The organism is Erwinia phyllosphaerae (assembly GCF_019132875.1).
GTDB lineage: Bacteria > Pseudomonadota > Gammaproteobacteria > Enterobacterales > Enterobacteriaceae > Erwinia > Erwinia phyllosphaerae.
On the sequence record NZ_JAHSPF010000007.1, the window covers coordinates 112,362 to 227,704 of the forward strand.

Genomic DNA, 115,343 nt, shown 5'->3' on the forward strand with positions numbered 1-115,343 from the left:
GGTGTAATAGGCGCTGGGGCCGCCCGCGCGCAGGATGGGATTGGCTTTGGCGGTCTGATAAATGCCGTCGAGCAGTAAAGCCTGGTCGATATGAACGGCAATCACTTCGCCCAGCACCAGCCATTGTTCCAGCTTACCGCCATCGGCGTCCTGCAACTGAATAAGCTGCGTTAGCTTACATTCAAAATTGACCGGACTTTCCGCTACCATACTGGCCGCAACCTGCGTACCCGGAATAGCCGTGACGCCAGAAAGCGCAAACTCATCTTTATCACGTGCGACTGAAGCGGAGCTTTCGTTCATCGCTACCGCCAGTTCGCGGGTAGCCAGATTCCAGACAAACTCACCGGTTTCGGCAATGTTTGCCACGCTGTCTTTCCAGCCCTGACTGGAGAAACCGATAATCGGCGGCTTATAGTTAAAGCAGTTAAAAAAGCTGTAGGGCGCCAGATTGCGATCGCCGCTGGCGCTTTGCGAGCTTATCCAGCCAATCGGGCGCGGGCCAATAATGGCGTTGAGCGGATCGTGAGGCAGGCCGTGACCAAGGCGAGGCTGGTAAGAATGGCGGGAACGCGGCATTAACAACTCCTGAAGAATGGGGTAATCCTTAATATTAGCCGTTAGAAAGCAGGAAATCAGGCGGGAATTGTTTACGATCTTTACCGCAGCAGGTATCTTACGCGCCTGCAGATAAGAGAGCCGTTCATGAAAAAGAGTGTCGAAAAAACCCAGCTTCATCCCCGTAACCGCCACCGTGGCCGCTATGATTTTCCCGCGCTGATTGCCAGCCATCCGCCGCTGGCAGCGTTTGTTGCGACCAACCAGTACGGTGATGAATCGGTAGATTTTGCCGATCCGGCGGCGGTAAAAATGCTTAATCAGGCTTTGCTGAAGCATTTTTACCAGATCGAACAGTGGACCATTCCGGACGGCTTTCTCTGCCCGCCAGTGCCGGGACGCGCTGATTATATTCACCACCTGGCCGATCTGCTGGCGGAAGATAACCGTTCAGTGGTGCCGCGTAATATCAACGTGCTGGATATCGGCTGCGGCGCGAACTGCATCTATCCGTTGATTGGCTATCGCGAGTATGAATGGCGTTTTACCGGCAGCGAAGTTAATGAAGAAGCAATGCGTGCGGCAAACGCGATTATTAGCGCTACGCCCGGGCTTAATCGCGGAGTGCGTTTGCGTCGCCAGAAGAGTGCGCAGGCTATTTTTAGCGGTATTATTCATAAAAACGAGCTGTACCATGCCGTTCTTTGTAACCCACCTTTTCACGCTTCCGCCAGCGATGCGCAGCAGGGCAGCCAGCGTAAAGTCCGCAATCTGGGACTCGGTAAAGATGCGCCACTAAATTTTGGCGGCCAGCAGGATGAACTCTGGTGCGAAGGCGGCGAAAAAGCGTTTATTGGCCGCATGATTACCGAAAGCGTCAGCTTTGCAAAACAGTGTATCTGGTTCACCTCACTGGTTTCGCGCCGGGAAAATTTACCTGAGCTTTGGCGCGCGCTGGAGCAGGCCGGAGCCGTTAGCGTTCGCACTATCGATATGGCGCAGGGTCAGAAACAGAGCCGGTTTATTGCCTGGACCTTTATGGAGCAACCGGCTCGCGAGCGCCAGATGACGCGCGTTTAGCCCGACGACAGCGGCATCCTGCCGCTGTTACGTAAAAAGCTCAGGATTTACTCTGGCGCCGGCAGCGCTGGAAAACTGGCTGCCGCAGCCAGATCGCTACCCGTTTGCATTACCTGAACCGTTGGATGCGGTGCTCTGATCCCGGCCGCATCGAAGTGTTTCTTAACCATATTGTCGAGTGCAAACCGCACCGTCCACTGCTTTAGCGGCTGCGTAGTGAAGGAAACTCGCACCGTAAATGCCTGATTGGTAAGGCCTACCAGACCTGCAAAGGAGGGCTCGCCGATTACCATGCCGCGAATCGTCTCATCCTGCATCAGTTCACTTACCGCCGCCTGTAGCGTAGCGTTAACTTTATCGCTGTCTTCGCGGCGATCGACATCATAATTGGCGACAAAAGAGCCGATACCGCGCACAAAGTTGGCAAAAGTCGTAATCGAAGACCACGGGATAATGTGATAAGCGCCGGTATCCTGACGTACCCCGACCGAACGTATCGACATACGTTCTACCGTACCGGTAATCGCGCCTATAGTCACCAGATCGCCAGTATTCATGCCGTTTTCGAACTGAATAAAAATACCGGTAATAATGTCTTTTACCAGCGTTTGCGAGCCGAACGAAACCGCCAGCCCCAGCGCGCCCGCGCCTGCCAGCAATGGCGCAATATTAACGCCAATCTCCGACAGCAGGATCATAATGGTAATAGTACTGATAACTACGGCCAGCGCGTTGCGAAACAGGGTCAACAGCGTGCGTGTTCTGGCGCTTGGCATCGGGCGACCATGAGAATCCGAGGCGAGACGGCTTTCTATCAGGCTGGCAAGCAGCGTCCAGCCAACTGCCGAAAAGAACAAAATCATCACGATACGGATAATCACATCAACCATTTTGACGCCCGCGCCAACCGTCAGCCAGTGCCACAGGTCGAACAGGTTCCAGGCGTTTAATAACAGCAGGCAAACGGCGAAGACGGTCAGGATCCGCGCCAGTTTCAGCATCACGGAAATCCAGCCGTTAACCCTTTTTTGCAGTTCAGGATAGTTACGGCGCAGCTCCGGCGAAAGGATAATCGTTTTTGATATCCAGCGGCTAAGCACGCCGGAAATCAACGCACCAAGGCCGATTATCGCCAGCGAGCGCACGGTGGCGGACATCATAAACTTCAGGCTGTCGCCGGGATTAAAGATAGAAAGCAGGAACAGCGCAATAAAGTAGGCGCTGGCAAGCCAGTACCAGACCATGGCAAAAGCGCGGATAAACAGCGAAAAGAAGCTCATTGAGCGGTCGGCTAGCCGATTCAGTTCCAGCTGTATGGAGCGACGGTTATGGAAAATCAGGTAGAGCGCCCAGGCCGTGATAAAGCACATCAGGATAAGGTTCACCAGCGCGGCAACCTGCACGTTAACCTGATTGGAAACAATAGGCACTATGACCAGCAGCCCATAACCGATAACGCCGCTCAGCCAGCTGAGGCGAGTCTCCCAGTAGCTGGCGCGTGCATCAGAGAGATGGAAAAAGCGCAGCTGCGGATAGCGCGGACAGAATATTAACCGCAGGATCGCCTTGAAAAATTCAATCAGCGCAAAAGCGTTAAGAAATAAACCCTGCTGGTAAGCAATGGTACGGCTGCCTGCGTTCAGCGAATCGCTCAGCATTTGCCCCACAAACAAGGCAATGCCCAGCAGCAGTAGATCGACAACAAACGCGCCCAGGATCATCGCGGGCAAATGTAGCCAGCTGGTGCGATCGCCGTTTTTTCTTCTTCCCCATTCGCCCATGCGGCGAAAAAGCGGCGTAACGGCCCAGCGGAGCAGCCAGTAAAATGCGAACAGCGCAACGGCCAGCATCACAAAGTGGCTCAGCGCGTTATAAAACGTTTTGGGATTAAAAGCCTTGTGCGGTGCATCAGTGATATTGCGATGGAGCTTTTGTACTTTTCCCAGCATTTCGCCGCCAAAATGACGACTGACGTTGGTAACGCTTTCCAGGACGGTTTTATCATCATCGGCCGTTGGCGGCGTGAGCACCGGATCTTTTGTGGTAGACGTACTTGTAGAAGCGCTGCGTAACTGATTAATCAGCTCGGCCCGGGACTGGTCATTCTGCAAAATATTCGCCAGCGCGGCATAGGCAGCTTTTTTATCTTCTAAGCTCGGTTCGCCGCCTTGGGGAGCCGAAGCGGATTTTGTCTGGGAAGCAGCCACGGCGGCGGCAGGTAAGCTAACGGCCTGGGCCTGGCAGCCAAAAATAGCAATGACTAACGGTAACCATCTGAACGCCAGGCGCCAGAAGGGAAGGGTTCCTGACATCGTATTCTCCTGTGACGACGCAAAGAAGCGTCGACCAGCAAGTATAGCCTGCCGGGAAAAAGCGCAAGCCGAAGAGGCGCTTTTTAAGAGAGGGACGAGAAAGCGGGGCGGCAAACTCCCGCCCCGAAGACTATCAGGAAACGTGCTGTAGGAATTCCTGCAGGCGCGCGCCCGGCGGATTATCGATCAGTTCTGCCGGGTCACCATCTTCTGCGATGCGACCCTTATCGATAAAGATCAGACGTGAAGCAACCTTCTTCGCAAAGCCCACTTCGTGCGTCACGATGACCATCGTCATGCCTTCTTCGGCCAGATCCTGCATGACCTTCAGAACTTCATGGCGCAGCTCTGGATCGAGCGCGGAAGTTGGTTCATCAAACAGCATCATTTTAGGCTTGACCGCCAGCGCGCGGGCAATGGCCACGCGCTGCTGTTGGCCGCCGGAAAGCTCGGACGGGAAATGGTGCGCGCGCTCGGCCAGGCCAACTTTGCCCAACAGCTCTTTTGCCAGACGTTGCGCGTCAGCTTTTTTAGCGCCGCGCACGCGGATTGGACCAAAGGCGACGTTATCCAGCGCGCTCATCTGCGGAAACAGATGGAACTGCTGGAATACCATACCTGCTTCCTGGCGAATTAAACGGTCATCAACTTTCGGGTCGTTAACCTTCAGGCCATCTACAATCAGCTCGCCGGTAGTGATCTCTTCCAGCTTGTTGATGCAGCGCAGCAGCGTGGATTTGCCGGAGCCTGACGGCCCGATAATCACAACAACTTCGCCTTGTTTAATCGATAAATCGATATTGTGCAGAACCTGCGTTTCGCCAAAGTGTTTGGAGACGTTTTTAAATTCAATCACAGGATCTTCATCCTTTTCTCAATGCGACGCAGAACAAAGCTCAGCACCAGCGTAATAAACAGGTAGATAACGGCTACGGCGCTCCAGATTTCCAGCGCGCGGAAGTTGCCGGCAATAATTTCCTGGCCCTGGCGGGTCAGTTCCGCCACGCCAATCACGATAAACAGCGAGGTATCTTTAATACTGACGATCCACTGGTTACCCAGCGGCGGCAGCATACGACGCAGCGCCAGCGGCATAATGACGTAACGCAGCGTTTCACGGCTGGATAAGCCCAGCGCGAGACCTGCTTCACGAAAGCCTTTGTTGATTGACAGGACGGCACCACGGGTGATTTCTGCGATATAAGCGCCGGAGTTGATCATGATGGTGATCACTGCCGCACTGAAGGGGTCGATGCGCAGATCGCTAAACGCCATCGGCAGAGCAAAATAGATAAACATGACCTGGACGACAATAGGCGTACCACGGATCAGTTCAATAAATACCAGCGCAACATTGCGTGACAGCCAGCCGCCGTAGGCGCGGGCAAAACCCGCTACAAGGCCGATAATCAGGCCGCCAATCAGGCCGAGGACGGAAATCCACAGCGTCAGTCGGGCGCCCTCAAGCAGGGCCGGAATAGATGGCCAGATGGCGCTCCAGTCAAACTGCATTCTTAATTCTCCGGTTTAAAACCATATTCATTGGTGTAAAACCGCAGGCGCACGGCGCGCCTGCGAAAGGTAAAGCGCTGTTATTTAGGCTCAGAACCGAACCATTTTTTATAAATAGTGTTGTAGGTGCCGTTTTCACGCAGGGTTTTCAACGCGCCGTTGACCTTATCACGCAGTTCGTCGCTGCCTTTCGGGAAGGCGATACCGTAATCCTGTGCTTCGATTGAGTCGCCTACCGCTTTAAACTGGCCTTTGCCTGCGGTATGGATGAAATAAAGAATATTTGGCGTATCGTGCAGCACGGCATCCGCACGGCTGGTGCCCAGCTCCATGTAGGCGTTATCGATGTTAGGGAACTGGCGCAGGTCTTTGCTCTTGATATGCTGTTTTGCGTAATCTACGGAACCGGTGCCGCTTTTTACTGCAACCACTTTGCCATCCAGATCTTTGATGCTTTTGATCTGGTCGTTATTGGCTTTAACCATCACCAGCAGGCCGCTTTTGTAGTAGCTGTCAGAGAAGTCGATAGCCTTTTTACGTGCGTCGGTAATGGTAATACCCGCCAGCGCTACATCAACGTTGTGCGTTTGCAGGCCGGGAATAATGCCGCTGAAATCCATTGGCTTCAGGGTGTAATCCAGATTCAGCTGTTTAGCGATAGCAGCCCACAGCTCCACGTCAAAGCCAACATATTCGTTACCCTGTTTAAACTCGAAAGGCACAAAGGCGGTGTCGGTAGCAACAACCAGTTTTTTTTCTGCGGCAGTAGAAGAGACGGCGAACGCCAGCGTCAGCGCAGCCAGGGAAAACTTAACAAGTGACTTCATCTTTTTATCCTTATTGCAGTCGGACAAGCACTTTGTCCGATTGATGCCGGGCTATATGAAAAAAGCGTGCCAAGTTTTCAAAATATATGAAAAACAGCACGTTGAGTCAATGAAACCGCTGTGGATACGTATTAAGCGATGCAATGCACCATAATGGAGCACCATAATAGTGCGTCGTGTTCATTATGGTGCAGATCAGTTTTAGCCTGGCAGGGAGTAAAAAACAAAAGAAAAAGAGAGGGAGGCAGAATTTTATCGCAGCTGGCTGTCTTTACTGCCGCGACGGTTATAAAGAGTGGAAGCCTGCTTTTCGTCACGCTGCTGCTGACACTGTACGCAATACTGCACGCCAGGCAGAGCGAGGCGTCTGGCTTCCGGAATAGGTTCACCACAGTTTTCACAATATTCCGCACTGACGCCGTTATGCATCGAGCGTCTTGCACGATTAACGGCATCTTCTACCGTTGAGTCAATCTGTTCCTGTACGGCATCATCACGTGCCCAACCACTGGCCATCGTTATCTCCCATATAGAAAGAGCAGATGAAAGGCCTCATCTGCTCTGAAATCTACTCTACGAAAAGGGGGCTGAATTAACAGCCCGCTGAGTCTTATTCGATATTAGACTCGATGAACCACAGGAATTTATCCAGGTCACGCGAAGCCGCAGTGAAAATATCAGCGGTGTCTTCGTCTTCTACTTCCGTAATGGCTTTACGGGTATCGTTAGCAACAACGGCATAGCGTTCAGCCAGCGCCTTCAGGTGATCCTGAACGGTGTGGATGTTCAGCGGATAGCTTTTCAGCGGCGTCCTGTCGTTAACTACCTGAGTCGTACCCAGCGCGACACCGCCCAGCTGAACTACGCGCTCGGCGATAGTATCCTGGTGATCGGTAATCGTGGTACGGAAACCATCCAGCATTTCGTGCACGCCGATGAAGTTTGCGCCGCGCATGTTCCAGTGCGCCTGCTTGGTAATCAGGGACAAATCAATGAATTCCGTTACCAGGCGATTCAGCACTTCAATCGTGGCTTTTTTCTCTTCGTCAGCCACATTGTTACGCGTGTAATGCAGATCGGATGAAGTCGTTTTTACCAGTTTAGCGGTACTCATCATTAATATCCTCTTAATGGTCAGTTGTCCTGAATGTACCGAATAAGTGTAGCAGGACTTTTGCCCTTTGCCACAAAGGTGCTGCCTATCGAAAAAATAGCGGGCGTCTTGCAGCTTAAGCTGCTGGTATTTCTGCGTTTTCGCTGGGTAGATGCGATTAATAAATATTCTCATTTAAACAGGATTTAATAACGCGCTGATAATTAAAGTATTTTTATTTTGTTTAAAAAGGGAAACTTACCAGCAACGTTAACGTAGTCGACAGTAATGATATAAAAGTGGCTCGGAATAGTCTGAGTGATATTAAATTATTAGCCATTAAAGCCGGGAACCTGAATTAATTCACCGGCATGAGATAATTCGGCAATTTATTCGCCAGGTTCGCTTACGGGTTCAATTTCCGGCCTGGCAGATTGCAACGTCAACGTTGTTCCGACGGAGGCCAGCACGATAGCCAACAGCCCGGCCCACTGCGGCAGCGTCAGGTTTTCGCCCAGAAACAGCATACCGGAAAGCGCGCCCATCGCTGGTTCAAGGCTCATTAGCGTACCAAATGTTTTTGCCGGTAAGCGGGTCAGCGCCACCATTTCCAGCGAATAAGGGAAGGCGCTGGACAGCACGGCAACGGCCAGCGCGACGGGTAAAATTGCCAGGCTCCAGATACCGCTATCGGCAAAGGTAAAACCTAACGGAACAAAAACCAGCGAGGCGATTAGTGACCCCATCGCAACGGTCGCCGGGCCGTGTTCAGCGCCGGCGCGGCGACCACTCAGAATATATACAGCCCAGCAGGCACCGGCCAGCAACGCCAGCAGCGCGCCCTTGATATCCACGCCGGAAATTGAATCGCCCAGCGGCAGCAGCCACCACAAACCGGCCAGCGCCAGCGCCACCCAGACAAAATCCAGCAGCTTTCTTGCTCCGGCTAACGCCAGCGTGAGCGGCCCGACAAACTCCAGCGCGACGGCAATACCCAAAGGTACGGTACGTATCGACAGATAAAAGGAGTAGTTCATTGCTCCCAGCGCCAGCCCGTAACAAAGCAGCGGCAAAATTTGCTGGCGGCTGAAACGCAAACGCCAGGGCTTAAAAACGAGACAAAGGATTAACGTGCCCAAACCCAAACGTAAGGCCGTAATGCCTGGCGCGCCAACAACAGGGAAAAGCGTTTTGGCTAAGGCGGCACCGCCCTGAATAGAAATCATGGCGATTAACAGCAGCGAAACAGAAAACCAGACTGAGGAAGTGCGGGAAGAAGACATCCTTGAAACCAACCTTATTTGTCTGTCAGAAGAGGAAAAAGTTCCGTCGAGTGTACCAACAGACGCCGATAAAAAGTGGCGAAAACAGCATAAACAGGTGAGGAAATTCGGAAAAACAGGCCTGCTGACGTAAAGAAGTGTCAAAATTAATTAAGATTTATCTCAATGAACAAATTTTTACATTGCGGGTCAGGCGAGGCGGTGTTGGCTTAAAGTTGAATAAAAACAGATAAATACAATCAATCATTAACGTCCTGTTACACCAAACATTGTCTTGGACAACAAAAACGGGGCAGAGTTTCTGTCTGAGGTTTGTTATATTTTCAGCGTTGTCAGGAGATAAGTACTTTCACATTTGAGGTGGTTATGAAAAAAATTGCATGTCTTTCAGCACTGGCTTGTGTACTGGCAGTTTCTGCTGGTTCAGCGATGGCACAGAGCACTGTTTCCGGTGGTTACGCACAAAGCGATATGCAGGGCGTGGCTAACAAAGCTAACGGTTTCAACCTGAAATACCGCTACGAAAACGGCACCGATGCCCTGGGTTGGATCGGTTCTTTCACCTACACCGAGAAAGATCGTACCGACGCTGGCGTGTATAACAAAGGCCAGTACTACGGCATCACCGGTGGTCCTGCTTACCGTCTGAACGACTGGGCAAGCATCTACGGCGTAGTAGGTATCGGCTACGGTAAATTCCAGCAGAACGGCGCAGACCGCGTGAAGTCTGACTCAAGCGACGTTGGCTTCTCTTACGGTGCTGGCCTGCAGTTCAACCCGGGCATCGAAAACGTTGCTCTGGATGTTGGCTACGAGCAGAGCCGTATCCGCAGCGTAGACGTTGGCACCTGGATTGCTGGCGTAGGCTACAGCTTCTAAGCCTGCTAAAAACCGGTTTCGACCGGTCGATAAAAAATCCGCCCACGTGGCGGATTTTTTTATGGCCGATCAACGGCGGCGTTTTTTCTCTGTTGTGAGCATTTCCAGCAGCATCAGACGCAGCGTAAAAGGCGAGCGACAGAACAGCTGCAGTAAAAGTGGCTTTTTCATATTGTCCTCCTTCGTACGCTTTATCACCAGATATAGCACAGGCTATACTTCGTAGCCAGTGCTATTGCGCGAAAATTTGTGCTTCTTTGAGCTTCGTTTACAATGTGGCACCAACAGGCTGCCGCGAGCCGTTACGCGTCAGTTGATAATAAAAAGAGGAAGCTGAATGAGTCGTCGCGCTAAAACCACAGTGCCTGCGCCACTGAAAGAAATTGAAGAGCACGTCGAAGGCTTTCGTCAGGTTCGTGAGGCCCACCGCCGTGAGCTGATCGATGACTATGTTGAGCTGATTTCCGATCTTATTCGTGAATTTGGCGAGGCTCGCCAGGTTGATATGGCGGCGCGCCTTGGCGTATCCCAGCCCACCGTGGCCAAAATGTTAAAAAGGCTGGCGACGGTCGGGCTGGTCGAACAGGTACCCTATCGCGGCGTCTTTTTGACCGCCGAAGGTGAGGCGCTGGCCGAAGAGAGCCGCAAGCGACATCATATTGTCGAGACCTTTTTGCTGGCGCTGGGGATAAGCCCCGATACCGCCCGGCGTGATGCCGAAGGTCTGGAGCATCACGTCAGTGATGAAACGCTGGCTATTTTTCAGCAATTTTACGAAAGCCGTCAGTAACAACTTTTTGGTGAACCATGGTCACGCTGCTCAGGCCTTTTTTGCACGATCGCTTTTTGCATCTGCTGGTACTTGCCGGGCTGCTGTTGGCCTGCTTCGCGCCATTTTCCCTGCGGCAGCTGCCTGCCGCCGTAGACTGGTCAACCATTTTGACGCTGGGTGGGTTATTAATGCTCACCAAAGGTATTGAAGCCAGCGGCTATTTTGACGTGCTGGGACATCGGCTGGTGCAGCGTTTCCGCTCGGAACGCTCGCTGGCGCTGTTTCTGACCGCGGCGGCGGCGGCGCTCTCAACCTTTCTGACCAACGACGTCGCGCTTTTTATCCTGGTGCCGCTGACGTTGACCTTACGGCGCTACTCCTCGTTGCCGGTCACCCGCCTTATTATCTTTGAAGCGCTGGCCGTTAACGCCGGTTCGCTACTAACGCCCGTCGGAAATCCGCAAAACATTCTGCTGTGGCAACACGGCAAGCTGGGTTTCGGCGGCTTTATTATGCAGATGCTGCCGCTGGCCGTCGTGTTGCTGGCCAGTTTACTGCTGCTGACCGCATTTAGCTTTTCCAGACGGCGGATAGAGCGCACCGACCAGGCACCTGAAACGCAATGGCAGAAGCTGCTACTGCTGGCAAGCGTAGCGCTCTATTTAGTCTTTATTACCGCCCTGGAATCAGGCTACGCGGGGTGGGGCGTACTGCTGATTTTTGCCGTGTTTTTACTGATAGCGCGCCGTACGCTGCTGGCTATCGACTGGAGCCTGCTGGCCGTTTTTATCGCCATGTTCGTCGATGTGTTCTTATTAACGCGTCTGCCCGCGATACATCATCTGCTTGAGCAAATTAGCCACTTTTCTGCCGGTGAAAAATATCTGCTGGCCATTGGTTTATCACAGGTCATCAGTAACGTTCCGGCAACCATTCTTCTGCTGGGGAATTTACCGGCCAGCACGCTGCTTGCCTGGGCTGTAAATATCGGCGGTTTTGGCCTGCTACCCGGCTCGCTGGCTAACCTGATCGCCTTACGTATGGCTAAGGATCGTACCGTCTGGTTACGCTTTCATTTTTATTCTTTGCCGATGCTGGCATGGGCGGCCGCACTGGGCTGGTGCCTGCTTTTAGTCATTAATGCGGTACAGGCCTGAGTCTTGTCTGACTTCGTAAAGAAACACTGGCATTTGTCAATTTAAGCCCTATGTTTATAACAGCGTTAATCTTGCGGGCTCGGTTTGAGCCCGCCGTAACCTGATGAGAACTATGGCTAATCAATCAAATTCTTCCTCGGACGTAGATCCGCGTCATCAGCATGACCCTGCGGCAAACGGTGGTCAGGATAATAACCAACAGCAGGACAAAAAGCAGAACGAAGACGAGCAGCCGGAGCGTAAACGCCCGGGTAAAAAACCCCTGATCATTCTTGCCATCGTTGTGGTGGTCATGGTTATTGTCGGCTTCTACTTCTGGTTTACCGGTCGCAATATTGAGACGACGGACGATGCCTTCACTGAATCGGACGCCGTTACCATTGCGCCTAAAGCTTCCGGCTACGTCACTAAACTGCTGGTTACCGATAACCAGCGGGTGAAAAAGGGCGATCTGCTGGTCGTTATCGATCCGCAGGATAATCAGGCGCAGCGCGACCAGGCGCAGGCACAGCTTGGTCTGGCTATCGCTCAGCTGCATCAGGCTCAGGCGCAGCTGGCGCTTTCTCGCGTGCAGTATCCGGCGCAGAAAGATCAGGCGCTGGCGCAGCAGGCTAAGGCGCAAGCCAACTATCTTAATGCGCAGGAAGATTACAAACGCCAGCGCGGCGTCGATCCTCGCGCCACTTCGCAACGTAACATCGATGCTGCCAGCGCTCAGTTAAGAAGCGCGAAGGCCGAACTGCAAAGCGCCCAGGCTCAGGTTGAGGTGGCTTCGCAAATTCAGCTACAAATTCGCCAGCAGGAAACTAACGTTGAAGCGCGCCAGCAGCAGGTTGAGCAGGCGAAGGCGCAGTTAAATACGGCGAACCTGAATCTTTCCTATACCGAGGTGCGTGCGCCTTACGACGGTTTTGTCACCAAACGTAATGTACAGGTCGGTACGCTGGTGCAGGCTGGCACTTCGCTTTTCTCGCTGGTCTCGCCAAATGTCTGGATCACCGCCAACTTTAAAGAGTCCCAGTTAGAACGCATGAACCCTGGCGACAAGGTGAAAATTTCCGTAGACGCCTGGCCGGATATGAAGCTGGAAGGTCATGTGGACAGCATTCAGATGGGTTCCGGCTCGCGCTTCTCTACCTTCCCGTCGGAAAATGCCACCGGCAACTACGTGAAGATTGTGCAGCGCGTCCCGGTAAAAATTGTGATTGATAAAGGTCTAAACCCTGATAAACCGCTGCCTTTGGGCCTGTCGGTAGAACCTGAGGTAACCGTGGAATGAGTCAGGGCCAGAGCTGGAAGCCGGCCAGCAATCCCTGGCTTGTCGCCATGACCGTAACGCTGGCGGTGTTCATGGAGATCCTGGACACCACCATCGTTAACGTGGCGCTGCCGCACGTCGCCGGTTCGCTGTCGTCCAGCTACGATGAATCAACCTGGGTGCTGACTTCCTATCTGGTGGCGAACGGTATCGTGCTGCCTATCTCGGCTTTTCTGAGTCGCGTTTTCGGTCGTAAACAGTTCTTTTTGATCTGTATTGTGATGTTTACCGTCTGTTCGTTCCTGTGCGGCATTGCCACCGAGCTTTGGCAGATCATTCTGTTCAGGGTGCTGCAAGGGTTTTTTGGCGGCGGGCTACAGCCAGTACAGCAGTCGGTGCTGTTGGATTACTTCAAACCGGAAGATCGCGGCAAGGCTTTTGGCCTGTCATCCATTGCTATTATCGTGGCGCCGGTGCTTGGCCCAACCCTGGGCGGCTGGATTACCGATAACTACAGCTGGCGCTGGGTATTCTTTATCAACATCCCGGTTGGGATCCTTAGCGTGCTGGCTATCTATCAGCTGCTGGAAGATCCGCCGTGGGAACGCAAAATGGCGAAGGGCAAGCTCTCTATCGACTATATCGGCATTAGCCTGATTACGCTGGGACTTGGCTGTTTGCAGGTGTTTCTGGACCGGGGCGAAGACGACGACTGGTTTAGCTCGCCGTTTATTATTACCTTTGCCATTATGAGCGCAATCGGGCTGGTCGGCGCGGCTTACTGGCTGCTGTATGCCAAAAAGCCGGTAGTGGATCTGCACGTGCTGAAAGACCGTAACTTTGCCGTCGCCAGTCTGCTGATGTCCGGCATGGCAGCGATACTGTATGGCAGCTCGGTGGTGATTCCGCAGCTGGCGCAGCAGGATCTGGGCTATACCGCAACCTGGTCCGGGCTGGTGCTTTCGCCCGGAGCGGTGCTGATTGTCCTGACGATTCCGCTGGTGCTGAAACTGATGCCGATCGTGCAGACCCGCTGGATTATCGCTTTCGGCTTTACCTGCCTGTTCGTCTCTTTTATCTACTCGGCAAAGCTGGCGCCGAATATCGACTTTACCACGCTGGTGATGATGCGTAGCGCGCAAACTATCGGGCTTGGCTTCCTGTTTGTACCGCTGACAACCGTGGCTTTTGTCACTATTCCGCAAAAACTGAATGCGGACGCCTCGGCGCTGTTTACCATGTGTCGTAACGTAGCGGGCTCAATCGGCATTTCGCTTTCCACCGCGATGATCACTGAACGTGAGCAGGCTCGTAGCGCAAGCATGGTGCATAACATGACGCCGCTGAACGAGCCGTTCAACCTGACGGTAGAACGCTGGGCGCAGGGAGTCAGGGACTTTACTTCCGCCGTTGGCGATCCGGTCACCGTGGCGACCGGACAGCTCTATAAAGAGATGATTGCCCAGGCGCGCATTCTGGCCTATATCGACGTATTTATGGGCCTGAGTATTCTCGCCCTGGTTCTTATTCCATTTTGTTTACTGCTTGCGCCGATTAAGAGCGAGGGCAGTGCAGGAGCACACTGACATGAACGTTTCTCCTTTGTTTACGCGTTCGCGACTCGGCGTGCTGCTGGTTGCGACTATTACGCTATCGGCCTGTACCGTCGGGCCTGACTACCAGCCGCCCAAAGCCGCCACGCCGTCATCGTTTAACTCGCTGGCGTCGGATCGCGCCTCAAAGCCGCAGGCTACCGTGACCAATCCGGGCTGGTGGAAATCTTTTAACGATCCGCAGTTAAACAGCCTGATTGACCGCGCTATCGCCGGAAACCTGAGTCTGCAGCAGGCCGTGCTGCGTATCGCCGGCTCGCGTCAGCAGCTTAATCAGGCGCGCGGTGCCTGGTTTCCTTCAGTGAATGGTAAAGCGTCGGCGCAGCGCCAGCAGCTTGGCCTGAAGGGGGAACTGGAATCAAATGGCGTTTACCAACAGCTTGACGCGGCGAATACCGATGCCGACGTGAGTTCGGCACTGAATGAGCTGACAGAACCGGTTGGCCTGTATCAGGGTAGCTTTGACGCGTCCTGGGAACTGGACCTCTGGGGCAGGGTACGACGTCAGGTTGAGGCCGCAGGCGCGCAGCAGCAGGAGTCGCTGGAGAGCCGCAACGATGCGCTGGTTTCTCTTGAAGCGGAAGTGGCGCGAACCTATTTGCAGCTGCGCGGCGCGCAGTTGATTAGCCAGACCCTGCAAACGCAGCTTGAAGTCGCGCAGCAGACGCTGGAGCTGACGCAAAGCCAGCAGCGTAACGGGCTTGCGCCGCAGATGGACGTGGAAAACGCTCGTGCGCAGCTACACTCCCTGCAGGCGCAACTGCCGCAGTATGAAGCGCAAATTCATCAGGCGATGAACGGGCTGGCGGTGCTGATCGGTAAGCCGCCAGGCATGCTGGATGCAGAGCTTGCCGCACCTAAAGCGCTGCCGGCCTTGCCAAAAGAGGTGGCCGTCGGGCTGCCCTCTACGCTGGCGCGGCGTCGTCCGGACGTGCGTCAGGCGGAAGCCCGTCTGCATGAAGCGACGGCCAATATCGGCGTCTCCGTTGCACAGCTGTTTCCTGACTTCTCGCTGACCGGCCAGTTTGGCCTGCGCAATACCGACGCCAGCTATCTGGACAACTGGAGCAGCCATTTTTACACCTATGGCGCGTCGGTTTCCCTGCCCATCTTCCAGGGCGGTCGCCTGGTTTCCGGCGTGAAGCTGGCAAGGGCAGAGCAGGCCAATGCCGCGCTGGGCTATCGGCAAACCGTGCTGACGGCGCTCCAGGATGTAGAAAATGCGCTGGTTAGCTATCGTACCGACCAGCAGCAGGTCGAAGGCCTTGATCAAACGGTCGACGCGCTGCAAAACGCCTTTAATTTGGCGAATGATAGCTATGGTAAGGGCCTTTCTTCGTTTATCGACGCCCTGACCGCGCAGCGTCAGCTGTCCCAGGCGAAGCAGCAGGCTGCTTCAGCCAGGGTTCAGTCCAGCCTGGATCTGGTCGCGCTTTACAAGGCGCTTGGCGGCGGCTGGGAGCTTTACCAGAATGTGAAGCTACCTGACTATTCCGTGTTTGGCCCTGCGGAAACAGGCGATGTGCCCGCAAGGTAAGCGTTAACGGGCGGGCGATAACTTCTTGCTTATCGCCCATCCTTTTTATTACTCAATTTTTCGCTTTCGATATTTACCCGTCTTTTCCAGGCTACTCTGTCCGCACCTCTTCATGATGCCTGGCCAGCTTTATTGCCGCTGCGGCTGAAACTTTCTCATTCTTTCAGGCAGCTTTATTACTGCTGCGGCTGAAATTTTCTCGTTCTTTCAGGCAGAGTTATTGCCGCTGTGGCTGAAACTGGCTCGCTCTTTCAGGCAGCTTTATTGCCGCTGCGGCCGAAACTTGCTCGCTCTTTCAGGCAGCGTTGTTGGCTGCCGTCAACTTTCTGGCCGGTTAAAGCAGCTCCTTCTTTTCGAAATAATAGTGAATACTTTCCATTGTTGTGGAATATAAATTTTAAAAGGCAGGGTAGGTCATTTCAAATTTTCCTGGAGCCAGGTCAGTGAAAGCGGAAATATAAGGTCTATTTATGATACTTGCGTCACAAATCTGACCAGGTGATGAGAGCTGTGCCGCAAAATTTAATTTTCATTGTTTTTTTAAATGAAAGAAAAAGACTAAGTTAAAGGCCTGGGAAAGACACCAGGCTGCCCGCTCCTGCCAGCCTGACCTGTGAATAACGATAAGAGGTCGATAATCATGCCGAAAGAACAATATCTCACGCCCAGTCGGGCATCTGGACCCAACAGCACGTCGCGAACGGAGCCTTTTGTTAAGGTTATTGCCCTTATTGCTACGCTGGGTGGATTACTGTTTGGCTACGATACGGGCGTGATCTCCGGCGCGCTTCTGTTTATGGGCACGGAGCTGCACTTGACGCCTTTTACTACCGGGCTCGTCACCAGTTCGCTGCTGTTCGGTGCCGCGTTTGGCGCACTGATTTCCGGGCATTATGCTGCGGCAGCCGGGCGGAAGAAAATCATTATTGTTCTCGCAGTTATCTTTGCGATCGGTGCGCTGGGAACTTCGCTGGCACCTGACGTGCACTGGATGATTTTCTTCCGCCTGGTGTTAGGCGTAGCGGTAGGCGGCGCTTCAGCGACCGTCCCGGTCTACATTGCTGAAATTGCGCCCGCTAACAAGCGCGGCCAGCTGGTTACCTTGCAAGAGCTGATGATCGTCTCCGGGCAAATGCTGGCCTATATGTCCAACGCTGGCTTTAATGCGGCCTGGGGCGGTGAAAATACCTGGCGCTGGATGCTGGCGATTGCGACCGTGCCCGCCGTCGCGCTGTGGTTTGGTATGATGTTTATGCCTGATACGCCACGCTGGTATGCGATGAAAGGTCGCCTGGCGGAAGCGCGCAAGGTACTGGAGCGTACGCGAGCAAAAAGTGATGTTGAATGGGAACTGACGGAAATTGAAGAAACGCTCAGCGAAGAGGAAAACAGAAATAAACCCAGCCTGAAAGAGTTACGCAAGCCCTGGCTGTTCAAACTGTTTTTAATCGGTATTGGCGTGGCGGTTATTCAGCAGCTTTCCGGTGTGAACACCATCATGTATTACGCGCCTACCATGTTGAAAGCGGCAGGGATGAGTACCGATGCGGCGCTGTTTGCCACTATCGCCAACGGCGCTATTTCTGTCTTGATGACCTTTGTCGGCATCTGGCTGCTTGGCCGTCTGGGCCGCCGTACTATGACAATGATCGGCCAGTTTGGCTGTACTGCCTGCCTGCTGTTTATCGGTTGCATCAGCTACTTTATGCCGGAAACAATTAATGGCCAGGTTGATGTGATGCGCAGCTATCTGGTGCTGCTGGGTATGCTGATGTTTCTCAGTTTCCAGCAGGGTGCGCTGTCGCCGGTAACCTGGCTGCTGCTTTCCGAAATCTTCCCGACCCGCCTGCGCGGCATCTTTATGGGCGGCGCGGTATTCGCCATGTGGATTGCTAATTTCCTTATCTCGCTGGTTTTCCCTGTCTTGCTGGCGAAGGTAGGGCTGGCTGGCGCCTTCTTTATCTTCGCCTTTATCGGCCTGTTTGGCGCGGCGTTCGTCATTAAATGCGTGCCGGAAACGCGTAACCGCAGCCTGGAGCAGATTGAGCACTATCTGCATGACTGGCTAAGCAGCGACGGTGAGGCTCGGCCTCTGCCTGCGCCAAAACGCAAAGCGGAAAGCCATTAGCGAAAACGCAAGGCTTGAGGGGGTGGCGGTGTATTCGCCGCCCCTTTTTTTTGGCATAATACGCGCTGATATTATCCCATCGCAAATGAAAGGCTATCCTGTGCTAGTTTCCAGCAACGTCACCATGCAGTTTGGCAGTAAGCCGCTGTTCGAAAACATCTCTGTCAAATTTGGCGGCGGCAACCGCTATGGCCTGATCGGTGCCAACGGTAGCGGCAAGTCCACCTTTATGAAAATCCTCGGCGGCGACCTTGTGCCATCGGCGGGTAACGTTTCCCTCGATCCGAATGAACGTATCGGTAAGCTTCGCCAGGATCAGTTCGCTTTCGAACAATATTCCGTGCTGGATACGGTCATTATGGGCCACGGTGAACTGTGGGCCGTTAAAGAAGAACGCGACCGTATTTACGCTTTGCCAGAAATGAGCGAAGAAGATGGCTATAAGGTTGCCGACCTGGAAGAAAAGTATGGCGAAATGGATGGTTATACCGCCGAGTCTCGCGCCGGTGAACTGCTATTAGGCGTGGGTATTCCGCTTGAGCAGCACTATGGCCCGATGAGCGAAGTGGCGCCCGGCTGGAAGCTGCGTGTGCTGCTGGCGCAGGCGCTGTTTTCCAATCCGGAAATTCTGCTGCTTGACGAACCAACCAACAACCTGGACATCGATACTATTCGCTGGCTGGAGCAGGTGCTGAACGAACGTAACAGTACCATGATTATTATTTCGCACGACCGTCACTTCCTGAACATGGTCTGTACGCACATGGCCGATCTGGACTACGGCGAGCTGCGTGTTTATCCGGGCAACTACGATGAATACATGACGGCGGCCACCCAGGCACGTGAACGTCTGCTGGCGGATAACGCCAAGAAAAAGGCGCAGATTAACGAACTGCAATCCTTTGTTAGCCGCTTCAGCGCCAACGCCTCAAAATCTCGTCAGGCAACCTCGCGTGCTAAACAGATTGATAAGATCAAGCTGGATGAGGTGAAAGCCTCCAGCCGCCAGAACCCGTTTATTCGTTTCGAGCAGGATAAAAAGCTGTTCCGTAACGCGCTGGAGTTACAGTCACTGACGAAAGGTTTCGACCAGGGGCCGCTGTTTAAAAACCTCGATCTGCTGCTGGAAGTGGGTGAAAAGCTGGCGATTATCGGCCCTAACGGTATTGGTAAATCGACCCTGCTGAAAACGCTGGTGGGCGAGCTGCAACCGGATAACGGCACGGTCAAGTGGTCGGAAAATGCGCGCGTTGGTTATTATGCTCAGGACCATGCCCATGATTTTGCTAACGATCTGACCGTTTTCGACTGGATGAGCCAGTGGATGCAGGAAGGCGATGACGAGCAGGCTGTACGCAGTATTCTTGGTCGTCTGCTGTTTAGCCAGGACGACATCAAAAAGCCAGCGAAGGTGCTGTCCGGTGGTGAAAAAGGCCGCATGCTGTTTGGTAAGCTGATGATGGAAAAACCGAACGTGCTGATTATGGATGAGCCAACCAACCACCTGGATATGGAATCCATCGAGGCGCTGAATATGGCGCTGGAGATGTATGAAGGCACGCTGATCTTCGTTTCTCACGACCGTGAGTTTGTTAGCTCGCTGGCAACGCGCGTGATTGAGATGACGCCAGGCAAAGTGAAAGACTTTACCGGTAACTACGAAGATTACCTGCGCAGCCAGGGTATTTTCTAAACCTTATAAAAGGGCCGCCGGTAAAGCGCGTGATGTTTGTTGGCAGCCTGAGGCGGGGCATCTGCTCCGCCTTATTGAGCCACCTGGCTCAGGTCAATGTTGCGTTCAGATTTTCAGGATGGCGGTTTTTACAAACCACAAGAGAATGGCCGTGAGGGCCGGCACCATTAGCGTCCATAAAATTCTGTTGTTGAGGTCGTCAAACCTTTTATCTATCCTTTCGAATTTTTCATCAATTCTTTGAAACTTTTCATCAATTCTTTCGAATTTAGCATTAGTGCGCACTTCGCTGGCCACTATTTCCTGCACCAGTTCGGCTTTAAGCTCCGCAACGTCGGCCTTAGTAGCAAAATTCTCCGAACGAGAAGTTAATACCGCCAGATCGAGCTTGATCTGCTGCGTATCTTTTTCAAGCCGCTCAACGCGCTGTTCCAGATTATCCATGTCGCCTCCATATTCCTTTTCTTCAGGCCAAAAATCGTCCATATCCTCCAGGTACAGATAACTCTCCATGTTGCTCTTCCTTGTGTGCTTACGTTACTCCTGTAGTGGTTGCCAGTCGATAGCATGCAAAAGGTTGCGCCAGTTAATGCTTTGCTGGCCGGGAAAGAGTAGGGGATTAACAGTGATGAAAAAATGAGGGAGGACAAAAAACAGACGATTTCTGGTAATTATTACACTATCTCTACCCGATTTCTTCCGCCCGTTTTTGCCTGATACAGGGCTTTATCGGCCTGGCTTATCAGCGTCTGACGATCTTCCTTCTGGCTACGCTGAATAACGTGAACCCCCACGCTAATCGTAACTACTCTGGCCTCATTTTCACTGTTGCGATGAGGGATTTGCAAGGCGGCGACGGCTTCTCTGACAGCATGGGCCAGACGCAGCGCGGTTTCCGCTTCGCAATCACAAAGGATTACGGCAAACTCTTCACCGCCATAGCGTGCAATCAGATCGTCGGCGTGATGATCAACGCTTTGTAACGCGTTGCCAACATACTTTAAGCATTCGTCACCGGCAAGATGACCATAGGTATCGTTAAAGCGCTTAAAAGAGTCGACGTCAATCATTAACAGCGCCAGCGGCGCGCGCAGGTTATTGGCTCGCTCAAGGCTACGGTCGAGATAGAGATCGAACTGTCGGCGGTTTGCCAGGCCGGTAAGGCTGTCCACCAGCGCCAGCGTTTGCAGCGTGCGGTTCATTATCGCCAGGCGATCGCGCGCCATCGCCAGCTCTTCCTGATCGCGGATGGTATGGCCGATATTGCGCATCAGCAGCCAACCCAGCGCGGCGATGACCGCCAGCAGCAAGGCGCACAGCGTCAGATAAGCCACCAGCTCCGTTAACCAGGCCTGCACCAGCTGTTGTTTATCGTAGCCCACCGCTACCACCAGCGGATAACGTTTCAGGCTGGCATAGCCAAAAACGCGCTCAAGTCCATCTACCGCCGCCTTATAGGTTGCCGTGCCGCTGGTAGAGGTTTTCAGCAGATGCTTGAACAGTGGACTATCAGAAATATTGCGGTTAACCAGCTCGTTGGCAAAAGGCCGAACGTAGAGAATATTGCCCGTATGGGTCATTAGCGCCAGCAGGCCACGCTCGCCCAGATTATAGTAGCCAAACGTCTGGCGAAAATAGTCAAGGCGCAGCGTTGCCAGCAGCACCCCTCTGAATGAGCCATCGCGATTATTCAGCCGCATCGATAAAGGAATAATCAAATCGCCGGTGCTGCGGCTGCGGATAACTTCATCAATATGCAAATCAAGATCGCTGTGCTGCTGATGATATTTGAAGTAGGCGCGGTCGGCATTATTGCGGCGCTGGTCAAACATCCCCTCGGAAGTTAACACCCAGTTGCCCTGGCTGTCGTAAACAAACAGGCCGTGCAGCTGCGGCAGCGAAGCCTTGCGTTCCATAAGCAGCGTGCGCAGGTAGGCCTGGCGTTCAGGATCCAGCCCGACCAGCGTGATCCGATCGCGGAGATCCTGCAGGGTCAGCTCGACCGGCAGAATCGTATCCTCGGACTGTCGTGAAAGCGATTGTGACAGATTATGCGCATCGTTCTGGGTTTCATTAACGATGCGCTGCCAGATGCTGTAAACCACCCAGCCGTTTACCAGCACAACGGCACTTCCAATCACCAGCAGGAAGATTATCAGCAGGCGGCGCAGGCCATGCATACTGACATCCGGGCGCGGGTGATGCTCTTCGCTCATGGCATTCTCCCTGGCGCGAAATTCGCAGTGATATAACTATAGTGGTCGCAGAGAGAATGTGTTGTTTTTACGCCAGAAAAGGGCAGAAATGGGAGCTGGCGACGCAAAAATAAGACGTCCGTCTGGCCTTATTTTCCGCAAACTTCACAGTGTGGATCTTTCGCCAGCTTTAAAGTACGAAACTGCAGGGTCATCGCATCATACATTAGCAGTTTACCCGCTACGCCGTCGCCGAAGCGGGTCAGCAGCCGGATCGTTTCCATCGCCTGGAGAGAACCTATAACGCCAACCAGCGGGGCCATCACTCCGGCCTCCACGCAGCTGAGCGCGGCATCGCCGAACAAGCGGCTCAGACAACGATAGCAAGGCTCCGTTTCCTGCCAGGTAAAAACGCTAAGCTGGCCTTCCATGCGGATTGCCGCGCCGGAAACCAGCGGCGTTTTGCTGGCGAAGCAGAGGCGATTCAGCTGTTCGCGGGTGGCTACATTATCCGTACAGTCCAGCACCACATCGTGACGAGCAACCAGCTCGCACAGCTCCGTATCCTCAAGCTGCCGATCGACGGTTTTTATGCTGATATGCGGATTAATGTCGCTCAGCTGTTGGCGGGCAGAGTCCACTTTGGCCAAACCGATTTGCGCATCGTGATGCAGGATCTGCCGCTGTAAATTGGAGACGGAAACCCGATCGAAATCCAGCAGCGTCAGATGGCCAACGCCAGCCGAGGCCAGATAAGGGCTGGCGCTACAGCCCAGTCCGCCCAGCCCGACAATCAGCGCGCGGGACGCTTTCAGCTTTTCCTGACCGTCAAAATCAAAGCCGCGCAGCACGATTTGACGGTTATAGCGCAGCATTTCTGCATCGCTGAGTTCCGGATTCATTAGCCCTCCAGCAGGCTGTTAAACGGCTCGACTTCTACCCATTCTCCGGCCTGGACATTGCCGCGCTCACGCTCCAGCACGATAAAACAGTTCGCCTGGCTGAATGAGCTAAACACATGCGAACCTTGCGCACCGGTAGTGTGGACCTCGGCTTCACCTTGTGCATTACGTACCAGCCGACCACGCTGGAAGTCGAGTCTTCCCGGTGTTTTTTTCAGGTTGTCGGCGCTCTTTACGCGTAGACGCGGCGGCAGAGCAGGAGTCGCCAGGCCGCTAAGCTTTGCCAGCAGCGGCTGCACCAGCTGATAAAACGTCAGCACGGCAGAAACGGGATTGCCCGGCAAACCGCAGAACCAGCTGTTTTGCAGACGGCCAAAGGCAAACGGCTTGCCGGGCTTGATGGCCAGCTTCCAGAAGCCAACCTTGCCAAGCTCTTCCAGCATGGCTTTGGTATAGTCCGCTTCACCGACCGAAACACCGCCGCTGCTGATAACCACATCGGCTTTGCTGTCCGCTGTAATAAAGGCTGTGCGCAGGGCCGCCTGGTTATCGCGGATGATGCCAAGATCGATCGTTTCGCAGCCCAGTTTTTCCAGCATCAGACGTACAGCAAAGCGATTGGTATCGTAAATCTGGCCTGCCGCCAGCGGCTCGCCAACGGGCTGCAGCTCATCGCCGGTTGAAAACACCGCCACGCGCAGCTTACGTTTTACGGTGATTTGCGCGACGCCCAGCGAAGCAAGTAAAGGAAGCTCGGCCGCGCCAAGACGAATACCCGCTGCCAGCACGCTGCTGCCCTGAGCGATATCTTCGCCGGGCAGGCGAATATTTTGTCCGGCGTTAGCCTTCGCCAGAAAACGTACTTTCTCGTCGGCCTGCTCGGTTTCTTCCTGCATTACCACGGCATCGGTGCCTTGCGGCACCGGCGCGCCAGTCATAATGCGGACGCAGCTGCCGGCGGGCCATTCGCCGTCAAAAGGGGCACCGGCAAACGCTTTTCCGGCGACGGCCAGCGGCTGCTCCAGCGCTAAATCGGCAAGACGTACGGCATAGCCATCCATCGCAGAATTAGCAAAGGGGGGAACATTAATGGGGGAAATCACGGCAGAAGCGGTAATTCTGCCTGTAGCCGCCGTTAACGGCAGGGTTTCTGTTTCGGTGACGGGCGTAACGCGTGCCAGCATGGTAGACAGCGCATCGTCAAGGGAGATCAGTCCCGCGGTAAAAGCTTCCATAACGTCCTCGGTGTGCCTGTGCTACAGACAGGCATAAAAATTCAGATGGCAATTATTATGGCGTGAATTGTCAGCGGGGTCACGTTATGCCATCGTCAGGTTATAAATCATAAGCTTTCGTTATTATGATTCGCTTAACATTCTGCTTTACATCACTTTACCGCCTGCCTATAGTCAAAAACGGTCACATTTATATAAAACTATTCTAACTTCGTGTTTTTCTTGCCGATTTGGCACGCAGGGTAAACCAATGAGCAGAGCAGCAATTGCGATCCACGGCGGCGCAGGCGCCATCGCCCGAGCCAGTATGAGTGTAGAAAAAGAGCGGCAGTATATCGAAGCGCTTTCCTCGATTGTGGCCAGCGGGCAGGCCATTCTGGCGCAGGGCGGCAGCGCGCTGGACGCCGTAACGGAGGCTGTGCGCCTGCTGGAAGAGTGTCCGTTGTTTAACGCAGGCAAAGGCGCAGTCTTTACCCATCAGGGAACGCACGAGCTTGATGCCTGCATTATGGATGGGCGCTCGCTCGATGCCGGCGCGGTAGCCGGTGTGAAACAGGTGCGCAACCCGATACTGGTGGCACGGGCCGTGCTGGAAAAAAGCCCCCATCTGTTTTTTATCGGCGAAGGCGCAGAAGCTTTTGCGCTCGAGCAAGGTTTTACACCCGTTGCGCCCGATTTTTTCTCTACGCCAGAAAGGTGGGAACAGCTACAGCGTGCGCTTGCTGCGCAACAGGTAATGCTGGATCACGATGGTGCGTCGCCTTCCCCGGACGATCCGCTCGATCCGGATCGTAAATTTGGCACCGTAGGCGCGGTGGCGCTGGATCGCCAGGGTAATCTGGCTGCGGCGACCTCAACCGGCGGCATGACCAACAAGCAGGCCGGACGGGTAGGCGACTCACCCATTGTTGGCGCAGGCTGCTATGCCAATAACGCTAACGTGGCCGTTTCCTGTACCGGAAGCGGCGAAATATTTATGCGCACGCTGGCGGCCTATGATATTGCGGCGTTAATGGAATACGGCGGCCTGTCGCTTAAAGAAGCCAGCGAGCGAGTGGTGATGGAAAAAATCAAAGTGTTGGGCGGCAGCGGCGGCGTCATCGCTATCGATCGCGAAGGCAATATTGCGCTGCCGTTCAACAGCGAAGGCATGTACCGGGGTTTTGGCTACGTGGGCGACGCGCCAAACGTGGGTATCTATCGCGAAGAATAAGGGAGTCAGGATGGCCAGTGGAAGCGAACTGCCCGCCGGGCAAGTATTGTCGGTCAGAGAGTTGAGCGTCAGCTTTACGCAAGAAGGCGAAATCGTTCATGCAGTTAAAAACCTGTCGCTTGACGTCCGGCGAGGCGAAACGCTGGCTATTGTTGGCGAGTCCGGTTCAGGAAAATCCGTCACCTCGCTGGCGCTGATGCGGCTAATTGAGCAGGGCGGCGGGCGCATCGACAGCGGCGAAATTCTGCTGCGGCGGCGCAACGGCGAAGTGATTGACGTTACCCGCGCGTCGCAGTCGCGACTGCGAACGGTGCGCGGTGCCGATATGGCAATGATTTTCCAGGAACCGATGACTTCCCTGAATCCGGTCTTCCCGGTCGGCGACCAGATTGCGGAATCCATCGTGCTGCATCAGGGTAAGAGCCATCGTGACGCGCTGAAAGAAGCGGAGCGAATGCTGGATCTGGTCCGCATTCCTGAAGCGAAAAACGTGCTGGGACGCTTTCCGCATCAGCTTTCCGGCGGCATGCGTCAGCGAGTGATGATTGCGATGGCGCTCTCCTGCCGGCCCGCGCTGCTGATTGCCGACGAGCCAACCACGGCGCTGGACGTGACGATTCAGGCACAAATTTTACAGCTGATCCGCGTACTGCAAAAAGAGATGCAGATGGGGGTGATTTTTATCACTCACGATATGGGCGTGGTGGCGGAAATGGCCGATCGCGTGCAGGTCATGTATCGCGGCGACGTTATTGAAACCGGCCCGGTCGACGCCATTTTTCAGGCACCCCAGCAGGAATATACTAAAGCGCTACTGGCCGCCGTGCCTAAACTGGGCGCAATGCACGGCAAGCCGTTCCCCGCTCGCTTTCCGCTTGTCAGCCCGGAAGAGGGCGAAGCACCCGACAGCATTCAGGATACGGTGGTAGCCAACAGCGAACCAGTTTTACAAGTGCGTGATTTGGTCACGCGCTTTGACATACGCAGCGGCATCCTGAACCGCGTTACGCGCCGAGTTCATGCCGTCGAGAAAGTCAGTTTCGATCTTTATGCCGGAGAAACGCTGGCGCTGGTGGGCGAGTCGGGCTGCGGCAAATCCACCACGGGCCGCTCCTTACTGCGTCTGGTGGCGAGCCAGGGCGGCACTATCACCTTTAACGGGCAGCGTATCGATAATTTAACCGGCGCAGCCTTATCGCATCTACGTCGTGATATTCAGTTTATTTTTCAGGACCCTTACGCTTCCCTCGATCCCCGCTTGACGGTTGGTTTTTCCATTATGGAACCCCTGCTGGTGCACGGCGTGGCAAAAGGTAAACAGGCCGAAGAGCGCGTGGCGTGGCTGCTTGAGCGAGTAGGGTTATTGCCGGAACACGCCCGCCGCTATCCGCATGAGTTTTCCGGCGGCCAGCGGCAGCGTATCTGTATCGCCCGCGCGCTGGCGCTGAACCCAAAGGTGGTTATCGCTGATGAGTCCGTCTCCGCGCTCGATGTTTCCGTACAGGCACAAATCGTCAATCTGATGATGGATTTGCAGCGCGAGTTTGGCATTGCTTTCCTGTTTATTTCGCATGATATGGCAGTGGTTGAGCGCATCAGCCATCGCGTTGCGGTGATGTATTTAGGACAAATTGTTGAAATGGGTTCGCGCCAGGCCGTCTTTGAAAATCCGCAGCATCCTTACACGCGCAAGCTGATGTCCGCCGTGCCGGTCGCCGATCCTGGCCATCGCCGCCGCGAGCGAGCGCTGCTGGTAGATGAAATACCCAGTCCAGTCAGGGCCGTGGGCGACGAACCGGAAGTGGCAAAGCTTGTGGAGGTCAGCGCCGGACATTTTGTGGCGCGTCATGCCGTGGTCTGATTTTGCTGCATAACTTAATCTCAGGAGAAAAATAATGATCGATAGCAAACGCAAGCTGCTGTTAGCGGCCGGCATCCTTAGCGGCCTGGCGGCGGTTCCTGCCTGGGCCGCAAAAGATGCGGTGATCGCCGTTGGCTCAAACTTCACCACGCTTGACCCCTACGACGCCAACGATACGCTGTCGCAGGCGGTGGCAAAATCCTTCTATCAGGGGCTGTTTGGCTTTGATAAAGAGATGAAGCTGACTAACGTGCTGGCCGAAAGCTATGACGCCAGTAAAGATGGCCTGACCTACACCATCAAACTGCGTAGCGGCGTTAAGTTCCAGGACGGCACCGACTTTAATGCTGAAGCGGTAAAAGTGAATCTCGACCGCGCCAGCAATCCGGATAACCATCTGAAACGCTATAACCTGTTTAAGTCCGTTGCGACCACGGAAGTGGTTGATCCGCTGACCGTTAAAATCACGCTGAAACAGCCGTTTTCCGCCTTTATCAATACGCTGGCCAGCCCGGCTGCAGCGATGATTTCGCCGACCGCGCTGAAAAAATATGGTAAAGAGATCGGTTTTCATCCTGTCGGCACCGGCCCTTACGAGCTGGAAACCTGGAACCAGACCGATTTCGTGAAGGTGAAAAAATTTGCGGGCTACTGGAAAAAGGGCTATCCGAAGCTGGACAGCATTACCTGGCGTCCGGTGGTTGATAACAATACCCGTGCGGCGATGCTGCAAACCGGCGAGGCGAACTTTGCTTTCCCAATCCCTTATGAGCAGGCCAAACTGCTGGAGAAAAACAGCAAGCTGGATCTGGTCACCTCGCCTTCGATCATGCAGCGCTATATCAGCTTTAACGTGACGCAAAAACCGTTTGATAACCCGAAAGTACGTGAGGCGATCAACTACGCTATCAACCGTCAGGCGCTGGTAAAAGTTGCTTTTGCCGGTTATGCCACGCCAGCGACCGGCATCGTGCCGCCTTCCATTCAATATTCGCAAAGCTATCCGGCACCGGAATACAACCCGGCCAAAGCGCGCGAACTGCTGAAAGAAGCTGGCTATCCAAACGGCTTCACCACAACACTATGGTCTTCTCATAACCACAGCACCGCGCAAAAAGTGTTGCAGTTCACCCAGCAGCAGCTGGCGCAGGTGGGCATTAAAGCCACCGTTACCGCCATGGATGCCGGACAGCGTGCCGCGCAGGTGGAGGACAAGGGTCAGAAAGAGAGCGGCGTAAGAATGTTTTATACCGGCTGGAGCGCGTCAACCGGCGAAGCCAACTGGGCGCTGACGCCGCTGTTTGCTACGCAGTCATGGCCGCCAACAATCTTTAATACCGCTTTTTACAGCAACCCTCAGGTTGATAACGATCTGGCCGAGGCGCTGAAAACCACGGACGACCAGAAAAAAGCGTCGCTGTACAAAGATGCGCAGGACCGGATCTGGAACGATCGTCCATGGGCACCGCTGGTGGTGGAGAAGCTGGTTTCAGCCAACACGAAAAATCTGACGGGATTTTATGTCATGCCGGACACCTCGTTCAGCTTTGACGATGCCGATCTGAAGTAACTGCCCGGGCGGCGTCTTAACCGGGACGCCGCTGTAAAAGCGCAGGGAAAAGTATGCTTAACTATTTTATCAAACGTTTGCTGGGGCTGATCCCAACGCTGCTAATTGTTGCGGTGCTGGTTTTTCTGTTTGTGCATATGCTGCCGGGCGATCCGGCCAGGCTGGTGGCCGGGCCGGAAGCGGACGCAACCGTCGTGGCGCTGGTACGTCAGCAGCTGGGTCTGGATCAGCCGCTAATTCAGCAGTTCTGGCACTTTATCAGTCACGCTGTGCAGGGTGATTTCGGTCAGTCGATGGTTTCACGGCGACCGGTTTCTACCGAAATTGCCCAGCGCTTTTTGCCCACGCTTTGGTTAACGTTAGCCAGCATGCTGTGGTCGGTGCTGCTGGGAATGACCATCGGTATTGTTTCTGCCGTCTGGCGTAACCGCTGGCCTGACAGGATCGGCATGACGCTGGCCGTTTCCGGCATCTCTTTTCCCGCCTTCGCGTTGGGGATGCTGTTGATGCAGGTTTTCTCGGTTCAACTGGGCTGGCTGCCGACCATCGGCGCAGACGGCTGGCGCAACTATATTTTGCCTTCGATCACGCTTGGCGCGGCCGTTGCAGCGGTCATGGCGCGCTTTACCCGTGCCTCTTTCGTCGAGGTCATGCAGGAAGATTACATGCGAACCGCGCGAGCAAAAGGCGTGCGTGAAACGCTGGTGGTCGTAAAACACGGTCTGCGCAATGCCATGATCCCGGTTGTGACCATGATGGGGCTACAGTTCGGTTTTCTGCTGGGCGGCTCCATCGTGGTGGAAGTGGTTTTCAACTGGCCTGGCCTGGGCCGTCTGCTGGTGGATTCAGTAGAGATGCGTGATTATCCGGTGGTACAGGCGGAAGTTCTGCTGTTTTCACTGGAGTTTATTCTTATCAACCTGGTGGTCGATATGCTTTACGCGGCGATTAACCCGGCCATTCGCTACAAATAAGGACAGGCGATGAAAAACTGGCGACGTAGCGCGGCGCTTTCCGCGATGCCTGCATTAAATCAACATCGCGTGCGGACACCGTGGCGGGAGTTCTGGCGGCGGTTTCGCCGTCAGCCGGTGGCGCTGACGGCAGGACTTTTCGTGGTGCTGCTGATTATGGTGGCCTTTTTTGCGCCATGGCTGGCACCTTTTGATGCAGAAAACTATTTTGATTACGATCGCCTGACCGAAGGGCCTTCGGCGATGCACTGGTTCGGCGTCGATTCGCTGGGCCGCGACATTTTTAGCCGCGTACTAGTGGGAACGCGTTTGTCGCTGATCTCTGGCTTCTTTTCGGTAGCGATTGGCGCGGCTATCGGCACGCTGTTAGGGTTGCTGGCGGGCTATTATGAAGGCTGGTGGGATCGCATTATTATGCGCATCAGCGACGTCCTGTTCGCCTTTCCCGGCATTTTGCTGGCTATTGCCGTTGTCGCTATTATGGGTAGCGGGATGGCTAACGTGGTTATCGCCGTCGCGATCTTCAGCATTCCCGCGTTTGCCCGCCTGGTACGAGGCAACACGCTGGTACTTAAGCAAATGACCTATATTGAGTCCGCCCGCAGCATTGGCGCGAGCGATACCACCATCATACTGCGCCATATTTTGCCGGGTACGCTTTCATCTATCGTGGTCTACTTTACCATGCGTATCGGCACGTCAATTATTACCGCGGCCAGCCTCTCATTTTTAGGGCTTGGCGCACAGCCGCCGACGCCGGAGTGGGGCGCAATGCTGAATGAAGCCAGAGCCGATATGGTGATGGCGCCGCACGTGGCTCTCTTTCCGAGCCTGGCAATATTTTTGACGGTACTGGCCTTTAACCTGCTGGGCGACGGCCTGCGGGACGCATTGGATCCCAGGCTGAAAAACTAAGGCAGCTGTGCGCGCTCTGATTTCCTGTGCCAGACTTATTCTTTTCTCCAGAGGTCAGGCCGTGAAGGAATTTGATTATCAGCAGGATTTTAAAACTATCGATTTTCGCCAGCATCCGGAGCTATACCAGGTAGGGCGCGGCGAACAGGGCGTGCTGATGGTGGAACCTTACAAAGGTGAAATCTTGCCGCACTGGCGTTTCAAAACGCCCGCCATTGCCGAGGCTTCCGCAAAAAAAATTATGGCGCTGTTTGAAGAGTACCGCGCGAAGGATGATTTCGTCGGCATGGATATGGCAAGGAAATTCATCCAGATGGGCTATACCCGCGCAAGGCGTTACGCTAATCATAAGGGCGGACGCAAGTATGACGAAGAGCGACAGGTGCTGCCTTATCACGTTAATGAAGAGAAAGCGGCATCGGCCGCGATTTTTAAAACGTACTGGGACAAGCTGCGCGCAGATGAAGACTATTTGCAGCGGAAGAAGGCGCATCAGGCTAAATATGGGTGACGGGACACCTCGTACAGCCCGTTCTACCGGGTTACAGAAAGGGGGCTGGCCGGACTAAAAAAGATCTTTGCCCGGCTGTAAAAGCCTGATGCCGCGCAAAGGCGGCATCAAAATTCTGGTGTGACTTTATACGCCAGAACGGCCTATTTCTTTGGTGCTTCACCCGCGATCATCTGCTCTTTTTGCGCACCTGAACCTGGCTTAGCCGGGCCAAGAATAGGCTCTTGACCTAAAATATCCGGCTTTTCTTTTGCCGTAAATTGTCCGACGCCATCATAGGCCGGACCTTCACTCCAGCGGCCTTTCGGCAGCGGTTTATCCAGCGAAGTATTCAGACAGTAGTAAGAATGTTCCTGCGCTTCCTCAGACTGCGGAAAGCTGTTCGGAATCGGCATAGAAGCGCTGATACCGCCCATGTCTTCGATGACCGCCAGCCACTGCTGCTGGTGCATGGTATCGCGAGCAATCAGGAAGGAAAGGAAATCCTTCATGCCTTTATCTTCGGTCAGATTATATAAACGAGTAGCCAGAACGCGGCCGGTCGCTTCTGCGGTGACGTTAGCCAGCATATCCGCTGCAACGTTGCCTGAAGCATAGATATGGCTCATATCAAACGCCATACCGTTGGCGTTGACTGGCATAGCCGCCAGGCCAGAAGAGAGAATATGGCGTGGGTTCATTCCGCCGAGAATGGCGTTAACCACCGGGTCTTTTGCCGATTCTTCCTGGTAAGAAAGCGGTGCGCCTTCAAGGTTAAGCGCGACGGCATGGCCCAGCATTTCGATATGTGCCAGTTCTTCCGTAGCGGTAGAGATCAGCAAATCTTTGATACGTGGATCGCCACGTGTTCCCATAGCCTGAAAAAAGTACTGCATAGCAACGCGAATTTCACCTTCTACGCCGCCGATAGCCTGCTGTAACAGCATGGCAAATTCTGGATCGGGCTTGTCGACTTTTACCGGATATTGCAACTTCGATGAATGGTGGAACATAGTCTCCTCCAGATACGCTATTGAAATAAATTACCCCATAAAGCCTGGATGACTTTGCGGAAAATGAAAGGAGAAAGCGAAAAATTTTATTTAATGAGTAAGTTTCAGGTGGGGTAAGGCTTATTTTATCCTTGAGTGTTATGCTAATGTCCAGATAGATTTAATGGTTATAGCTGGGCGATTTTTGTAGTTGAATTCATGCCTAAACCATAAATTGTTATTTTAAATCAAACAGATAAAATTAATTCCGCTGTTGTTGTGAGGTCTTTTCTTTATATTGTCTTGCCAGGTATTTTCTAAGGTAAGATATTTCTTATATCGATGTTTTTACATTGCTGCTAGCGGCATGAGCGACCATTTAATAATGAGGTTTTGATCTTATATAAAATCGTTTTAATTATCGCCCTCCCATATTACTAACAGGTTTTTTATTATTCAAAAAGGATCTGCAAGCTTAAGTTACGGGCAGGAAGGTAGGGAGCTTTGGAATATAACGTTCACAATACAGCGAGCCTCTTTTTATCGCAGGCTCGCTATAGGGGCCAGGAGAAGGTGGTCAATCAGGCCGCTGCGCCTTTGGTTTGCGTAGCCAGATGGTTTGCCCATAAATTCGTCACCCACTTCACGCCTTTAGTCGTAAAGCGAGCCTGGGAAAAGGCGTGCTGGTTCTCGCCCACGCTGGTATGAACCGTAAAGTAGCCTGCCTGCACGTGATGCTGTTGCGGCATCAGCGCGCCGTTAGCGCGATACATAATATTGCGCTCAAACAGGAACTGGCGGAAATCGGGTTCTTTTACCTTTAGCATCTTGCAGAGCTGACGAAAACCGAGCGAATCTTCCACCTGTACAAAACGGTCAAAGAATTCCGCCTTTGGGGCGAACAGTGCCAGCTGTTGTTCGGCAGCCTGACGCTGTTCAAACTGTTCTGCCCAGGCGCGTGCGGCCGCTGCCGGGTTAGTGAAGTCCGGCAGACGGGTGGTTTTCTCGCGCTCCTGCCAGATATCCAGCGCCTGAGCAATGAACGCAGGTGCAAGGCGAGCCACCGCCAGCAGCGAGTCGCGCTTGTTCAGGCAGTATTCCTGACGCATCTCACCTTCGCGTTCGTATAGGTTCACCGTCAATGGCTGCGACAGACGCTGCGTCGTTTCCAGCGTCTTGATCATACGTTTCACTTCGCCGTGCGCAAGGCCGACCAGTCTGGCAATTTCACGGCTGCTCATCGAGACCGGATTATTTAGCGTATTGAGGTTTTCTGTCGAAATCATCATAGGTTTCACCCTAAGCTTTCCAGGAGACACCCGAGCGGGCAGTAGAAATATTATACAATACGCTGTTTAAATATCCAGTACTTTTTTTGGCCGATCCAGTAAGCTGATTCCATTACGCATTTTGCGTTTTTGTAAAGATGACGCCCTCGCAGCGCGGCTCCGCTAGATTTAATGCAGCTCATCCTTCAGGAGAAAAACATGTGCCGACTGCTGCAAACGTGTTTGCTGGCAATAACGCTTTTTACGCTCGGTAACGCCCAGGCTGAAGAGGTTACCGTTACTGAACTGCAAACAAATCTGAACCATCCCTGGGCCATTGCTTTTTTGCCGGATAGCCAGGGAATATTAATTACCGAGCGCTCCGGCCAGCTTCGCCTCTGGCAACAAGGGAAGGGGCTTTCTGCGCCCCTTAGCGGCACACCGCAGGTTTGGGCGCACGGGCAGGGGGGCCTGCTGGATATCGCGCTGGCTCCGGACTTCGTGCAGAGTCGCCGCGTCTGGCTCAGCTACACCGAAGCGGATAGTCGTGGTCATGCAGGCGCAGTGGTGGGGTACGGAGTATTAAACAGAGAGAACACGCAGCTACAAAATTTTAAGGTTGTGTTGCGGCAGGAACCGAAGCTTTCCAGCGGGGCTAACCTTGGTTCGAGGCTGGCTTTTGACGATAAAGGTTATCTGTATGCCAGCTTTGGCGATAATTTTCAGGCCGACAGCGCGCAAAATTTGCAACAGCTGGCCGGTAAAATCGTGCGCCTCAAAAGCGACGGCAGCGTGCCGGAGGATAATCCCTTTGTCGCTCGGCAGCATGCTCGCGCTGAAATCTGGAGCTACGGCATGCGCAATCCGCAGGGGCTGGCGTTGAATCCCTGGACCCGGCAACTCTGGGAAAGCGAGCATGGCCCACGCGGGGGTGATGAGATTAATATTCCGCGTAAAGGCCAGAACTATGGCTGGCCGCTGGCTACCTGGGGCATCGATTATAGCGGCGAAAAGGTACCCGGCTCCAAAGGCGGAAAGGTGCCCGGTACCGTACAGCCCGTGTTTTACTGGAAAGTTTCGCCAGCCATTAGCGGCATGGCTTTCTATGACAGCTCGCGTTTTCCCCGGTGGAAAGGTTCGCTGTTTATCGGCGCGCTCAAGGAAAAGAGCCTGATCCGGCTACAGGCAGAGGGTGAACGGCCCGAAGAGAAAGCGCGACTATTGGCAAACCGTGGTGAGCGCATCAGGGATGTCAGAGTTGGGCCAGACGGCTATCTGTATGTGTTGACGGATGAAACAAACGGCAAATTGCTCAGGATAGGGGCGTTAAAGTAAGACCTGCGGGCCGCGTTAACGACCCGCAAAAATTATTTTACCCAGCGACAAACTTCCCAGCCGCGCTGCTGCGCCAGCTGATGTAGTGATTCTGCCGGATTAATAACGCAGGCGTGATCGGCCTGTTCCAGCATTGATAAATCACTAATAGAATCACTGTAGGCCCAGGTACGATGGCATCTGGCCTTAACAGTTAGCCAGCCATCCGTAGCGGGGCCTTCCTGCTGCCAGGTCATGCTGCCGTAGTGCCGGCCGCTATAACGATCGTCAATAATTTCTACACCGGTGGCACATGCGCCGTGAGCGCCGAGGTGTTGCGCAATAGGCACAACCAGATGTTCACCACTTCCGGAGACAATCATCACCGTATCGCCGCGCTGCTGGTGCCAGGCTATTTTTTCACGCGCGGAAGGATAGACCCTGGGCAGAATGTCGCGTTGAATAAAACGCCTTACCCAACCGGAAACGGTGAGCGTGCCCATTCCTGCCAGCGGCGCAAGAAGCGTATTCATATAGTCATTTATCGACAGGGCACCCTGGTCGTACTGCGTCGTTAACGCCTGCTCTTGCTCAATCATCGAGGCGGGAGCAAATCCCTGCGAAACCAACCAGCGTAGCCACAGGCTGGTGCTGTTATCACAGATAAGCGTTTCATCAAGATCGAACAGAGCTAAGTCCATCACGGCAACCCCCCTAAGCAATTTTATTCAGATTAGCGGAGTTTTGTGACCAGCTTAGCACGACGGATAAAAATCAGAATTAGACCTGGTGACCGCCCTTGAAGATTCTCTAATAAAGTAGAAAAAACTTTACGGGAAGTCGGTTCTCTTTGCCCGCCAGAAAAGTTAGCGTAGTGGACGATCCGTCAGCCGCCGAGATAAATTTTTTATCTTTCATAAGGATATCCTGTTCCCGCCATGAATAATTCGCGCTTTTCTGCCGTTATCGGCACCGTCATGCTTCCCGTCCTCTGCCTGGTATCACTCCCCTACAGCCAGGCAGCAGAGCCGCCCGCGCCGCCGCAGATTGAGGCCAAAGCCTGGATACTGATGGATTATCACAGCGGAAAAGTGCTGACCGAATTTAATGCCGACAGCCGTCACGATCCGGCCAGCCTGACGAAAATCATGGCCAGCTATGTCATCGGTCAGGCGATAAAAGCGGGAAAAATTCATGATGACGATTTGGTCACCGTCGGCAAAGATGCCTGGGCTACGGGCAATCCGCTGCTGAAAGGATCATCGCTAATGTTCCTGAAACCCGGCGACCGTATTCCCGTATCCGAACTGAACAAAGGTATTGTTATCCAGTCAGGTAACGATGCCAGCATTGCCCTGGCCGATTATGTTGCTGGCAGTCAGGACTCTTTTGTCGGGTTAATGAACGGCTACGTCAGGGCGCTGGGCCTGAACAACACCCATTTTAAAACCGTGCACGGACTGGATTCCGACGGTCAGTACAGTACCGCACGCGATATGGCGCTGCTTGGCCAGGCATTAATTCGCGATGTACCCGCAGAATATGCGCTGCACAAGGAGAAAGAGTTCACCTTCAACCGCATCAAACAGCATAACCGCAACCGTCTGTTATGGAGCACCAATCTGAACGTAGACGGCATCAAAACCGGCCACACGGCCGGTGCGGGCAACAACCTCGTTGCTTCGGCAACGGAGGGGGATCAGCGTTTAATCTCGGTAGTACTGGGCGCGGCAACGGACGCCATTCGCTTTCGGGAAAGTGAAAAGCTGCTGACCTGGGGCTTCCGCTTTTATGAAACCGTGACGCCCATTAAGGCCGATAAGCCTTTTGCTACCCAGCGCGTCTGGTATGGCGATCGTAAAGAGGTCAATCTGGGCGTCGCGAAAGACGCAGCCTTAACGTTGCCTAAAGGCGAACTAAAAAATCTCAAGGCAAGTTTTGTATTAAATGAGCCGCAGCTTACCGCGCCGCTGGCCAAAAATCAGGCTGTGGGTACGATCGATTTTCAGCTCAACGGCAAGACTATTGAGCAGCGGCCGCTGGTGGTAATGGATGAAGTAAAAGAGGGCGGTTTTTTCAGTCGAATCGGAGATTTTATATTGATGAAGCTGAACGGCTGGTTCAGTAAGTGGTTTTCCTGAGGGCCTGAGGCAGATGGCTGAAAGAGATGAAAACGTTCAGGGCCAGCGCAGGCTAACCCTGAACAGAACGATTTATACCAGGTCGTAAGCGATAGCGGAAATAGCGATCAGGCCCAGCAGCACAACAAATACGTTACTGATTTTACCGCTGTACTGACGCATAGCCGGCACTTTATTGATGGCATACATCGGCATCAAAAACAGCAGCACGGCAATAACCGGCCCGCCCAGCGTTTCAATCAGCCCCAGGATGCTTGGATTCTTTGTGGCCACAAACCAGGTGGTGAAAAACATAAATACCGCTGTTATCCGGTTAAGTTTATGCTCCGCCGGGGCCTTGTTCTTACCCATAAATTTCACTATCAGGCCGTTAAATCCTTCCCGTGCGCCAAGATAGTGGCCCAGGAAAGATTTGGTAATGGCAACCATAGCAATCACCGGAGCCAGCCAGGCCATCAGCGGCGTGTCAAAATGGTTAGCAAGATAGGAGAGAATAGAGATGTTTTGCTCTTTCGCTTCCGCCAGGTTTTCCGGCGACAGGCTCAGCACGCAGCTGAACACAAAAAACATCACCGTAATCACCATCATTAAATGGCTGCGGGCCAGAATGCGTGAACATTTCTCTTCGGCACCCTCACCATATTCCTGACGTTTTGCAACTGCAAACGCGGAGATAATCGGCGAGTGGTTGAACGAGAAGACCATAACGGGGATCGCCAGCCACAGCGTCATCCACAAGCCTTTGCCGCTGCTAACGCTAACGTGATGGAACAGAGCGCTGTTCCAGTGCGGAATCAAAAAAAGCGCCAGCGCCATCAATACGATGACAAAGGGATAAACCAGCACGCTCATGGTTTTAACGATAAGCTCTTTGCCAAAACGGACGATGGTCATTAAGCCAAGGATCAGAATCAGCGACAGCAGCGCTCTTGGCGGCGCGTTCAGGTGCAGCTGATGGGTGACAAAGCTTTCAACCGTATTGGTAATGGCCACGCTGTAGACCAGCAGAATAGGGTAGATGGCAAAAAAGTAGAGCAGCGTAAGCAGACTACCGGCGCCCGTACCGAAATGCTCTTCTACTACGCCGGTAATATCTTTATCGCCGCGGCCGGAAAGGACAAAGCGACACAGGCCGCGATGGGCGAAGAACGTCATTGGAAAAGCCAGCAGCGCCATGATAACCAGCGGGATAAGCCCGCCAATCCCGGCGTTGATGGGCAGAAACAGTACGCCAGCGCCGATTGCCGTGCCGTACAGGCCCAGCATCCACATGGTGTCGCTTTTACGCCAGTCTGAGAGCGTACTGGTCGCTACCCCGGCTGTTTTAGTTGATTCCATTGACGATCTCCCGGTTAAAAATAGTGAATTAAAAAACGCAAAAGCAAACATCTGCTTTTCTGTCGGACGTTGTTTAATTAACTACTCTGGCTGAGGCGAGCGACACTCTACCATTTGGAACGCAAGAAGGAAGGGGAAAATGCTGCGGTTGATAATCATCTCACAATATTCAGATGTGATTTTTTAGAGTGTTAAGCTGAAGCTGGTTTTAATGGCAGAGAGATGTTCTATAAGAGACCGCTTATGGCAGTTCAAAGAACCATATTTTGGTGTTTATCGTTTGGTTAAATAATGTTCAGGAAGAGAGGTGTTAAATTTAAAATGATTTTAAATCAATAGGTTGCGTATATCGGCGTATTGGTTTTGTTCAGTTGCGCAACGGAAGAATAAAAAGTCTTTATTATTCTGTACCGTTGCGCAATAAGGTAATGTTGGTTTAAACGCCAGCGACAAAGCGCTTATTGTCCTCAATATCAGGAATATTATTCACGTATCCAACCCTTACGAATAGGAAAGGCGAACAGAAAGCGATAGATTGAGGAAATATTCTGCAATAAGCGTCGTCCACAAAATTGCCACGCAATCTGTGCGCACAAGCAAGAGAGCATACCCAGCAGTAAGCCGCCTAACATATCCATCGGCCAGTGCACGCCAAGGAAAACGCGCGACCAGGCAATCAGCAGTCCGGCGACCAGTAGCAACACGCCCGACCAGACGCGATGCCAGCAAAGAAAGGCGATAGCAAAGGTAAAAATAATGGTGCCGTGATTACTGGGGTAGGATTCGGTTGCGTCATGCGCCATGAACTGATGGCCAATACCTACTACAAAAGGCCGCGGATGTGGCCAGGCCCGCCCAATCAGCCAGGAGGTAATCAGCGCCACTGCAAGCGCCATGGCTGTTTTTAAGACCAGTTTACGTTGTGAATGGAGCTGGTTTTTCTGTCCCCATAACCACAATGCGACAATCAGCACGGGCACGACGGCAATTAAATCACGAGCGACTAAGGTTGCCAGCGAAATCAGCCAGGACGGTGTATCAGGGGTAGCGTTAATCCAGAGAAACAGCGTCCGGTTCAGCTCTTCCAGCATGTTTTTTCCTCGTCATGTTCAGCAGATACGCGGCGTATCTGAAAATGAAAACCGCTAAGCCAGTCCGGCATCAGCAAATAAAGAACGTCATAGTGGCTGGCGGGGGCAGGTAGCCTGCCTGTTTTATAAACGCCCCATAGATATCAGCCGGATAGAGTAGAAGCGGTCAGGCGAAAGATAAATAGTCTCGTTCTTAATCAGGCAGGTGGTTGTGGCTTTGTTAAGAATTGATGACAGAGGATTTTAACCGTGCAGAAAGAAAAAAACCCGTCAATCACAGGATTAACGGGCTCCACAATCTGGGGATTTCAAAGAAAAGCAGTGGCATTAATTAAGACTTCAGCCCGATATAAAAGTTCGCCTGAAATCACAAATTATTTTACCCACCTAAAACAGGCCAGATCAGCACGATAAATGTACCGGCTAAGGTCAGCAAAACGTTAGCGATGGCATAGGTTCCGGCATAACCCAGCGCGGGAATATTACTGCGGGCCGTGTCGCTGATAATTTCCATGGCCGGTGCGCAGGTTCGGGCGCCCATGATGGCGCCGAAAAGCAGCGCACGGTTCATTTTTAATACCCAGGCGCCAAAAATAAAGCTGATGATCACCGGCAGCAGGCTCACCACCAGCCCGGCTGCCAACATCAGCAGACCGGTATCGCCCATATTATGCGACAGGCCGCTGCCCGCGCTTAAACCGACGCCTGCCATAAACACCATCAGGCCAAACTCTTTAACCATGGTTAAAGCGCCCTGTGGAATATAGCCAAAGGTTGGATGGTTGGCGCGTAAAAAGCCCAGCATAATGCCGGAAAATAATAGCCCGGCGGCATTACCGATACTGACGCTAAAGCGACTGAACTGGAAAGTGATCATGCCGACCATCAGGCCGATAATAAAGAAGGCGCAAAACGCCAGCAGATCGCTAACCTGGCTATGAATGGAGATAAAACCGATGCGATCGGCGACGGATTTAACGCGTCGGGCGTCGCCGCTGATCTGTAAAACATCACCTTTATTCAGAATGATGTTGTCATCAATTGGCATCTCAATCTGGCTACGGATAACCCGATTCAGAAAACAGCCGTGGTCCGTTAGCTTCAGCTGGCTGAGGCGCTTATTTACCGCATTGTTGTTTTTCACCACGATCTCTTCGGTGATAATGCGCATATCCAGCAGATCGCGATCGAAAACTTCTTTTCCGTTACGGAAGCTGGGATCGAGACGAGAGTGAGCGTCCGGGTAGCCGACGAGGGCAATTTCATCGCCCTGTTGTAAAACCGCGTCGCCATCCGGGTTTGCCAGAATCCCGTTGCGGCGAATGCGTTCTATATAGCAGCCGGTCTGGCGATAGATACCCAGCTCGCGGAGATTTTTGCCGTCGATCCAGGCGACCAGCTCAGGCCCGACGCGGTAAGCACGAATAACCGGCAGGTAGACTTTGCGCTGCTCCGCATCCAGCCCGCGCTCGCGGGCAATTTGCTGAGCGCTGGTAGGCAGATCCTGATGCTGTAACTTAGGCAAATAGCGCGCGCCGAAAATCAGGCTGACCAGACCAATCAGGTAAGTTAACGCGTAGCCGAGGCTAAGGTTATTTTGGGCCTGTCTTAACGTTGCGGCATCCGACAAGCTGTGCCGTAACGTATCGCCTGCGCCAACCAGAACCGGCGTAGAGGTCATTGAGCCAGCCAGCATGCCCGCCGTCAGGCCGATATCCCAGCCAAGGAGCTTGCCTAAACCCAGCGCGATAAGCATGGCGCTCAGCACCATCACCAGCGCCAGCATCAGATAATTTTTACCGTCGCGAAAGAATATGGAGAAGAAATTAGGCCCGGCTTCCACGCCGACGCAAAAAATAAATAACATAAAGCCAAGATTAAGCGCGTTGGGATTAATATTGAAATGCTGTTGGCCAAGCAGTAATGAAACTACCAAAACACCAATGGAATTACCCAGTTGAACAGAACCCAGGCGTAATTTGCCCAGGCATAGCCCCAGCGCTAATACGACAAATAATAACAGAATGTCATTTCCACTTAACAAATCTGCGACGTTTATATTCACGGTTTAACTTCTTGTTTACGAGTAACGTGTTGAATTAAAGGATTTTTTGCGCTAAATTTATGGCACTGCCAGCAGAGCAGCGGCAACATTCAGGATTATCCGCGAATTACAGCCAGGACCAGATAAAACGGTCGTCATTTTAATCGCTTCACGCTTTTTCAGCCAGTAAAAGCCGTCGCAAATACGGCTTTTTGTTAATCGATAACGGGGAAGATCGGTCGGAGTTCATCAGGCCAGGTGATCACATCAATTACCGAGAGAAGATCCTATTATGTTTAAGGGTATGTCCTGGACAAGCGTAGCGCTTAGTTTTGTTCTCTACAGCATTGTATTTTTAGCCGTACGTTATGGCATGGTGATTAACGGCTCGCCATGGGCAAAAGCGCAGCCAGGCCTGCTGATGTTCACGCTACCGGGTGCTATCGCCGCGCTGACGACGAAAGATCATCCGCTTACGGTGGCGTTGTTCGGCGCTATACCAGGCGCGCTGTTTTGTTTCGGCATTTTGCATTACTTTTCGCTGCACCACTGCTGCTTTTTACAGGAGCTGGCGTTTGATACCAGCGCTGTATTCTGGTGTGGTTCAGGTGCGCTGGGCGTCATGCTTTGTCGAACGCTGTTCTGGCACGAGCATACCTGATGCTGTTCCGGCACAAGCTTATTTAATGCCGTTGTGGCATACGCATAGCTGATGCCGTTGTGGCGTACGTATAGCTGATGCCTTTGTGGCGTACACATAGCTGATGGCGTTGTGGCGTACACATAGCTGATACCGTTGTGGCGTACGCATAGCTGATGGCGTTGTGGCGTACACATAGCTAATGCCGTTGTAGCATACACATAGCTGATGCCGTTGTGGCGTACGTATAGCTGCTGCCGTTGTAGCATATGCATAGCTGATGCTGTTCCGGCATTAGCCTGCTTAAGACGGGCAATGCGATAAGAGCTGGCATGTGGTCAGAGCATAAAAAAAGAGGGCCAACAGGCCCTCTTTTTTATGCAACAAACAGTGTGTTGCAAACAGACTTACTGGAACAGGCCCAGGTTTTCTTTTGCATAGGCTTCAAAATCGGTGCAGCCGCCAATGTGGGTCTGGTCGAGGAAAATCTGCGGCACGGTTTCAACAGGCTTGCCTACGGTTTTTTCCAGATCCGCTTTGGTGATGCCTTCAGCGTGAATATCCACATAGCGGAAGTTAAAATCTTCACGCTCTTCGGTCAGCTTTTCAGCCAGTTCTTTAGCGCGGACACAATAAGGACAGCCAGGACGTCCAAAAATTACAGCAAACATAGGTTTCTCCTCAAAGGCCGGATTTTATGTGATGTACATCACAATTTATCATGTAATGGCGTCTATGATGCCCACTTCTTTTGTTGAAAGAAAGAAGGATTTGCCTGTCAGTTCGATTCGTTTCATCTATATATAACAAAACGGATACGCTTAAGCGTCATCGTCCTTTAACAAAGGAAGCGGTATGCGCAACTTTACATTGAGCCGGATGCCCAGAGCGGTAGTGCTGATGGAAGCGCTGGGAGGAATAATGCTGTTGCTCTCTTACTTCGTGCTTCATCAGATGCTACCCTTGCCCGCATCTTTTTCTGGCCCTGGCGCCGCCACGATAGTATTACTCGTCGGCGTCCTGCTGATGCTGCCAGCCGCCGTAGTGATAATGTGGCGTACGGCAAAAGCGATGGTGCCAGAGTTGTTTCATTCGGGCCATAAACCCTTACCAGGAGAGAAGCATGACGCCGACCATTGAGCTACTTTGCTCGCACCGATCTATTCGAACCTTTACTGACCAGCCCGTCGGCGATGCCGAGCGCGAAGCAATTATCGCCGCTGCGCAGTCGGCTTCCAGCTCCAGCTTTTTACAATGTTCTTCTATTATTCGCGTCACCGACAAAGCAACACGTGCGAAGCTGGCCGAGCTGAGCGGTGGGCAGAAGTATGTGAGCCAGGCCGCCGAGTTTTGGGTGTTTTGCGCGGATTTCAATCGCCATCTGCAAATTTGCCCTGAGGCGCAGCTGAGCCTGGCAGAACAGCTGCTGCTGGGCTGCGTTGATACCTCACTGATGGCGCAAAACGCGATGATTGCCGCAGAATCGCTCGGACTGGGTGGCGTCTATATTGGCGGTATACGTAACGGTATTGAGGAAGTCACCGAACTGCTTGGCCTGCCTAAATTTGTTCTGCCGCTGTTTGGGATGTGCCTGGGCTGGCCGGCGCAAACGCCTCAGCTTAAGCCGCGGATGCCCGCTGCGATGCTGGTGCATGAAAACCGTTACCAGCCGATTGCACCGGATGTACTGGCTGCCTATGACAAACAGCATGAGGAATATTATCTGACCCGTAACAGCAACGCGCGGCAGGAGAGCTGGAGTGAACATATCCAGAAAACCATCATCAAAGAAAGCCGTCCATTTATGCTGGACTATCTGCACAAGCAGGGCTGGGCCACGCGTTAAGCATCCTTTCGGAGATATCGGGTGAAAATAGCGATACTTTCCCGGGACAGCTCGCTTTACTCCTGCAAGCGGCTGTTGGCTGCGGCGCGTGCGCGCGGCCACTGCGTTGAGGTTATCGATCCGCTTTCTTGCTATATGAATATCAATCCGGGCTCGTCGGCTATTCATTATCGCGGCAGGCAGCTGGAGCACTATGATGCGGTAATCCCGCGTATTGGACCGGCCATTACTTTTTACGGGACGGCAGTACTACGCCAGTTTGAAGTGTGCGGCAGCTACCCGCTGAACGAATCTGTCGCCATCACTCGCGCCCGCGATAAGCTGCGCTCGCTGCAGCTGCTGGCTCGTGAAGGCATAGCGATGCCCATTACCGGATTCGCTCATTCACCCGACGATACCAGCGATTTAATTAAAATGGTGGGCGGCGCGCCGCTGGTGGTAAAGCTGGTCGAAGGTACGCAGGGCATCGGCGTGGTGCTGGCGGAGACGCGACAGGCGGCAGAAAGCGTGATTGATGCGTTTCGCGGCCTGAACGCCCACATTCTGGTGCAGGAGTTTATTAAAGAAGCGCAGGGCAGAGATATCCGCTGCCTGGTGATTGGCGGTAAAGTCGTCGGCGCCATTGAGCGGCACGCCAGGGAAGGCGATTTCCGCTCAAACCTGCATCGTGGCGGCAAGGCGTATAAGGTACAAATTACCGACAGCGAACGGGAAATCGCCATTCGCGCGGCGGCAACGTTGGGATTAGACGTCGCGGGCGTAGATATTTTACGTGCAGAGCGCGGGCCGCTGGTTATGGAGGTTAATGCTTCGCCGGGTCTGGAAGGTATTGAAAAGGCCACGGGTTGCGACATCGCCAGGCTGATGATCGTCTGGCTGGAGCAGCAGGCGCGTCCAGGTTTCTGTCTGAAAACCGGTGGTTGAGGCGATATTTATCTCACAGCCGTGGTGTTTAAAAGCATTTTTACGTAAGCTAGGGCGCAATTTTAAGGCAGTAAGAGACCAACTACATGGATTCACTCGTCGTTCCCGATATCGATCTTCTGCGACGTTGGCTGGATCAGCAAAGCATCACCTGGTTTGAGTGTGACTCCTGCCAGGCGCTTCACCTGCCGCATATGCAAAATTTCGACGGGGTGTTCGATGCCAAACTGGATCTGGTAGACAATGTCATTTTGTTTTCAGCGCTGGCAGAAGTAAAGCCAACGGCGCTGATCCCGCTGGTGGGCGATCTTTCCCAGATCAACGCCAGCTCGCTGACCGTGAAAGCTTTTGTCGATATTCAGGATGATAATTTGCCCAAGCTGATTGTTTGCCAGTCGTTCTGCGTGACGGCCGGGCTTACCTACGGCCAGTTTGTGCATTTTATGAAGCAAAGCGAAGAACAGATCTCTATGGTGGTCATGGAGGCCTTCGCCAACCATTTGCTGATTGCTGGCGAAGAAGAAGACCGCAGCGAAACAATCTCATCCCACTCGATGCTGCATTAAACCGCGCGGCGTTTCAGGGCCTGTAGCTGGCCCTGCCTTCTCTGTTTTTCCTTTTGCCGCTATTTTCATCATTTTTTCCCGCTATTCCTCCCGCTTTTATGCTGCTATAAGGCCATAAAACCCGAATTTTATCTGGCATTTCGGGCGCTTTGTTGCTCGCATGAAGAGTAAACGTGACTAAAAATCGATAAATGGGGTTTTTTGCATCCCGCTATGGCCTGGCCCTGCTTACAGGACTATCCTTGCGAAACTGTATTTATCATGCAGCGTCGCATAGGTTTTTTCTATTTAACAGTACGATGCCTAATCCGTTATTTTAAGGAAGCGCGTCGTCAGCCTGGCCGTATTCGGTGTGATTATCTTTTTTGAGGATAGAAAATATGTTCAACCAGCGTAAAAAATGGTTGTCAGCTATGGTAGCTGGCGTGGTGATGGCGGTTTCTGCCGGATCGTTTGCGGCTGACAAAACGCTGCACGTCTACAACTGGTCTGATTATATCGCACCGAATACCGTTCCCGATTTTGAAAAGCAGACCGGTATCAAAGTCATTTATGACGTTTTTGACTCCAATGAAGTGCTGGAAGGCAAGCTGATGGCGGGCAGCACCGGCTACGATATCGTGGTGCCATCTTCCAGCTTCCTGGCTCGCCAGCTGCAGTCCGGCGTGTTTCAACCGCTGGATAAAAGCAAGCTGCCAAACTATAAAAACCTCGATCCCGATCTGCTGAAAAAAGTCGATCAGCACGATCCCGGCAACAAATATGCGATTCCTTACCTGTGGGCGACCACCGGCATCGGCTATAACGTTGATAAAGTGAAAGCGGCGCTGGGCAAAGATGCGCCCGTTAACAGCTGGGATCTGGTACTGAAGCCAGAAAACCTGGAAAAACTGAAAAGCTGCGGCGTCTCTTTCCTGGACGCGCCTGAAGAAATCTTTGCTACCGTGCTTAACTATTTGGGCAAAGATCCTAACAGCAGCGACGCAAAAGATTACTCCGGCGCGGCGACCGATCTGCTGCTCAAACTGCGTCCGAGCATTCGTTATTTCCACTCTTCGCAATACATTAACGATCTGGCCAACGGCAATACCTGCGTGGCTATCGGCTGGGCTGGCGATGTATTACAGGCTAAGAACCGCGCGATTGCGGCGAAAAACGGCGTGAACATCGCCTACAGCATTCCAAAAGAGGGCGCGCTGGCGTTCTTCGACATGCTGGCTATTCCAAAAGACGCGAAAAATCTTGATGAGGCCTATCAGTTCCTCAACTACCTGCTGGAGCCGCAGGTGATGGCCAATATCTCGAATAAAGTGTTCTACGCCAGCGGCAACAAAGCCTCGGTACCTTTAGTGAATGAGGATATTCGTAACAATCCGGGCATTTACCCAACGCCGGAAACGATGGCTAAATTATTTGTGCTGAAAGTACAGGATCCCAAACTCGATCGTGTGCGTACGCGAGCATGGACTAAAGTTAAAAGTGGTAAGTAACTGAAGCCTGGACTGATTACAACAGAGGCGACCCGCCTCTGTTTTCTTATATGGCATGCCCGCTTTTACAGCGTTGGAGTGTAATGGAAGTGAACGACGCGATCTCTCGCCCGCAAAAAAAAGTCAGCAAGGCCGTAACGCCGCTGCTGGAAATCCGCAATCTGACCAAGTCTTTCGAAGGACAACACGCTGTTGATGACGTCAATCTGACCATTTATAAAGGTGAGATTTTCGCGCTGCTGGGCGCTTCCGGCTGTGGTAAATCGACGCTGCTGCGTATGTTGGCTGGCTTTGAGGCTCCCACTTCCGGGCAAATTATGCTGGATGGCCAGGATCTTTCCCACGTGCCGCCGTACCAGCGCCCCATCAATATGATGTTTCAGTCCTACGCGCTGTTTCCGCACATGACCGTAGAGCAGAATATCGCTTTTGGTTTAAAGCAGGATCGACTGCCAAAAAATGAGATTGCCGATCGCGTAGCGGAGATGCTGACGCTGGTGCATATGCAGGAATATGCAAAGCGCAAACCTCATCAGCTTTCCGGCGGTCAACGTCAGCGCGTGGCGCTGGCCCGCAGCCTGGCTAAACGGCCCAAGCTGCTGCTGCTTGATGAACCAATGGGCGCGCTGGACAAAAAGCTGCGCGATCGCATGCAGCTTGAAGTCGTGGATATTCTGGAGCGCGTCGGCGCAACCTGCGTAATGGTTACGCACGACCAGGAAGAAGCGATGACGATGGCTGGCCGCATCGCCATTATGAACCGTGGGAAATTTGTGCAGATTGGCGAGCCGGAAGAGATTTACGAGCACCCAACCACGCGCTACAGCGCCGAATTTATCGGCTCCGTTAATCTTTTTGAGGGTATGCTGCGTGAACGCCAGCCCGACGGCCTGGTTATCGACAGTCCGGGCCTGATCCATCCGTTGAAGGTGGATTCTGATGCTTCGGTTGTGGATGGCGTGCCGGTACACGTTGCGCTGCGTCCGGAAAAGGTGATGCTGAGCGAAAATGTTCCTGCCGATGGCTGTAACTTTGCCGTCGGTGAGGTGGTGCATATTGCCTATCTGGGCGATCTCTCTATTTATCACGTGCGTCTGCACAGCGGCCAGATGATTAGCGCGCAGCTGCAAAATGCTTATCGCTTTCGTAAAGGCACGCCAACCTGGGGAGACGAAGTACGTCTTTGCTGGGATGCGGACAGCTGCGTCGTTCTGACCCAGTAGCGGGAGGTTTTATGGTGCAACACTCTGTCAATAAACCTGCCGCCAGGCGTCCGGGCTGGCTGAACAGGCTGCGGTCAAGCCGTAAGGTCGTTATCGCGCTGCCTTATCTGTGGTTTATCCTGCTATTTTTGCTGCCGTTTCTGATCGTATTGAAAATCAGCTTTGCCGACATTGCCCGTGCGATCCCGCCCTATACGGATCTGGTTAGCTGGGCAGATGGTCAGCTGACAACGGTAATTAATTTTGGCAACTATCTGACGCTAACGGACGATCCGCTCTATATCGATGCTTATCTGCATTCGCTTCAGGTTGCGGCTATTTCGACCATAGCCTGTCTGGTGATTGGCTATCCGCTGGCCTGGGCCGTGGCGCACAGTTCGCCTTCTACGCGCAATATTCTGCTGCTGCTGGTGATCCTGCCTTCATGGACATCCTTTTTAGTGCGCGTTTATGCGTGGATGGGGATTTTAAATGACAACGGGATTTTGAATCGCTTTTTAATGTGGAGTCATATTACCGATCATCCCGTTGCGATCCTCTATACCAACCTGGCGGTCTATATCGGCATTATTTACTGCTATTTGCCCTTTATGGTGCTGCCAATCTATACCGCGCTGACGCGGATTGATTATTCGCTGGTGGAGGCTTCTCTGGACCTGGGCGCGCGTCCGCTGAAAACTTTTTTCAGCGTGATTGTGCCGCTGACCAAAGGGGGCATTATCGCAGGCTCAATGCTGGTATTTATTCCGGCTGTTGGCGAGTACGTGATCCCGGAACTGCTGGGCGGCCCGGACAGCATTATGATTGGCCGCGTGCTGTGGCAGGAGTTTTTTAACAACCGCGACTGGCCGGTCGCTTCGGCGCTGGCGGTGATTATTTTGTTGATTCTGATCCTGCCGATTATCTGGTTCCATAAGCATCAGAACAAAGAGCTGGGGAATAAAGCATGAGCGCCTTACCAACCGTGCGTTCGCCATGGCGCATCGCAATTTTGCTGGTCTGCTTCTTTTTCCTCTATGCGCCGATGGTGCTGCTGGTGGTTTATTCATTCAACTCTTCGCAGCTGGCGGCGTGGGAGAGTTTCTCGCTGCACTGGTACAACGTCCTGTTTCATGACGATGCGATGATTAGTGCAGTAACGTTGAGCCTGAGCATCGCCGCGCTGGCGGCAACGGCCGCGGTCATTCTGGGGACGGTTGCGGCAGTCGTGATCGTGCGTTTCGGCCGTTTTAAAGGCTCTACCGGTTTTGCTTTTATGCTGACCGCACCGCTGGTTATGCCGGACGTCATTACCGGCCTGTCGCTGCTGCTGCTGTTTGTGGCGATGGGGAACACCTTCGGCTGGCCGGGCGACCGCGGCATGTTAACTATCTGGCTGGCGCACGTGACTTTCTGTACGGCTTACGTGGCGGTGGTGATTAACTCCAGGCTGCGCGAGCTGGACAGGTCTATTGAAGAAGCCGCGATGGACCTCGGCGCTACGCCGCTGAAGGTATTTTTTGTGATAACCGTTCCTATGATTGCGCCCGCTATCGTTACCGGCTGGCTGCTGGCCTTTACGCTGTCGCTGGATGACCTGGTGATCGCCAGCTTTGTTACCGGACCTGGCGCAACGACGTTACCGATGCAGATTTTTGCTACCGTGCGTCGCGGCGTGAATCCGGAAATCAACGCGCTGGCTTCGCTGATTTTGTTTGTGGTAGGGCTGGTTGGCTTTATCGCCTGGCGCTTTATGGCGCATGAAGAAAAGCAGCGCATCCGCGATACGCAGCGGGCGCGCGGTGGGCATTAAGTTTATTTAAAAGCTAAGGCGCGAAGAAGTCCGGCAGAAATGCTGTAACTCTCAAAGCAACGTCACTGCCTGACTGCAAGCCGATTGGATAAACGGCCCGTCTGGCGCATGAATGCGCCAGACGGGCCAGCAGGGATGATTTGTCCGTGTTCCGCCGGCTCTTGCTGGCTTTGAGCGGCAGCGACGTTCCGGCGCAGTTTTAGCAGGCTTCAGCTAGTTTCAGTATCCTGCGGACGCAAATCGTTATCCCAATACTTTTATCACGCAGGCTTTAAAAATCTTTACGGCGCCAGGTAGCGCATTCAGTTCAAAACGCATATCGGGATGATGCAGGCCTGGCGTCAGGCCCGTGCCTAACCCCCAGAAACCCGCTTTTATTTGCGGACGCTGTACCGGATAGTGAAAAAAATCCTCGCTGCCGGGCGTGGAGCGAACCGGCATCAATGCGGCTTCGCCGAGCACCTCCTTAATAGAGTCAGCTACCAGCGCGCTCATCTCCTCGTCAATTTCGGCAGCGGGCATAGCTTTCATTACCTCAATTTGCGCCGTAGCGCCAAAGGCCGCTGCACTCTGGATAATCGCCCGTTCAACACGGCTTTGCAGCAGCGTCATATCCTCGTTTTCCGCCGCGCGCAAATCAAAAACCACGCGGGCTTCATCAGGAATAGAGTTAGTTACGCCCGCATCGCACAGAAAGCGCGTCGCTTTAGCACTCCAGGTTTTTCCCGGAGGTAAATGCACGGCATTAACGGCCTGCACGGCGCTGGCGGCGGCATCCAGCGCGTTCACACCTAAATGTGGCCTTGCCGCGTGGGCGGTTTGCCCGCGTATTGTCGCTTCAAGCGTTACGCAGGCCGAATAATACATCGCGGGAATCGCTGTCCCGACCGCGCACTCTTCGGCCGGACGGAGATGAAAGCCGACTATCATATCAACGTCATCAATAGCGCCGCCGGCGATCATCGCCAGCGCGCCGGTGCCCAACTCTTCCGCAGGCTGGAAAATCAGCTTCAGGCGGCCTTTTTTAATCGCCTTTTCCGCTATCAGTTCCTGAGCAGCGGTCAGCACAACGGACGAGTGTGCATCGTGACCGCAGGTGTGGCGCGCGCAGGGTTCGCCGTTAATCACGTGGCCCAGCGCATCCATATCGGCACGCAGCGCCAGCGTCGGGCCAGCTACGCCGCTTTCCAGCGTAGCAACAATGCCGGTAGTACCGTTGAAATTATCCGTAACCTGAAAACCAGCGGTCTTTAATTGCTGACTTAAATAAGCGGAGGTTTTAAATTCCTGGAAGCCCAGCTCCGGAATTTCATGCAGGTAAGCGTAGTGTTCAAAAACTTTTAACAAGGCAGGTTCTCCCTTTTACTGTCAGGCGATAGCGCGCATCACCAACATGGCGATAACGGCATTAAAAATGCTGGTTAGCATCAGCAGCGGCCAGTATTTTTTAGGTACGTCGGCCACGCCCAGCAGGCGGCCCATATACTGCAGCTGCGATCCCATCAGGAAGATAGCCGGCGCCAGAATAGTCACGTCGGCCCCGGTCAGCACGCCTTTCGCCAGCAGGCTGACGGCGACCCCGGTTCCGGCAGAGGAGGAAAGCCATGCGGTTAATAAGACGGTTACGGCTTCGCCAGGCAGGCCAAACAGCCCCATCACCGGCGCAAAGAGCTTGCCAATAAAGGTCATTATGCCCAGCAGATTAAGCATTTCGGCAATCACATAGGCCATGATGACGTTCGGCATCAGATTATGTATGGCAATGTGGAAGCCTTTGCGCGCGCCCACGACAAAAACGTCAAAAGGATTACGGGAAACGATGACCGGAGGATTATTTTTCATGTTGAAACTCCTGCTTATAGAAGGTCGTTAATACCATGCGTACCACGGCGGCCCCAACGAATTTAAGGACGAACATTAACAGCAACGGCACCAGCACGGGGACGGAAAGAGAAACAAACAGCGCTGAGCCGATGGCAAAATAGTTATTAATTAAGCCTGCGCCGGAGTATTGCCAGGCGGCCATAATCACAACGTCCTTTTTACTGATTTGCTGCTCATCGTGTAGCTCTTTGGTCAGCGCCGCGCCGGCATCGGTGCTTTGCAAATCGGTAATCAGGGCCAGACCGCAGCGTCCCGGAATGCCTAATAGCGGTTTAAGCAGCGGCGTCAGCAGCTTGTGCGCAGCGCGAATTGCACCGTAATGGGTAAATATTTCCAGCAGGCCCAGCGCCAGCATCACGGTGGGAACTAATGAAAGGGCGAACAGAAAACCCGCTTTAGCGCCCGTGCCGCCTTCACCAACAAAGGTTGCGCGTGCGGTATCTTTGATGGTGCCGAACTTGCCGCCCAGCGTGGTGAAGTCGAAAGCGCCCAGCCATTTTGCATCCTGCACGTTTAAAAACAGCCCGGAAAAAAACAGAATGGCGACGATGAGTGCCAGATAAGCCCCCAGACCTGGCGACCAGCGCTGGCGGTTTGCCGATTCAGTATCCATAAATAAACTCCCTGCGTAGTAACTGTCGCTATCAAGCGCGTTCGGTGGAAATAGCCCGCAAACTGGTCTAAACATAATTTGCGGCCGTTTCAGCTTATAGCTAAGCAGTTATCGTGCCAGGGCAATCAATATGGATAAAAATGGGCCGACGGAGAGCGTTATCAGCTGCTCTGGTCGCGAGCAAAAACCGCAACGGCTGAACAGGCAAAAAAGAGCAGGTCAATGCCAGAGCGGCATGGCTGCACCAAAACAGGGCTTTGGTGGAGAACAAAATGTCAGAAGTGCTGAAACATGAAAAGGTAATGACGGATCCTTATGCCATTCCCGTTCCTGTGCTGGTGGCCGCTACTGCTATCATAATGACACGCTGTCTGGGCATCGCACTGGAAGTGCATGAGATGGGCCTGGCGGAACTGGTTAATTTTGTTCAGCTCACGGCACAGTCCTGGCGCGATACGCTGATTTTTATCGCGGGCCAGCTGCTCTTTTTTATTCAATTACGCTGCGCTTTCGCCCTGCTGCATGGCCGCCACTGGGGACGTACTGGCTACGCCTTGTCACAGCTGGTGGTCGTCAGCTATATGCTGTTGGTTCATGCAGGCTGGCTTGATTCAGCCCTCTTTACCAATGTTAAAGAAGGGCAGCTGCTTATCATGCAAAAACTGCCTGACCTGCTGGTGCTGATGCTACTGTTTGTGCCAGCATGCAGCCGGGATTTTTTCCGGCAGCGCTAAACGGACAGTGATACAATTCCCGCCCGTTTTCGCTTTAGAGATCCCCCATGCATTGCGCCCTTTATGATGCCGACCGCTGTCGATCCTGTCAGTGGCTGGACCTTCCCTATACCAGACAGCTTGAACAGAAACAGGAACGGCTGCACCAGTTGCTGGCAGAGCAGACCGTGGAAAGCTGGCTGCCGCCCGCTGTTTCTGCGCAGCAAGGGTTTCGTAACAAGGCGAAAATGGTGGTAAGCGGCAGCGTAGAACGGCCAGTGCTGGGGATCATGCATGCCGACGGCACGCCCGTCGATCTTTGCGCCTGTCCACTTTATCCTGACAGCTTTAGCGCTGTTTTTGCGGAGCTGAAGCCGTTTATCGCTCGCGCAGGCCTGACGCCTTATAACGTGGCGCGCAAACGCGGCGAGCTAAAGTTTATCCTGCTGATGCAAAGCAGCCTCACGGGGGAACTGATGCTGCGTTTTGTGCTGCGTTCAAAAGAGAAGCTGGCGCAGCTCAAGCGGGCCATCCCGGAATTGCAGCAGCGGCTGCCGCAGTTAAGCGTCATCTCGGCCAATATCCAGCCGGTACATATGGCGATTCTGGAAGGTGAAGAGGAAATCGCGCTAAGCGAAAGCCAGGCGCTGGCCGAACAGCTAAACAATGTGCCGCTCTGGATCCGGCCACAAAGTTTTTTCCAGACCAACCCGGCGGTGGCCGCCTCGCTTTACGCCACGGCAAGGGCCTGGGTAAGCGACCTTAACATCAAAAGCATGTGGGATCTTTTCTGCGGCGTAGGCGGTTTTGGCCTGCACTGTACGACGCCAGAGATGACGTTAACCGGTATCGAAATCAATGCCGAAGCGATAGCCTGCGCAAAACGCTCGGCCGAGCAGATGGGGTTGAACAAGGTCAGCTTTGCAGCACTGGATTCTACCGCTTTTGCTACGGGCGAAGGCAGCGTGCCCGATCTGGTGCTGGTCAATCCGCCACGTCGCGGCATTGGCGCAGCGCTTTGTGATTACCTGAGCAGCATGGCACCGCCGTTTATTCTTTACTCCAGCTGTAACGCGCAGACGATGGCCAGCGATATTGCCCGGATGAGCGACTATGCCATTGTCAAAGTGCAGCTTTTCGATATGTTCCCGCATACCGCGCACAGTGAAGTATTAACGCTGTTACGGCGACTTTGACTCGGGGGGGAGCGGGCTGGCGCTGCCAAACCAGCGTAGTCTGAGCGCCTGCAGCGTACCGTCTGCCGTCATGCTCTGTAACGCTGTATTGAGCTGAACCAACAGTGCATTATTGCCTTTATGCACCGCAATGCCCAGGCCGGAACCGAAATAGCGGGCGTCCGTTACCGGTTCGCCAACGACGGCCAGGTCAGGATTGGCCTTTATCATCGCCTGCATAGAGGGCGTTTCGCCGAAAATACCGTCCAGCCGGGCGTTGCGGATATCCAGTAGCGCATTCTGGTAATTGTCATAGCTCACGGTAACAATCTCCGGCCACGAAGACTGCAGCCAGGCCTGGAGCGTTGTGGCATCGGCCACGCCAACGCGCTTACCTTTAAGCTGAGAAAAAGAGGCGTATTGGTTTTTGATAGCGATGACGGTGGCAGAGCTCTCCAGATAGGATTGGGTGAAATCTGCCTGCGCCCGCCGCTCTTCCGTAATATCCAGTCCGGAAATCACCGCATCAAAGCGATTAAACTTAAGCGAAGGCAGCAGGCGGTCAAAGTCGCTGTTAGCAAAAGTACACTGCCGCTGCACTTTTTCGCAAAGCGCCTTTGCCAGATCGATATCAAAGCCAACCAGCTGATGCCCTTCGTTGAAATAAACAAAGGGGGGATAAGTTGCCGAGACGGCGAAACGAAGCGGGTCGCTGGCTTGCGTACCGGCACTAAATCCGATGAGAAGAAAGGCCCAAACCTTAAGCATGGCTCCAGTCCTTGCGCGAGTATTATCGGGTTAGTATGCGCGTTGTACAGACGACGCTATCCAGTAATTAAAAGCCAGATGATAGTTGTTTTTCCGCAAATGCCGGTGGTTGCCCACCGGCGCGTTAGTTTCTGTGCTCGAAAGCCAGCGCGCGACGCTCTATTAACCGCATCATCAGCGTCAGCAGTCCATTAACGCAAAGATAAATAAGGCCTGCTGCGGCAAAAACCGTTACGTCATAGGTACGACCATACAGCAGTTGCCCATGGCCCATGACTTCCATTAGCGTAATGGTGTAAGCCAGCGAGGTACTTTTAAACACCAGCACCACTTCGTTGGAATAGGAGGAGAGGGCGCGTTTAAAAGCGTAGGGCAGCAGAATGCGCAGCGTATCCTTACGGTTCATACCCAGCGCCGCACAGGATTGCCACTGCCCGGATGGGATAGCTTTCACCGCGCCGTAAAAAAGCTGGGTAGTGTAAGCCGCACTGTTAAGCGACAGCGCCAGCAAGGCGCAAAGCCACGGCTGCGACAGCAAATGCCACAGCCACGGAATCGCCTGGATAGACGGAAACTGCCCTGGCCCGTAGTAAATCAGGAAAATCTGTACCAGCAGCGGCGTGCCGGTAAACAGCGTGATGTAAGCACGGACAACCTGATGCAGCAGCGGTATCTTCAGGGAAAGAATAACGGTAAAGAGCAGCGACAGCAGCAGGGCCAGCAGCAGCGAAGCAACCGTCAGCGTCAGGCTGGTATGCAGTCCTTTGAGCAGTTCGGGTAGATAGCTCAGCATCAGTGACTCCCCTGTTCAAAGCGGGTGGTGCGGGCTTCAATGCGCTTTAAAACCTGCTGGCTAAGCAGCGTAATAACCAGGTAGATCGCAGCGGCAATCATATACCAGGTAAAAGGTTCCTGAGTGCGCGAAGCGATACTTTTCGTTTGCAGCATAATGTCGTTAACGCTAATCAGCGACACCAGCGCGGTATCTTTCAGCAGTACCAGCCACTGGTTGCCTAAGCCCGGCAGCGCGTGACGCCACATCTGCGGCAAAATCAAACGAAAGAAAATAGCGGAGGTTTTCATACCCAGCGCCTGGCCGGATTCCCACTGGCCCTGCGGCACCGCTTTTAGGGCACCGCGCAGCGTTTGCGAGGCGTAAGAAGAGTAGAGAATGGCTAAGGCGATGACGCCGCAGAGAAAAGGGCTAACGTCGAAATTTTCGATGGCCATTTGCACCGGCAGCGTAGTGAATCCCAGATGCAGCGTAAAGCCATCCGAAAGCGTTAACAGCAGCTGCGAAGCGCCAAAATAGACAAACAGCACCACCAGAATTTCCGGCAGGCCGCGAAACAGCGTGACCAGGCCCGTACCAATCCACGCTATGGGACGCCAGCTGGCCGACTCCCAGACGGCGAAAATCATCGCCAGAATCAGTCCTGCAATCAGCGCAGAAACGGCAAGGCCGACGGTCATCCCGGCGGCGCTTGCAAGAGGATAAAGTTCGCTCATTCCGTTATTGCTGGAACCATTTGGTGTAGATAGTTTTGTACGTACCGTTGGCTTTTACTTTATCCAGCGCGGCGTTGAATTTGCTCTGCAGGTCGGTGTTTCCCTGACGCACGGCGATGCCCAGACCGGTACCGAAATAGGCTTTATCCGTGACTTTTTCACCGACCGGTGCCAGTGCGGCATTTTGCTTCAGCCACTCGTTAACGACGGCAGTATCGCCAAACACGGCATCAATACGGCCGTTTTTCAGATCCAACACGGCATTCTGGTAGCTGTCGTAAGGCACCGTGGTGACGCCGGTCATTTTGTCCGTCAGATATTTTTGATGGGTAGTGCCGTTCTGTACGCCGACACGTTTGCCTTTCAGTGCGCTCACGTCTGCGATTTTACCCTTTTGCGCGATGAACAGCGCGGAGTTGTCGTAGTAAGCTTTAGAGAACAGAACCTGCTTTTCACGCTCAGGCGTGATGTCCATACCCGCCATCACCGCGTCAAAACGACGGAATTTCAGGCTTGGGATCAGGCTGTCGAACGCCTGATTAGTGAAGGTGCAGGTTGCGTCAATCTCTTTGCACAGGGCATTAGCCAGATCGACATCAAAGCCCTGGATTTTATTTTCTGAATCCACGAATTCAAAAGGAGGGTAAGACGCTTCGGTAGCAAAACGGATGGTCTGCGCAGCGCTCGCGCTCAGGCTTACACCGGCTAACAGCGCGGCAAGTACGATTTTTTTCATCATTATGTCCTGCATCAGTGCGAAAGATAGTTGGCAAACGCTTCGGTTTGCGGCTGTGTAAAGCGGCTGGCGTCACCCTGTTCCACAATATAACCATTTTCCATATAGACGACGCGGCTGGCCGTCTTGCGCGCCACCTCCACCTCGTGGGTGACGATCACCTGCGTAATATTGGTTTCTGAAAGTTCCTGAATGATCGCAACGATCTGCGCGGTGATTTCTGGATCCAGCGCCGCTGTGGGTTCATCAAACAGCAGCACCGCAGGTTCCATCATCAGCGCGCGAGCAATGGCCACCCGCTGCTGTTGACCACCAGAAAGATGCAGTGGAAAGCGATCGGCAAATTTGGTCAGGCGCAGACGGTCCAACAGTTTTTCTGCACGCGCCAGCGCCCGATCTTTGCTCAGGCCCAGCACGCGGCAGGGCGCTTCGATCAGGTTTTGCATCACCGTCAGGTGTGGCCAGAGATTATACTGTTGGAAAACCATCCCAACGTTCTGGCGCAGCTCACGAATAGCGACATCGCCAGGGGCTTTGCTGAAGTCAAAATGGTGGCCGGCAATAGCCAGCGTACCGGAGCGCGGCATCTCCAGCAGATTCAACACGCGCAGCAGCGAACTCTTGCCCGCGCCGCTTGGCCCCAGCAATACCAGCGTTTCGCCTTCCGGGCATGACAGTTGTATATCAAAAAGCGCCTGATGGGCACCATAAAAGCAGTTTACAGCGTTAAGTTGAATACTCATGCGCAAAAAGTGAATAGCCATTAGTGCTGCGAATCTTAACGTCGACGGCATAGTTATGCAATCAACGCCGTGGAAAATTCGCTTATGCAGCGAAGTTATCCTGAAGGCTAGCACAAAATGACGTTAATCGAATGAAAATGCAGCGTTATTGTGATGATAGACGGTGAGCTACGTTAAAATTTTGTTTAGAAAAACAGGGTGGTTAAAATTGCAGCATGTTAAGAGTTCCGTCTCGCAGCATAATCAGTGCGAGACGGTGCTTTCCGGATAAGCGATTATTTCAGCAGTCGCTGGCTGAGTGAACCGCCTTCAATATGCGGAGCCGGGCTGGTATAACGCACGTCGTCAACCGCCCAGCAGGTGCCTTCGCGCACCATTAATACTTCATCCTGCCATTCCTGCGGCTTGTCGCCATCACGGCTTAGCTTAACGCGCAACGGAATATTTCGCGCATCGCGGTTAGGAATGGTTGAGGCATCCGCCACGCTGGCAGAGCCAGGGCCAGCTGCCAGGCTGGAGAAAATATCGCCCTGTAGCGCAGCTTCTTTCTGCGGATTGTTACTGGCTTTCAACAGCGTCTGATAAAGCTTATCGCTCAGGTAAGGGCGATATTTTGCCAGCAGTGCAGCATCCGGCAGGCCCTGAGTCGGTTGACTGGTGCGTAAATCATAAAACTGTTGCGCAACGGTATCCGGGCCACCGTCGACACAGGGAGAGGTACGGCTGCCGTTATCCTTATAGACCGGTTCTACCGTGGTACAGGCACTGAGCAGCAGTGCCAGCGGAGCCAGAGCGGCGAGTAATTTCATCTTGATTTCCTTATGGTTTCTGGATGGCGTTTTTTAGCATAAAGTATAGCTGGTTCGCCTGGCGATAAGAGCTAAAACCCACAATCTGCACACAAGGAGTCAATGATGCAATTTTCTACTACCCCGACGCTGGAAGGGCAACCCATTACGCAATACTGCGGCGTGGTGACTGGCGAAGCGATTCTGGGCGCTAATATTTTCCGTGATTTCTTTGCCGGTATCCGCGATATCGTCGGCGGTCGCTCGGGCGCCTATGAGAAAGAGTTGCGCAAGGCACGGCAGATAGCTTTTGCCGAGCTGGAAGAACAGGCCAAAGCACTGGGTGCGGACGCCGTGGTTGGCATTGATATTGATTACGAAACGGTCGGCAAAGATAGCAGCATGCTGATGGTCAGCGTCAGCGGCACTGCTGTAAAAACAGGTCGCTGATGCGTTTGCTGATGGCCGTGGCGGCGGCGTTAATGCTGAGCGCCTGTACGTCCGGGCTGGAGAAGCAGGATGGCTACGTGGTTGACACTCGCCATACGGCTTACGGCGCCCGGCCGCGTATCAAAACGCTGGTTATTCACTATACGGCAGAGGATTTTCCCCGGTCGCTGGCCACGCTGACCGATCGTGAAGTCAGCGTGCACTATCTGATAGCGGCTAAACCACAGCGGCACGGAAATCAGCCCACGGTGCTGCGGCTGGTGCCGGAAACCGAGCTGGCGTGGCATGCAGGTAACAGTTTCTGGCGTGGCGCGACAAGGCTGAATGATACCTCAATCGGCATTGAACTGGAGAATCCGGGCTACCGCCGTACCACGAACGGGCGGGTCTGGTATCCTTTTTCCGGCGAGCAGATAGCGGCGTTAAGGCCCTTAATACGAGATATCGTTTTTCGTTACAACATACAACCACAGAATGTGGTTGGGCACAGCGATATCGCGCCACAGCGTAAGCAGGATCCCGGCCCGCTGTTTCCCTGGCACTGGCTCTACGAGCAGGGATTGGGCGCGTGGCCGGATGCTGAACGCGTACAATATTACCTGGCGGGCAGGGCGCCGGAGCAGCTAACCGATCGGGCTTCCCTGCTGGCGTTGCTTTCGCGTTACGGCTACGAAGTCACGCCAGCGATGTCTGACCAACAGCAACAGAAGGTCATTGCGGCTTTCCAGATGCATTTTCGACCGGCAAACTTTCAGGGTATTGCCGATGCACAAAGCGAGGCAATAGCCAGAGCGCTGCTGGAAAAATATGGCGAAAATTAGCTATTGGCTAAAAACGCTTTCCATTCGGCCACCACTTTTTCCAGCGCCTGGCGATCCACATCCAGATGGGTAACTATGCGGGTAACCGCGCCGGTAGGCAGAATAATGCCTTTTTCATGCATCCACGCTTTAAGCGGCGCGATCTGCTCTTGCGGCAGGCGCACAAAAACCATATTGGTGTTCTGGCTGGAAACCTGTACGCCAGCTTCTTTTAGCTGTGCCGCCAGCCAGGCCGCGTTGTCGTGATCTTCCTGCAGGCGTGCGACGTTATGTTCCAGCGCGTAAAGGCCAGCCGCCGCCAGTATGCCCGACTGACGCATGGCGCCGCCGGTCATTTTGCGCCAGCGTTTTGCTCGCTCTATATACTCTTTGCTGCCGCACAGTAGTGAGCCAACAGGCGTGCCAAGGCCTTTTGACAGGCAGATAGTCAGCGTGTCGCAATATTGTGCCAGGTCCTGTAGCGTCACGTTTAGCGCTACCACGGCGTTGAAAATGCGCGCGCCATCGACGTGTAGCGCCAGCTTATGTTGACGGGTAAATTCCCACGCTTCCTGCAAATAGCTTAGCGGCAGGACTTTGCCATTATGGGTATTTTCAAGGCTTAACAGTTTAGTTATCGCAAAGTGAAAGTCGTCAGGCTTAATAAATTGTTCGACTACGTCCAGCGGCAACGTGCCGTCTTTGGCGGCCAGGACCGGCTGGGGTTGAATACTGCCAAGCACGGCGGCCCCGCCAGCTTCGTACTTATAATTGTGGGCCAGCTGACCCACAATATATTCTTCGCCACGCTGACAGTGGCAAAGCAGCGCAACAAGATTAGCCTGGGTTCCCGTCGGCAGGAAAAGCGCCGCCTCTTTTCCGCTGAGGGCGGCCGCTTTGGCTTCCAGCGCGTTAACGGTTGGATCATCACCATAAACATCGTCGCCGGTTTCAGCCGCCATCATGGCTGACAGCATAGCTGCCGAGGGGCGGGTTACCGTATCACTGCGTAAGTCGATCACTGTTGCGCTCCTTGATGTAAGAACGGACGCCGAAGCGTCCGTAACATTAGCTCTGCCAATGTTTTACCGCAGCCAGTTAGTTTTTGCCAGCTCTACCACTTCATCACCGCGACCGCTGATAATAGCGCGCAGCATATAGAGGCTAAAGCCTTTGGCCTGCTCCATTTTGATCTGTGGCGGCATTACCAGCTCTTCACTGGCGGTGATAACGTCCAGCAGCACAGGGCCGTCGTGCGCCAGCATCTCCTGAATAGCGCTATCCAGCTCGGATGCACGCTCCACGCGAATCCCTTTTACGCCACAGGCTTTAGCAATATCGGCAAAAGCAGGGTTATGCAGCTCGGTGCCGTCTGTCAGATAGCCGCCGGACTGCATTTCCATCGCCACGAATCCCAGCGAGCTGTTGTTAAATACCACCAGCTTCACCGGTAATTTAAGCTGGGCAACGGTAAGGAAATCGCCCATCAACATTGAAAAACCGCCGTCGCCGCACATGGCAATAACCTGGCGCTGCTTATCAATTGACTGCGCGCCCAGCGCCTGAGGCATGGCGTTTGCCATCGAACCGTGGTTGAAAGAACCCAGCAGGCGACGCTTGCCGTTCATTTTCAGGTAGCGCGCGGCCCACACGGTCGGCGTACCGACGTCGCAGGTGAAAATAGCATCTTCGCTGGCGAAATGGCTGAGCTGCTGCGCCAGATACTGCGGATGAATCGCCTGCTTGTCATTTGGCGTTGCCAGGTCATCAAGGCTTTTTCTGGCATCTTGATAGTGCCGTAATGCTTTATCAAGAAAGCGACGATCTTCTTTTACTTCAAGCCGTGGAAGCAGTGCGCAAAGGGCGGCTCTGACATCGCCAACCAGCGCCATATCAACGTGGCAGTGCGAACCAATGCTGCCCGGGTCGATATCGATCTGAATGATTTTTGCATCCGTGGGATAAAAGGCCCGATACGGGAAGCGCGTACCCAGCAGGACTACCGTATCGGCATTCATCATGGCATGGTAGCCCGATGAGAAGCCGATCAGGCCGGTCATCCCTACATCGTAAGGGTTGTCATACTCAATATGTTCTTTGCCGCGCAATGCATGGACGATAGGGGCTTTGAGCGTCTCCGCCAGCTGCACCACTTCCTCATGCGCACCCGCACAGCCATAGCCGCACATCAGGGTGATGTTTTTAGCTTCATTCAGTACCTGCGCCAGCTTGTCCAGCTCGCTTGCCGGTGGCTGAACAATGGGAAACTGCGGCGGATACCACTCCGCGCTGGCACCTTCTGGCGCAGGGTGTAGCGCAATATCGCCAGGAATAACCACCACCGACACGCCCCGGTTAATAATGGCTTTCCGCATGGCGATAGCCAGCACCTGCGGAAGCTGTTCAGGATTAGAGACCAGCTCGCAATAATGGCTGCACTCTTTGAACAACTCCTGCGGATGCGTTTCCTGAAAATATCCGCTACCGATTTCGCTGGAAGGAATATGCGCGGCGATAGCGAGTACCGGCACGTTGTTGCGATGGCAGTCATACAGGCCATTAATCAGATGCAGGTTGCCTGGCCCACAGGAGCCGGCACAGACGGCCAGTTCGCCGCTAATCTGCGCCTCGGCTCCGGCCGCGAAGGCCGCCACTTCCTCATGGCGGGTTGGCATCCATTCAATGGTGCCCATGCGATTCAGGCTATCGCTCAGGCCGTTAAGTGAATCCCCGGTTACGCCCCAAATGCGCTTCACGCCGGCGTTTTCAAGCGTTTTTGCCAACAGTGCGGCTAACGTTTGCTTCATCTCTGACTCCTTTTCTATGTTTGGTGAGTCATCTTCCCGATGGCAGAATGATCTTCAGCAAAAAGCATAGTCCAGGCTGAGTGAAGGGAAAGGTAAGAAACAACCGGCTTTTCCTGGTATAAGTAAATCATCCGACAGAAGAAGTATCCGCAGGCAGCAATGCTGCCAGATCTTCTTCCACCGTAGATATCGTTCGCAGACCAAATTCTTTTTTTAATACCGCCTGCAAATTTGCCGTCAGAAAAGCGGGTGCCGTGGGACCGGTGTAAATATTCTTCACGCCCAGCGACAGCAGCGTCAGTAAGACGACAATGGCTTTCTGCTCGAACCATGAAAGCACCAGCGACAACGGCAGTTCGTTAATATCGCAATGCAGTTTTTCCGCCAGCCTGAGCGCCAGTGCTACCGCCGCATAGCTGTCATTGCATTGTCCTGTATCCAGCAGGCGCGGCAGGCCGCCAAGCGTGCCAAAATCGAGCTTGTTAAAGCGATATTTTCCACAGCCCAAAGTAAGCAGCAGACAGTTATCGGGAATCGCCGTAGCCAGCCCGGTAAAGTAGTTACGCAGATTACGCGTGCCATCGCAGCCACCCACCACGAAAATATGTTTAAGCTGGCGCGCTGCTATCAGATCGAGCACGCTATCGGCAGCATCCAGCAATGTCTGTCGGCCAAAGCCGACGGTAATATGATGAGGCGGTTCGTCCTGACAAAAGCCAGGCATCGCTTGCGCCTGGGTAATCACCGCAGAAAAATCTTCGCCGTGCAAATGGGGCACGCCAGGCCATCCGACGATGCTGCGCGTCCAGATGCGCTGCTGATAATCGCCTCTGAAGGGATCGATAAGACAGTTGGAGGTCATGATGATCGGGCCTGGAAAAGCCGCAAACTCTTTTTGCTGATGCTGCCAGCCGCTGCCGTAATTGCCGGCCAGATGAGGATATTTTTTCAACTGCGGATAACCATGCGCAGGCAGCATTTCGCCATGGGTGAAGATGTTGATGTTGCTACCAGCCGTCTGCTCCAGCAGCAGCTGCAAATCTTTTAAATCATGTCCCGAAATTAAAATAGCTTTACCGGCGACCGGCTGTGTATTGACTAAAACGGGTTGCGGATCGCCATAAACGGTTGTCTGCGCTTTATCCAGCATAGCCATAATGGCGAAATTCATTTTGCCAATGCGCATGGCCGTGGCCAGCAGGTCGCTACTGTCGCTCGGCATGCTGCCCAGCCAGGCCATGATTTGATGAAATTGCTGATAGATCTCGTCGTCAAAATAGCCGTGTACGTGGGCGTGCTCCAGATAAGCTGCCGCGCCTTTCAGGCCGTACAGGCAGAGTAACCGTAAGCCAAGGATGTCTTCGTGCTCCTCTTGCCGATTCAGGCGAAAACGCAGCGCTTGCTGCCGCAGCTGATGGGGCTCGTTACCTTCCGGCACAATTTCCGCCATCGGGTGAAGTTTCATGTGATAAGGCTGCTGGCAGTGCGCTTTTAAGGTTTTGCGATAATTCACGGCCTGTTGCGCCAGCGCGACGATACGGCGATGGTCAAAATTTACGTTGGTTAACGTAGCAAAGAGTGCTTTTGGCACGAAGCTGTCGATCTCATGTAGCACAATCCCTTGCCGACGAGCTTCTAACGCCCATGCGGAAAGTCCCTGCAAAAGGGCGACCAACAAATCTTGCAGGTCGGAAGTCTGCGCCATTTTTCCGCAGGCGCCCTGTGTGCCGGTACAGCCGTTTCCTGCTGCACGGCGCTGGGTCTGTTCACACTGCATGCAAAACATACTGTTGCTCCTGAAAGGTGCATTTAAAATGCAACATTAGTGCACAATGCGTGTGTATGTTTTACAAAATGGCTCCGGGTTGATTTAGCGCAAACTATTCGGGCTAAACGGCGGACACGAAAGGTTTTTTAAGAAAAAAGGCGGGAAATCGGAAAGGGGATATGAGGAATTAATTTACAGGAAAACGGCCTTGAAAAATGACAGGACGGCTCCATTTTACTAGTGTTGGTAAATGTTGCCCATAAAAATGCCAGCGACGCTGGCTGGCATTTTATCGCAAGGTTGGTCAGAATGACTGAGGCAGATCAGGCGCTGACTGCTACTGCCGCATTGACAGGAACGATAAGGCTGGCGTGATTGCCTTTCGGCCCCTGATGCACATCAAACTGCACCTGCTGCCCGGCTTTCAGCGTTCTGTAGCCATCCATCTGGATAGTGGAGTAATGCGCGAAGATATCTTCGCCGCCACCGACCGGACAGATAAAGCCGAAGCCTTTGGCATTGTTGAACCATTTAACAGTACCCGTCTCCATGCTTTGATCCCTCGCAAGACGTTCAAATGGGTGAGGTAATGAGGCACAAGCCTCCTGGCTGGTTAAAACGCATCCAGCTTACGCCTGTACTGTAGAGAAATGCGGCCAGGCGTCAAGCGATTGCACGGTTAAGGCGAGCACGAAATCATCAAAATTTGAGGCAGTTAACGCTATTGCTATTTTTGTGATGAAGGTCGCGTAGTAACAAGATGCCGTAAAAATTCATCGGCACCGGACAGCATTCTGAGCGTGCTAAACTTACCCTTAGAGATGTTAGTCTGGCGCAAGCGAGTAACGTTTTCATATTGGGTACGTATGGGAAACACTAACGATTGGCTTAATTTTGAACATCTTGCAGATGACAAACTTCGGGAAGGTCTCAAGCCGCCTTCTATGTATAAAGTTATTCTGAATAATGACGATTATACACCTATGGAATTTGTTATTGACGTACTGCAAAAGTTCTTTTCTTATGATGTTGAACGTGCAACGCAACTGATGCTTACGGTTCACTATCAGGGAAAGGCGATCTGCGGTGTTTACACCGCCGAAGTGGCAGAAACCAAGGTCGCGCACATTAACAAGTACGCGAGGGAGAATGAACATCCGTTGTTGTGTACGCTGGAAAAAGCCTGAATAAGGCGATCTATTGGGGGAGGTGCCTATGCTCAATCAAGAACTGGAACTCAGTTTAAATATGGCTTTCGCCAGAGCGCGCGAGCACCGACATGAGTTTATGACCGTCGAGCATCTGCTGTTGGCGTTACTGAGTAACCCATCAGCACGAGAAGCTCTGGAAGCGTGTACGGTTGATATCGTGGCGCTGCGGCAGGAACTCGAAGCCTTCATTGAACAAACAACGCCGGTATTGCCGGTTAGCGAAGAAGAACGCGACACGCAGCCTACGCTCAGCTTCCAGCGCGTATTGCAGCGTGCAGTTTTCCACGTACAGTCCTCCGGCCGTAGCGAAGTAGCTGGCGCAAACGTGCTGGTCGCTATCTTCAGCGAGCAGGAGTCGCAGGCGGCTTATCTGCTGCGTAAACACGAGGTCAGCCGTCTTGACGTCGTAAACTTCATTTCTCACGGCACGCGTAAAGACGAAGCCGGCCCTGCGCCTGGCGCAGAAAATCCGGTCAACGAAGAGCAAGCAGGCGGGGAGGAACGTATGGAAAACTTCACCACCAATCTTAATCAGCTTGCTCGCGTAGGCGGTATCGATCCGCTGATCGGGCGGGATAAAGAGCTGGAGCGTACCGTCCAGGTTCTCTGCCGTCGCCGGAAAAACAATCCGCTGCTGGTGGGTGAATCGGGCGTGGGTAAAACGGCCATTGCTGAAGGGCTCGCCTGGCGTATTGTGCAGGGCGACGTGCCGGAAGTGATGAAAGATGCCACCATCTACTCTCTGGATATTGGTTCGCTGCTGGCCGGCACCAAGTATCGCGGCGACTTTGAAAAACGTTTCAAAGCGCTGCTCAAACAGCTTGAGCAGGATAACAGCAGCATTCTGTTTATCGATGAGATCCATACCATCATCGGCGCTGGCGCGGCTTCAGGCGGCCAGGTGGATGCTGCCAACCTGATTAAACCGCTGCTGTCCAGCGGCAAGATCCGCGTAATGGGTTCCACGACCTATCAGGAATTCAGCAATATCTTTGAAAAAGATCGCGCGCTGGCACGTCGTTTCCAGAAAATAGATATCACTGAACCTTCAGTTGATGAAACGGTACAGATCCTGAACGGGCTGAAACCGAAGTACGAAGCGCATCACGATGTTCGCTATACCGCAAAAGCGGTGCGTGCAGCGGTAGAGCTGGCGGTGAAATATATCAACGACCGCCATTTACCGGACAAAGCTATCGACGTTATTGACGAAGCAGGCGCGCGTGCACGACTGCTGCCGGTCAGCAAACGCAAGAAAACGGTCAACGTGGCGGATATTGAATCCGTGGTGGCCCGCATCGCGCGTATTCCTGAGAAGAGCGTTTCGGCAACGGATCGCGATACGCTGAAAACGCTGGGCGATCGTCTGAAAATGCTGGTATTCGGTCAGGATAACGCGATTGAAGCTTTAACCGAGGCGATTAAAATGAGCCGCGCCGGTTTAGGCCAGGATCGCAAGCCTGTCGGTTCTTTCCTGTTTGCTGGCCCGACGGGCGTAGGTAAAACAGAAGTTACCGTCCAGCTGGCGAAAGCGCTGGGCATTGAGCTGCTGCGTTTCGATATGTCGGAATATATGGAACGCCATACCGTCAGCCGCCTGATTGGTGCGCCTCCGGGTTATGTCGGCTTCGATCAGGGTGGCTTACTGACGGATGCGGTCATTAAACATCCGCATGCGGTAGTGCTGCTTGATGAGATTGAAAAAGCGCACCCGGACGTCTTTAACCTGCTGCTGCAGGTGATGGACAACGGTATGCTGACCGACAACAATGGCCGTAAAGCAGATTTCCGTAACGTAGTGCTGGTCATGACGACTAACGCCGGCGTTCGCGAAACCGAGCGTAAGTCAATTGGCCTGATCCAACAGGACAACAGTACTGACGCAATGGAAGAGATCAAAAAAATCTTTACGCCAGAGTTCCGCAACCGTCTCGACAATATTATCTGGTTCAAACATCTGGATGCCGTTGTTATCCATCAGGTGGTGGACAAGTTCATCGTCGAACTGCAGGCACAGCTGGATGCGAAAGGCGTGTCGCTGGAAGTCAGCGATGAAGCGCGCAACTGGCTGGCAGATAAAGGTTACGATAAAGCGATGGGCGCGCGTCCAATGGCGCGTACGGTACAGGAAAACCTGAAGAAACCGCTGGCAAACGAACTGCTGTTTGGTTCACTGGTGGATGGCGGATCGGTTTCGGTGGCGCTCGATAAAGAGAAGAACCAGCTGACCTACCATTTCCTCAGCGCCGAAAAGCGCAAAACGGAAGGGACTGTACACTAAAGTTGAAAAGCAAAAGGCCGGAAAATTTCCGGCCTTTTTTTTACCAGTACGCTACGCAAAACGTTTGCCAGTCTGGCGAATATGAATTTAGCGAATACGGAAGGTAATGCGACCTTTATTCAGGTCATAAGGAGTCAGCTCAACGGTAACTTTGTCCTGCATCGAGATGCGGATATAGTTTTTGCGTATTTTACCGGAAATGTGAGCGGTAACGATATGGTCATTCTCTAATTTAACACGGTACATGGTGTTAGGTAACACTTCGATTACCTCACCCTGCATTTCAATATTGTCTTCTTTGGCCATCATATCCTCTGGATGTTATAACCTTTGCCATTAATCGGCAAATAATGCCGAATTTCGGACTTTATGTAAAGAACTGCTGGCGGTTCCACCAGCGTCAGCCTCTCCGCCGCGTGAAACACGCAGAAGAGGCACACGATTAATCAGTAGTTGGCACAACACCAGGGAATAAGCGGTCTGCAAAATGGCTTTTTTATTCGCGGTTGCGCGTATTGAAAAGTAAGAGACAAAGTACGTAATATTCCTGGCTGCTCCACTCCCACTTCGCCAGTAACGAAGGCGATGGATAAACAACATACCAAACGCCTATATTATAACACCGTTATGGCCTTCTGGCTGCAAAACATCACGGCGAACGCTTAAAAAAGCGTTCGCTGCTGCCAGCAATCGGTGGAAAGAGGCTGATTAGCCAGCGAATCAACCAGCTTTAAATAGTCGTTGCGGCTGATTTCTTCAGCACCTAATGAGGCAGTATGCGGATTAAGCACCTGGCAGTCAATAAGCTTGCCGCCCTGCTGCTGGAAGTAGCGGCTGAAAACCAGCAGCGCCGTTTTTGAGGCATTTTCGCGACGGCTAAACATGGATTCACCGCAAAATATCTGTCCAAGCGCCAGGCCATACATGCCGCCCACCAGCTCATTATGGTGCCACACCTCAACAGACTGCGCATCACCCGCATCAAACAGCTTTTGCCAGGCATGTTTGACCGCAGGTGTTATCCAGGTCCCTTCGTCACGATCGTCAGCGCAGCCTTCCACCACTTCGCTAAAGCTTTGATTCAGGGTAACGCGGTAGGGCGATCGCTGATGAAAACGCTTCATGCTACGGCTCAGGTGAAATTTTTCCGGCCAGAGGACGGCGCGCGGATCGGGTGACCACCACAAAATAGGATCGCCAGGAGAAAACCAGGGAAAAATACCGCGATGATAGGCGCTCAGTAAACGCGGCACGCTGAGGTCGCCGCCCATCGCCAGCAGGCCGTTAGGTTCCCGCAGGGCCTTTTCCGGCGGTGGGAAATGAAGTGACTCTCTGGAGAGCTGAATCAAACGCATAGTAACTGTCTCTGTAACACGAGAGGCTATGACTATAGCGCAATCTGCTGGCAGAGAGAGCAGTAGCGGCTGCGTTTTGAGATTAATTCGACGTGGTTTCCCTGCTCAATGATCTGTCCGTCTTCCATAACGCAAATTTTGTCAAAATGCGCCAGATCCTGCAGGCGATGGGTCACCATAATCAGCGTTTTTCCCTGGGCGGCCTGGCGGATTAACGCTAAGATTTGCCGCTCGGTTTGGCTATCAAGCCCTTCAGTCGGTTCATCCAGCAGGAGCAGCGGGCCGTTATGCAGCAGCGCACGCGCCAGACCAAGTCGCCGTAACTCTCCGCCTGACAGCTGACGCCCGCCTTCGCCCAGCCAGGCGTTAAGCCCTTGCTTATGAGCCAGCAGCGTTTGCAGGCCTACCCGATCGAGCACGCTGGCAAGCTGCCGATCGCTACTGTCCGCCGCCGCTATCAGCAAGTTATCGCGCAGCGTGCCGTTGAACAGATGAACCCTTTGCGTTACTACGCTCGTCGCTTTACGTAACGAAGCTTCATCCCACTCTTTTAAAGCACGCCCATTCATTAAAATCATCCCTTCAGATGGATCCCATGCGCGGGTCAACAGCTGAAGTAACGTTGATTTTCCACAGCCGGTGCATCCTGACAGCGCAACATGTTCCCCTTGTGCTACTTCGAGTGAGATATTTTGCAGGGCCGCTTTGCCCGCCGTATAGGCGAAACTGACATTGCGCAGGCTTAAACAAATGCCGGCTGTATTTGTTTTCGTGGATGGAAACACGACGGTTGGCTGCTGCAAAATAAGGCTGCTGACGCGCCGGGCCGAGGCCATAACTTCTCCAAGATGCAGAAAGGCGCTGCCGACCGGTGCCAGCGCTTCAAAAGCCGCCAGCGTGCAGAATAAAAACAGAGCAATAACTGCGCCGGCCTGGCTATCTGCGCTTAGCCACAGCATCAGCACAGTGGTTATACCTGTTACGGTCATCAGTACAGCCTGCGATAAGCCGTTAAGACTGGCACGAGATCGCTGCACGCGAAGCCATTGTTGTTCCGTTTCATCCAGCACGGCGTAAAAACGCGGCTCCGCACCGTAGATTTTAAGTTCTGCCTGGCCACGCAACCAGGTCGTTAGCCGATCGCGGTAAAGCGAGCGCCAGTGCACCAGCGCTTCGCCTCCTGACTTACCCAGATAATAGAAAAGGGGAGGCAGCAGCAGCAGGCTCAGCAGCATGATTGCGCCGAGAGTCAGCGCAAGCGACCAGTTCAGCCAGCCCAGCCCTAGCGTAACCGCCAGAATAGCCGCAAGCGCGCCCAGCAGAGGAGAAATGAGCCGTAAATAGAGGTGATCGAGCGTATCTATATCGGCGACCAAACGCTGCAACAAATCGCCCTGACGAAGATGCGAAAGACCGCCCGGGGAAAGCGGGATCAGTTTATCGAAAGTGAAAACACGCAGGTGTTCAAGAATGCGAAACGTGCCGTCATGGCTGACCAGACGCTCGCCATATCGGGCAGCTGTACGGAGGATTGCCGCGCCGCGAACCCCGGCGGCAGGCAACATATAATTAAAGCCATAGAGACCTGCCGCACCTGCCAGCGAGCAGGCGGCCAGAAACCAGCCGGACAGCGTCAGTAAGGCAATACTGGCTAACAGCGCGACTATCGCCAGAAAAATCCCCAGCGCCAGGCGGCCGGTATGGAGGCGGTACAGGGCTAAAAAAGGGCGTAATAGCTTCATCTGTTTTCTCCAGCAGGCTGGAAAAATGTTTCTATTAACATGCCGCTTTGCAAAAGCAGCTGGTCTTTATCTTTTTGTGGGAAAATTTTGCCACTGTGCATTAGCCAGATCCTGTCCCAGTGCGTCAGCTGATCCAGCCGGTGCGTAATAAGCAGAGTGGTTTGACGACGGGAGGCGGCTTTAAGAGCCTGATTAACGTAACGTTCGCTTTCGCTGTCGAGACTGGCTCCCGGCTCGTCAAGCAGCAGCAAACGGCAGGATTTGTACAGCGCTCTGGCAACGGCAACGCGCTGTGCCTGGCCCACGGATAAGTTGGCTGCCTGTTCCTGCACAACCGTCTCTATTCCTTCGGGCAGGTCGGCAAGAAAACGTTCGATTCCTGCAAGCTTGCAAACCTGCGCCAGTTTTAACGGGTCGTTACTGCCGTCCAGCGCGATATTTTCACGCAGTGTTGCAGCGGGAAGATGGGGATTTTGCCCGACCCACGCAAGCTGCTGCTGCCAGAAGGGGGGTGAGATTTCGCGTAATTCAATGTCATTGATTTTTAACGATCCCTGATAGGGCAAATAGCCTGATAGCACATTAAATAGTGACGTTTTACCCGCGCCGCTTTGCCCAACAATTATGATGCGCTGTCCGGGTTCGATAACAAAATTCAATGGACCCGCCAGAACCGTCTCGTCAGGCGCGACAACCCGTAGATCCGTAGCAGTAATCGTTATGCCCCGGCTCAAATCGGGCGTCAATGCGCCCGGCGGTTGTCTTTCTGCTGTCAGGAATTTTTCCAGTGCATCAGCTGCGCCTACGGCCTGTGCTTTCGCATGGTAAAAAGATCCTAATTCCCTGAGCGGTTGAAAGAACTCTGGTGCAAGTATCAATGAAAGAAAACCGGCAAACAGCGTGACGCCAGCGCCATAGTGTCCAAAATTTAGCTCGCCGAGGTAAGAGAAGCCGAAATAAACGGCAATAACGGCTATCGAAACAGCGGCGAAAAATTCCAGAACGGCAGAGGAAAGAAAGGCCAGCCGCAGCACTTCCATAGTGCGCTGGCGAAACGTGGCGGAGGCTTCGCGAATGCGCTGGCTTTCTGCCATAGCCTGGTAAAACAGCCGCAGCGTTTCCAGACCGCGCAGACGATCGAGAAAATGACCGCTGAGCCGCGCCAGCGCCTGAAAATTGCGTCGGCTCGCGTCGGCTGCACCCATACCGGCTAAAGCCATAAACAGGGGAATAAGCGGTGCGGTAATTAATAATATGAGCGCCGCCATCCAGTTGATCGGGAAAAGGAAAATAAGAATGAGGCAGGGAATTAGCACGGCCAGCCACATTTGCGGCAGATAGCGGGAATAGTAATCCTGCATGTCTTCAATCTGCTCCAGCAAAAGCGTTACCCAGCTTCCGGCTGCTTTGGTTTTGACTATCGCCGGACCGGCTTCGCCAAGCTTTTTCAGCACCTGCTGCCGCAACTTTTGCCGAATTGCACAACCGCAGGCAAACGCTGCTTTTTCGCGTAGCCAGAGCAGGAAAGCACGCAGCAAAAAACAGCTAAAAAGCAGGATAAAATAAGGCGATAAACTTTCGCGAGGAAGCCCGTCGATAATAAGTGACTGTAGCAGCGTCGCCAGCAGCCATGCCTGACAAAGGATCAGCAAAGCGCCACCCGCGCCCAGCGCCAGCGAAACCTTAAACCAACCGTGACCGTAAATACGCTGCTTTCTAAGCCAGAGTAGTAATTCTTGCTGCCGTAATTTGTTCATGCTCTGCCGTAATGCTCTACATTCAGCCAATCAGTAGCTGAATGCCTTACAGTTACCAGGGGAAATTACCGGTAATGGTACCGCGCAGAAATGAAAAAGGCGACCCGTCCGGGGTCGCCTCTGGCAAGATAGCATCAGGCTTGTAACAAATTACTGAGACTCTTTAACCAGACCATCCAGATAGCGTTCGGCATCCAGGGCGGCCATACAGCCTGTTCCGGCCGAGGTAATCGCCTGGCGATAGATATGGTCCATCACGTCACCTGCAGCGAAGACGCCGGGAATGCTGGTTTGCGTAGCGTTGCCATGCAGGCCGGACTGCACCTTGATATAGCCATTTTCCAGCTCAAGCTGATCTTTAAAAATAGCCGTATTTGGGCTGTGACCAATAGCCACGAACAGACCCGCTACGCTCAGCTCTTTCTGCGAATCATCAAGCGTTGAGCGTAGACGCAGTGAGCTAACGCCCATCTGGTCGCCCAGGACTTCATCCAGCGTCTGGTTAGTGTGCAGCACGATGTTGCCGTTGCGCACTTTTTCCATCAGCCGGTCAATAAGGATCTTTTCTGCCCGGAAGCTGTCACGACGGTGAATCAGATGCACTTCTGCAGCAATGTTCGCCAGATAAAGCGCTTCTTCTACCGCCGTATTACCGCCGCCGATCACCGCGACTTTCTGGTTACGGTAGAAAAAACCGTCACAGGTCGCACAGGCTGAAACGCCACGGCCTTTAAATTCTTCTTCAGACGGCAGGCCAAGATAGCGGGCTGAAGCACCGGTTGCGATGATCAATGCGTCAGCAGTGTATTCGCCGCTGTCGCCCGTCAAGCGGAAAGGGCGGTTTTGCAAATCGACGTCGTGAATATGATCGAAAATAATTTCGGTATTAAATTTTGTCGCATGTTCGTGCATACGTTCCATCAGGCCCGGCCCGGTTAGATCGTGCGGATCGCCCGGCCAGTTTTCTACTTCTGTCGTCGTGGTCAGCTGGCCGCCTTTCTCCAGGCCGGTAATCAGCACTGGATTCAGGTTGGCGCGTGCCGCATAAACGGCTGCGGTATAACCTGCGGGACCGGAACCTAAAATAAGTAATTTACTGTGTCTGGCCTTGCTCATGAGACCCTCTCGAATTGACAACCATTTGCTGATTGTAGGGAATTTGCCGCGGCAAAAAAAGCATTCTGCGATTTTGTTAGCAATGGTTGTAAAAGGTTTAACCAATTTGCTCCCGAACGCTGCGCCATAGTGGGGCAATCCGGGTCGCAAGATGGTGCAGTACGGTAAATTTTCCATTATAAAACAGTTACGCAGCGTCACATCTGGCATGTTGTACTGATTTTAGTTGTTTTACTTTGACAATCGGCTGCGCTTTTGCGAAAACAGTGTAGGAAGCAGAGGGCATTCAGGCTGACAGGACAGGTTCTCTCTGTCCTCCGTGGCCGGATGAACTCAGTCTGTCATTGGTCATGACGCATGGTGTGGACAGACAACATGCGTCATACGGATGGGCGTGATAAACCGCAGCAGGCTCCAGACTTCACTTAGAACAGCCCTGTAACGGAGTAACCTTGTTCAGGGTATGGCAGGTCAAGGGAAGGCATTTAGAGAGACAATAATAATGGTAGACAATAAAAAACGGCCTGGAAAAGATCTCGACAGGATCGATCGCAACATCCTTAACGAACTGCAGAAGGATGGACGCATCTCAAACGTCGAGCTTTCCAAACGCGTAGGTTTATCACCTACACCATGCCTTGAGCGTGTACGTCGTCTTGAAAGACAGGGGTTTATCCTTGGCTATACCGCCCAGCTGAATCCACACTATCTGGATGCGTCGCTGTTGGTATTCGTTGAGATTACTCTGAATCGTGGTGCGCCTGACGTGTTTGAGCAATTTAACGCCGCGGTGCAAAAACTTGAGGAAACTCAAGAGTGTCATCTTGTTTCAGGCGATTTCGACTATTTGTTGAAAACGCGCGTGCCGGATATGTCGGCCTATCGTAAATTACTGGGTGAAACCCTGCTGCGCCTGCCGGGCGTAAACGATACGCGGACCTATGTCGTGATGGAAGAAGTGAAACAAAGTAACCGGTTAGTCATTAAGACACGGTAACACAGGGCAGGTGCAAAACCTGGTAGTTTTCGGTACACTCCTGTGAATTCATACAGGTTCAGCGTCGGGCTTGCCCGACGCTGTTGCCTCCATAGTTTACAGGCACCTGGAGAGTACTCTTGAGCCAGGAATACACAGAAGATAAAGAAGTGTCCTTACAGCCGTTAAGCAGTAGTCGTCGGCTGCTGGAAGCATTGTTGATCGTTGTTGCTCTTTTTGCCGTCTATCTGATGGTAGCGTTGTTGAGCTTTAACCCTTCCGATCCCAGCTGGTCGCAAACCGCCTGGCATGAACCAATCCACAATCTGGGTGGCAGTCCGGGCGCGTGGCTGGCCGATACGCTATTTTTCATTTTTGGCGTCATGGCCTATGCCATTCCTCCTGTTATCCTCGGGCTATGCTGGATTACCTTTCGTCAGCGACATTCGCAGGACTATATTGACTACTTTGCCGTTGCGCTGCGCCTGATTGGCGTACTGGCGCTGGTAGTCACTTCTTGTGGTCTTGCTGCGCTAAATGCTGATGATATCTGGTATTTTGCCTCCGGCGGCGTTATCGGCAGCCTGTTAAGCAACGCCATGGCCCCCTGGTTTAGTCCGGCAGGCGGCACGTTAACGCTTCTTTGCGTTTGGGCTGCGAGTGTGACGCTGTATACAGGCTGGTCGTGGCTGACCATTGCTGAAAAAATTGGCGCGGCGGTCATGGGCATATTGACCTTTGCCAGCAACCGTTCACGTGATGAAGAGCGTTGGCAGGAAGAGTACGATGACGAAGAACATGAACCGGCACCTGTTTTAAAGAAAAGCGCGCGTCGTGAAGAAGACGATGTGCTATTAAATCAGTCAGCAAATTTTTATGAAGATGATGACAGCGACCCGCTGTTAAGCAAGCCTGCGGCTGCTCCGGCTGCTCCGGCTGCTCCGGCTGCTCCGGCTGCTCCGGCTGCTCCGGCTGCTCCGGCTGCTCCGGCTGCTGTAGCTTCCCATACAGCTGCAGCACAGGGTGCGGCTACGGCGACCTTGGCAGCATCAACCCCGGTATCATCGGCAGCTGCTCCCGCCTCCACGCATACTGAACAGGCATTTTCGGCCGTCAAAGCCCCGGAACTTTATCGTTTTGAAGTGCCGGCAGAGACACCTGCACCAACCGTGCCCGTTGCTGAAGAAGATGATGCTCCGCGCATGGGTAACTGGCAGGAAGCCTCGGCTTCACCTTTTGATTTTTCTACGCCGCAAGCTACTCATTCCACTGAGATAGAACCGCATGCGGCTAATGTAGCGCAAGCGAGTGCTGTAGCCTCGGCGGCCTTTATGCCTGGCTTCAGCGCTACCAGTGAAACCACTAATCCGCAGGTGAAGCAGGGAATCGGGCCAGCGTTACCGCGGCCTAATCCCGTTAAGCTTCCCACCCGCCGCGAATTAGCTTCCTACGGTATTAAACTGCCGTCGCAGCGTATTGCAGAGGAAAAGGCGAAGGAAGAAGAGCAGCGCCTGCAGCAGGCCGTTGATTCTGAAGCAGAGCAGCAGGATGAAACGCATCTGCGCGAGGCTTTCGATGCTCAACAACAGGCTCGCTATGGGGAACCGGCTGCGGCTGAAGCAAGTGCGGAAGATGAGGAAGAAATCCGACATCAGGCCGAGCTTGCCCGCCAGTTTGCCGGGCAGCAGAGCGAGCGCTATGCCGGGCAGCGAAGTACCTCGGCGATGGTAGCAAATACCGCGGGTGCTTTTGATTTCTTACCGGCGGAAGAGGCGGCTAAAGTCGAAGGCGCTTCGTTTACGTCATCAGCTGCGGCGGAGCCAGTCAAACCAGCACCGTCGTGGCAGCAGCCAGCGCAGCAGCAGGAACCTGAGCAGCCAGCTACACCGTCATGGCAGCGGCCAGCACCACAGCAGGAACCTGAGCAGCCAGCTATACCATCATGGCAGCAGCCAGCCTCGCAGCAGGAGCCTGTACAGCCAGCTACACCGTCATGGCAGCGGCCAGCGCAGCAGCAGGAACCTGAGCAGCCAGCCGCTCCTTCGTGGCAGCGATCAGCACCGCAGCAGGAGCCTGTACAGCCAGCTACACCGTCATGGCAGCGGCCAGCGCCACAGCAGGAGCCTGTGCAGCCAGCCGCACCTTCGTGGCAGCAGCCAGCCCCACAGCAGGAGCCTGTACAGCCAGCTACACCTTCGTGGCAGCGACCAGCGCCACAGCAGGAGCCTGTACAGCCAGCTATCCCTTCGTGGCAGCAGCCAGCACGGCAGCAGGCTCAGCCAGCTACACCTTCGTGGCAGCGGCCAGCACCACAGCAGGAACCTGAGCAGCCAGCCGCTCCTTCGTGGCAGCGACCAGCACCGCAGCAGGAGCCTGAGCAGCCAGCTACACCTTCGTGGCAGCGATCAGCACCGCAGCAGGAACCTGAGCAGCCAGCTACCCCTTCGTGGCAGCAGCCAGTACAGCAACCGGAGCCTGCGCCAGAAATAAAGGTGGAAGATAGCCTGTTCCACCCATTCCTGGTGCGTCATGAGCAGCCGCTGGAAAAACCAACCACGCCACTGCCAACGCTGGACTTGCTGACGGCTCCACCAGCGGAAGCCGAGCCGGTAGATATGTTTGCGCTTGAGCAAACGGCACGGCTGGTTGAAGCTCGCCTGGGCGACTATCGCGTCAAAGCAGAAGTCGTGGGTATCTCTCCAGGACCGGTTATTACACGGTTTGAACTGGATCTGGCACCTGGCGTTAAGGCTGCTCGTATTTCTAATCTGTCACGCGATTTGGCCCGTTCGCTTTCCGCAGTAGCGGTACGCGTCGTGGAAGTTATTCCCGGTAAGCCGTATGTGGGTCTTGAATTGCCTAATAAGCATCGCCAGACCGTCTATATGCGTGAAGTACTGGAATGCGACATGTTCCGCGATAATCCTTCGCCGCTTTCCGTGGTGTTGGGTAAGGATATCGCTGGAGAGCCGGTCGTGGCCGACCTGGCAAAAATGCCGCATTTACTGGTAGCGGGTACTACCGGCTCGGGTAAATCCGTTGGCGTAAACGCCATGATTATCAGCATGCTCTATAAAGCCACGCCGGAAGAAGTGCGCTTTATCATGATCGACCCGAAAATGCTTGAGCTGTCGGTTTATGAAGGTATTCCGCATCTGTTAACAGAAGTGGTTACCGACATGAAGGACGCGGCTAACGCATTGCGCTGGAGCGTGGGCGAAATGGAGCGCCGCTATAAGCTTATGTCTGCGCTGGGCGTGCGTAATCTGGCTGGCTATAACGAGAAGGTCAGGCTGGCGGAAGAGATGGGGCGTCCGATTCCGGATCCGTTCTGGAAGCCGGGCGACAGCATGGAAACGTCGCCGCCAATGCTGGAAAAGCTGCCTTATATCGTGGTGCTGGTTGACGAGTTTGCCGATCTGATGATGGCGGTAGGCAAAAAAGTGGAAGAGCTGATTGCCCGTCTGGCACAGAAGGCGCGTGCGGCAGGTATTCACCTTGTACTGGCAACGCAGCGCCCGTCGGTAGATGTCATCACCGGCCTGATTAAAGCCAACATTCCAACTCGTATTGCCTTTACGGTTTCCAGCAAGATCGACTCGCGTACGATCCTCGATCAGGGCGGTGCCGAATCGCTGCTGGGTATGGGCGATATGCTGTATATGCCGCCAAACTCCTCAATGCCGGTACGCGTGCACGGTGCTTTCGTCAGGGATGAGGAAGTGCATGCAGTGGTTCAGGACTGGAAAGCTCGCGGTCGTCCGCAGTATATAGAAAGCATCACTGCGGGCGAAGAGAGTGAAAGCGCTGCCATGGGACTTGATGGCGACGAAGAACTCGATCCGCTTTTCGATCAGGCTGTGTCGTTTGTTGTTGAAAAACGTCGCGCCTCGATATCTGGCGTTCAGCGGCAGTTCCGCATCGGTTATAACCGAGCGGCACGCATTATTGAACAGATGGAAGCGCAGAGCATAGTTTCGCCGCCGGGCCACAACGGCAATCGCGAAGTGCTTTCACCGCCGCCGCATGAGATGTAACGCGTAACCAACGGGCCGGATTATCCGGCCCGTTGAATTTCCAGCGATTGTCTCCATATCATATCCGTGTAATCAGCTAATTCCCCTGTTGTTATCTCTGCCGCCTGGCTACAGTTAAGGCTGCCCGCTAACCGGGATAAAAAAGTTTCAATAAGGATGCCGTAAATGAAAAAATTGACGATCACATGCTGCCTGCTTGCTTCTTTTGCTTCTGCCAGCGTCATGGCCGATGCCTCTGCTGATTTACAGCAGCGCCTGGATAAAGTAACCAGTTTTCATGCCAGCTTTACCCAAAAAGTTACCGACGGCAGCGGCCAGTCCGTTCAGGATGGGGAAGGCGAGCTGTGGGTAAAACGTCCCGATTTATTCAACTGGCACATGACCGCGCCCGATGAAAGCGTACTGATTTCCGATGGCAAAACCCTGTGGTTTTACAACCCGTTTGTTGAGCAGGTCAGCGCGACCTGGTTGAAAGACGCCACCAGCAATACGCCATTTATGCTGATCGCTCGTAACCAGCGCAGCGACTGGAAGCAGTACAACATTAAGCAGCTTGGTGACAACTTTGAGCTGACGCCAAAATCGACCGACGGCAACCTGAAACAGTTTACGATTAACGTTTCAACCAACGGTACCATTAACCAGTTCAGCGCGGTGGAGCAGGATGGTCAGCGCAGCAGCTACAGCCTGAAAAGCCAGCAAAACGGCGCGGTTAATCCTGATAAATTCCGCTTCACTCCGCCAAAAGGCGTGACGCTGGACGATCAACGTCAGTGAGGTCAGCGTGAGCAACCTGTCTCTGGATTTTTCCCATAACGAGTTTCAACCCCTGGCCGCGCGCATGCGGCCTCGGACGCTGGCTGAATATATCGGACAGCAGCATCTGCTGGCTTCCGGCAAACCTTTGCCGCGCGCTATCGAAGCCGGACATCTGCATTCGATGATCCTCTGGGGGCCGCCAGGCACGGGTAAAACCACGCTGGCGGAGATTATTGGTCACTACGGCCAGGCTGACGTTGAGCGCATCTCCGCTGTTACCTCCGGCATCAAGGAAATTCGGGAGGCGATTGAGCGAGCGCGGCAAAGTCGTCATGCCGGACGGCGTACCATTCTGTTTGTTGATGAGGTTCATCGCTTTAATAAAAGCCAGCAGGATGCGTTTCTGCCGCATATTGAAGATGGCACTATCACTTTTATCGGTGCCACTACTGAGAATCCCTCATTTGAGCTAAATTCTGCATTGCTTTCCCGCGCGCGCGTTTATCTGCTGAAGTCTCTGACCACTGAAGATATTGAGCAGGTCCTGGATCAGGCGATGAAAGATGGCGAGCGGGGCTACGGTAAGCAGAATATCATCCTGCCGGATGATACCCGCAGGATGATAGCCGAGCTGGTAAATGGCGATGCTCGTCGTTCACTGAACACGCTGGAAATGATGGCCGATATGGCAGAAGCGGATAGCAAAGGCCAGCGTATCCTGACGCCACAACTGCTTACTGAAGTATCCGGCGAGCGGAGCGCCCGCTTCGATAATAAAGGCGATCGCTTTTACAACCTGATTTCAGCGCTACATAAATCGGTGCGCGGTTCCGCGCCTGACGCGGCACTTTACTGGTATGCACGAATCATTACGGCAGGCGGCGACCCGCTATATGTCGCGCGCCGCCTGTTAGCTATCGCTTCAGAAGATGTTGGCAATGCCGATCCCCGGGGTATGCAGGTAGCGATTTCCGCCTGGGATTGCTTTACCCGGGTTGGGCCAGCGGAAGGTGAACGAGCTATCGCCCAGGCTATCGTCTATCTGGCCTGCGCGCCGAAAAGCAACGCCGTCTATACCGCTTTTAAAGCGGCGATGCGTGATGCACGCGACAAGCCCGATTTTGATGTTCCCGAGCATCTACGCAACGCGCCAACGAAGCTAATGAAAGAGATGGGGCTGGGCGCAGAATATCGTTATGCGCACGATGAGCCCGGCGGTTATGCCGCAGGAGAGAACTATTTTCCGGCTGAAATGGCACAGACGCGTTATTACCAGCCAACCTCTCGCGGGCTGGAAGGGAAGATTGGTGAAAAGCTCGCCTGGCTTGCCGGACAGGATCAAAATAGCCCGACAAAACGCTATCGCTGACCCCCGCCTTGCGGTAAGGTTAGCAAGGAATTCAACGCATTCTCCGGGATGCGCCCATCTCTTTTTACTAATCACAGGACAAGCATGCTCGATCCCAATCTGCTGCGTAATGAGCCAGACGCAGTCGCTGAAAAACTGGCACGCCGGGGCTATAAGCTGGACGTTGATCTGCTGCGCTCGCATGAAGAACGCCGCAAGGTTTTGCAGGTCGAAACCGAAACGCTGCAGGCTGAACGCAATTCCCGATCCAAATCTATCGGGCAGGCCAAGGCGCGTGGGGAAGATATCGAGCCGTTACGTCAGGAAGTGAACGCGCTGGGCGAACGCCTGGACGCGGCCAAAGCGGAACTTGATGCGTTACAGAATGCCATTCGTGATGTGGCCCTGGCCATTCCTAATATCCCTGTTGACGAAGTGCCGCCAGGCAAGGACGACAGTGAAAATCAGGAAATCAGCCGCTGGGGCGAGCCGCGCAAGTATGATTTTGCGGTACGCGACCACGTGGAGCTGGGCGAGATGGCTGCCGGTCTGGATTTTGCCGTCGCCGCTAAGCTGACTGGTTCACGTTTTGTGGTAATGAAAGGGCAGATTGCCCTGATGCACCGCGCGCTTAGCCAGTTTATGCTGGATCTGCACACGGAACAGCACGGCTATCTGGAAACCTACGTTCCCTATCTGGTTAACCACGCAACGCTTTACGGAACGGGACAATTACCAAAATTTGGTGAAGATCTTTTCCATACGCGTCCACTGGAAGAAGAAGCTTCCGCCAGCGACTATGCGCTGATCCCAACGGCCGAAGTTCCTCTGACCAACCTGGTCCGTGACGAAATTCTGGAAGAAGAATCGCTGCCGCTGAAGTTTACCGCCCATACGCCATGCTTCCGTTCTGAAGCCGGCGCCTATGGTCGTGATACCCGCGGTCTGATTCGTATGCATCAGTTCGACAAAGTTGAAATGGTGCAGATTACCCGTCCGGAAGATTCCATGCAGGCGCTTGAAGAGCTGGTCGGCCATGCCGAAAAAGTTCTCCAGCTGCTTGAGCTGCCTTATCGTAAAGTGCTGCTCTGCACGGGCGATATGGGCTTTGGCGCATGTAAAACTTATGACCTGGAAGTCTGGTTACCGGCGCAGGATACCTATCGTGAGATCTCATCCTGTTCGAATATGGGTGATTTCCAGGCGCGCCGCATGCAGGCTCGCTGCCGCAGCAAAACCGAGAAGAAACCGCGTCTGGTCCATACGCTCAACGGTTCTGGCCTTGCTGTAGGCCGTACGCTGGTCGCGGTGCTGGAAAACTATCAGCAGGCGGACGGCCGTATTGCCGTGCCGGAGGTTCTGCGACCTTATATGAAAGGGCTTGAGTTTATCGGCTAGTTTCCCTTTCTGATAAAAAACCTGTGGCTTAACGGCCGCAGGTTTTTTTTATTTGTCGCGGTGTAACGCTGCCGCTTTAACGCCTGTCATATCCAGCAATAAATATAATCGATTAAAAATTCCTCTTTGTTTTATTTCCTTTTATTTCAATGATATAAATTTAATTTCAGCATTTTGAACATTATTTGGCTTTTTACGGATAAAAAAAATAAATCGGCCCACGGCAAATTGTGCGGTGGCCAAATTCAGGCCGTTGACTTTAATCCGGCTGGTGGCATTATTCGCGCAAAATCATCTCTCTTTTGGTCGTCTCCTGACTATGTCAACCTGGTCCCGTCCCGTTATTATGCTGCTCTGCGGTTTACTGCTGCTGACGATTTCTGTCGCCGTGCTGAATACGCTGGTGCCGCTCTGGCTTACGCACGATTTACTGCCTACCTGGCAGATTGGTGCCGTCAGCTCCGCTTATTTTACCGGCAACCTGGTCGGAACATTAATGGCGGGATGGCTAATTAAGAGACTGGGCTTTAATCAGGCCTATTATATTGCGACAGCCTTATTCGCCCTGGCGACGGCCGCTATGGGTCTCGAACAGGGGTTCTGGATGTGGTCGATCTGGCGCTTCGTTGCCGGCATTGGCTGTGCGCTGATCTGGGTCGTCGTGGAAAGTGCTCTGTTATGTAGCGGCACGTTACGCAACCGGGGACGACTACTCGCTGCCTACATGATTGTTTACTACCTTGCGACGGTTATCGGCCAGCTGTTAGTCAGCAAGATTTCTACCGAACTGCTGCATACGCTGCCGTGGGTAACCGCTCTTATCGTTGCCGCTATTTTGCCGCTGGTTTTCACCCGAATTACGGCAAAAGGCGAGAGCGAAGAGGCTCCCGGACGGATGTGGTCCATGCTGCGCCGCCGCAGCGCCAGGCTGGGGATCAATGGCTGTATTATTTCCGGGATACTGCTTGGCTCGCTGTATGGATTAATGCCGCTCTATCTTTCTCATCAGGGTATGAGCGATGCAACAGTAGGCTACTGGATGGCTTTGATGGTCAGCGCAGGCATTATCGGCCAGTGGCCGGTTGGCCGTCTTGCGGATCGCTATGGCCGTCTGCTGGTGCTGCGCGTGCAGGTCTTTGGCGTGATTTTGGGCGCGCTGGCAATGCTCAGCAATGCCGCAATGGCACCAGCCTTGTTCGTGCTGGGCTGTGCCGGGTTTACGCTTTATCCGGTCGCTATGTCGTGGGCATGCGAGAAAGTGGCCCACCATGAGCTGGTCGCAATGAACCAGGCGCTGCTGCTGAGTTACACCACCGGCAGCCTGGCCGGACCAGCACTTACTTCTATGCTGATGCAAAGCTATTCCGACCGCGTGCTGTTTGTCACTATTGCTACGGTAGCGCTGGTTTATCTGGCTATGCTGCTACGTAAGGCCGACCGTCACGCTACGCCGATCGCCCATGCCTGATCGGCTTTGGTAGAGTGAGCGGGTTTCTTCCGCTCGCTAATACATTACCTTGTGGCCGTACTCTTCCAGGATATGCTTGACCCGCTCCATCGTTTCCGTCCTGGGAGGATGCACGCCGTCAAGCTTGTACTCTTCGCCCATCGCCAGCCATTTATGTTTACCCAATTCGTGATAGGGCAGCAGCTCTATTTTTTCTACATTGCCCATATCACGCGTAAATGCACCCAGCCGATGCGCCGAATCATCGTCATCGGAATAACCGGGCACCACGACAAAGCGTATCCAGGTACGAATATTCTTTTTGGCAAGATAGCGAGCAAAATCCATAGTGCGATGGTTAGAGACGCCAACCAGAATCTGATGGATGTCATCGTTTATCTGCTTTAAATCCAGCATTACCAGGTCGGTTACTTCCAGCAGCTCATCAATCACCGGATCGTAACGACGCACAAAGCCGTTGGTATCCAGGCAGGTATTGATTCCTTCAGCACGGCAAGCGCGAAACCAGTTGCGCACGAACTCTGCCTGCAGAATGGCTTCGCCGCCGGAAGCGGTAACGCCGCCGCCCGATGCGTTCATAAAGTGGCGATAGGTCACCACTTCCTTCATTAGCTCTTCAACCGTAATCTCCTGACCGCCGTGGGTATCCCAGGTGTCACGGTTGTGGCAATAGAGGCAGCGCATCAGGCAGCCCTGAAAGAAGGTGATAAAGCGGATGCCGGGGCCGTCAACGGTCCCGCATGATTCAAACGAGTGGATACGGCCTTTTACTGACATTGCGATGTTTTCTCCACGGTAATCCCGCCTTCAGGCAGGGACGCAGTCTGCAGCTGCGTTAAGTCTTTTTTGCCAGCGACCCACAAGATGGCTGGCAAAACAGACTAAAAAAGCTCCGGCGACCCGGAGCTTTTACTCTTTACATGGTTTTAGTGAAGGTACGGGTAATCACATCCTGCTGTTGTTCTTTCGTCAGGGAGTTAAAACGCACCGCGTAACCTGAAACACGAATGGTCAGCTGAGGATATTTCTCTGGATCGTTCATCGCCTCCAGCAGCATCTCGCGGTTCATGACGTTGACATTCAGATGCTGCCCACCTTCGATGCTGGATTCGTGATGGAAATAGCCATCCATCAGACCGGCAAGGTTAGCCTTACGGACATCATCATCTTTACCCAGGGCGTTAGGCACAATGGAGAAGGTGTAGGAGATACCATCTTTCGCATAGGCAAAAGGCAGTTTCGCTACGGATGTCAAAGAGGCGACAGCACCTTTCTGGTCACGTCCATGCATTGGGTTTGCGCCCGGGCCAAATGGTGCGCCTGCGCGGCGACCGTCTGGCGTATTACCTGTTTTTTTACCGTAAACCACGTTGGAGGTAATTGTCAGCACAGACTGCGTTGGTACCGCGTTGCGATAGGTCTGCAGCTGCTGAATTTTCTTCATAAAGCGTTCGACGAGGTCGCAGGCGATATCGTCCACGCGCGCATCATTATTACCAAACTGCGGATATTCACCCTCAATTTTGAAATCTACCGCCAGGCCATCTTCATCACGTAAAGGTGAAACTTTAGCGTATTTGATAGCGGACAGTGAATCGGCAGCCACAGACAGACCGGCGATACCGCAGGCCATGGTGCGGTAAACGTCACGATCGTGCAGCGCCATCAGTGAAGCTTCGTAACTGTATTTGTCATGCATATAGTGAATGACGTTCAGGGCGGTTACATACTGTTTTGCCAGCCAGTCCATAAAGTGATCCATACGGCCCAGCACTTTGTCATAGTCCAGCACGTCGTCCATCATTGGCGCTTCTTTCGGGCCCACCTGCATTTTAAGCTTTTCATCCATGCCACCGTTAATGGCGTAAAGCATGGTTTTAGCGAGGTTGGCGCGTGCACCGAAGAACTGCATCTGTTTGCCCACGATCATTGGGCTAACGCAGCAGGCGATAGCGTAATCGTCGTTATTGAAATCCGGGCGCATCAAATCGTCATTCTCATACTGTACGGATGACGTATCGATAGAAACCTTGGCCGCAAATTTCTTAAAGTTCAGCGGCAGCTTTTCAGACCAGAGAATGGTCATATTAGGCTCAGGTGAGGGGCCCATCGTGTAAAGCGTATTCAGGAAGCGGAAGCTGTTTTTAGTGACCAGCGTACGCCCGTCAACGCCCATGCCTGCCAGTGACTCTGTCGCCCAGATAGGGTCGCCGGAGAAGAGTTCGTCATACTCTGGCGTGCGCAGGAAGCGAACCATACGCAGTTTCATTACCAGATGGTCAATCAGCTCCTGAGCGTCCTGCTCGGTGATTTTGCCAGCCTGCAGATCGCGTTCAATATAGATATCAAGGAACGTAGAAACGCGGCCAAACGACATTGCCGCGCCGTTTTGCGATTTGACCGCGGCCAGATAACCAAAGTAGGTCCACTGTACGGCTTCCTGAGCGCTTTTCGCTGGTTCAGAAATATCGCAGCCATATTTTGCAGCCATCTCTTTAATCTGCTGCAGCGCACGATGCTGATCGGCAATTTCTTCGCGCAGGCGGATAGTCGCTTCAAGGTTAACGCCATTTTCAAGATCGCTTTGCAGTGAAGTGAACTGAGCAAACTTGTCTTTCATCAACCTGTCGATGCCGTAAAGGGCAACGCGACGATAGTCACCGATAATGCGGCCGCGACCATAAGCATCCGGCAGCCCGGTTAATACACCCGATTTACGGCAGCGCAGAATGTCGGGCGTATAAACATCGAAAACGCCCTGGTTATGTGTTTTACGGTATTCGGTAAAAACCTTTTTCAGGCCGGCATCCAGTTCGCGTCCGTAAACTTTACAGGAGCCTTCCACCATTTTGATGCCGCCAAAAGGGATCAGGGCGCGCTTAAGAGGCGCTTCAGTTTGTAAGCCAACAATGGTTTCCAGTTTGCGATCGATATAACCGGCGTCATGAGAGGTAATGGTGGAAGCCAGATCGGTATCAAAATCCACCGGCGCATGGGTACGGTTTTCCAGCTTAATGCCTTCCATCACCTTATCCCACAGGGCCGTGGTTGCCGGTGTCGCGCCACTCAAAAATGCTTCGTCACCTTCATAGGGAGTATAGTTTTTTTGAATGAAGTCACGGACGTTGATGCTGTTCTGCCATTCGCCTTGTGCAAAGCCTGCCCAGGCAGCTGCCTGGTTTACATTTTGCTCGCTCATGTGATCACCTTTTAAATGAAGTTCTTTTATTCCTGCTGCCTGGCAGCAAGGTCAAATCCTGTTGCTGGCAATCAGTGATGATCGCCGTCCCGCAAATAGATAACCCAGTACGTCAGGCCGACCAGCAGCCCACCGCCGATAATATTGCCGAGGGTGACGGGGATAAGATTATCGATAATAAAATTAATGACCGTCAGATCTGAAAAGTGTGCCGCTGTTGTCCCGGTGGCTTGCCAGAAAGCTGGCGAAGCGAAGTCTTTGATAACGATAGCCATGGGGATCATGAACATATTGGCAATGCTGTGCTCAAACCCGCTGGCAACGAACATGGCAACCGGCAACACCATAGCCAACATTTTGTCCGTCAGGCTGCGCCCGGAATAGCTCATCCAGACCGCCATGCATACCATCAGGTTTGCGAGCGTGCCGAGACAGACGGCTTCAAGAAAAGTATGGTGCATTTTATGGTCAGCCGTTTGCAGAACATTTAACCCCCATGCACCATTTGCCACCATATACTGGCCAGCAAACCAGATCAGCCCGACAAAAAACATCGCGCCAAAGAAATTCCCGATATAAACGTTAATCCAGTTACGGGCCAGCTGCCCCCACGTAATGCGTCCGCTGGCTTTCGCCACCATGGTCAGAACGGTCGAGGTAAACAAGTCTGCCCCGCACACCACCACCAGCATCAGCCCCAGAGAGAAGCACAGGCCGCCGATCAGTTTTGCCACGCCATACGGCATGGTTTCCGTGCCGGTGGTGGCAGTGATATAAAAAACAAAAGCGATGGAAATAAATACGCCCGCGGTGATAGCCAGAAAAAAAGTGGTAAAAGGGTGTTTTGCTGCTTTATAGACGCCCGCTTCTTCAGCGACTTTAGCCATTTCAGACGGCAGGAGTAAATCGAACGGATTGCCAGCTTTCACACTAACTTCTCCTGAAATTATTGAACGATGAAATAATAACAAAGGAGTACGGCAGGAAAATTGATATAGATCATATTGAAACGGTACATTGCCGTTTCGAACAGGGAAGAAAAGCTTATTTTTTTCTTAAATTATTGATAATAAAGCTTAAAATAAATTTTAAAGTAGCTATATATTTTTTAAGGCTTAATGGAGCGCGCCCGGCAACCTTATTCTAATATATCGGCGTTTTTTATTTTTGCAGAAATAATCCGGCAATCTTTTCTAATCTTAAATAAAATTAATATTTAAGTCTGGTTAAAGCTGGTCTTAAAAAGCCCGCCTGTTCTGGCGGGCTAAAAAATTATTTCCAGTAGCGACGCTTAGCCTGCTGCAGCTTCTCGTAGGCTGCGAGTAGCGCCTGATGCGCCGGGAAGGCCAGCAAATCTTCATCCACGCTCTGCAAACCATAAAAAGGCGCTTCGCCGCTAATGGCGGCGGAAGCGGCATCTACGGCTTCCTGACCATACATACGGACAAATGCATGGTGATATTGCACAGGATCGCGTTCATCTTCCTGGCTTAGCAGCAGCAGCGTTTGCAGGCAGCGATAGTAGTTAGCCCGCTCTGGCGTAAAGATAGAAGCGTTGAATTCCATCGTCCACTCTGTCCAGATTAGCGCCTGATCGATATCACCGCCTGCCAGTGCCAGCATGGCTTTCAGTTCGCCAATACGCAGCGTATACCAGCCGTTATCTTTACCCGTTGCCAGGCCCAGCAATTCGCGTACGCGAGTAAAGTCATCGTGGCCGTCTTCGTCCAGACGCTCGATCAGTGCAAGATAATCTTCTTTTTCCCACTGGCTGTCAGGCAGAGAAAGCAGCGTTTCTCGCAAATAGGCGCCCATGCTGTTATTGGCCAGCAACAGATCTTCCGCAGGATAAATATCAGACATGCCGGGAACGATAATACGGCAGGCATAAACGTCAAGGTGTTGATAATCTGCGATATAAACTTCTTTATCTTCCGCGTTGAATATTGCCATCAGCGTGGCAAATTCTTCTTCGGTCGATCCGGCAAAGCTCCAGTCAACAAACGGATAGTCCGCGTCGTCTTTGAACATATCCCAGGAGATCAGGCCGCTGGAATCGATAAAGTGGGTTTCCAGATTAGCGTGCTCAGCCACTTCTTCATCGTCAAAGGTCGGTGGGGTAAAGACATCCAGATCTTTCAGCCCACGTCCCTGAAGCAGTTCGGTTACGGTACGCTCCAGCGCTACGCCGAAGTCAGGGTGCGCGCCAAAGGAAGCGAAGCAGGTGCCGTTTTGCGGGTTGAACAAGACTACGCAGATCACCGGATAATTGCCGCCGAGCGAGGCATCATAAGAGAAGATCGGGAATCCTTCTGCTTCCAGCTTTTCAATCGATTCCACTACGCCCGGATAACGGTTAAGCACGTCCTGTGGAATCACGGGCAGGCTGATTGACTCGGCGATAATGCGGTTTTTGATATAGCGCTCGAAAACTTCGGACAGCCCCTGTACGCGCGCTTCGTTAGCGGTATTGCCCGCTGACATGCCGTTAGAAACATAGAGATTACCGATGATGTTCATCGGAATATAAACCGTCTCCTGGTCAGACTGACGCGTGAAGGGCAGGCCGCAAATACCGCGCGCGGCGTTACCAGACTGCAGATCGATTAAATCGCTGGCGTTCAGAGAGGCTTCCGGATCGTAAAAATCTTTCAGGCGCGGATCCAGAATGCCTTCCGGCAGGCTATCGTCATCCGGTAACGGGAACCACTTTTCATTCGGATAATGGACAAAGTCGCCGTTAGCGATAGTGTTGCCTAACCAGAAATCTGCAAAAAAGTAGTTTGTTGACAGGCGCTCAAAATATTCACCCAGCGCGGAAGCCAACGCCGCTTTTTTGCTGGCACCCTTGCCGTTAGTGAAGCAAAGCGGACAGTCACGGTCACGAATATGCACGGACCAGACGTGAGGAACCGGGTTCAACCAGGAAGCTTCTTCGATATTGAAGCCCAGATCCTGTAATTTTTGCTGGAAGCGTGAGATAGAGTCTTCCAGTGCGGCATCTTTGCCTGGAATATAGGTTTGCGTCATAGTGCCCACTCATTTTGGGTTGTGTCGAAAGCGCGCAATGATACGGGGTTTCCCGTAGGTTCGCTATGCGACGAAATGTTTTATCCCGGCTATTGTGGCATTTCCGCTCTCTGAGATCCGGTATGAAAATAACTCCGCTGGAAGGGCCTCACAAAATATCGCTTCTGTTGCAATTCACGCTACATACTGTTGCGGCGCACGGCGCATAACTGGTCGGTTGACCTGATTAAACATTGCAGCGTCCGGATGGCAATGATAAAACCGATAGCAGAATCGATACCGATTGAACTGAAAGTGGTGAGGGGAAATGAGCCAGGTTTTCAATTTTAGCTCCGGTCCAGCAATGCTGCCGGTAGAAGTGCTACGTCGTGCCGAACAGGAACTCTGCAACTGGCGGGGGTTAGGTACCTCCGTTATGGAGATTAGCCATCGCAGTAAAGAGTTCACTCAGGTTGCGGTAGAAGCAGAAAGTGATTTTCGCGATCTGCTGAAAATCCCCTCAAATTACAAAGTATTGTTTTGCCACGGCGGCGCGCGCGCGCAGTTCGCGGCTATCCCTATGAATCTGCTGGGTGACCATACTACGGCGGATTATGCCGATGGCGGTTACTGGGCGCATAGCGCGGTAAAAGAAGCGGAAAAATACTGTAAGCCTAATGTTATTGACGTTAAGACTACCCTTGACGGGCTACGCGCGATTACTCCGATGAGCAGCTGGGCGCTTTCAGATGAAGCAGCCTATGTGCACTATTGCCCTAACGAAACGATCGATGGCGTAGCCATCAACGAAGAGCCAGATTTTGGTGATAAAGTTGCGGTAGCTGACCTGTCATCAACCATTCTTTCACGGCCTCTTGATATTAATCGCTACGGCGTACTTTACGCAGGCGCGCAGAAGAATATTGGTCCCGCTGGCTTAACGCTGGTGGTGGTACGTGAAGATTTGCTGGGCCATGCTCAGAAAGCGCTGCCGTCCATTCTTGACTACAAGGTGTTAAGCGAAAACGACTCTATGTTTAATACGCCGCCAACCTTTGCATGGTATCTTTCTGGCCTGGTATTTAAGTGGCTGAAAGAGCAGGGCGGCGTGGCAGAGATGGACAAGCGTAATCAGGCTAAGGCCGATCTGCTTTATGGCGTTATCGATAACAGCGATTTTTATCGTAATGATGTCGCCATCGCGAACCGTTCACGCATGAATGTGCCTTTCCAGCTGGCGGACACGGCGCTGGATAAAGTTTTTCTTGAGGAATCCTTTGCCGCCGGTTTACACGCCCTAAAAGGCCACCGTGCGGTGGGCGGCATGCGCGCTTCAATTTACAACGCAATGCCGCTGGCAGGCGTAAAAGCGCTGACCGATTTTATGACGGATTTTGAACGTCGTCACGGTTAAACCTTTTACCCGGTTTTGATACTGAAACCTCGCCATAGCGCGGGGTTTTATCGCATTTTATCTGGAGAATAAGTTTCACATGCAGGAATCCCTGACTTTACAACCTGTCGCGCTGGTAAACGGCACCGTTAATCTGCCTGGTTCAAAAAGCGTTTCCAACCGCGCTTTGTTGCTGGCAGCACTGGCAAAAGGTACTACTCGCCTGACTAACCTCCTGGACAGCGATGACGTGCGTCATATGCTTAACGCTTTGCAGGCACTGGGCGTAAGCTTTACGCTTTCTGAGAGCCGGACAGAGTGTGAAGTGGTTGGTCAGGGTGGCCCGTTACGGTCAGAACACCCGCTGGAGCTGTTTTTAGGCAATGCGGGCACCGCGATGCGCCCGCTGGCCGCTGCGCTTTGTCTGGGCGCTAACGATGTCGTACTGACGGGTGAGCCGCGGATGAAAGAGCGTCCGATTGGTCATCTGGTTGATGCACTGCGTCAGGGCGGCGCGCAGGTGGATTACCTTGAGCAGCAGGATTACCCGCCGCTGCATATTAAGGGCGGTTTCAGCGGCGGCAATATTGCTGTTGACGGTACGGTTTCAAGCCAGTTTTTAACCGCGCTGTTAATGACGGCTCCTCTGGCTCCCCAGAACACGACCATCACTATCAAAGGGGAACTGGTTTCTAAACCCTATATAGATATCACGCTTAATCTGATGCGGGCCTTTGGCGTGACGGTGGAAAACGATAATTACGGTGTATTTCATATCAAGGGCTGCCAGAATTACGTTTCGCCAGGCGATTACCTGGTGGAAGGCGACGCTTCTTCTGCCTCCTATTTCCTTGCCGCAGCCGCCATTAAAGGCGGTACGGTTAAAGTCACGGGGATTGGCCGCGGCAGCATGCAGGGCGATATCCGCTTTGCTGACGTGCTGGAAAAAATGGGCGCGGTTATTGAATGGGGCGACGACTATATCGCCTGTACGCGCGGCGACCTGAACGCTATCGATCTGGATATGAATCATATTCCTGATGCCGCAATGACTATTGCTACCGCTGCGCTGTTTGCCAAAGGCACCACGGTAATGCGCAATATTTATAACTGGCGCGTAAAAGAGACGGACCGTCTGGCCGCCATGGCGACTGAACTTCGTAAGGTTGGCGCGGAAGTAGAAGAAGGGTACGATTACATTCGCGTAACGCCACCTGAAACGTTAACGTATGCCGAAATCGGCACCTATAACGATCATCGTATGGCAATGTGTTTCTCGCTGGTGGCGCTGTCTGATACGCCTGTTACTATCCTCGATCCAAAATGCACCGCCAAGACTTTCCCTGACTATTTCGAGCAGCTTGCTCGTCTTAGCCAGCCCGCATAAGTTAGCCATCCCGCTGCATTCTGGTGCAGCGGGATGCGAGCTATCTCACGCTCTGAAGATCTGTTTTTTTGTTTAATCCTCATTCGCCTGTCGATTAATTTCAGCACGTCTATGCTTAAGGGGTAACGATCGGGGCTTTAGCCGCGTATAATATGCGTCGAAATTTGCCTGAGCAGGTTAGACAGGCATTCCACCGACAGGAGAACGACATGACGCCTATAGCCCAGGTGATCACTATTGATGGTCCAGGCGGTGCCGGTAAGGGAACCTTGTGCAAAGCCATGGCTGAAGCGCTTAACTGGCATCTACTGGATTCAGGCGCTATTTATCGCGTGCTGGCGCTGGCCGCATTGCATCATCATGTAGATATCACCTCTGAAGAAGCGCTGGTTCCGATCGCCGCGCATCTTGATGTTCGCTTTGTTTCAAAAGATGGCGAGATGGAAGTGATCCTTGAGGGTGAAAACGTCTCCAGCGAAATTCGTACTCAGGACGTCAGCAATACGGCTTCAAAAGTTGCCGCTTTCCCTCGAGTGCGGGAAGCGTTACTGCGTCGCCAGCGCGGATTTCGCGAGGCGCCAGGGCTAATAGCGGATGGTCGCGATATGGGAACCGTCGTGTTTCCGGATGCCGCCGTGAAAATTTTCCTGGACGCCAGCTCTGAAGAGCGAGCCCATCGTCGTATGCTACAGTTGCAGGAGAAAGGCTTTAGTGTTAACTTTGAACGCCTTTTATCCGAGATAAAAGAGCGCGATGAGCGTGACCGTAACCGTGCGATTGCACCGTTAAAGCCAGCAGAAGATGCGCTGGTACTGGATTCAACCAGTATGTCAATCGAGCAAGTGATTGAAAAAGCTTTAAATTATGCCAGAGAAAAGCTGTCACTGCCGTAAGCCTCGCGATAACCGATTTTTTTAACCCTTTGATATGGACGTCATGGGGCATGTGAAACAACCCCATCCGGCAGGAAGTCAGATGGACGTTAAATTGAAGAATCCTGAAGATTATCAATATGACTGAATCTTTTGCTCAACTATTTGAAGAATCCTTAAAAACAATCGAAACCCGCCCGGGTTCCATCGTTCGTGGCGTTGTTGTCTCTATCGACAAAGACGTAGTTCTGGTTGATGCGGGTCTGAAATCTGAATCTGCAATTCCTGCAGAGCAGTTCAAGAACGCAGCCGGCGAACTGGAAATCCAGGTAGGCGACGAAGTTGACGTTGCTCTGGACGCAGTAGAAGACGGCTTCGGTGAAACCCTGCTGTCCCGTGAGAAAGCTAAGCGTCACGAAGCATGGATCACGCTGGAAAAAGCTTACGAAGATGCTGAAACTGTTACCGGTGTTATCAACGGCAAAGTGAAAGGTGGCTTCACAGTTGAGCTGAACGGTATTCGTGCGTTCCTGCCAGGTTCACTGGTAGATGTGCGTCCGGTGCGCGACACGCTGCACCTGGAAGGCAAAGAGCTTGAGTTCAAAGTAATCAAGCTGGATCAGAAACGTAACAACGTGGTGGTTTCACGTCGTGCGGTTATCGAATCCGAAAACAGCGCAGAGCGCGATCAGCTGCTGGAAAACCTGCAGGAAGGCATGGAAGTTAAAGGTATCGTTAAGAACCTGACTGACTACGGTGCATTCGTTGATCTGGGCGGCGTTGACGGCCTGCTGCACATCACTGACATGGCATGGAAACGCGTTAAGCATCCAAGCGAAATTGTCAACGTGGGCGACGAAATCACTGTTAAAGTGCTGAAATTCGACCGCGAGCGTACCCGCGTTTCTCTGGGCCTGAAACAGCTGGGCGAAGATCCATGGGTCGCTATCGCTAAGCGTTACCCGGAAGGTACTCGTCTGACTGGCCGCGTGACCAACCTGACCGACTACGGCTGCTTCGTTGAAATCGAAGAAGGCGTTGAAGGCCTGGTACACGTGTCAGAAATGGACTGGACCAACAAAAACATTCATCCGTCTAAAGTTGTTAACGTTGGCGATGTTGTTGAAGTTATGGTTCTGGACATCGACGAAGAACGTCGTCGTATCTCCCTGGGTCTGAAGCAGTGCAAATCTAACCCATGGCAGCAGTTTGCAGAAACCCACAACAAGGGCGACCGCGTTGAAGGTAAAATCAAGTCAATCACTGACTTCGGTATCTTCATCGGCCTGGACGGCGGTATCGACGGCCTGGTTCACCTGTCTGACATCTCCTGGAACGCTACCGGAGAAGAAGCAGTTCGTGAATACAAGAAAGGCGACGAAATCGCAGCCGTGGTTCTGCAGGTTGACGCAGAGCGCGAGCGTATCTCCCTGGGCGTTAAGCAGCTGGCAGAAGATCCGTTCAACAACTACATCTCTCTGAACAAGAAAGGTGCCATTGTTAACGGTAAAGTAACTGCAGTTGACGCTAAAGGTGCTACAGTTGAACTGGCTGACGGCGTTGAAGGTTACCTGCGTGCTTCTGAAGCATCTATCGACCGCGTAGAAGACGCAACTCTGGTTCTGAACGTTGGCGACGATGTTGAAGCCAAGTTCACCGGCGTTGACCGTAAAAACCGCGTTGTTAGCCTGTCTGTTCGTGCAAAAGACCAGGCTGACGAGAAAGAAGCCATCAACACTGTTAACACCAAACAGGAAGAAGGCAACTTCTCTAACGCTATGGCTGAAGCGTTCAAAGCAGCTAAAGGCGAGTAATTGCGCTTGCATCAGGGCAGCTCTGCTGTCCTGAAGCCGTTACTGTCAGAGCTTTTTCCCACAGGGATTAACCGGAGGATTTATGACCAAGTCAGAACTGATTGAAAGACTTGCTGGCCAGCACTCTCATATTCCGGCGAAAGTCGTTGAGGATGCGGTAAAAGAGATGCTTGAACACATGGCCACTACGCTGGCGCAGGGTGAACGCATCGAAATCCGGGGCTTCGGCAGTTTTTCTTTGCACTACCGCGCACCTCGTACCGGACGCAACCCTAAAACGGGTGATAAAGTTGAGCTGGAAGGTAAATACGTTCCGCACTTCAAGCCCGGTAAAGAATTACGCGATCGCGCAAATATTTACGGCTAAAGCTTCCGCATTACACTGCAATAAAACGACACTTCGGTGTCGTTTTTTTTGCTTTAAAAACAGGCTAACTGAAGCGTTTTGACTGCTGTTTTTAACTATCTGAACTTCTCTCGCATAAATACTGCAACCCGCTGTAATTCACTCCTTCTCTTTGCGCTATCTCTTCTGAAAGAGAAAAGTGCTGGCTGATTCATTTACCCAAGCCTTGCATACTCTTCGTTGTCGTTACAAAGGAGAGATGCTGATGGCTTACAGCCTGAGCCGACTGGCAGCAGGGATGATTACCGCAACGCTGCCGCTAATCTGGTTACCTTATTTGCCGGAGGCGCGCTATAACTGGGTGCCTGTAGCGCTGGCCGGGATTTTAATTGCTGTTAAAAAAGGCAAAGAGGCCGCTATTTTTCTTATGCTTTTTTTCTGGGCTCTGATGCCTGCTCAACGTCTTTTGCAGCAAACAACGTTCCTCTCTGCCGGGCCGGTGAACGCTACCGTCAGGATTAAGCAGTTACTGCCTCAGTCACAAAAAATCAAGGTGCGGATTGTCAGCGTGGGGGAAAAAAGGCTCTTTCCACCCGTTTATGCGTTAATCAATTCGCCTGAGATAAACCAGGCGTTTTGCGCCGGGCAGCGCTGGCAAATGACGCTTCGCCTGAGGCCGGTGCATGCCCGGCTTAACCAGGGCGGCTTTGATGCTCAACGTTTTGCGCTGGCTAACAGCACACCGCTAACGGGGAAAGCGCTGGCGTTAAATCCTGTCGATCTTAACTGTAGCTGGCGGGAAAGCATTATTCAGCGAAGCCAGAAACACCTTCAGACATTGCCCTGGCAGTCAGTGCTGCTCGCGCTGGCTTTTGGTGACCGAACTACGCTCAGCAGCGAGATAAAAACCGTGCTGCGCGAAACCGGTACGGCGCATCTGATGGCCATATCGGGAATGCACATTGGCCTGGCCGCCAGCTCAGGCTGGCTGCTGGCGAGGATAATCCAGCTATTTTTCCGCAGCCACTGGATAGGCTATCGCTTTCCTCTGGGATGTGGTCTGGTACTGGCGTTAATCTATAGCTGGCTATCCGGTGGGAGTCCGCCAGCTGTAAGGGCGATACTTGCCTTAACGATCTGGAGCCTGCTTCGCCTGACAGGCAAAAACTGCACCAGCGGACAGGTACTAAACATTGCTATTGGCACAATTCTTTTTTTCGATCCGCTAAGCGTGCTATCAGACAGCCTGTGGTTATCCGCAACGGCAGTGGCAAGCCTGCTGCTCTGGTATCACTGGTTTCCTCTGGCTGGCCGCTTTTCAAAACAAAAGAAATGGCTGTTATTACGGCTGCTTCACCTGCAGCTCGGTCTTTTTGTCCTGTTAATGCCGCTACAGATCTTCATTTTCCACGGCATCAGCGTAAGCGCATTGCTGGCAAATTTGTGGGCAGTACCGTTAGTGACTTTATTAACGGTCCCGCTACTGCTTGGCGCAATCCTGCTGCTTCCTTGCGCGCCGCTGAGCCAGTTTTTATGGTGGCTGGCAGACTGCTCGCTTGCACTGGTATTCAAACCGCTATTTTTATTGCCAAAAGGCTGGATTGGCGTAAGCGAACAGGTTTTATGGCTGAGCCTGTTCTGCTTGCTGATGATGGCAGTCTGCCGTTTTCACTGGTGGCGTAGTTCACCTCTGACCGTGGTCAGTTTCTGTCTGGCTTTGTTGTGCTGGCGGCTAAATATTAAAGAACCTGAATGGCGCCTGGACATGCTGGATATTGGACACGGGCTAAGCATAGTCATTTCACAACGTGGTAAAGCGGTCATTTACGATACGGGCAACAGGTGGGGCAGTGGTGATGCCGCGCTCAGTCAGATAGTGCCCTGGCTACGCTGGCAAAGGCTGACCGTACAGCAGATTATTTTAAGCCATGGCCATCTCGATCATATCGGCGGCCTTAACAGCCTGCGCGCTAATTTTCCTGCGGCGACCATCCGTAGCGGATTAAACCTGCCCGGACATCTGCCTTGTCAGAAAAACCTCAGCTGGCGCTGGCAAAGCCTGACGTTTAAAGTCCTGTGGCCGCAAAAGATGACGATACCCAGCGGCAATAACCAGTCCTGCGTCATTCTGGTCTCCGATGGTAAGAGGAAAATCTTGCTGACGGGCGATATTGAAACGCCAGCCGAGCTGAAACTGGTCAGTTTTTATGGTGATAGATTGCGAGCCGATATCATTCAGGTACCCCATCATGGTAGCGGCACATCCTCTTCGCCGCCGCTGCTCAGAAAAGTCGCAGGTAGCGTCGCGTTGGCCTCCGCCGCGCGCTATAACGCATGGAAATTGCCTGCTAAACGTATTATCACACGCTATCATGAAAACCATTATCGCTGGTACGACACCGCCGCCGATGGACAAATAGCCCTTGAATTTTATAGAGAAAACTGGCGTGTTTTAACCTATAGAGCGCAAATAATGCCCCGCTGGTACCATCAGTGGTTTGGCGTAGCCCGTTATTCCAGGTAGAATGAGCGGCTATTTCAATTAGAAGCTGGTTAACTAATGCATCAGGACAAAGATCTCTCCACCTGGCAGACATTCCGACGCCTCTGGCCGATGATCAAACCATTTAAAACGGGACTGGCAGTCTCTTCTGTCGCTCTTATCGTCAACGCAGCAGGTGATGTGCTGATGATGTCCTTGCTAAAACCGCTGCTGGATGACGGTTTCGGCAAAGCAGATTCTTCCGTACTGGTCTGGATGCCGCTGGCCGTAATCGGATTAATGTTGGTACGTGGCGTCTCCAGCTACATCTCCAGCTACTGTATTTCATGGGTTTCTGGCAACGTGGTGATGTCGATGCGCCGCCGTCTGTTTAGCCATATGATGGGCATGCCGGTCGCCTTCTTCGATCAGCAATCTACCGGCACACTGCTGTCGCGAATCACCTATGATTCGGAGCAGGTGGCCTCATCCTCTTCCAGCGCGCTGGTCACCGTGGTGCGTGAAGGTGCATCAATTATCGGTCTGTTTATCATGATGTTTTACTACAGCTGGCAGCTGTCGGTCATCCTGATTTTACTGGCACCGGTGGTTTCTTTCGCTATTCGCACCGTGTCAAAACGCTTCCGTAGCATCAGTAAAAACATGCAGAACACCATGGGGCAGGTGACCACCAGTGCTGAGCAGATGCTAAAGGGCCATAAAGAAGTCCTGATTTTTGGCGGTCAGCAAATTGAGAGCCAGCGGTTTGACGTCGTCAGTAACCGCATGCGGCAGCAGGGCATGAAGCTGGTTTCCGCTTCCTCCGTCTCCGATCCTGTTATCCAGCTGATCGCTTCGCTGGCGCTGGCTTTTGTCCTTTATGCCGCGAGTTTCCCAAGCGTGATGGCGACCTTAACAGCCGGTACTATTACCGTGGTGTTTTCATCAATGATCGCGCTTATGCGACCGCTGAAATCCCTGACCAACGTCAACGCGCAGTTCCAGCGCGGCATGGCGGCCTGTCAGACGCTGTTTTCCATTCTGGATAGCGAGCAGGAAACGGATACCGGTACCCGGGTAATCGAACGCGCTCGCGGTGATATTGAGTTCCGTAACGTGACCTTCACCTACCCCGGGCGTGAAACGCCGGCGCTGCATAACATCAATTTGTCTATCCCGGCAGGGAGAACGGTGGCGCTGGTAGGACGTTCTGGCTCGGGGAAATCAACCATTGCCAGCCTGATGACGCGTTTTTACGACATTCAGCAGGGCGAAATCCTGATGGATGGGCATGATTTACGTGAATACACGCTCAGTTCGTTACGTAATCAGGTCGCGCTGGTTTCGCAAAATGTTCATCTCTTTAACGATACCGTGGCCAATAACATTGCCTATGCGCGCAACGAGCAATACAGCCGTGAAGATATCGAAAAAGCGGCGACCATGGCGCACGCGATGGATTTCATTAACAAAATGGATAACGGGCTGGATACGGTCATCGGTGAAAACGGCGTGCTGCTCTCGGGCGGACAGCGCCAGCGCATTGCGATTGCACGCGCGCTGCTGCGAGACTGCCCAATCCTTATTCTTGATGAGGCAACGTCTGCGCTGGATACCGAATCGGAGCGGGCCATTCAGTCAGCGCTGGACGAGCTGCAGAAAAACCGTACCTCGCTGGTGATCGCTCACCGTCTTTCCACTATTGAAAAAGCCGATGAAATTGTGGTGGTGGAAGATGGGCATATCGTAGAGCGCGGCAGTCATGCCGAGCTGCTGGCGCATAAAGGCGCCTACGCTCAGCTGCACAAAATGCAGTTTGGTAATGATTGAACGCCTCTGGAGCGGCCGGTCAGCGCTATGGCGACTGCTGCTGCCGCTCAGCTGGCTGTACGGATTAATCAGCCAGCTGCTGCGCTATAGCTACGTTTGGGGCTGGCGTAAAGCCTGGCAAGCGCCTGTGCCTGTAGTCGTTGTGGGTAATCTGACCGCGGGCGGCAACGGTAAAACGCCGGTGGTTATCTGGCTGGTGCAGGCGCTGCAGCAGCGTGGTTTACGCCCTGGCGTGGTCTCCCGGGGCTACGGCGGTAAAGCCCAAACCTATCCGTTAAGGCTTAATGAGCAGACAACCACGCGCGAAGCAGGGGATGAACCGGTACTGATTTATCAGCGGACCGGCGCGGCGGTCGCCGTTTCTCCCCGGCGCAAAGAAGCCGTGCAGGCATTGCTGAGCCAGAACGATATTGACATCATTATTACCGACGATGGCCTGCAGCATTATGCGCTGGCGAGGGATTTTGAAATCGTGGTGGTTGATGGCCAGCGTCGTTTTGGCAATGGCTGGTGGTTGCCGGCAGGCCCAATGCGCGAACGGGCTTCACGGTTGCAAAGTGTGGATGCCGTGATTACCAATGGCGGCAACGCGCATGCAGGTGAAATACCTATGCAGCTGGCACCGGGTTTCGCGGTCAATCTGCTGACTCGCCAGACTTTGCCTTTAACCTCTCTGGTAAACGTGGTCGCAATGGCCGGTATCGGTCATCCGCCTCGTTTTTTCGCTACGCTTCGCCAGCAGGGTATTGTGCCGGTTAAAGAGGTTCCCTTTGCCGATCATCAGGACTACAGCGCCGGGCAGCTGGCATCACTGGTCGATGAAAATCAGATTCTGTTAATGACTGAAAAAGATGCGGTGAAGGCGCGCGGTTTTGCCGCAGCAAACTGGTGGTATTTGCCGGTTGATGCCGAACTGCCAGTGACTCAGGGCAATGAGTTACTGGAGCGTATTGTGTCCCTTAAGTCGCCGAAAAATCATTAAATCGCTAAACTGAATGCACCTTACCAGACAGGTGCATTATGTCTTCTTATTCTCTTTCTCTGCCGCAAGCGCGGAATGTTCATCTGGCTGCACAGGGCCTGCTGCAGCCGCCTCGACGTAAGGCGCAGTTTAGCGACCTCGTTAATGCTGTGCGGCAAATGTCTTTGTTGCAGATTGACACCATCAATGTAGTGGCTCGCAGTCCTTATCTGGTACTTTTTAGCCGCCTTGGCGACTATCCGCAGAGCTGGCTGGAAGAGGCCTTATCGACCGGCAAGCTTTTTGAGTACTGGGCGCACGAAGCCTGCTTCATTCCATCCGAAGACTATCCTTTGCTGCGCCATCGCATGCTTGCGCCAGAAAATATGGGCTGGAAATATAATCAGCAGTGGGTGAACACATGGCAGCAGGAAATTACACAGCTTCTGGCCCATATTGAAAAGCACGGGCCAGTCAGATCAGCCGACTTTGCCGCGCCTGAAGGACAAAAGTCCGGCTGGTGGTCGTGGAAGCCGCACAAACGTCACCTGGAAAACTTGTTTACCTCTGGCGAGCTGATGGTTGTTGAGCGCCGTAACTTTCAGCGCGTTTACGATTTGCGTCAGCGCGTGCTTCCCGAGTGGGATGATGCCGTTCACGCACTCAGCGAAAACGACGCCGTCATGCAAATGTTGCGTAACAGCGCGCGCAGCCTGGGCATATTTCGCCCGGCCTGGCTTGCTGATTATTATCGGCTTAAGCGCGCGCCGGTAAAAGAAGCGCTGGGCGAATGGCTGAGTAGCGGTGAGGTGGTGCCGGTAGAAGTTGAAACGCTGGGGCTGTGCTATCTGCATTGTTCACAGCTACCGATACTGCAAACTGACCCTGAAGCTACCTGCACAACGCTGCTTTCACCTTTTGATCCGGTTGTATGGGATCGCAAGCGTGCGCTGGAGCTGTTTGATTTTAACTATCGACTGGAATGCTATACGCCAGAAGCAAAGCGCCAGTATGGCTATTTTGTGTTACCGATTTTGCATCGCGGCGCGCTGAAAGGCCGTCTTGATGCCAAAATGCTACGTAAAGAAAAAAGACTACTGGTAAAGCAGCTGTGGCTGGAAGCGGGAGTAAAGATAAATGCTTCGCTACTGAACGATTTGCGCCAGGCCATTACGCGTTTTGCTCGCTGGCAGGGAGCCGAAACAGTTCTTTTATCTCATCTGCCGCGCGAAGCCAGCGACATGCCGCTGGAATGGACAATATAAAGCGTCCGGGGAGGTTAACCGCTCATGGAAGAGCTATGATATTCTAACGCTCTGTCTGACCGGATCCACCAGGGAGATACCATGGATCATCGTTTACTCGAAATCGTCGCTTGTCCGGTTTGTCACGGCAAGCTGTATTACAATAAAGATCAGCAGGAGCTTATCTGTAAGCCTGATGGTCTGGCTTATCCGGTACGTGACGGCATCCCCGTGCTGTTAGAAACCGAAGCGCGTTCGCTGTCGCTGGAAGAGACTCATCCATGAGTTTTATCGCGATCATTCCGGCACGTTATGCTTCCACACGGCTGCCGGGAAAGCCGCTAATCGATATTCACGGCAAGCCTATGATTGTTCACGTCATGGAGCGAGCTCGCGAATCCGGTGCGGAACGTGTGATTGTAGCAACGGACAATGATGACGTCGCGCGTGCGGTAGAAGCCGCTGGCGGAGAAGTCTGTATGACCCGGTCCGACCATCAGTCCGGTACGGAAAGGCTGGCTGAAGTTATTGAAAAATATCAGTTTGCTGACGATGCACTCATTGTAAATGTGCAGGGTGATGAACCGATGATCCCACCGGTTATCATTCGTCAGGTCGCTGATAATCTGGCGAAAAGCAGTGCCGGGATGGCGACGCTGGCCGTGCCGGTCACGTCAGCAGAAGAGGCGTTTAATCCTAACGCGGTAAAAGTGGTCAGAGATGCCCAGGGCTATGCGCTCTACTTCTCTCGCGCCACTATTCCGTGGGATCGTGAACGTTTTGCTCGCTCAAAGGAAACCGTTGGCGACAACTTTTTGCGCCATATCGGTATTTATGGCTACCGCGCGGGCTTTATCCGCCGTTATGTCAGCTGGGAAACCAGCCCGCTGGAGCAAATTGAGCTACTGGAGCAGCTGCGCGTACTGTGGTACGGCGAAAAAATTCACGTCGACGTCGCGCAGGCTGTTCCGGGGGCTGGCGTCGATACGCCGGAAGACCTGGAACGCGTCCGGGCGGCTATGCAGTAACTTTTCAGGGCCGGCTGCGGCCCTTTTTCTCTGCTTCTTACACCAGGTTTAACAACGGGCCCGCAACCAGGAGCAGCAGATGAAACAACTTCTTTCCGAGCTTTCCACGGTACTTGGCGAAACGTTAAGCCGTCTTGAATGTATTAGCCAGCAACCCTATGCCAGCCTTTACTCGTTATATGACGGCAAAGGCCATTCGTTGCCGCTGGTGGCAAAATATTACACCGCCCGGGGTATCGCCTCTCAGGAAGCCTACAAATTGTCGATGCTGGGCCGGGAAAGTACGGTGCGTATGCCAACGGTCTACGGCATGATGGTTAGTCAGCAAACGCCTCAGCACGAAGTGTTGCTGATGGAAAGAATGGGCGGCGTATCGGTAGAAGCGCCAACGCGTACGCCTGAGCGCTGGCTACAGCTACAGGATCAGATTGTCGCCGCGCTGCTGGCCTGGCACCGCATTGATAGTCACGGCCTCGTTGGCACGGTAGACAGTACCCAGGAAAACAACTGGCCCGCATGGTACAAGCAGCGAGTAGAGATCTTATGGTCCACGCTGGGCTATATGCGCCCGGAACGCCTGTCGATGGAAGATCACCGTTTCCTTTTCCGCTGCCGGCAAAGCCTGTGCTCTTTTTTCACCGATTTTGACGATCCCTGCGTGCTGGTGCACGGCAATCTTTCGCTGCAAAGCATGATGAAGGAAGCCTGGAGCGACCAGCTGCTTTCAATGGTCAATCCGGGCACGATATTGTGGGCACCGCGTGAATATGAGTTATTCAGGCTGTGTGAGGAAGGCCAGCCAGAGGCGCTGCTGTTTCACTATCTACAGCGCGCGCCCGTGGCGGAAGGCTTTATCGCCAGGCGCTGGCTCTACATGCTCTGGGACGAAATTGACCGGTTAATCCATTCCGGCCAGTTCAGTCGGGAACGCTTCGACCTGGCGATGCGTTCACTGCAGCCCTGGCTCGACTGAAGGCGAGTTTATCCGTTGCCAGATGCGGCCTAAAGTTTCATAAATAGCGCGTTCACTGTGGCCAAGCCAGAGTGAAGAAGGCAGCGCTTTCTCCCAGGGATTAAGCGGCGAGGCAATAGCCAGCTGGTTAGCCGGAGCGGGCAACGGATGCAACCCCTGCTGCTGGAAAAACAGCATCGCGCGCGGCAGATGTGAAGCGGACGTGACCAGCAAGAAAGGGGCAGAGCCAACCACTTTAGCGACCTCGACCGCTTCCTGGCTCGTATCTCGCGGCTTATCCAGGGTGATAATTTCGCTGCGCGGCACGCCCAGCGTCTCTGCCACCCTGGCCGTCACTTCCGCCGAGCTGACAGGATTTCCTTGCGCAGCCGCACCGGTAAAAATTATTTTCGCGCCCGGATTAGCCCGCCATAAGCGGATCCCTTCCACCAGCCTGGGCAAACTATTGTTAATCATATTCGAACCCGGCGCCCATTGCGGATTCCAGGTGTAACCGCCTCCCAGCACCACCACATAATTCACCTTTTGCGCTTTCCGCCACGTAGGAAACTCTTTTTCGAGCGGCGCCAGCAGGCTATCGGCAACCGGCTGAAGACTGATCAGCAACAAAATCAGCCAGGCAGAAGAGAGTATAATTTTCCCGGTTTTTTGCCAGCGGCTGAACCAGAGCAGGAAAAGGGCAACCGCCATCAGTAACAACAGCAGCGGCAAGGGCATTAACAGACCACCAATCGCTTTTTTAAGCGTAAAAAACATGGAAAACGCTTCCTTTTGTCCGAAAAAACGCCACCCGAAAGCGAAGCAGTGACGGAAAGGTTCATTCTCCCTCAGTGTATGCCAAAATAGCCGCCGGATTCACCTTTTGCCCAGCCCGGAGCCCGCTTATGCAGGATCGCAACTTTGACGATATCGCGGAAAAATTTTCGCAAAATATCTACGGCACAACCAAAGGCCGTATCCGCCAGGCCATCGTCTGGCAGGAGCTTGACGAAATTTTAGCCATGCTGCCGCAAAGACCGTTAAAAGTGCTGGATGCAGGCGGCGGCGAAGGGCAAACCAGCTGCGGGCTTGCCAGCCTGGGGCATCAGGTTTTACTCTGCGATTTATCTGAAGAAATGCTGCAGCGGGCGCGTCTTCATGCCGAAGAAAAAGGCGTGAGCAGCAACATGCAGTTTAAACAAATCAGCGCGCAGCAAGCAGGCCAGCATTTGGATCGGCCGGTCGATCTGGTATTGTTTCACGCTGTGCTGGAATGGGTTGCGGAGCCGGAAGCGGTACTGGCCGCTTTATACGATGCCCTTGCGCCAGGCGGCGTGCTCTCGCTGATGTTCTACAACGTCAACGGGCTGATGATGCAGACGCTGGTACTGGGTAATTTCGGCTATATGCAGGCCGATCTGCGCAAAAGAAAGCGTAAGACCCTGTCGCCAGACTATCCGCGTGAACCGAAGCAGGTTTATCGCTGGCTGGAGCAAGCCGGCTTTATCGTCGGCAATAAGACCGGCGTGCGCGTTTTTCATGACTATATGCGTGATAAACAGAAGCAAACGGAAAGATTTGAAGAAGTTCTGGCGCTGGAAAAGCGTTTTTGCCGCCAGGAACCATTTTTAAGTTTGGGTCGCTATATCCACGTAACAGCGCAAAAGCCCATAAAGGACCAAGCATGAGTGAATTTTCCCAGACAGTACCGGAGCTGGTTGCATGGGCGCGGAAAAACGATTTTTCCGTCTCGCTGCCTACCGAACGTCTGGCTTTTTTACTGGCAATTGCCACGCTTAACGGCGAGCGCATGGACGGTGAGATGAGCGAAGGCGAACTCACGGACGCCTTTCGTCACGTCAGCGAAGGATTTGAACAGACCAGCGAAACCGTCAGCGTCCGCGCGAATAACGCGATTAACGATATGGTGCGACAGCGTCTGCTTAACCGCTTTACCAGCGAGCACGCAGAAGGCCACGCTATCTATCGCCTGACGCCGCTCGCTATCGGCATTACCGACTATTACATTCGCCAGCGGGAATTTTCCACGCTGCGGCTTTCCATGCAGCTCTCTATCGTGGCTGGCGAGCTCAAGCGTGCGGCGGATGCGGCAGAGGAAGATGGCGATGATTTTCACTGGCACCGCAACGTTTTTGCGCCGCTTAAATATTCCGTGGCGGAAATCTTTGACAGCATTGATATCACCCAGCGCATCATGGATGAGCAGCAGCAGGCGGTAAAAGATGATATCGCCCAGCTGCTGAATAAAGACTGGCGCGCCGCTATTTCCAGCTGCGAAATGCTGCTGAATGAAACGTCCGGCACGCTACGTGAGCTTCAGGATACGCTGGAAGCGGCGGGCGATAAGCTGCAGGCGAACCTGTTACGCATTCAGGATGCCACGCTGGGCAGTCCGGATCTTGGCTTTATCGACAAGCTGGTGTTCGACCTGCAAAACAAGCTGGACCGTATTATCAGCTGGGGCCAGCAGGCCATCGACCTGTGGATTGGTTACGACCGCCACGTGCACAAATTTATTCGTACCGCCATCGATATGGATAAAAATCGCGTCTTCGCGCAGCGCCTGCGTCAATCTTTGCAAACCTATTTTGATAAACCCTGGGCATTAACCTACGCCAATGCCGAGAGGCTGTATGACGTCCGTGATGAAGAGCTGGCGTTGCGTAATGAAGAAGTCACGGGCGAGCTGCCTTCCGAACTGGAATATGAAGAGCTGAGCGAAATTCGCGAGCAGCTGGCGGCCATGATTGAAGAAGCGCTGGCTATTTACAAAGCCCAACAAAAACCGCTCAACCTGGGCCTGGTCATGCGTGACTATCTGGCGCAGTACCCGCGAGCCCGCCACTTTGACGTGGCAAGAATTGTCGTCGATCAGGCCGTGCGTTTAGGCGTCGCCGAAGCTGATTTTTCCGGTCTGCCCGCAGAGTGGCAGGCCATTAATGATTACGGAGCCAAGGTACAGGCGCATGTCATCGATAAATATTGAACAAGTCATGCCGGTTAAGCTGGCGCTGGCGCTGGCTAACCCGCTTTTCCCTGCGCTAGACAGCCAGCTGCGTGCGGGCCGCCATATCGGCATTGAAGAGCTGGATAATCACGCGTTTCTGATGGATTACCAGGAATATCTGGAAGAGTTTTATCTGCGTTATAACGTAGAACTGATCCGCGCGCCGGAAGGTTTTTTCTATCTGCGTCCGCGCGCCAGCACGCTGATTGCGCGTTCGGTACTCTCCGAGCTGGATATGATGGTAGGTAAAATTCTTTGCTATCTCTACCTCAGTCCCGAGCGTCTGGCCAATGAAGGCATCTTTACCCAGCAGGAACTCTACGACGAACTGCTGGCGCTGGCCGATGAAAGCAAGCTGCTGAAGCTGGTTAACCAGCGCTCAACCGGTTCCGATCTGGATCGCCAGAAGCTTCAGGAAAAAATGCGCGCTTCGCTGACGCGTTTGCGCCGCCTGGGCATGGTGTGGTTTATGGGCCATGACAGCAGCAAGTTTCGCATTACTGAATCCGTTTTCCGCTTTGGGGCAGACGTGCGCAGCGGAGACGATGCTCGCGAAGCACAGCTGAGAATGATCAGAGACGGCGAAGCGATGTTTACACAAGCAGATGAAAGCGAAGAAAGCCATGAAGCCGCTCAGGCGGAGGAAGAAGAATGATTGAACGCGGAAAATTTCGCTCCCTGACGCTGATTAACTGGAACGGTTTCTTTGCCCGAACTTTTGATCTTGACGAGCTGGTTACCACGCTGTCCGGCGGAAACGGTGCCGGTAAATCTACCACGATGGCTGCTTTTGTCACCGCGCTGATCCCCGATCTTACGCTGTTGCACTTTCGTAATACCACGGAAGCGGGCGCAACGTCCGGCTCGCGCGACAAAGGTCTACACGGCAAACTGAAACCGGGCGTTTGTTACGCAGCGCTGGACGTCGTCAATTCGCTGCATCAGCGAGTGATTGTGGGCGTACGTTTGCAGCAGGTTGCTGGCCGCGATCGCAAAGTCGATATCCGACCTTTTAGCATCCACGGTTTGCCAACCTCAATTAATCCGACGGAAATTCTGACCGAGACGGTCAATGCCCGTCAGGCTCGCGTTCTGCCGCTTAGCGAACTGAAAGAGAAGTTCGAAGCGATGGAAAGCGTACAGTTCAAACAGTTTAACTCCATCACCGAATATCACTCGCTGATGTTCGATTTGGGGATAGTGGCGCGGCGTCTGCGCACGGCTTCTGACCGCAGCAAATATTATCGTTTGATCGAAGCTTCGCTGTACGGCGGCATCTCCAGCGCTATTACGCGCTCGCTGCGTGACTATCTGCTGCCGGAAAACAGCGGCGTGCGTAAAGCTTTCCAGGATATGGAAGCGGCGCTGCGTGAAAACCGTATGACGCTGGAAGCCATCCGCGTTACGCAATCCGATCGCGACCTGTTTAAGCACCTGATATCAGAAGCGACCAGCTACGTTGCTGCCGACTATATGCGCCACGCCAATGAGCGGCGTATTCATCTTGACGGCGCAATGCAGCAGCGTAGCGAGCTGTTTGGTAGCCGCAAGCAGCTGGCCGCCGAACAGTATCGCCATGTGGAAATGGCGCGCGAGCTGGCAGAGCACACCGGGGCGGAAAGCGATTTAGAAACGGATTACCAGAGCGCCAGCGACCACCTGAACCTGGTGCAGACAGCCATGCGCCAGCAGGAAAAAATCGAGCGCTACGAAGGCGATATCGATGAACTGACCTATCGGCTTGAAGAGCAAAATGAAGTCGTTGCCGAAGCGCGCGAACGCCATGAAGACAACGAAGCGCGGGCGGAAGCGGCCGAGCTGGAAGTGGACGAGCTGAAGAGCCAGCTGGCCGACTATCAGCAGGCGCTGGACGTGCAGCAGACGCGCGCTATTCAATACCAGCAGGCGCTTGGCGCCCTGCAGCGCGCGCAGGAAATCTGCCGGCTTGGCGAGCTGAATATCGACAATGCTCAGGAGTGGCAGGAAACATTCCGGGCTAAAGAGCAGGAAGCGACCGATAAGCTGCTGCAGCTGGAACAGAAAATGAGCGTCGCGCAGGCCGCGCACAGCCAGTTTGAGCAGGCTTTTGAACTGGTTGCGCGTATTGCCGGGCCGGTGAGCCGCAGCGAAGCTTATCAAACCGGACGTGAACTCCTGCGCGACGCCAGCAATCAGCGCTACCATGCAGAGCAACTGCAATCGCTGCGTTCGCGCCTGTCCGAAATGGAACAGCGTCTGCGCGAGCAGCAGGAGGCCGAACGTTTGCTGAACGAATTCTGCAAACGGTACGGTCAGCAATATGAACCACAAGAGCTGGAAGCCTTACAGTTCGAACTGGAAGCCCGTATTGAGCAGCTCTCCGAAAGCGTGGCGGACGCTGGCGAGCGCCGCATGGTGATGCGGCAGGAGCTGGAGCAGGTGCGTGAACGTATTGCACGCCTGACCAGACAGGCGCCGCAGTGGCTGAACGCGCAGGAAATTCTGACGCAGCTGCGTGAACAAACGGGGCAGTCGCTGGAAAACAGCCAGCAGGTTACCGAGCACATGCAGCAACTGCTGGAGCGCGAACGCGAAACCACCGTTGAGCGTGACGAAGTTGCCGCGCGCAAACGTGACGTTGAAAACCAGATTGAACGGTTGAGCCAGCCTGGCGGCTCCGAAGACGCGCGTCTGAATCACCTTGCCGAACGTTTTGGCGGGGTTTTGCTGTCAGAAATTTATGACGACGTCACCATTGAAGACGCACCGTACTTCTCCGCGCTATATGGCCCGGCACGCCACGCTATCGTGGTACCCGATCTGTCGCTGGTGCGTGAGCTGCTGGACGGGCTGGAAGAGTGCCCGGAAGATCTTTACCTGATTGAAGGCGATCCGCAGTCTTTCGATGACAGCGTATTTAACGTCGAAGAGTTACAAAAAGCGGTCGTGGTCAAAGCAGGCGATCGTCAGTGGCGCTATTCCCGTTTTCCCAAAGTTCCGCTGTTTGGTCGCGCCGCGCGTGAAAATCAGCTGGAACTGCTGCGCGCAGAGCGGGAAACGCTGGCGGAACGCTACGCCACGCTCTCCTTTGACGTGCAGAAAACGCAGCGCCTGCATCAGGCATTCAGCCGCTTTATCGGTGGACATATCGGCGTCGCTTTTGAAGCAGATCCGGAAGCGGAAATTCGTCAGCTGAACGGCCGTCGTGGCGAACTGGAACGCGCTATTAGCGCGCACGAAAGTGAAAACCAGCAGCAGCGCCAGCAGTTTGACCAGGCTAAAGAGGGCGTGGCTCAGCTCAACCGGCTGATGCCGCGCGTCAATTTATTGCTGGACGAAACGCTGCAGGATCGCTACGAAGAAATTCTGGAAAGGCTGGATGAAGCTCAGGAAGCCGCACGTTTCCTGCAGCAGCACGGTACCAACCTGGCCAAACTGGAGCCGCTGATTGCGGTACTGCAAAGCGATCCGGAGCAGCACGAGCAGCTCAAACAGGACTATCAGCAGGCACAGCAGGTACAGTGCGATGCTCGCCAGCAGGCGTTTGCTATCACCGAGGTGGTACAGCGTCGCGCGCACTTTAACTACGCTGATTCGGCAGGCATGCTGGATGGCAACAGCGATCTGAATGAAAAACTACGCCGTCGTCTTGAGCAGGCTGAAGCAGAACGCGCACGCGCACGCGAGCAGCTGAGAGGCCATCAGGCGCAGCTGACGCAGTATTCGCAGGTGCTGGCCTCATTGAAAAGTTCTTACGATGCCAAGCGCGATATGCTGAAGGAACTGCTCCAGGAGATGCAGGATATTGGCGTGGCCGCCGATGCGAGCGCAGAAGAGCGGGCGCGCATTCGTCGTGACGAACTCTATGCCGCGCTGAGCAATAACCGCAGCCGCCGCAATCAGCTGGAGAAACAGCTTACCTTCTGTGAAGCCGAGATGGACGCGCTGCAGAAAAAACTGAAGCGCGTCGAGCGCGACTATCATCAAAGCCGCGAGCAGGTCGTTAACGCGAAAGCTGGCTGGGTAGCCGTACTGCGCATGGTTAAAGACAACGGCGTCGAACGTCGACTGCATCGTCGTGAGCTTGCCTACCTGGGCGGTGACGAGCTGCGCTCAATGTCGGATAAAGCGCTGGGTGCGCTACGTCTGGCGGTCGCCGATAATGAGCATCTGCGCGATATCCTTCGCCTGTCGGAGGATCCAAAACGGCCAGAACGGAAGATTGAGTTCTTTATTGCCGTCTACCAGCATCTGCGCGAGCGTATCCGTCAGGATATTATCCGCACAGACGATCCGGTAGAAGCGATTGAGCAGATGGAAATCGAGCTAAATCGTCTGAGCGAAGAGCTAACCGCCCGTGAACAGATGCTTGCTATCAGTTCCCGCAGCGTAGCGAATATCATTCGTAAAACTATTCAGCGCGAGCAAAACCGTATTCGCCAGCTGAACCAAGGCTTACAGAACGTCAGCTTCGGTCAGGTTCAGAGCGTGCGCCTGAATGTAAACGTACGGGAGACGCACGCTACGCTGCTGGACGTGCTTTCCGAACAGCATGAACAGCATCAGGATCTGTTTAAAAGCCAGCGATTGACCTTCTCGGAGGCGCTGGCGAAGCTTTACCAGCGACTCAATCCGCAGATTGATATGGGACAGCGCACGCCGCAAACTATCGGCGAAGAGCTGCTGGATTACCGTAACTATCTCTCTATGGAGGTTGAGGTTAACCGTGGTTCCGATGGCTGGCTGCGCGCCGAGAGCGGGGCGCTTTCAACAGGAGAGGCTATCGGTACAGGTATGTCGATTCTGGTTATGGTAGTGCAAAGTTGGGAAGAAGAATCCCGCCGCCTGCGTGGTAAAGATATCTCGCCGTGCCGCCTGCTGTTCCTTGATGAGGCCGCGCGTCTGGATGCCAAATCCATTGCCACGCTGTTTGAACTTTGTGACCGTCTTGAAATGCAGCTGATTATTGCGGCACCGGAAAATATCAGCCCGGAAAAAGGTACTACCTATAAGCTGGTGCGTAAGGTAATTAATAATACCGAACACGTTCACGTTGTCGGCCTGCGTGGTTTTGCGGCAGAACCCACGACCGCGAACGCCTCTGAGGAAGCGACCGCCGGGCAGCTGACTTCCTGACGGGAATAGCACAAAATAATCGGCGACGGATATAGCAAAAATCAGGTCGCCGATCTACTCTCTTCAACGGCATTTGTGACCTCAACGCAAATGCCGTTTTCTTTTCTATACTTATAACAATAGTTAATCAGGGCTATCGTTCATACAGACCCGTTAAAGGAGGCAAGGGATGTTGCTGACAGGATCGAATTTAAAAAAATTAAGCGCAGGTCTGTTTTTGACACTGGTTGTTGGCTCAGCTAATGCCGCCGTCAGGCATGCGGCTACCTCAACGTCGGCTGTTCACGCGCAGTCAGAGTTACAGTCGCTGTTTGCCAGCGGCTACAAACCCTTTTATCAGCAAATGCTAACCTCGCTTTATGCTGCCAGGCATATGCAGCCAATGTGGCAGGATCGGCAGGCCATTAAACAATTTCAGCAACAGCTGGCAGAGGTTGCGCTTTCTGGCGTACAGCCGCAGTTCACGCAATGGGTGAAAATGTTGACCGACCCTTCGGTAAGCGGCATGAAACGAGATGTCGTGTTATCGGACGCGATGCTGGGCTACTTACAGTTTGTGGCAGCTGTACCCACTAAAGGGGAGACGTGGCTTTATAGCAACGTGCCCTATAAGCTTGAAACGCCTGCTATGTCTGCGATCAATCAGTGGCAGCGGGCGGTTGAGCATGGGTCGCTGGACGTTTTTGTTGCTTCCCTGGCTCCCCAGCATCCGCAGTACGTCAGAATGCATCAGGCGTTAAAAGCGCTGCTGGCAGATAACCGTGCCTGGCCGCAGCTCACTGACAGGCAGAGTCTGCGGCCGGGACAACTGAGTGATGACGTGCCGGCGCTGCGAGAAATTTTACAGCGCAGTAATATGCTGACGGCTAACAGCGATACGCCAAAACCGGATGACGATGTGGTTCCAACCACGCCAGTGCCTGCGTCCGTAGTGGATGAGGATGCGGCAGTGCAGCCATCTTCTACGGCTGCTAATGGCGACGCTGTAGCCGGGTCTTCCGCCTCGGCTGCAAATAGCGACGCGGTAGTCAGTCCTTCAGCTTCCATTGCCGATCGGGCACCGCAGCCAAATACGCCTGAGCTAGTGGGTCACGTACAAACTGCTGCACCGGTCAACCCTGCCCATGTCTATTCAGAAGAGCTGGTGGAAGGGGTTAAACGCTTTCAGCGCTGGCAGGGACTTGAGGCGGATGGCGTTATTGGTCCACGCACTCGCGAATGGCTGAACGTATCGCCTCAGCTACGCGCTTCACTGCTGGCTTTGAACATACAGCGGTTGCGACTACTGCCTGATGACATGCATAACGGCATCATGGTCAATATTGCCAACTATTCGCTGATTTACTATTTGAACGGCAGTCAGATCCTTTCTTCTCGAGTAATTGTTGGGCGACCAGATCGTAAAACCCCGCTGATGCGTAGTGCGCTCAATAATGTCGTGCTGAATCCGCCGTGGAACGTGCCTACCACCCTGGTGCGTCAGGATATTGTTCCAAAGGTTAAGCAAGATCCGGGTTACCTGTATAAACACAATTATACGCTGCTTTCCGGCTGGAGCAGCGATGCGGAAGTCATCGATCCTTCGATGATTGACTGGCGGATGATTTCGGCAGCTTCGTTCCCTTACCGGATACGACAGGCGCCTGGCGCGACCAACTCGCTTGGCCGTTACAAATTTAATATGCCAAGTTCAGATGCTATCTATCTGCACGATACGCCTAACCATAATCTGTTCCAGAAAGACATTCGCGCGCTAAGCTCTGGCTGTGTGCGCGTCAATAAAGCTTCGGATCTGGCTAATCTGCTTCTGCAGGATGCAGGATGGAACGATACGCGCATTTCCAGTACCCTGAAGCAGGGGGATACGCGTTATGTCGCTATCCGTCACCATATTCCGGTCAATCTTTATTATCTGACGGCCTGGGTAGCAGACGATGGCAGGACGCAGTATCGAACAGATATTTACAATTATGACCTGACTGCCCGCTCCGGTGCGCAGGTGTTGACAAAGGCTGGTCAATTATTGCTCTAGTAATTGATTCTTCAGGTTTTACTCAACTGTAGTTCGATCGTCCTGCAAAACGGGCACGACAATCACTCCCTGAATTGCCGTGCCCGTCACGTTTCGTTGGTTGACGCCGCATTTTTACCCGGTTAAGGTTCCCGACGGTGAATGTTTCCACCGTTTTTAAAACTTGCCGGGTAACACAGATTAATGGATAAATTCAACTCACATCGCCGTAAATTACTGGCTCTGGGCGGCGCGGCATTAGGCTTATCGCTCCTTCCCGGACAGGCTTTTGCTTCGCTTTCTACTTCGCGTCCCCGCGTTCTGACGCTAAATAATTTACATACCGGCGAAAGCCTTAAGACTGAGTTCTTTAATGGCAAAAGCTACGATAAAGATGAGTTAACACGCCTGAACCATTTTTTCCGTGACTATCGTGCCAACCAGATCAAGAGCATCGACCCCCATCTTTTTGACCAGCTGTACCGCCTGCAGGCTCTGCTTGATACGCGTAAACCCGTCCAGCTTATTTCTGGCTATCGTACGCTGGCCACCAACAATTCACTACGTGAACGCGGTAGCGGTGTTGCTAAACACAGCTATCACACCCAGGGCCAGGCGATGGATTTCCATATTGAAGGAATTGCTCTGAGCAATATTCGCAAAGCTGCGCTTTCCATGAGGGCGGGCGGTGTAGGATACTATCCGCGAAGCAACTTTGTGCATATTGATACCGGGCCGACAAGG

The 115,343-nt window shown here is 53.3% G+C and carries 97 protein-coding genes and 3 pseudogenes (2 of these 100 cut by a window edge); 57 read left to right on the forward strand and 43 right to left on the reverse strand.

What is annotated here, in order from left to right; translation table 11 throughout:
* On the reverse strand, positions 1-579 hold the 5' portion of the coding sequence (locus tag KUE00_RS13775; protein WP_246760467.1) for a flavin reductase family protein. It extends 54 nt beyond the left edge of the window; 579 of the gene's 633 nt are visible here — the first part of the coding sequence; it begins with the start codon at positions 577-579; the stop codon falls past the left edge of the window.
* Positions 580-705: 126 nt separating this feature from the next.
* Between KUE00_RS13775 and rlmF the strand changes: the two genes are divergently transcribed.
* A complete protein-coding gene (gene rlmF, locus KUE00_RS13780) occupies positions 706-1,638 on the forward strand; it encodes a 23S rRNA (adenine(1618)-N(6))-methyltransferase RlmF (protein WP_246760468.1) in 933 nt (310 codons plus the stop codon).
* A gap of 47 nt (positions 1,639-1,685) precedes the next feature.
* On the opposite strand, the gene ybiO is transcribed toward rlmF, so the two are convergent.
* From ybiO to rhtA, 7 genes are all read right to left on the reverse strand, one after another.
* Positions 1,686-3,950: a mechanosensitive channel protein gene (gene ybiO / locus KUE00_RS13785; RefSeq protein WP_246760469.1), complete on the reverse strand. Its 2,265-nt coding sequence runs from the start codon at positions 3,948-3,950 to the stop codon at positions 1,686-1,688.
* Positions 3,951-4,083: 133 nt separating this feature from the next.
* Positions 4,084-4,806, reverse strand: coding sequence for a glutamine ABC transporter ATP-binding protein GlnQ (gene glnQ, locus KUE00_RS13790; protein WP_246760470.1), 723 nt, complete (start codon positions 4,804-4,806; stop codon positions 4,084-4,086).
* Positions 4,803-5,462: a glutamine ABC transporter permease GlnP gene (gene glnP / locus KUE00_RS13795; protein ID WP_246760471.1), complete on the reverse strand. Its 660-nt coding sequence runs from the start codon at positions 5,460-5,462 to the stop codon at positions 4,803-4,805. Before glnP ends, glnQ begins: the two co-directional genes overlap by 4 nt.
* An 80-nt stretch (positions 5,463-5,542) precedes the next feature.
* Entirely contained in the window at positions 5,543-6,289 is a 747-nt protein-coding gene (gene glnH / locus KUE00_RS13800) for a glutamine ABC transporter substrate-binding protein GlnH (protein WP_246760472.1), read from the reverse strand.
* A 252-nt stretch (positions 6,290-6,541) separates the two neighbouring features.
* On the reverse strand, positions 6,542-6,805 hold the full coding sequence (locus tag KUE00_RS13805) for a DksA/TraR family C4-type zinc finger protein (protein ID WP_246760473.1): 264 nt from the start codon (positions 6,803-6,805) through the stop codon (positions 6,542-6,544).
* Positions 6,806-6,899: 94 nt separating this feature from the next.
* Entirely contained in the window at positions 6,900-7,403 is a 504-nt protein-coding gene (dps, locus tag KUE00_RS13810) for a DNA starvation/stationary phase protection protein Dps (protein ID WP_147200555.1), read from the reverse strand.
* 368 nt (positions 7,404-7,771) lie between these two features.
* A complete protein-coding gene (gene rhtA, locus KUE00_RS13815; RefSeq protein ID WP_246760474.1) occupies positions 7,772-8,665 on the reverse strand; it encodes a threonine/homoserine exporter RhtA in 894 nt (297 codons plus the stop codon).
* Between the two features lie 366 nt (positions 8,666-9,031).
* On the opposite strand from rhtA, the gene ompX reads away from it, so the two are divergent.
* A complete protein-coding gene (gene ompX / locus KUE00_RS13820; RefSeq protein WP_246760475.1) occupies positions 9,032-9,544 on the forward strand; it encodes an outer membrane protein OmpX in 513 nt (170 codons plus the stop codon).
* A 69-nt stretch (positions 9,545-9,613) separates the two neighbouring features.
* On the opposite strand, the gene KUE00_RS22055 is transcribed toward ompX, so the two are convergent.
* On the reverse strand, positions 9,614-9,715 hold the full coding sequence (locus KUE00_RS22055) for a hypothetical protein (RefSeq protein ID WP_484840046.1): 102 nt from the start codon (positions 9,713-9,715) through the stop codon (positions 9,614-9,616).
* Positions 9,716-9,881: 166 nt separating this feature from the next.
* On the opposite strand from KUE00_RS22055, the gene mntR reads away from it, so the two are divergent.
* The 7 genes from mntR to KUE00_RS13855 all read left to right on the forward strand — a co-directional run bounded on the left by mntR (position 9,882) and on the right by KUE00_RS13855 (position 19,702).
* Positions 9,882-10,334, forward strand: coding sequence for a manganese-binding transcriptional regulator MntR (gene mntR, locus KUE00_RS13825; protein WP_246760476.1), 453 nt, complete (start codon positions 9,882-9,884; stop codon positions 10,332-10,334).
* Positions 10,335-10,351: 17 nt separating this feature from the next.
* The gene (locus KUE00_RS13830; RefSeq protein ID WP_246760477.1) at positions 10,352-11,473 is read left to right on the forward strand and encodes an SLC13 family permease; all 1,122 of its coding nucleotides are present in this window, start codon (positions 10,352-10,354) and stop codon (positions 11,471-11,473) included.
* A 103-nt stretch (positions 11,474-11,576) separates the two neighbouring features.
* Positions 11,577-12,752: an HlyD family secretion protein gene (locus KUE00_RS13835; protein ID WP_246760478.1), complete on the forward strand. Its 1,176-nt coding sequence runs from the start codon at positions 11,577-11,579 to the stop codon at positions 12,750-12,752.
* Positions 12,749-14,317, forward strand: coding sequence for a DHA2 family efflux MFS transporter permease subunit (locus tag KUE00_RS13840; RefSeq protein WP_246760479.1), 1,569 nt, complete (start codon positions 12,749-12,751; stop codon positions 14,315-14,317). Before KUE00_RS13835 ends, KUE00_RS13840 begins: the two co-directional genes overlap by 4 nt.
* A gap of 1 nt (position 14,318) precedes the next feature.
* Positions 14,319-15,881 (forward strand): efflux transporter outer membrane subunit, encoded by a 1,563-nt coding sequence (locus tag KUE00_RS13845; protein ID WP_246760480.1) that lies wholly within the window; start codon positions 14,319-14,321, stop codon positions 15,879-15,881.
* 640 nt (positions 15,882-16,521) lie between these two features.
* The gene (locus KUE00_RS13850) at positions 16,522-18,009 is read left to right on the forward strand and encodes a sugar porter family MFS transporter (RefSeq protein ID WP_246760481.1); all 1,488 of its coding nucleotides are present in this window, start codon (positions 16,522-16,524) and stop codon (positions 18,007-18,009) included.
* A 100-nt stretch (positions 18,010-18,109) separates the two neighbouring features.
* Complete coding sequence (locus KUE00_RS13855) at positions 18,110-19,702, forward strand: ABC-F family ATPase (protein ID WP_246760482.1); 1,593 nt, start codon at positions 18,110-18,112, stop codon at positions 19,700-19,702.
* 105 nt (positions 19,703-19,807) lie between these two features.
* Here KUE00_RS13855 and KUE00_RS13860 read toward each other — a convergent pair whose 3' ends face one another.
* From KUE00_RS13860 to moeA, 4 genes are all read right to left on the reverse strand, one after another.
* Positions 19,808-20,215, reverse strand: coding sequence for a hypothetical protein (locus tag KUE00_RS13860; protein ID WP_246760483.1), 408 nt, complete (start codon positions 20,213-20,215; stop codon positions 19,808-19,810).
* Positions 20,216-20,376: 161 nt separating this feature from the next.
* Positions 20,377-21,918, reverse strand: coding sequence for a GGDEF domain-containing protein (locus KUE00_RS13865; RefSeq protein ID WP_246760484.1), 1,542 nt, complete (start codon positions 21,916-21,918; stop codon positions 20,377-20,379).
* A 128-nt stretch (positions 21,919-22,046) separates the two neighbouring features.
* Entirely contained in the window at positions 22,047-22,799 is a 753-nt protein-coding gene (gene moeB / locus KUE00_RS13870; protein ID WP_246760485.1) for a molybdopterin-synthase adenylyltransferase MoeB, read from the reverse strand.
* The gene (gene moeA, locus KUE00_RS13875; RefSeq protein WP_246760486.1) at positions 22,799-24,034 is read right to left on the reverse strand and encodes a molybdopterin molybdotransferase MoeA; all 1,236 of its coding nucleotides are present in this window, start codon (positions 24,032-24,034) and stop codon (positions 22,799-22,801) included. Before moeA ends, moeB begins: the two co-directional genes overlap by 1 nt.
* Positions 24,035-24,284: 250 nt before the next feature.
* On the opposite strand from moeA, the gene KUE00_RS13880 reads away from it, so the two are divergent.
* The 6 genes from KUE00_RS13880 (at position 24,285) to KUE00_RS13905 (ending at position 31,078) form a co-directional block, all read left to right on the forward strand.
* Positions 24,285-25,247 (forward strand): isoaspartyl peptidase/L-asparaginase, encoded by a 963-nt coding sequence (locus KUE00_RS13880; RefSeq protein WP_246760487.1) that lies wholly within the window; start codon positions 24,285-24,287, stop codon positions 25,245-25,247.
* 10 nt (positions 25,248-25,257) lie between these two features.
* A complete protein-coding gene (gene gsiA / locus KUE00_RS13885; protein ID WP_246760488.1) occupies positions 25,258-27,108 on the forward strand; it encodes a glutathione ABC transporter ATP-binding protein GsiA in 1,851 nt (616 codons plus the stop codon).
* A 34-nt stretch (positions 27,109-27,142) separates the two neighbouring features.
* A complete protein-coding gene (gene gsiB / locus KUE00_RS13890) occupies positions 27,143-28,678 on the forward strand; it encodes a glutathione ABC transporter substrate-binding protein GsiB (RefSeq protein WP_246760489.1) in 1,536 nt (511 codons plus the stop codon).
* 53 nt (positions 28,679-28,731) lie between these two features.
* On the forward strand, positions 28,732-29,652 hold the full coding sequence (gene gsiC / locus KUE00_RS13895; protein ID WP_246760490.1) for a glutathione ABC transporter permease GsiC: 921 nt from the start codon (positions 28,732-28,734) through the stop codon (positions 29,650-29,652).
* Between the two features lie 9 nt (positions 29,653-29,661).
* Positions 29,662-30,567, forward strand: a complete 906-nt coding sequence (gene gsiD / locus KUE00_RS13900; protein ID WP_246760491.1) for a glutathione ABC transporter permease GsiD — start codon at positions 29,662-29,664, stop codon at positions 30,565-30,567.
* Between the two features lie 61 nt (positions 30,568-30,628).
* Positions 30,629-31,078, forward strand: coding sequence for a DUF4385 domain-containing protein (locus KUE00_RS13905; RefSeq protein WP_246760492.1), 450 nt, complete (start codon positions 30,629-30,631; stop codon positions 31,076-31,078).
* 143 nt (positions 31,079-31,221) lie between these two features.
* Here KUE00_RS13905 and KUE00_RS13910 read toward each other — a convergent pair whose 3' ends face one another.
* Positions 31,222-32,070 (reverse strand): manganese catalase family protein, encoded by an 849-nt coding sequence (locus KUE00_RS13910; RefSeq protein WP_246760493.1) that lies wholly within the window; start codon positions 32,068-32,070, stop codon positions 31,222-31,224.
* A gap of 560 nt (positions 32,071-32,630) precedes the next feature.
* Positions 32,631-33,338, reverse strand: coding sequence for a phage antirepressor KilAC domain-containing protein (locus KUE00_RS13915; protein ID WP_246760494.1), 708 nt, complete (start codon positions 33,336-33,338; stop codon positions 32,631-32,633).
* A gap of 198 nt (positions 33,339-33,536) precedes the next feature.
* Between KUE00_RS13915 and KUE00_RS13920 the strand changes: the two genes are divergently transcribed.
* Positions 33,537-34,652, forward strand: coding sequence for a PQQ-dependent sugar dehydrogenase (locus tag KUE00_RS13920; RefSeq protein WP_246760495.1), 1,116 nt, complete (start codon positions 33,537-33,539; stop codon positions 34,650-34,652).
* Positions 34,653-34,684: 32 nt separating this feature from the next.
* On the opposite strand, the gene KUE00_RS13925 is transcribed toward KUE00_RS13920, so the two are convergent.
* Positions 34,685-35,332: an HAD family hydrolase gene (locus tag KUE00_RS13925; protein WP_246760595.1), complete on the reverse strand. Its 648-nt coding sequence runs from the start codon at positions 35,330-35,332 to the stop codon at positions 34,685-34,687.
* Positions 35,333-35,608: 276 nt separating this feature from the next.
* Here KUE00_RS13925 and KUE00_RS13930 point away from each other — a divergent pair, with 276 nt between their 5' ends.
* Positions 35,609-36,772 carry a serine hydrolase gene (locus KUE00_RS13930; protein ID WP_425523586.1) on the forward strand — a complete coding sequence of 388 codons (1,164 nt, stop codon included), beginning with the start codon at positions 35,609-35,611 and terminating at the stop codon, positions 36,770-36,772.
* A gap of 72 nt (positions 36,773-36,844) precedes the next feature.
* On the opposite strand, the gene KUE00_RS13935 is transcribed toward KUE00_RS13930, so the two are convergent.
* The 3 genes from KUE00_RS13935 to KUE00_RS13945 all read right to left on the reverse strand — a co-directional run bounded on the left by KUE00_RS13935 (position 36,845) and on the right by KUE00_RS13945 (position 41,266).
* The gene (locus KUE00_RS13935) at positions 36,845-38,110 is read right to left on the reverse strand and encodes an HAAAP family serine/threonine permease (protein ID WP_246760497.1); all 1,266 of its coding nucleotides are present in this window, start codon (positions 38,108-38,110) and stop codon (positions 36,845-36,847) included.
* Positions 38,111-38,592: 482 nt separating this feature from the next.
* Positions 38,593-39,198 carry an undecaprenyl-diphosphate phosphatase gene (gene ybjG, locus KUE00_RS13940; protein WP_246760596.1) on the reverse strand — a complete coding sequence of 202 codons (606 nt, stop codon included), beginning with the start codon at positions 39,196-39,198 and terminating at the stop codon, positions 38,593-38,595.
* A gap of 382 nt (positions 39,199-39,580) precedes the next feature.
* Positions 39,581-41,266 (reverse strand): aspartate:alanine antiporter, encoded by a 1,686-nt coding sequence (locus KUE00_RS13945; protein WP_246760498.1) that lies wholly within the window; start codon positions 41,264-41,266, stop codon positions 39,581-39,583.
* 271 nt (positions 41,267-41,537) lie between these two features.
* Between KUE00_RS13945 and ybjM the strand changes: the two genes are divergently transcribed.
* Complete coding sequence (gene ybjM / locus KUE00_RS13950; RefSeq protein ID WP_246760499.1) at positions 41,538-41,906, forward strand: inner membrane protein YbjM; 369 nt, start codon at positions 41,538-41,540, stop codon at positions 41,904-41,906.
* A 386-nt stretch (positions 41,907-42,292) separates the two neighbouring features.
* On the opposite strand, the gene KUE00_RS13955 is transcribed toward ybjM, so the two are convergent.
* On the reverse strand, positions 42,293-42,556 hold the full coding sequence (locus KUE00_RS13955; RefSeq protein WP_125288765.1) for a GrxA family glutaredoxin: 264 nt from the start codon (positions 42,554-42,556) through the stop codon (positions 42,293-42,295).
* Positions 42,557-42,740: 184 nt separating this feature from the next.
* Between KUE00_RS13955 and KUE00_RS13960 the strand changes: the two genes are divergently transcribed.
* The 8 genes from KUE00_RS13960 to potI all read left to right on the forward strand — a co-directional run bounded on the left by KUE00_RS13960 (position 42,741) and on the right by potI (position 49,726).
* On the forward strand, positions 42,741-43,025 hold the full coding sequence (locus tag KUE00_RS13960; protein ID WP_246760500.1) for a DUF1418 family protein: 285 nt from the start codon (positions 42,741-42,743) through the stop codon (positions 43,023-43,025).
* A complete protein-coding gene (gene nfsA, locus KUE00_RS13965) occupies positions 43,009-43,731 on the forward strand; it encodes an oxygen-insensitive NADPH nitroreductase (RefSeq protein ID WP_246760501.1) in 723 nt (240 codons plus the stop codon). The genes KUE00_RS13960 and nfsA overlap by 17 nt, the downstream gene beginning before the upstream one ends.
* A gap of 21 nt (positions 43,732-43,752) precedes the next feature.
* Positions 43,753-44,655 carry a 30S ribosomal protein S6--L-glutamate ligase gene (gene rimK, locus KUE00_RS13970; RefSeq protein ID WP_246760502.1) on the forward strand — a complete coding sequence of 301 codons (903 nt, stop codon included), beginning with the start codon at positions 43,753-43,755 and terminating at the stop codon, positions 44,653-44,655.
* Between the two features lie 86 nt (positions 44,656-44,741).
* Positions 44,742-45,221, forward strand: a complete 480-nt coding sequence (locus tag KUE00_RS13975) for a YbjN domain-containing protein (RefSeq protein ID WP_246760503.1) — start codon at positions 44,742-44,744, stop codon at positions 45,219-45,221.
* 380 nt (positions 45,222-45,601) lie between these two features.
* Complete coding sequence (gene potF / locus KUE00_RS13980; RefSeq protein WP_246760504.1) at positions 45,602-46,711, forward strand: spermidine/putrescine ABC transporter substrate-binding protein PotF; 1,110 nt, start codon at positions 45,602-45,604, stop codon at positions 46,709-46,711.
* An 89-nt stretch (positions 46,712-46,800) separates the two neighbouring features.
* Positions 46,801-47,934: a putrescine ABC transporter ATP-binding subunit PotG gene (potG, locus tag KUE00_RS13985; protein WP_246760597.1), complete on the forward strand. Its 1,134-nt coding sequence runs from the start codon at positions 46,801-46,803 to the stop codon at positions 47,932-47,934.
* Positions 47,935-47,945: 11 nt separating this feature from the next.
* A complete protein-coding gene (gene potH, locus KUE00_RS13990) occupies positions 47,946-48,884 on the forward strand; it encodes a putrescine ABC transporter permease PotH (protein WP_246760505.1) in 939 nt (312 codons plus the stop codon).
* Positions 48,881-49,726, forward strand: coding sequence for a putrescine ABC transporter permease PotI (potI, locus tag KUE00_RS13995; RefSeq protein WP_246760506.1), 846 nt, complete (start codon positions 48,881-48,883; stop codon positions 49,724-49,726). Before potH ends, potI begins: the two co-directional genes overlap by 4 nt.
* A gap of 243 nt (positions 49,727-49,969) precedes the next feature.
* Here the strand turns inward: potI and KUE00_RS14000 are convergent, their stop codons facing one another.
* The 3 genes from KUE00_RS14000 to KUE00_RS14010 are packed head-to-tail and all read right to left on the reverse strand — an operon-like array spanning position 49,970 to position 52,223.
* Complete coding sequence (locus KUE00_RS14000) at positions 49,970-51,073, reverse strand: M20 peptidase aminoacylase family protein (protein WP_246760507.1); 1,104 nt, start codon at positions 51,071-51,073, stop codon at positions 49,970-49,972.
* Positions 51,074-51,094: 21 nt separating this feature from the next.
* Complete coding sequence (locus tag KUE00_RS14005) at positions 51,095-51,568, reverse strand: YjiG family protein (RefSeq protein ID WP_246760508.1); 474 nt, start codon at positions 51,566-51,568, stop codon at positions 51,095-51,097.
* Positions 51,558-52,223 (reverse strand): nucleoside recognition domain-containing protein, encoded by a 666-nt coding sequence (locus KUE00_RS14010; RefSeq protein WP_246760509.1) that lies wholly within the window; start codon positions 52,221-52,223, stop codon positions 51,558-51,560. The genes KUE00_RS14005 and KUE00_RS14010 overlap by 11 nt, the downstream gene beginning before the upstream one ends.
* Positions 52,224-52,495: 272 nt before the next feature.
* Between KUE00_RS14010 and KUE00_RS14015 the strand changes: the two genes are divergently transcribed.
* Together KUE00_RS14015 and rlmC are read left to right on the forward strand one after the other, a co-directional pair.
* Positions 52,496-52,957, forward strand: coding sequence for a YbjO family protein (locus tag KUE00_RS14015; RefSeq protein ID WP_246760510.1), 462 nt, complete (start codon positions 52,496-52,498; stop codon positions 52,955-52,957).
* A gap of 47 nt (positions 52,958-53,004) precedes the next feature.
* Positions 53,005-54,132, forward strand: coding sequence for a 23S rRNA (uracil(747)-C(5))-methyltransferase RlmC (rlmC, locus tag KUE00_RS14020; RefSeq protein WP_246760511.1), 1,128 nt, complete (start codon positions 53,005-53,007; stop codon positions 54,130-54,132).
* Here rlmC and KUE00_RS14025 read toward each other — a convergent pair.
* The 6 genes from KUE00_RS14025 to KUE00_RS14050 form a co-directional block, all read right to left on the reverse strand.
* A complete protein-coding gene (locus tag KUE00_RS14025; protein WP_246760512.1) occupies positions 54,118-54,879 on the reverse strand; it encodes a transporter substrate-binding domain-containing protein in 762 nt (253 codons plus the stop codon). The genes rlmC and KUE00_RS14025 overlap by 15 nt on opposite strands.
* 124 nt (positions 54,880-55,003) lie before the next feature.
* Positions 55,004-55,672 (reverse strand): arginine ABC transporter permease ArtM, encoded by a 669-nt coding sequence (gene artM, locus KUE00_RS14030; RefSeq protein ID WP_246760513.1) that lies wholly within the window; start codon positions 55,670-55,672, stop codon positions 55,004-55,006.
* On the reverse strand, positions 55,672-56,388 hold the full coding sequence (gene artQ / locus KUE00_RS14035) for an arginine ABC transporter permease ArtQ (RefSeq protein WP_246760514.1): 717 nt from the start codon (positions 56,386-56,388) through the stop codon (positions 55,672-55,674). Before artQ ends, artM begins: the two co-directional genes overlap by 1 nt.
* A gap of 4 nt (positions 56,389-56,392) precedes the next feature.
* Complete coding sequence (gene artJ / locus KUE00_RS14040) at positions 56,393-57,124, reverse strand: arginine ABC transporter substrate-binding protein (RefSeq protein WP_246760515.1); 732 nt, start codon at positions 57,122-57,124, stop codon at positions 56,393-56,395.
* 14 nt (positions 57,125-57,138) lie between these two features.
* Complete coding sequence (artP, locus tag KUE00_RS14045; RefSeq protein ID WP_246760598.1) at positions 57,139-57,867, reverse strand: arginine ABC transporter ATP-binding protein ArtP; 729 nt, start codon at positions 57,865-57,867, stop codon at positions 57,139-57,141.
* Between the two features lie 275 nt (positions 57,868-58,142).
* A complete protein-coding gene (locus KUE00_RS14050) occupies positions 58,143-58,682 on the reverse strand; it encodes a lipoprotein (protein WP_414148966.1) in 540 nt (179 codons plus the stop codon).
* 99 nt (positions 58,683-58,781) lie between these two features.
* On the opposite strand from KUE00_RS14050, the gene KUE00_RS14055 reads away from it, so the two are divergent.
* Positions 58,782-59,105 carry a heavy metal-binding domain-containing protein gene (locus KUE00_RS14055; RefSeq protein WP_246760517.1) on the forward strand — a complete coding sequence of 108 codons (324 nt, stop codon included), beginning with the start codon at positions 58,782-58,784 and terminating at the stop codon, positions 59,103-59,105.
* A complete protein-coding gene (locus KUE00_RS14060) occupies positions 59,105-59,926 on the forward strand; it encodes an N-acetylmuramoyl-L-alanine amidase (RefSeq protein WP_246760518.1) in 822 nt (273 codons plus the stop codon). Before KUE00_RS14055 ends, KUE00_RS14060 begins: the two co-directional genes overlap by 1 nt.
* Here the strand turns inward: KUE00_RS14060 and ltaE are convergent.
* From ltaE to cspD, 4 genes are all read right to left on the reverse strand, one after another.
* Complete coding sequence (gene ltaE, locus KUE00_RS14065; RefSeq protein WP_246760519.1) at positions 59,923-60,927, reverse strand: low-specificity L-threonine aldolase; 1,005 nt, start codon at positions 60,925-60,927, stop codon at positions 59,923-59,925. The two genes, KUE00_RS14060 and ltaE, sit on opposite strands and share 4 nt — an antisense overlap.
* Positions 60,928-60,990: 63 nt before the next feature.
* On the reverse strand, positions 60,991-62,712 hold the full coding sequence (gene poxB / locus KUE00_RS14070) for a ubiquinone-dependent pyruvate dehydrogenase (protein WP_246760520.1): 1,722 nt from the start codon (positions 62,710-62,712) through the stop codon (positions 60,991-60,993).
* A 127-nt stretch (positions 62,713-62,839) separates the two neighbouring features.
* On the reverse strand, positions 62,840-64,498 hold the full coding sequence (gene hcp / locus KUE00_RS14075) for a hydroxylamine reductase (protein ID WP_246760521.1): 1,659 nt from the start codon (positions 64,496-64,498) through the stop codon (positions 62,840-62,842).
* 305 nt (positions 64,499-64,803) lie between these two features.
* Positions 64,804-65,031, reverse strand: coding sequence for a cold shock-like protein CspD (gene cspD / locus KUE00_RS14080; RefSeq protein ID WP_246760522.1), 228 nt, complete (start codon positions 65,029-65,031; stop codon positions 64,804-64,806).
* Positions 65,032-65,346: 315 nt separating this feature from the next.
* Between cspD and clpS the strand changes: the two genes are divergently transcribed.
* Positions 65,347-65,667 (forward strand): ATP-dependent Clp protease adapter ClpS, encoded by a 321-nt coding sequence (gene clpS, locus KUE00_RS14085; RefSeq protein WP_246760523.1) that lies wholly within the window; start codon positions 65,347-65,349, stop codon positions 65,665-65,667.
* A gap of 28 nt (positions 65,668-65,695) precedes the next feature.
* Positions 65,696-67,972, forward strand: a complete 2,277-nt coding sequence (gene clpA / locus KUE00_RS14090; protein ID WP_246760524.1) for an ATP-dependent Clp protease ATP-binding subunit ClpA — start codon at positions 65,696-65,698, stop codon at positions 67,970-67,972.
* A gap of 87 nt (positions 67,973-68,059) precedes the next feature.
* Here the strand turns inward: clpA and infA are convergent, their stop codons facing one another.
* From infA to trxB, 5 genes are all read right to left on the reverse strand, one after another.
* Positions 68,060-68,278, reverse strand: coding sequence for a translation initiation factor IF-1 (infA, locus tag KUE00_RS14095; RefSeq protein ID WP_246760599.1), 219 nt, complete (start codon positions 68,276-68,278; stop codon positions 68,060-68,062).
* 356 nt (positions 68,279-68,634) lie between these two features.
* Positions 68,635-69,327 carry a leucyl/phenylalanyl-tRNA--protein transferase gene (gene aat, locus KUE00_RS14100; RefSeq protein WP_246760525.1) on the reverse strand — a complete coding sequence of 231 codons (693 nt, stop codon included), beginning with the start codon at positions 69,325-69,327 and terminating at the stop codon, positions 68,635-68,637.
* A gap of 32 nt (positions 69,328-69,359) precedes the next feature.
* Positions 69,360-71,069 carry a heme ABC transporter ATP-binding protein/permease CydC gene (gene cydC, locus KUE00_RS14105; RefSeq protein WP_246760526.1) on the reverse strand — a complete coding sequence of 570 codons (1,710 nt, stop codon included), beginning with the start codon at positions 71,067-71,069 and terminating at the stop codon, positions 69,360-69,362.
* Positions 71,066-72,826 carry a heme ABC transporter permease/ATP-binding protein CydD gene (gene cydD, locus KUE00_RS14110; RefSeq protein ID WP_246760527.1) on the reverse strand — a complete coding sequence of 587 codons (1,761 nt, stop codon included), beginning with the start codon at positions 72,824-72,826 and terminating at the stop codon, positions 71,066-71,068. Before cydD ends, cydC begins: the two co-directional genes overlap by 4 nt.
* 150 nt (positions 72,827-72,976) lie before the next feature.
* Positions 72,977-73,942 carry a thioredoxin-disulfide reductase gene (trxB, locus tag KUE00_RS14115; protein ID WP_246760528.1) on the reverse strand — a complete coding sequence of 322 codons (966 nt, stop codon included), beginning with the start codon at positions 73,940-73,942 and terminating at the stop codon, positions 72,977-72,979.
* Between the two features lie 502 nt (positions 73,943-74,444).
* On the opposite strand from trxB, the gene lrp reads away from it, so the two are divergent.
* The 7 genes and pseudogenes from lrp (at position 74,445) to KUE00_RS14145 (ending at position 83,928) form a co-directional block, all read left to right on the forward strand.
* Positions 74,445-74,939, forward strand: coding sequence for a leucine-responsive transcriptional regulator Lrp (gene lrp, locus KUE00_RS14120; RefSeq protein ID WP_006118610.1), 495 nt, complete (start codon positions 74,445-74,447; stop codon positions 74,937-74,939).
* Positions 74,940-75,058: 119 nt separating this feature from the next.
* Positions 75,059-76,345 (forward strand): annotated as a pseudogene (locus KUE00_RS21970) (DNA translocase FtsK 4TM domain-containing protein); the annotation flags it as partial.
* Between the two features lie 435 nt (positions 76,346-76,780).
* Positions 76,781-78,955 (forward strand): annotated as a pseudogene (locus tag KUE00_RS21975) (DNA translocase FtsK); the annotation flags it as partial.
* A gap of 165 nt (positions 78,956-79,120) precedes the next feature.
* Complete coding sequence (lolA, locus tag KUE00_RS14130; RefSeq protein WP_246760530.1) at positions 79,121-79,732, forward strand: outer membrane lipoprotein periplasmic chaperone LolA; 612 nt, start codon at positions 79,121-79,123, stop codon at positions 79,730-79,732.
* A gap of 7 nt (positions 79,733-79,739) precedes the next feature.
* Complete coding sequence (locus KUE00_RS14135; protein ID WP_246760531.1) at positions 79,740-81,083, forward strand: replication-associated recombination protein A; 1,344 nt, start codon at positions 79,740-79,742, stop codon at positions 81,081-81,083.
* A gap of 84 nt (positions 81,084-81,167) precedes the next feature.
* Positions 81,168-82,460, forward strand: a complete 1,293-nt coding sequence (serS, locus tag KUE00_RS14140; protein ID WP_246760532.1) for a serine--tRNA ligase — start codon at positions 81,168-81,170, stop codon at positions 82,458-82,460.
* A 319-nt stretch (positions 82,461-82,779) separates the two neighbouring features.
* A complete protein-coding gene (locus KUE00_RS14145; protein WP_246760600.1) occupies positions 82,780-83,928 on the forward strand; it encodes an MFS transporter in 1,149 nt (382 codons plus the stop codon).
* A gap of 36 nt (positions 83,929-83,964) precedes the next feature.
* Here KUE00_RS14145 and pflA read toward each other — a convergent pair whose 3' ends face one another.
* The 4 genes from pflA to ycaO form a co-directional block, all read right to left on the reverse strand.
* Positions 83,965-84,705 carry a pyruvate formate lyase 1-activating protein gene (gene pflA, locus KUE00_RS14150; RefSeq protein ID WP_246760533.1) on the reverse strand — a complete coding sequence of 247 codons (741 nt, stop codon included), beginning with the start codon at positions 84,703-84,705 and terminating at the stop codon, positions 83,965-83,967.
* 139 nt (positions 84,706-84,844) lie between these two features.
* Complete coding sequence (gene pflB, locus KUE00_RS14155) at positions 84,845-87,127, reverse strand: formate C-acetyltransferase (RefSeq protein WP_246760534.1); 2,283 nt, start codon at positions 87,125-87,127, stop codon at positions 84,845-84,847.
* Positions 87,128-87,198: 71 nt separating this feature from the next.
* Positions 87,199-88,056 (reverse strand): formate transporter FocA, encoded by an 858-nt coding sequence (gene focA / locus KUE00_RS14160; protein WP_246760535.1) that lies wholly within the window; start codon positions 88,054-88,056, stop codon positions 87,199-87,201.
* Positions 88,057-88,399: 343 nt separating this feature from the next.
* Positions 88,400-90,157: a 30S ribosomal protein S12 methylthiotransferase accessory factor YcaO gene (gene ycaO, locus KUE00_RS14165; RefSeq protein ID WP_246760536.1), complete on the reverse strand. Its 1,758-nt coding sequence runs from the start codon at positions 90,155-90,157 to the stop codon at positions 88,400-88,402.
* 307 nt (positions 90,158-90,464) lie between these two features.
* Here ycaO and serC point away from each other — a divergent pair, with 307 nt between their 5' ends.
* From serC to KUE00_RS14225, 12 genes and pseudogenes are all read left to right on the forward strand, one after another.
* Positions 90,465-91,550 (forward strand): 3-phosphoserine/phosphohydroxythreonine transaminase, encoded by a 1,086-nt coding sequence (serC, locus tag KUE00_RS14170; protein ID WP_246760537.1) that lies wholly within the window; start codon positions 90,465-90,467, stop codon positions 91,548-91,550.
* A gap of 79 nt (positions 91,551-91,629) precedes the next feature.
* A complete protein-coding gene (gene aroA, locus KUE00_RS14175) occupies positions 91,630-92,916 on the forward strand; it encodes a 3-phosphoshikimate 1-carboxyvinyltransferase (protein ID WP_246760538.1) in 1,287 nt (428 codons plus the stop codon).
* A 209-nt stretch (positions 92,917-93,125) separates the two neighbouring features.
* Complete coding sequence (gene cmk / locus KUE00_RS14180) at positions 93,126-93,809, forward strand: (d)CMP kinase (RefSeq protein WP_246760539.1); 684 nt, start codon at positions 93,126-93,128, stop codon at positions 93,807-93,809.
* A 119-nt stretch (positions 93,810-93,928) separates the two neighbouring features.
* Positions 93,929-95,602, forward strand: a complete 1,674-nt coding sequence (rpsA, locus tag KUE00_RS14185) for a 30S ribosomal protein S1 (RefSeq protein WP_125288723.1) — start codon at positions 93,929-93,931, stop codon at positions 95,600-95,602.
* A 61-nt stretch (positions 95,603-95,663) separates the two neighbouring features.
* Positions 95,664-95,969, forward strand: a pseudogene (ihfB, locus tag KUE00_RS14190) (integration host factor subunit beta); the annotation flags it as partial.
* A 244-nt stretch (positions 95,970-96,213) separates the two neighbouring features.
* Positions 96,214-98,472, forward strand: coding sequence for a ComEC family protein (locus tag KUE00_RS14195; RefSeq protein ID WP_246760540.1), 2,259 nt, complete (start codon positions 96,214-96,216; stop codon positions 98,470-98,472).
* A gap of 36 nt (positions 98,473-98,508) precedes the next feature.
* Positions 98,509-100,260: a lipid A ABC transporter ATP-binding protein/permease MsbA gene (gene msbA / locus KUE00_RS14200; RefSeq protein ID WP_246760541.1), complete on the forward strand. Its 1,752-nt coding sequence runs from the start codon at positions 98,509-98,511 to the stop codon at positions 100,258-100,260.
* A complete protein-coding gene (gene lpxK, locus KUE00_RS14205) occupies positions 100,253-101,242 on the forward strand; it encodes a tetraacyldisaccharide 4'-kinase (protein WP_246760542.1) in 990 nt (329 codons plus the stop codon). The genes msbA and lpxK overlap by 8 nt, the downstream gene beginning before the upstream one ends.
* Positions 101,243-101,280: 38 nt before the next feature.
* The gene (locus tag KUE00_RS14210) at positions 101,281-102,486 is read left to right on the forward strand and encodes a winged helix-turn-helix domain-containing protein (protein ID WP_246760543.1); all 1,206 of its coding nucleotides are present in this window, start codon (positions 101,281-101,283) and stop codon (positions 102,484-102,486) included.
* 81 nt (positions 102,487-102,567) lie between these two features.
* Positions 102,568-102,750 carry a Trm112 family protein gene (locus tag KUE00_RS14215; protein ID WP_246760544.1) on the forward strand — a complete coding sequence of 61 codons (183 nt, stop codon included), beginning with the start codon at positions 102,568-102,570 and terminating at the stop codon, positions 102,748-102,750.
* Positions 102,747-103,493 (forward strand): 3-deoxy-manno-octulosonate cytidylyltransferase, encoded by a 747-nt coding sequence (gene kdsB, locus KUE00_RS14220; RefSeq protein WP_246760545.1) that lies wholly within the window; start codon positions 102,747-102,749, stop codon positions 103,491-103,493. The genes KUE00_RS14215 and kdsB overlap by 4 nt, the downstream gene beginning before the upstream one ends.
* Positions 103,494-103,572: 79 nt before the next feature.
* Complete coding sequence (locus KUE00_RS14225; protein WP_246760546.1) at positions 103,573-104,466, forward strand: YcbJ family phosphotransferase; 894 nt, start codon at positions 103,573-103,575, stop codon at positions 104,464-104,466.
* Here the strand turns inward: KUE00_RS14225 and elyC are convergent.
* Positions 104,443-105,222: an envelope biogenesis factor ElyC gene (gene elyC, locus KUE00_RS14230; protein WP_246760547.1), complete on the reverse strand. Its 780-nt coding sequence runs from the start codon at positions 105,220-105,222 to the stop codon at positions 104,443-104,445. The two genes, KUE00_RS14225 and elyC, sit on opposite strands and share 24 nt — an antisense overlap.
* Before the next feature lie 128 nt (positions 105,223-105,350).
* Here elyC and cmoM point away from each other — a divergent pair, with 128 nt between their 5' ends.
* From cmoM to mepK, 6 genes are all read left to right on the forward strand, one after another.
* Positions 105,351-106,133, forward strand: a complete 783-nt coding sequence (gene cmoM / locus KUE00_RS14235) for a tRNA uridine 5-oxyacetic acid(34) methyltransferase CmoM (protein WP_246760548.1) — start codon at positions 105,351-105,353, stop codon at positions 106,131-106,133.
* Positions 106,130-107,452 (forward strand): chromosome partition protein MukF, encoded by a 1,323-nt coding sequence (gene mukF, locus KUE00_RS14240; protein WP_246760549.1) that lies wholly within the window; start codon positions 106,130-106,132, stop codon positions 107,450-107,452. Before cmoM ends, mukF begins: the two co-directional genes overlap by 4 nt.
* Positions 107,433-108,128, forward strand: coding sequence for a chromosome partition protein MukE (gene mukE / locus KUE00_RS14245; protein WP_246760550.1), 696 nt, complete (start codon positions 107,433-107,435; stop codon positions 108,126-108,128). The genes mukF and mukE overlap by 20 nt, the downstream gene beginning before the upstream one ends.
* Positions 108,125-112,588, forward strand: coding sequence for a chromosome partition protein MukB (mukB, locus tag KUE00_RS14250; RefSeq protein WP_246760551.1), 4,464 nt, complete (start codon positions 108,125-108,127; stop codon positions 112,586-112,588). The genes mukE and mukB overlap by 4 nt, the downstream gene beginning before the upstream one ends.
* Before the next feature lie 217 nt (positions 112,589-112,805).
* Positions 112,806-114,620: a L,D-transpeptidase gene (gene ldtD, locus KUE00_RS14255; RefSeq protein ID WP_484840047.1), complete on the forward strand. Its 1,815-nt coding sequence runs from the start codon at positions 112,806-112,808 to the stop codon at positions 114,618-114,620.
* 183 nt (positions 114,621-114,803) lie between these two features.
* On the forward strand, positions 114,804-115,343 hold the 5' portion of the coding sequence (gene mepK / locus KUE00_RS14260; protein ID WP_246760553.1) for a peptidoglycan L,D-endopeptidase MepK. Its footprint extends 9 nt past the window's final position; only the first 540 of its 549 coding nucleotides appear in the window; its start codon is at positions 114,804-114,806; its stop codon lies beyond the right edge, outside the window.

What these genes read in the sequence shown, in the direction of transcription:
- rlmF (WP_246760468.1), top strand. Translation starts at nt 706, where the DNA reads ATGAAAAAGAGTGTCGAAAAAACCCAGCTTCATCCCCGTAACCGCCAC.
- ybiO (WP_246760469.1), bottom strand. Translation starts at nt 3,950, where the DNA reads ATGTCAGGAACCCTTCCCTTCTGGCGCCTGGCGTTCAGATGGTTACCG.
- glnP (WP_246760471.1), bottom strand. Translation starts at nt 5,462, where the DNA reads ATGCAGTTTGACTGGAGCGCCATCTGGCCATCTATTCCGGCCCTGCTT.
- glnH (WP_246760472.1), bottom strand. Translation starts at nt 6,289, where the DNA reads ATGAAGTCACTTGTTAAGTTTTCCCTGGCTGCGCTGACGCTGGCGTTC.
- KUE00_RS13805 (WP_246760473.1), bottom strand. Translation starts at nt 6,805, where the DNA reads ATGGCCAGTGGTTGGGCACGTGATGATGCCGTACAGGAACAGATTGAC.
- dps (WP_147200555.1), bottom strand. Translation starts at nt 7,403, where the DNA reads ATGAGTACCGCTAAACTGGTAAAAACGACTTCATCCGATCTGCATTAC.
- rhtA (WP_246760474.1), bottom strand. Translation starts at nt 8,665, where the DNA reads ATGTCTTCTTCCCGCACTTCCTCAGTCTGGTTTTCTGTTTCGCTGCTG.
- ompX (WP_246760475.1), top strand. Translation starts at nt 9,032, where the DNA reads ATGAAAAAAATTGCATGTCTTTCAGCACTGGCTTGTGTACTGGCAGTT.
- KUE00_RS22055 (WP_484840046.1), bottom strand. Translation starts at nt 9,715, where the DNA reads ATGAAAAAGCCACTTTTACTGCAGCTGTTCTGTCGCTCGCCTTTTACG.
- mntR (WP_246760476.1), top strand. Translation starts at nt 9,882, where the DNA reads ATGAGTCGTCGCGCTAAAACCACAGTGCCTGCGCCACTGAAAGAAATT.
- KUE00_RS13830 (WP_246760477.1), top strand. Translation starts at nt 10,352, where the DNA reads ATGGTCACGCTGCTCAGGCCTTTTTTGCACGATCGCTTTTTGCATCTG.
- KUE00_RS13835 (WP_246760478.1), top strand. Translation starts at nt 11,577, where the DNA reads ATGAGAACTATGGCTAATCAATCAAATTCTTCCTCGGACGTAGATCCG.
- KUE00_RS13840 (WP_246760479.1), top strand. Translation starts at nt 12,749, where the DNA reads ATGAGTCAGGGCCAGAGCTGGAAGCCGGCCAGCAATCCCTGGCTTGTC.
- KUE00_RS13845 (WP_246760480.1), top strand. Translation starts at nt 14,319, where the DNA reads ATGAACGTTTCTCCTTTGTTTACGCGTTCGCGACTCGGCGTGCTGCTG.
- KUE00_RS13850 (WP_246760481.1), top strand. Translation starts at nt 16,522, where the DNA reads ATGCCGAAAGAACAATATCTCACGCCCAGTCGGGCATCTGGACCCAAC.
- KUE00_RS13860 (WP_246760483.1), bottom strand. Translation starts at nt 20,215, where the DNA reads ATGGAGAGTTATCTGTACCTGGAGGATATGGACGATTTTTGGCCTGAA.
- KUE00_RS13865 (WP_246760484.1), bottom strand. Translation starts at nt 21,918, where the DNA reads ATGAGCGAAGAGCATCACCCGCGCCCGGATGTCAGTATGCATGGCCTG.
- moeB (WP_246760485.1), bottom strand. Translation starts at nt 22,799, where the DNA reads ATGAATCCGGAACTCAGCGATGCAGAAATGCTGCGCTATAACCGTCAA.
- moeA (WP_246760486.1), bottom strand. Translation starts at nt 24,034, where the DNA reads ATGGAAGCTTTTACCGCGGGACTGATCTCCCTTGACGATGCGCTGTCT.
- KUE00_RS13880 (WP_246760487.1), top strand. Translation starts at nt 24,285, where the DNA reads ATGAGCAGAGCAGCAATTGCGATCCACGGCGGCGCAGGCGCCATCGCC.
- gsiA (WP_246760488.1), top strand. Translation starts at nt 25,258, where the DNA reads ATGGCCAGTGGAAGCGAACTGCCCGCCGGGCAAGTATTGTCGGTCAGA.
- gsiB (WP_246760489.1), top strand. Translation starts at nt 27,143, where the DNA reads ATGATCGATAGCAAACGCAAGCTGCTGTTAGCGGCCGGCATCCTTAGC.
- gsiC (WP_246760490.1), top strand. Translation starts at nt 28,732, where the DNA reads ATGCTTAACTATTTTATCAAACGTTTGCTGGGGCTGATCCCAACGCTG.
- gsiD (WP_246760491.1), top strand. Translation starts at nt 29,662, where the DNA reads ATGAAAAACTGGCGACGTAGCGCGGCGCTTTCCGCGATGCCTGCATTA.
- KUE00_RS13910 (WP_246760493.1), bottom strand. Translation starts at nt 32,070, where the DNA reads ATGTTCCACCATTCATCGAAGTTGCAATATCCGGTAAAAGTCGACAAG.
- KUE00_RS13915 (WP_246760494.1), bottom strand. Translation starts at nt 33,338, where the DNA reads ATGATGATTTCGACAGAAAACCTCAATACGCTAAATAATCCGGTCTCG.
- KUE00_RS13920 (WP_246760495.1), top strand. Translation starts at nt 33,537, where the DNA reads ATGTGCCGACTGCTGCAAACGTGTTTGCTGGCAATAACGCTTTTTACG.
- KUE00_RS13925 (WP_246760595.1), bottom strand. Translation starts at nt 35,332, where the DNA reads ATGGACTTAGCTCTGTTCGATCTTGATGAAACGCTTATCTGTGATAAC.
- KUE00_RS13930 (WP_425523586.1), top strand. Translation starts at nt 35,609, where the DNA reads ATGCTTCCCGTCCTCTGCCTGGTATCACTCCCCTACAGCCAGGCAGCA.
- KUE00_RS13935 (WP_246760497.1), bottom strand. Translation starts at nt 38,110, where the DNA reads ATGGAATCAACTAAAACAGCCGGGGTAGCGACCAGTACGCTCTCAGAC.
- ybjM (WP_246760499.1), top strand. Translation starts at nt 41,538, where the DNA reads ATGTTTAAGGGTATGTCCTGGACAAGCGTAGCGCTTAGTTTTGTTCTC.
- KUE00_RS13955 (WP_125288765.1), bottom strand. Translation starts at nt 42,556, where the DNA reads ATGTTTGCTGTAATTTTTGGACGTCCTGGCTGTCCTTATTGTGTCCGC.
- KUE00_RS13960 (WP_246760500.1), top strand. Translation starts at nt 42,741, where the DNA reads ATGCGCAACTTTACATTGAGCCGGATGCCCAGAGCGGTAGTGCTGATG.
- nfsA (WP_246760501.1), top strand. Translation starts at nt 43,009, where the DNA reads ATGACGCCGACCATTGAGCTACTTTGCTCGCACCGATCTATTCGAACC.
- KUE00_RS13975 (WP_246760503.1), top strand. Translation starts at nt 44,742, where the DNA reads ATGGATTCACTCGTCGTTCCCGATATCGATCTTCTGCGACGTTGGCTG.
- potF (WP_246760504.1), top strand. Translation starts at nt 45,602, where the DNA reads ATGTTCAACCAGCGTAAAAAATGGTTGTCAGCTATGGTAGCTGGCGTG.
- potH (WP_246760505.1), top strand. Translation starts at nt 47,946, where the DNA reads ATGGTGCAACACTCTGTCAATAAACCTGCCGCCAGGCGTCCGGGCTGG.
- potI (WP_246760506.1), top strand. Translation starts at nt 48,881, where the DNA reads ATGAGCGCCTTACCAACCGTGCGTTCGCCATGGCGCATCGCAATTTTG.
- KUE00_RS14005 (WP_246760508.1), bottom strand. Translation starts at nt 51,568, where the DNA reads ATGAAAAATAATCCTCCGGTCATCGTTTCCCGTAATCCTTTTGACGTT.
- KUE00_RS14010 (WP_246760509.1), bottom strand. Translation starts at nt 52,223, where the DNA reads ATGGATACTGAATCGGCAAACCGCCAGCGCTGGTCGCCAGGTCTGGGG.
- KUE00_RS14015 (WP_246760510.1), top strand. Translation starts at nt 52,496, where the DNA reads ATGTCAGAAGTGCTGAAACATGAAAAGGTAATGACGGATCCTTATGCC.
- rlmC (WP_246760511.1), top strand. Translation starts at nt 53,005, where the DNA reads ATGCATTGCGCCCTTTATGATGCCGACCGCTGTCGATCCTGTCAGTGG.
- KUE00_RS14025 (WP_246760512.1), bottom strand. Translation starts at nt 54,879, where the DNA reads ATGCTTAAGGTTTGGGCCTTTCTTCTCATCGGATTTAGTGCCGGTACG.
- artM (WP_246760513.1), bottom strand. Translation starts at nt 55,672, where the DNA reads ATGCTGAGCTATCTACCCGAACTGCTCAAAGGACTGCATACCAGCCTG.
- artQ (WP_246760514.1), bottom strand. Translation starts at nt 56,388, where the DNA reads ATGAGCGAACTTTATCCTCTTGCAAGCGCCGCCGGGATGACCGTCGGC.
- artJ (WP_246760515.1), bottom strand. Translation starts at nt 57,124, where the DNA reads ATGAAAAAAATCGTACTTGCCGCGCTGTTAGCCGGTGTAAGCCTGAGC.
- artP (WP_246760598.1), bottom strand. Translation starts at nt 57,867, where the DNA reads ATGAGTATTCAACTTAACGCTGTAAACTGCTTTTATGGTGCCCATCAG.
- KUE00_RS14055 (WP_246760517.1), top strand. Translation starts at nt 58,782, where the DNA reads ATGCAATTTTCTACTACCCCGACGCTGGAAGGGCAACCCATTACGCAA.
- KUE00_RS14060 (WP_246760518.1), top strand. Translation starts at nt 59,105, where the DNA reads ATGCGTTTGCTGATGGCCGTGGCGGCGGCGTTAATGCTGAGCGCCTGT.
- poxB (WP_246760520.1), bottom strand. Translation starts at nt 62,712, where the DNA reads ATGAAGCAAACGTTAGCCGCACTGTTGGCAAAAACGCTTGAAAACGCC.
- hcp (WP_246760521.1), bottom strand. Translation starts at nt 64,498, where the DNA reads ATGTTTTGCATGCAGTGTGAACAGACCCAGCGCCGTGCAGCAGGAAAC.
- cspD (WP_246760522.1), bottom strand. Translation starts at nt 65,031, where the DNA reads ATGGAGACGGGTACTGTTAAATGGTTCAACAATGCCAAAGGCTTCGGC.
- clpS (WP_246760523.1), top strand. Translation starts at nt 65,347, where the DNA reads ATGGGAAACACTAACGATTGGCTTAATTTTGAACATCTTGCAGATGAC.
- clpA (WP_246760524.1), top strand. Translation starts at nt 65,696, where the DNA reads ATGCTCAATCAAGAACTGGAACTCAGTTTAAATATGGCTTTCGCCAGA.
- infA (WP_246760599.1), bottom strand. Translation starts at nt 68,278, where the DNA reads ATGGCCAAAGAAGACAATATTGAAATGCAGGGTGAGGTAATCGAAGTG.
- aat (WP_246760525.1), bottom strand. Translation starts at nt 69,327, where the DNA reads ATGCGTTTGATTCAGCTCTCCAGAGAGTCACTTCATTTCCCACCGCCG.
- cydC (WP_246760526.1), bottom strand. Translation starts at nt 71,069, where the DNA reads ATGAAGCTATTACGCCCTTTTTTAGCCCTGTACCGCCTCCATACCGGC.
- cydD (WP_246760527.1), bottom strand. Translation starts at nt 72,826, where the DNA reads ATGAACAAATTACGGCAGCAAGAATTACTACTCTGGCTTAGAAAGCAG.
- trxB (WP_246760528.1), bottom strand. Translation starts at nt 73,942, where the DNA reads ATGAGCAAGGCCAGACACAGTAAATTACTTATTTTAGGTTCCGGTCCC.
- lrp (WP_006118610.1), top strand. Translation starts at nt 74,445, where the DNA reads ATGGTAGACAATAAAAAACGGCCTGGAAAAGATCTCGACAGGATCGAT.
- lolA (WP_246760530.1), top strand. Translation starts at nt 79,121, where the DNA reads ATGAAAAAATTGACGATCACATGCTGCCTGCTTGCTTCTTTTGCTTCT.
- serS (WP_246760532.1), top strand. Translation starts at nt 81,168, where the DNA reads ATGCTCGATCCCAATCTGCTGCGTAATGAGCCAGACGCAGTCGCTGAA.
- KUE00_RS14145 (WP_246760600.1), top strand. Translation starts at nt 82,780, where the DNA reads ATGTCAACCTGGTCCCGTCCCGTTATTATGCTGCTCTGCGGTTTACTG.
- pflA (WP_246760533.1), bottom strand. Translation starts at nt 84,705, where the DNA reads ATGTCAGTAAAAGGCCGTATCCACTCGTTTGAATCATGCGGGACCGTT.
- pflB (WP_246760534.1), bottom strand. Translation starts at nt 87,127, where the DNA reads ATGAGCGAGCAAAATGTAAACCAGGCAGCTGCCTGGGCAGGCTTTGCA.
- ycaO (WP_246760536.1), bottom strand. Translation starts at nt 90,157, where the DNA reads ATGACGCAAACCTATATTCCAGGCAAAGATGCCGCACTGGAAGACTCT.
- serC (WP_246760537.1), top strand. Translation starts at nt 90,465, where the DNA reads ATGAGCCAGGTTTTCAATTTTAGCTCCGGTCCAGCAATGCTGCCGGTA.
- aroA (WP_246760538.1), top strand. Translation starts at nt 91,630, where the DNA reads ATGCAGGAATCCCTGACTTTACAACCTGTCGCGCTGGTAAACGGCACC.
- cmk (WP_246760539.1), top strand. Translation starts at nt 93,126, where the DNA reads ATGACGCCTATAGCCCAGGTGATCACTATTGATGGTCCAGGCGGTGCC.
- rpsA (WP_125288723.1), top strand. Translation starts at nt 93,929, where the DNA reads ATGACTGAATCTTTTGCTCAACTATTTGAAGAATCCTTAAAAACAATC.
- KUE00_RS14195 (WP_246760540.1), top strand. Translation starts at nt 96,214, where the DNA reads ATGGCTTACAGCCTGAGCCGACTGGCAGCAGGGATGATTACCGCAACG.
- msbA (WP_246760541.1), top strand. Translation starts at nt 98,509, where the DNA reads ATGCATCAGGACAAAGATCTCTCCACCTGGCAGACATTCCGACGCCTC.
- lpxK (WP_246760542.1), top strand. Translation starts at nt 100,253, where the DNA reads ATGATTGAACGCCTCTGGAGCGGCCGGTCAGCGCTATGGCGACTGCTG.
- KUE00_RS14210 (WP_246760543.1), top strand. Translation starts at nt 101,281, where the DNA reads ATGTCTTCTTATTCTCTTTCTCTGCCGCAAGCGCGGAATGTTCATCTG.
- KUE00_RS14215 (WP_246760544.1), top strand. Translation starts at nt 102,568, where the DNA reads ATGGATCATCGTTTACTCGAAATCGTCGCTTGTCCGGTTTGTCACGGC.
- kdsB (WP_246760545.1), top strand. Translation starts at nt 102,747, where the DNA reads ATGAGTTTTATCGCGATCATTCCGGCACGTTATGCTTCCACACGGCTG.
- KUE00_RS14225 (WP_246760546.1), top strand. Translation starts at nt 103,573, where the DNA reads ATGAAACAACTTCTTTCCGAGCTTTCCACGGTACTTGGCGAAACGTTA.
- elyC (WP_246760547.1), bottom strand. Translation starts at nt 105,222, where the DNA reads ATGTTTTTTACGCTTAAAAAAGCGATTGGTGGTCTGTTAATGCCCTTG.
- cmoM (WP_246760548.1), top strand. Translation starts at nt 105,351, where the DNA reads ATGCAGGATCGCAACTTTGACGATATCGCGGAAAAATTTTCGCAAAAT.
- mukF (WP_246760549.1), top strand. Translation starts at nt 106,130, where the DNA reads ATGAGTGAATTTTCCCAGACAGTACCGGAGCTGGTTGCATGGGCGCGG.
- mukE (WP_246760550.1), top strand. Translation starts at nt 107,433, where the DNA reads ATGTCATCGATAAATATTGAACAAGTCATGCCGGTTAAGCTGGCGCTG.
- mukB (WP_246760551.1), top strand. Translation starts at nt 108,125, where the DNA reads ATGATTGAACGCGGAAAATTTCGCTCCCTGACGCTGATTAACTGGAAC.